General features: G+C 61.4%; 99 protein-coding genes, 1 pseudogene and 1 riboswitch (1 of these 101 running past the window's edge). Of the genes and pseudogenes, 56 read left to right on the plus strand and 44 right to left on the minus strand.

The annotated features are described in order from the left end of the window. Window positions 1–876 precede the first annotated feature (876 nt). Window positions 877–1,017, plus strand: coding sequence for a hypothetical protein (locus QEZ49_RS10145; protein WP_280386568.1), 141 nt, complete (start codon window positions 877–879; stop codon window positions 1,015–1,017). 92 nt (window positions 1,018–1,109) lie between these two features. Here the strand turns inward: QEZ49_RS10145 and QEZ49_RS10150 are convergent, their stop codons facing one another. Continuing rightward, on the minus strand, window positions 1,110–1,277 hold the full coding sequence (locus QEZ49_RS10150; RefSeq protein WP_280386570.1) for a hypothetical protein: 168 nt from the start codon (window positions 1,275–1,277) through the stop codon (window positions 1,110–1,112). Window positions 1,278–2,585: 1,308 nt separating this feature from the next. Here QEZ49_RS10150 and QEZ49_RS10155 point away from each other — a divergent pair. Together QEZ49_RS10155 and QEZ49_RS10160 are read left to right on the plus strand one after the other, a co-directional pair. Continuing rightward, window positions 2,586–2,894: a hypothetical protein gene (locus tag QEZ49_RS10155; protein WP_280386572.1), complete on the plus strand. Its 309-nt coding sequence runs from the start codon at window positions 2,586–2,588 to the stop codon at window positions 2,892–2,894. Window positions 2,895–2,966: 72 nt separating this feature from the next. Then, a complete protein-coding gene (locus tag QEZ49_RS10160) occupies window positions 2,967–3,242 on the plus strand; it encodes a hypothetical protein (protein WP_280386573.1) in 276 nt (91 codons plus the stop codon). 971 nt (window positions 3,243–4,213) lie between these two features. Here QEZ49_RS10160 and QEZ49_RS10165 read toward each other — a convergent pair. Further along, window positions 4,214–4,423, minus strand: coding sequence for a hypothetical protein (locus tag QEZ49_RS10165; RefSeq protein WP_280386575.1), 210 nt, complete (start codon window positions 4,421–4,423; stop codon window positions 4,214–4,216). Between the two features lie 1,217 nt (window positions 4,424–5,640). Here QEZ49_RS10165 and QEZ49_RS10170 point away from each other — a divergent pair. Next, window positions 5,641–5,862, plus strand: coding sequence for a hypothetical protein (locus QEZ49_RS10170; protein WP_280386576.1), 222 nt, complete (start codon window positions 5,641–5,643; stop codon window positions 5,860–5,862). A gap of 1,319 nt (window positions 5,863–7,181) precedes the next feature. Here the strand turns inward: QEZ49_RS10170 and QEZ49_RS10175 are convergent. Together QEZ49_RS10175 and QEZ49_RS10180 are read right to left on the minus strand one after the other, a co-directional pair. After that, window positions 7,182–7,478, minus strand: a complete 297-nt coding sequence (locus QEZ49_RS10175) for a hypothetical protein (RefSeq protein ID WP_280386578.1) — start codon at window positions 7,476–7,478, stop codon at window positions 7,182–7,184. Window positions 7,479–8,010: 532 nt separating this feature from the next. Further along, on the minus strand, window positions 8,011–8,142 hold the full coding sequence (locus QEZ49_RS10180; RefSeq protein ID WP_280386580.1) for a hypothetical protein: 132 nt from the start codon (window positions 8,140–8,142) through the stop codon (window positions 8,011–8,013). A gap of 48 nt (window positions 8,143–8,190) precedes the next feature. On the opposite strand from QEZ49_RS10180, the gene QEZ49_RS10185 reads away from it, so the two are divergent. The 3 genes from QEZ49_RS10185 to QEZ49_RS10195 all read left to right on the plus strand — a co-directional run bounded on the left by QEZ49_RS10185 (window position 8,191) and on the right by QEZ49_RS10195 (window position 10,716). Beyond that, complete coding sequence (locus QEZ49_RS10185; protein WP_280386582.1) at window positions 8,191–8,613, plus strand: YbjN domain-containing protein; 423 nt, start codon at window positions 8,191–8,193, stop codon at window positions 8,611–8,613. A gap of 70 nt (window positions 8,614–8,683) precedes the next feature. Next, window positions 8,684–9,508, plus strand: a complete 825-nt coding sequence (gene proC, locus QEZ49_RS10190; protein ID WP_280386583.1) for a pyrroline-5-carboxylate reductase — start codon at window positions 8,684–8,686, stop codon at window positions 9,506–9,508. Window positions 9,509–9,978: 470 nt separating this feature from the next. Beyond that, window positions 9,979–10,716: a TetR/AcrR family transcriptional regulator gene (locus tag QEZ49_RS10195; RefSeq protein ID WP_280386585.1), complete on the plus strand. Its 738-nt coding sequence runs from the start codon at window positions 9,979–9,981 to the stop codon at window positions 10,714–10,716. Between the two features lie 59 nt (window positions 10,717–10,775). Here QEZ49_RS10195 and QEZ49_RS10200 read toward each other — a convergent pair whose 3' ends face one another. The 3 genes from QEZ49_RS10200 to QEZ49_RS10210 all read right to left on the minus strand — a co-directional run bounded on the left by QEZ49_RS10200 (window position 10,776) and on the right by QEZ49_RS10210 (window position 13,660). Then, window positions 10,776–12,110: an ATP-binding protein gene (locus QEZ49_RS10200; protein ID WP_280387275.1), complete on the minus strand. Its 1,335-nt coding sequence runs from the start codon at window positions 12,108–12,110 to the stop codon at window positions 10,776–10,778. Between the two features lie 310 nt (window positions 12,111–12,420). Further along, window positions 12,421–13,137 carry a response regulator transcription factor gene (locus QEZ49_RS10205; RefSeq protein WP_280386586.1) on the minus strand — a complete coding sequence of 239 codons (717 nt, stop codon included), beginning with the start codon at window positions 13,135–13,137 and terminating at the stop codon, window positions 12,421–12,423. A 31-nt stretch (window positions 13,138–13,168) separates the two neighbouring features. Then, complete coding sequence (locus QEZ49_RS10210) at window positions 13,169–13,660, minus strand: MarR family transcriptional regulator (RefSeq protein ID WP_245281984.1); 492 nt, start codon at window positions 13,658–13,660, stop codon at window positions 13,169–13,171. A 468-nt stretch (window positions 13,661–14,128) separates the two neighbouring features. On the opposite strand from QEZ49_RS10210, the gene QEZ49_RS10215 reads away from it, so the two are divergent. Next, on the plus strand, window positions 14,129–15,022 hold the full coding sequence (locus QEZ49_RS10215; protein WP_280386590.1) for a branched-chain amino acid aminotransferase: 894 nt from the start codon (window positions 14,129–14,131) through the stop codon (window positions 15,020–15,022). A 123-nt stretch (window positions 15,023–15,145) separates the two neighbouring features. Here QEZ49_RS10215 and QEZ49_RS10220 read toward each other — a convergent pair whose 3' ends face one another. Beyond that, entirely contained in the window at window positions 15,146–15,394 is a 249-nt protein-coding gene (locus tag QEZ49_RS10220; protein ID WP_280386592.1) for a hypothetical protein, read from the minus strand. A gap of 199 nt (window positions 15,395–15,593) precedes the next feature. Between QEZ49_RS10220 and QEZ49_RS10225 the strand changes: the two genes are divergently transcribed. The 3 genes from QEZ49_RS10225 to QEZ49_RS10235 all read left to right on the plus strand — a co-directional run bounded on the left by QEZ49_RS10225 (window position 15,594) and on the right by QEZ49_RS10235 (window position 18,518). Then, complete coding sequence (locus QEZ49_RS10225; protein ID WP_280386594.1) at window positions 15,594–17,276, plus strand: NAD(P)/FAD-dependent oxidoreductase; 1,683 nt, start codon at window positions 15,594–15,596, stop codon at window positions 17,274–17,276. A gap of 3 nt (window positions 17,277–17,279) precedes the next feature. Then, the gene (gene arfB, locus QEZ49_RS10230) at window positions 17,280–17,705 is read left to right on the plus strand and encodes an alternative ribosome rescue aminoacyl-tRNA hydrolase ArfB (RefSeq protein ID WP_280386596.1); all 426 of its coding nucleotides are present in this window, start codon (window positions 17,280–17,282) and stop codon (window positions 17,703–17,705) included. A gap of 393 nt (window positions 17,706–18,098) precedes the next feature. Then, window positions 18,099–18,518: a DUF2147 domain-containing protein gene (locus QEZ49_RS10235; protein ID WP_280386598.1), complete on the plus strand. Its 420-nt coding sequence runs from the start codon at window positions 18,099–18,101 to the stop codon at window positions 18,516–18,518. A gap of 141 nt (window positions 18,519–18,659) precedes the next feature. Here the strand turns inward: QEZ49_RS10235 and QEZ49_RS10240 are convergent, their stop codons facing one another. After that, window positions 18,660–19,103, minus strand: a complete 444-nt coding sequence (locus QEZ49_RS10240) for a hypothetical protein (RefSeq protein ID WP_280386599.1) — start codon at window positions 19,101–19,103, stop codon at window positions 18,660–18,662. Window positions 19,104–19,533: 430 nt separating this feature from the next. On the opposite strand from QEZ49_RS10240, the gene QEZ49_RS10245 reads away from it, so the two are divergent. From QEZ49_RS10245 to QEZ49_RS10340, 20 genes are all read left to right on the plus strand, one after another. Continuing rightward, on the plus strand, window positions 19,534–19,815 hold the full coding sequence (locus QEZ49_RS10245; RefSeq protein ID WP_280386601.1) for a hypothetical protein: 282 nt from the start codon (window positions 19,534–19,536) through the stop codon (window positions 19,813–19,815). 291 nt (window positions 19,816–20,106) lie between these two features. Further along, window positions 20,107–20,823, plus strand: a complete 717-nt coding sequence (tolQ, locus tag QEZ49_RS10250) for a protein TolQ (protein WP_280386602.1) — start codon at window positions 20,107–20,109, stop codon at window positions 20,821–20,823. A gap of 45 nt (window positions 20,824–20,868) precedes the next feature. Then, window positions 20,869–21,318, plus strand: coding sequence for a protein TolR (gene tolR / locus QEZ49_RS10255; protein WP_280386604.1), 450 nt, complete (start codon window positions 20,869–20,871; stop codon window positions 21,316–21,318). A gap of 165 nt (window positions 21,319–21,483) precedes the next feature. Next, entirely contained in the window at window positions 21,484–22,557 is a 1,074-nt protein-coding gene (locus QEZ49_RS10260; RefSeq protein ID WP_280386606.1) for a protein TolA, read from the plus strand. A gap of 371 nt (window positions 22,558–22,928) precedes the next feature. Continuing rightward, entirely contained in the window at window positions 22,929–24,209 is a 1,281-nt protein-coding gene (gene tolB, locus QEZ49_RS10265) for a Tol-Pal system beta propeller repeat protein TolB (RefSeq protein ID WP_280387277.1), read from the plus strand. Window positions 24,210–24,480: 271 nt separating this feature from the next. Beyond that, window positions 24,481–24,612, plus strand: a complete 132-nt coding sequence (locus QEZ49_RS10270) for a hypothetical protein (protein WP_280386608.1) — start codon at window positions 24,481–24,483, stop codon at window positions 24,610–24,612. Window positions 24,613–24,652: 40 nt separating this feature from the next. Further along, window positions 24,653–24,778, plus strand: coding sequence for a hypothetical protein (locus QEZ49_RS10275; protein WP_272481832.1), 126 nt, complete (start codon window positions 24,653–24,655; stop codon window positions 24,776–24,778). A 58-nt stretch (window positions 24,779–24,836) separates the two neighbouring features. Next, entirely contained in the window at window positions 24,837–24,962 is a 126-nt protein-coding gene (locus QEZ49_RS10280; RefSeq protein WP_280386611.1) for a hypothetical protein, read from the plus strand. A 1,124-nt stretch (window positions 24,963–26,086) separates the two neighbouring features. Further along, the gene (gene pal / locus QEZ49_RS10285) at window positions 26,087–26,596 is read left to right on the plus strand and encodes a peptidoglycan-associated lipoprotein Pal (protein WP_068465088.1); all 510 of its coding nucleotides are present in this window, start codon (window positions 26,087–26,089) and stop codon (window positions 26,594–26,596) included. Between the two features lie 342 nt (window positions 26,597–26,938). Next, window positions 26,939–28,021 (plus strand): OmpA family protein, encoded by a 1,083-nt coding sequence (locus tag QEZ49_RS10290; RefSeq protein ID WP_280386614.1) that lies wholly within the window; start codon window positions 26,939–26,941, stop codon window positions 28,019–28,021. A 290-nt stretch (window positions 28,022–28,311) separates the two neighbouring features. Beyond that, window positions 28,312–29,448 (plus strand): tol-pal system protein YbgF, encoded by a 1,137-nt coding sequence (gene ybgF / locus QEZ49_RS10295; RefSeq protein ID WP_280386616.1) that lies wholly within the window; start codon window positions 28,312–28,314, stop codon window positions 29,446–29,448. Then, window positions 29,435–30,859 carry a tRNA lysidine(34) synthetase TilS gene (gene tilS, locus QEZ49_RS10300; protein WP_280386618.1) on the plus strand — a complete coding sequence of 475 codons (1,425 nt, stop codon included), beginning with the start codon at window positions 29,435–29,437 and terminating at the stop codon, window positions 30,857–30,859. Before ybgF ends, tilS begins: the two co-directional genes overlap by 14 nt. 333 nt (window positions 30,860–31,192) lie before the next feature. Further along, window positions 31,193–33,112, plus strand: coding sequence for an ATP-dependent zinc metalloprotease FtsH (ftsH, locus tag QEZ49_RS10305; protein ID WP_280386620.1), 1,920 nt, complete (start codon window positions 31,193–31,195; stop codon window positions 33,110–33,112). Window positions 33,113–33,216: 104 nt separating this feature from the next. Continuing rightward, window positions 33,217–34,302, plus strand: a complete 1,086-nt coding sequence (gene folP / locus QEZ49_RS10310; RefSeq protein ID WP_280386622.1) for a dihydropteroate synthase — start codon at window positions 33,217–33,219, stop codon at window positions 34,300–34,302. 223 nt (window positions 34,303–34,525) lie between these two features. Continuing rightward, the gene (gene glmM, locus QEZ49_RS10315; RefSeq protein ID WP_280386624.1) at window positions 34,526–35,881 is read left to right on the plus strand and encodes a phosphoglucosamine mutase; all 1,356 of its coding nucleotides are present in this window, start codon (window positions 34,526–34,528) and stop codon (window positions 35,879–35,881) included. A 269-nt stretch (window positions 35,882–36,150) separates the two neighbouring features. Beyond that, window positions 36,151–36,987: an outer membrane beta-barrel protein gene (locus tag QEZ49_RS10320; protein WP_280386626.1), complete on the plus strand. Its 837-nt coding sequence runs from the start codon at window positions 36,151–36,153 to the stop codon at window positions 36,985–36,987. 242 nt (window positions 36,988–37,229) lie between these two features. Beyond that, complete coding sequence (locus QEZ49_RS10325) at window positions 37,230–38,042, plus strand: outer membrane beta-barrel protein (protein WP_280386628.1); 813 nt, start codon at window positions 37,230–37,232, stop codon at window positions 38,040–38,042. A 161-nt stretch (window positions 38,043–38,203) separates the two neighbouring features. Then, a complete protein-coding gene (locus tag QEZ49_RS10330; protein ID WP_280386630.1) occupies window positions 38,204–39,358 on the plus strand; it encodes a phosphoserine transaminase in 1,155 nt (384 codons plus the stop codon). Between the two features lie 221 nt (window positions 39,359–39,579). Next, window positions 39,580–41,298: a mucoidy inhibitor MuiA family protein gene (locus QEZ49_RS10335; protein WP_280386632.1), complete on the plus strand. Its 1,719-nt coding sequence runs from the start codon at window positions 39,580–39,582 to the stop codon at window positions 41,296–41,298. 226 nt (window positions 41,299–41,524) lie between these two features. Beyond that, the gene (locus tag QEZ49_RS10340; protein WP_280386634.1) at window positions 41,525–42,817 is read left to right on the plus strand and encodes an adenylosuccinate synthase; all 1,293 of its coding nucleotides are present in this window, start codon (window positions 41,525–41,527) and stop codon (window positions 42,815–42,817) included. 22 nt (window positions 42,818–42,839) lie between these two features. Here QEZ49_RS10340 and QEZ49_RS10345 read toward each other — a convergent pair whose 3' ends face one another. The 6 genes from QEZ49_RS10345 to QEZ49_RS10370 all read right to left on the minus strand — a co-directional run bounded on the left by QEZ49_RS10345 (window position 42,840) and on the right by QEZ49_RS10370 (window position 50,422). Further along, window positions 42,840–43,259 (minus strand): GFA family protein, encoded by a 420-nt coding sequence (locus QEZ49_RS10345; protein WP_280386635.1) that lies wholly within the window; start codon window positions 43,257–43,259, stop codon window positions 42,840–42,842. A 472-nt stretch (window positions 43,260–43,731) separates the two neighbouring features. After that, a complete protein-coding gene (locus QEZ49_RS10350) occupies window positions 43,732–44,211 on the minus strand; it encodes a nucleoside deaminase (RefSeq protein ID WP_280386637.1) in 480 nt (159 codons plus the stop codon). A 235-nt stretch (window positions 44,212–44,446) separates the two neighbouring features. Continuing rightward, entirely contained in the window at window positions 44,447–44,977 is a 531-nt protein-coding gene (locus QEZ49_RS10355) for an N-acetyltransferase (RefSeq protein ID WP_348534810.1), read from the minus strand. Between the two features lie 422 nt (window positions 44,978–45,399). Next, the gene (locus QEZ49_RS10360) at window positions 45,400–45,717 is read right to left on the minus strand and encodes a hypothetical protein (protein WP_280386639.1); all 318 of its coding nucleotides are present in this window, start codon (window positions 45,715–45,717) and stop codon (window positions 45,400–45,402) included. 182 nt (window positions 45,718–45,899) lie between these two features. Next, window positions 45,900–49,055: an efflux RND transporter permease subunit gene (locus QEZ49_RS10365; RefSeq protein WP_280386641.1), complete on the minus strand. Its 3,156-nt coding sequence runs from the start codon at window positions 49,053–49,055 to the stop codon at window positions 45,900–45,902. After that, complete coding sequence (locus QEZ49_RS10370; RefSeq protein ID WP_280386643.1) at window positions 49,052–50,422, minus strand: efflux RND transporter periplasmic adaptor subunit; 1,371 nt, start codon at window positions 50,420–50,422, stop codon at window positions 49,052–49,054. Before QEZ49_RS10370 ends, QEZ49_RS10365 begins: the two co-directional genes overlap by 4 nt. Before the next feature lie 238 nt (window positions 50,423–50,660). On the opposite strand from QEZ49_RS10370, the gene QEZ49_RS10375 reads away from it, so the two are divergent. Then, on the plus strand, window positions 50,661–51,983 hold the full coding sequence (locus QEZ49_RS10375; protein ID WP_280386645.1) for an O-antigen ligase family protein: 1,323 nt from the start codon (window positions 50,661–50,663) through the stop codon (window positions 51,981–51,983). Between the two features lie 70 nt (window positions 51,984–52,053). Here QEZ49_RS10375 and QEZ49_RS10380 read toward each other — a convergent pair whose 3' ends face one another. From QEZ49_RS10380 to QEZ49_RS10395, 4 genes are all read right to left on the minus strand, one after another. Continuing rightward, window positions 52,054–53,169, minus strand: coding sequence for an alkene reductase (locus QEZ49_RS10380; protein WP_280386646.1), 1,116 nt, complete (start codon window positions 53,167–53,169; stop codon window positions 52,054–52,056). A 585-nt stretch (window positions 53,170–53,754) separates the two neighbouring features. Further along, window positions 53,755–54,345: a mismatch-specific DNA-glycosylase gene (locus tag QEZ49_RS10385; RefSeq protein ID WP_280386648.1), complete on the minus strand. Its 591-nt coding sequence runs from the start codon at window positions 54,343–54,345 to the stop codon at window positions 53,755–53,757. A gap of 155 nt (window positions 54,346–54,500) precedes the next feature. Then, complete coding sequence (locus QEZ49_RS10390; RefSeq protein WP_280386649.1) at window positions 54,501–55,055, minus strand: YSC84-related protein; 555 nt, start codon at window positions 55,053–55,055, stop codon at window positions 54,501–54,503. A 119-nt stretch (window positions 55,056–55,174) separates the two neighbouring features. After that, the gene (locus tag QEZ49_RS10395) at window positions 55,175–55,597 is read right to left on the minus strand and encodes a hypothetical protein (protein WP_280386651.1); all 423 of its coding nucleotides are present in this window, start codon (window positions 55,595–55,597) and stop codon (window positions 55,175–55,177) included. Window positions 55,598–55,780: 183 nt separating this feature from the next. Between QEZ49_RS10395 and QEZ49_RS10400 the strand changes: the two genes are divergently transcribed. After that, a complete protein-coding gene (locus tag QEZ49_RS10400) occupies window positions 55,781–57,403 on the plus strand; it encodes an ABC-F family ATP-binding cassette domain-containing protein (RefSeq protein WP_280386653.1) in 1,623 nt (540 codons plus the stop codon). Between the two features lie 109 nt (window positions 57,404–57,512). Here the strand turns inward: QEZ49_RS10400 and QEZ49_RS10405 are convergent, their stop codons facing one another. Next, window positions 57,513–58,259, minus strand: coding sequence for a hypothetical protein (locus QEZ49_RS10405; protein ID WP_280386655.1), 747 nt, complete (start codon window positions 58,257–58,259; stop codon window positions 57,513–57,515). A gap of 26 nt (window positions 58,260–58,285) precedes the next feature. Next, entirely contained in the window at window positions 58,286–58,807 is a 522-nt protein-coding gene (locus tag QEZ49_RS10410; RefSeq protein ID WP_280386657.1) for a mismatch-specific DNA-glycosylase, read from the minus strand. A gap of 229 nt (window positions 58,808–59,036) precedes the next feature. Between QEZ49_RS10410 and QEZ49_RS10415 the strand changes: the two genes are divergently transcribed. Further along, entirely contained in the window at window positions 59,037–59,987 is a 951-nt protein-coding gene (locus tag QEZ49_RS10415) for a hypothetical protein (RefSeq protein ID WP_280386659.1), read from the plus strand. Window positions 59,988–60,119: 132 nt separating this feature from the next. On the opposite strand, the gene thiC is transcribed toward QEZ49_RS10415, so the two are convergent. The 3 genes from thiC to QEZ49_RS10430 all read right to left on the minus strand — a co-directional run bounded on the left by thiC (window position 60,120) and on the right by QEZ49_RS10430 (window position 64,848). Further along, window positions 60,120–62,012 (minus strand): phosphomethylpyrimidine synthase ThiC, encoded by a 1,893-nt coding sequence (gene thiC / locus QEZ49_RS10420; RefSeq protein WP_280386661.1) that lies wholly within the window; start codon window positions 62,010–62,012, stop codon window positions 60,120–60,122. 4 nt (window positions 62,013–62,016) lie between these two features. Then, window positions 62,017–62,781, minus strand: a complete 765-nt coding sequence (locus QEZ49_RS10425) for a phosphodiester glycosidase family protein (RefSeq protein WP_280386663.1) — start codon at window positions 62,779–62,781, stop codon at window positions 62,017–62,019. Further along, window positions 62,771–62,881, minus strand: a riboswitch (TPP riboswitch). It overlaps the preceding gene by 11 nt. Before the next feature lie 59 nt (window positions 62,882–62,940). Continuing rightward, window positions 62,941–64,848: a DUF4332 domain-containing protein gene (locus QEZ49_RS10430; protein WP_280386665.1), complete on the minus strand. Its 1,908-nt coding sequence runs from the start codon at window positions 64,846–64,848 to the stop codon at window positions 62,941–62,943. 106 nt (window positions 64,849–64,954) lie between these two features. Here QEZ49_RS10430 and QEZ49_RS10435 point away from each other — a divergent pair, with 106 nt between their 5' ends. Beyond that, window positions 64,955–65,422 carry a hypothetical protein gene (locus QEZ49_RS10435; RefSeq protein ID WP_280386666.1) on the plus strand — a complete coding sequence of 156 codons (468 nt, stop codon included), beginning with the start codon at window positions 64,955–64,957 and terminating at the stop codon, window positions 65,420–65,422. Between the two features lie 121 nt (window positions 65,423–65,543). On the opposite strand, the gene QEZ49_RS10440 is transcribed toward QEZ49_RS10435, so the two are convergent. Genes QEZ49_RS10440 through QEZ49_RS10455 form a run of 4 tightly spaced genes read right to left on the minus strand, consistent with a single transcriptional unit; the run spans window position 65,544 to window position 72,587 of the window. Beyond that, window positions 65,544–67,667, minus strand: coding sequence for a hypothetical protein (locus QEZ49_RS10440; protein ID WP_280386668.1), 2,124 nt, complete (start codon window positions 67,665–67,667; stop codon window positions 65,544–65,546). A 7-nt stretch (window positions 67,668–67,674) separates the two neighbouring features. After that, window positions 67,675–70,599 (minus strand): DUF4159 domain-containing protein, encoded by a 2,925-nt coding sequence (locus QEZ49_RS10445; RefSeq protein WP_280386670.1) that lies wholly within the window; start codon window positions 70,597–70,599, stop codon window positions 67,675–67,677. After that, window positions 70,596–71,585, minus strand: coding sequence for a DUF58 domain-containing protein (locus QEZ49_RS10450; RefSeq protein ID WP_280386672.1), 990 nt, complete (start codon window positions 71,583–71,585; stop codon window positions 70,596–70,598). The genes QEZ49_RS10445 and QEZ49_RS10450 overlap by 4 nt, the downstream gene beginning before the upstream one ends. Before the next feature lie 3 nt (window positions 71,586–71,588). Further along, on the minus strand, window positions 71,589–72,587 hold the full coding sequence (locus QEZ49_RS10455; RefSeq protein ID WP_280386674.1) for a MoxR family ATPase: 999 nt from the start codon (window positions 72,585–72,587) through the stop codon (window positions 71,589–71,591). A 298-nt stretch (window positions 72,588–72,885) separates the two neighbouring features. Between QEZ49_RS10455 and QEZ49_RS10460 the strand changes: the two genes are divergently transcribed. After that, window positions 72,886–73,482: a DUF1285 domain-containing protein gene (locus QEZ49_RS10460; protein ID WP_280386675.1), complete on the plus strand. Its 597-nt coding sequence runs from the start codon at window positions 72,886–72,888 to the stop codon at window positions 73,480–73,482. A 69-nt stretch (window positions 73,483–73,551) separates the two neighbouring features. Here the strand turns inward: QEZ49_RS10460 and QEZ49_RS10465 are convergent, their stop codons facing one another. Beyond that, on the minus strand, window positions 73,552–73,821 hold the full coding sequence (locus QEZ49_RS10465; protein WP_068464975.1) for an usg protein: 270 nt from the start codon (window positions 73,819–73,821) through the stop codon (window positions 73,552–73,554). 186 nt (window positions 73,822–74,007) lie between these two features. Between QEZ49_RS10465 and QEZ49_RS10470 the strand changes: the two genes are divergently transcribed. The 5 genes from QEZ49_RS10470 to QEZ49_RS10490 all read left to right on the plus strand — a co-directional run bounded on the left by QEZ49_RS10470 (window position 74,008) and on the right by QEZ49_RS10490 (window position 77,015). Further along, window positions 74,008–74,646 (plus strand): MarC family protein, encoded by a 639-nt coding sequence (locus tag QEZ49_RS10470; protein WP_280386678.1) that lies wholly within the window; start codon window positions 74,008–74,010, stop codon window positions 74,644–74,646. A gap of 226 nt (window positions 74,647–74,872) precedes the next feature. After that, on the plus strand, window positions 74,873–75,178 hold the full coding sequence (locus QEZ49_RS10475) for a hypothetical protein (RefSeq protein WP_173954453.1): 306 nt from the start codon (window positions 74,873–74,875) through the stop codon (window positions 75,176–75,178). A 137-nt stretch (window positions 75,179–75,315) separates the two neighbouring features. Beyond that, window positions 75,316–75,666, plus strand: coding sequence for a hypothetical protein (locus QEZ49_RS10480; protein ID WP_280386680.1), 351 nt, complete (start codon window positions 75,316–75,318; stop codon window positions 75,664–75,666). A 192-nt stretch (window positions 75,667–75,858) separates the two neighbouring features. Further along, complete coding sequence (locus QEZ49_RS10485; RefSeq protein WP_280386681.1) at window positions 75,859–76,398, plus strand: hypothetical protein; 540 nt, start codon at window positions 75,859–75,861, stop codon at window positions 76,396–76,398. 92 nt (window positions 76,399–76,490) lie between these two features. Then, window positions 76,491–77,015: a GNAT family N-acetyltransferase gene (locus QEZ49_RS10490; protein ID WP_280386683.1), complete on the plus strand. Its 525-nt coding sequence runs from the start codon at window positions 76,491–76,493 to the stop codon at window positions 77,013–77,015. 111 nt (window positions 77,016–77,126) lie between these two features. On the opposite strand, the gene QEZ49_RS10495 is transcribed toward QEZ49_RS10490, so the two are convergent. The 4 genes from QEZ49_RS10495 to QEZ49_RS10510 all read right to left on the minus strand — a co-directional run bounded on the left by QEZ49_RS10495 (window position 77,127) and on the right by QEZ49_RS10510 (window position 82,141). Then, entirely contained in the window at window positions 77,127–78,221 is a 1,095-nt protein-coding gene (locus QEZ49_RS10495) for a DUF2147 domain-containing protein (protein ID WP_280386685.1), read from the minus strand. Window positions 78,222–78,562: 341 nt separating this feature from the next. Continuing rightward, window positions 78,563–79,093: a DUF2147 domain-containing protein gene (locus QEZ49_RS10500; RefSeq protein ID WP_280386687.1), complete on the minus strand. Its 531-nt coding sequence runs from the start codon at window positions 79,091–79,093 to the stop codon at window positions 78,563–78,565. Between the two features lie 159 nt (window positions 79,094–79,252). Then, a complete protein-coding gene (locus QEZ49_RS10505) occupies window positions 79,253–80,914 on the minus strand; it encodes a zinc metalloprotease HtpX (protein ID WP_280386689.1) in 1,662 nt (553 codons plus the stop codon). A gap of 90 nt (window positions 80,915–81,004) precedes the next feature. Continuing rightward, window positions 81,005–82,141: an NAD(P)/FAD-dependent oxidoreductase gene (locus QEZ49_RS10510; RefSeq protein WP_280386690.1), complete on the minus strand. Its 1,137-nt coding sequence runs from the start codon at window positions 82,139–82,141 to the stop codon at window positions 81,005–81,007. A 152-nt stretch (window positions 82,142–82,293) separates the two neighbouring features. On the opposite strand from QEZ49_RS10510, the gene QEZ49_RS10515 reads away from it, so the two are divergent. From QEZ49_RS10515 to QEZ49_RS10525, 3 genes are all read left to right on the plus strand, one after another. After that, window positions 82,294–82,539: a hypothetical protein gene (locus tag QEZ49_RS10515; RefSeq protein ID WP_280386692.1), complete on the plus strand. Its 246-nt coding sequence runs from the start codon at window positions 82,294–82,296 to the stop codon at window positions 82,537–82,539. Between the two features lie 406 nt (window positions 82,540–82,945). Next, complete coding sequence (locus tag QEZ49_RS10520; protein WP_280386694.1) at window positions 82,946–84,082, plus strand: DNA repair exonuclease; 1,137 nt, start codon at window positions 82,946–82,948, stop codon at window positions 84,080–84,082. Further along, on the plus strand, window positions 84,079–86,691 hold the full coding sequence (locus QEZ49_RS10525; RefSeq protein WP_280386696.1) for an AAA family ATPase: 2,613 nt from the start codon (window positions 84,079–84,081) through the stop codon (window positions 86,689–86,691). The genes QEZ49_RS10520 and QEZ49_RS10525 overlap by 4 nt, the downstream gene beginning before the upstream one ends. Before the next feature lie 413 nt (window positions 86,692–87,104). On the opposite strand, the gene QEZ49_RS10530 is transcribed toward QEZ49_RS10525, so the two are convergent. Both QEZ49_RS10530 and bcp read right to left on the minus strand, forming a co-directional pair. After that, a complete protein-coding gene (locus QEZ49_RS10530; RefSeq protein ID WP_280386698.1) occupies window positions 87,105–87,530 on the minus strand; it encodes a polymer-forming cytoskeletal protein in 426 nt (141 codons plus the stop codon). A gap of 338 nt (window positions 87,531–87,868) precedes the next feature. Then, window positions 87,869–88,339, minus strand: coding sequence for a thioredoxin-dependent thiol peroxidase (gene bcp, locus QEZ49_RS10535; protein ID WP_280386700.1), 471 nt, complete (start codon window positions 88,337–88,339; stop codon window positions 87,869–87,871). A 367-nt stretch (window positions 88,340–88,706) separates the two neighbouring features. Here bcp and QEZ49_RS10540 point away from each other — a divergent pair, with 367 nt between their 5' ends. Next, complete coding sequence (locus QEZ49_RS10540; RefSeq protein ID WP_280386703.1) at window positions 88,707–92,426, plus strand: AsmA-like C-terminal region-containing protein; 3,720 nt, start codon at window positions 88,707–88,709, stop codon at window positions 92,424–92,426. A gap of 111 nt (window positions 92,427–92,537) precedes the next feature. Here QEZ49_RS10540 and tyrS read toward each other — a convergent pair whose 3' ends face one another. After that, the gene (tyrS, locus tag QEZ49_RS10545; RefSeq protein ID WP_280386704.1) at window positions 92,538–93,791 is read right to left on the minus strand and encodes a tyrosine--tRNA ligase; all 1,254 of its coding nucleotides are present in this window, start codon (window positions 93,789–93,791) and stop codon (window positions 92,538–92,540) included. 67 nt (window positions 93,792–93,858) lie between these two features. Between tyrS and QEZ49_RS10550 the strand changes: the two genes are divergently transcribed. Further along, window positions 93,859–94,965, plus strand: coding sequence for an anhydro-N-acetylmuramic acid kinase (locus tag QEZ49_RS10550; protein WP_280387281.1), 1,107 nt, complete (start codon window positions 93,859–93,861; stop codon window positions 94,963–94,965). Window positions 94,966–95,004: 39 nt separating this feature from the next. Here the strand turns inward: QEZ49_RS10550 and QEZ49_RS10555 are convergent, their stop codons facing one another. Both QEZ49_RS10555 and QEZ49_RS10560 read right to left on the minus strand, forming a co-directional pair. Then, window positions 95,005–96,006: a M28 family peptidase gene (locus QEZ49_RS10555; protein WP_280386706.1), complete on the minus strand. Its 1,002-nt coding sequence runs from the start codon at window positions 96,004–96,006 to the stop codon at window positions 95,005–95,007. A 19-nt stretch (window positions 96,007–96,025) separates the two neighbouring features. Beyond that, the gene (locus tag QEZ49_RS10560) at window positions 96,026–96,808 is read right to left on the minus strand and encodes an alpha/beta hydrolase (protein WP_280386708.1); all 783 of its coding nucleotides are present in this window, start codon (window positions 96,806–96,808) and stop codon (window positions 96,026–96,028) included. Between the two features lie 310 nt (window positions 96,809–97,118). Here QEZ49_RS10560 and QEZ49_RS10565 point away from each other — a divergent pair, with 310 nt between their 5' ends. The 8 genes and pseudogenes from QEZ49_RS10565 (at window position 97,119) to sufA (ending at window position 105,030) form a co-directional block, all read left to right on the plus strand. Next, complete coding sequence (locus QEZ49_RS10565) at window positions 97,119–97,616, plus strand: Rrf2 family transcriptional regulator (protein WP_280386710.1); 498 nt, start codon at window positions 97,119–97,121, stop codon at window positions 97,614–97,616. Continuing rightward, window positions 97,613–98,755, plus strand: coding sequence for a cysteine desulfurase family protein (locus QEZ49_RS10570; protein ID WP_280386712.1), 1,143 nt, complete (start codon window positions 97,613–97,615; stop codon window positions 98,753–98,755). The genes QEZ49_RS10565 and QEZ49_RS10570 overlap by 4 nt, the downstream gene beginning before the upstream one ends. A gap of 33 nt (window positions 98,756–98,788) precedes the next feature. Further along, a pseudogene (gene sufB / locus QEZ49_RS10575) lies at window positions 98,789–100,260 on the plus strand (Fe-S cluster assembly protein SufB). Window positions 100,261–100,371: 111 nt separating this feature from the next. Further along, window positions 100,372–101,127 (plus strand): Fe-S cluster assembly ATPase SufC, encoded by a 756-nt coding sequence (gene sufC, locus QEZ49_RS10580; protein WP_280386714.1) that lies wholly within the window; start codon window positions 100,372–100,374, stop codon window positions 101,125–101,127. A 1-nt stretch (window position 101,128) separates the two neighbouring features. Then, window positions 101,129–102,472: a Fe-S cluster assembly protein SufD gene (sufD, locus tag QEZ49_RS10585; RefSeq protein WP_280386716.1), complete on the plus strand. Its 1,344-nt coding sequence runs from the start codon at window positions 101,129–101,131 to the stop codon at window positions 102,470–102,472. 204 nt (window positions 102,473–102,676) lie between these two features. Further along, a complete protein-coding gene (locus QEZ49_RS10590; RefSeq protein ID WP_280387283.1) occupies window positions 102,677–103,948 on the plus strand; it encodes a cysteine desulfurase in 1,272 nt (423 codons plus the stop codon). Window positions 103,949–104,200: 252 nt separating this feature from the next. Further along, window positions 104,201–104,575: an SUF system Fe-S cluster assembly protein gene (locus QEZ49_RS10595; protein WP_083509487.1), complete on the plus strand. Its 375-nt coding sequence runs from the start codon at window positions 104,201–104,203 to the stop codon at window positions 104,573–104,575. Between the two features lie 74 nt (window positions 104,576–104,649). After that, a complete protein-coding gene (gene sufA, locus QEZ49_RS10600; RefSeq protein ID WP_280386718.1) occupies window positions 104,650–105,030 on the plus strand; it encodes a Fe-S cluster assembly scaffold SufA in 381 nt (126 codons plus the stop codon). Window positions 105,031–105,223: 193 nt separating this feature from the next. Here the strand turns inward: sufA and QEZ49_RS10605 are convergent, their stop codons facing one another. Both QEZ49_RS10605 and QEZ49_RS10610 read right to left on the minus strand, forming a co-directional pair. Next, window positions 105,224–106,042 carry an outer membrane beta-barrel protein gene (locus tag QEZ49_RS10605; protein ID WP_280386720.1) on the minus strand — a complete coding sequence of 273 codons (819 nt, stop codon included), beginning with the start codon at window positions 106,040–106,042 and terminating at the stop codon, window positions 105,224–105,226. 285 nt (window positions 106,043–106,327) lie between these two features. After that, window positions 106,328–107,245: a MerR family transcriptional regulator gene (locus tag QEZ49_RS10610; protein WP_280386722.1), complete on the minus strand. Its 918-nt coding sequence runs from the start codon at window positions 107,243–107,245 to the stop codon at window positions 106,328–106,330. Between the two features lie 151 nt (window positions 107,246–107,396). Between QEZ49_RS10610 and QEZ49_RS10615 the strand changes: the two genes are divergently transcribed. Next, a complete protein-coding gene (locus tag QEZ49_RS10615; RefSeq protein ID WP_280386724.1) occupies window positions 107,397–107,963 on the plus strand; it encodes a DUF924 family protein in 567 nt (188 codons plus the stop codon). Window positions 107,964–108,086: 123 nt separating this feature from the next. On the opposite strand, the gene QEZ49_RS10620 is transcribed toward QEZ49_RS10615, so the two are convergent. Then, a complete protein-coding gene (locus tag QEZ49_RS10620) occupies window positions 108,087–109,853 on the minus strand; it encodes a DEAD/DEAH box helicase (protein WP_280386725.1) in 1,767 nt (588 codons plus the stop codon). A gap of 283 nt (window positions 109,854–110,136) precedes the next feature. Next, window positions 110,137–110,805 carry an aquaporin gene (locus QEZ49_RS10625; protein ID WP_173954472.1) on the minus strand — a complete coding sequence of 223 codons (669 nt, stop codon included), beginning with the start codon at window positions 110,803–110,805 and terminating at the stop codon, window positions 110,137–110,139. Between the two features lie 282 nt (window positions 110,806–111,087). Between QEZ49_RS10625 and QEZ49_RS10630 the strand changes: the two genes are divergently transcribed. Further along, the gene (locus tag QEZ49_RS10630) at window positions 111,088–112,473 is read left to right on the plus strand and encodes a fatty acid desaturase (protein ID WP_280386728.1); all 1,386 of its coding nucleotides are present in this window, start codon (window positions 111,088–111,090) and stop codon (window positions 112,471–112,473) included. Window positions 112,474–112,773: 300 nt separating this feature from the next. Here the strand turns inward: QEZ49_RS10630 and QEZ49_RS10635 are convergent, their stop codons facing one another. Together QEZ49_RS10635 and parE are read right to left on the minus strand one after the other, a co-directional pair. After that, on the minus strand, window positions 112,774–114,459 hold the full coding sequence (locus tag QEZ49_RS10635) for a L,D-transpeptidase family protein (protein WP_280386730.1): 1,686 nt from the start codon (window positions 114,457–114,459) through the stop codon (window positions 112,774–112,776). A 367-nt stretch (window positions 114,460–114,826) separates the two neighbouring features. Beyond that, a protein-coding gene (parE, locus tag QEZ49_RS10640) for a DNA topoisomerase IV subunit B (protein ID WP_280387286.1) crosses the window boundary here: on the minus strand, window positions 114,827–115,343 show its 3' end. The gene runs 1,454 nt beyond the window's last position; only the last 517 of its 1,971 coding nucleotides appear in the window; its start codon lies off the right edge, out of view — the gene reads right to left on this strand; it ends in the stop codon at window positions 114,827–114,829.

A 115,343-nucleotide genomic window follows, 5' to 3' on the forward strand; every position in this document is an offset into this window, starting at 1 on the left:
ATATTGCCATATTAAAGAAACGACTTCCATACTCGTGACAGATATCTCTCGGCATCATGCTCACGGATCAGCCTGAACAGCCGCCCGCGCGCACGCATCGTGCCCTGCGCGCGCTGCTCAAGCGCGGATGACAAGCACACTCTCCGCTGACGCGTTTGCCGGCACAGCGCAGCAGCTGCACGCGCACGCTCACTGGAAGCGCGGGCGAGCCAACATCGAACCGCACCACCATCTGCTGACGTTCGCCGGAGGAACGTTGGTCGCCAGCCGGTTCCACGAGGTCACGCTTCGCGAGACATAGACAGTTGCATACCTAACTCCTTCCATGCCGCGAACGGCGCGTTCGATGCCCGCAGCGGCCTGACCGCAGTATCCGCGCCAGGTTGCGGTGCCAGGGCGCATCGGTGACACATCATCAGGGATGCGCCAGACCCGCACAGATATAGCCCCAGTTTACGGCAACGATATCGGCAAAGCCTACAGCGGGCGAGTTCAGCGCGCCGCGGGAATGCCATCGGCAACAGCCGAAGCGGCCTTCATCCGCGACAGGAGTTCGCCGTCCGATTGCCGACGCGGCAAGTTCAGCGCGGCGGACCACGGTTGATGACAACGTCAGCGAACGCCGCCTTCACGCGCATCTGGGTTCAACTCGCCAGCTGGCGCAGACGCGGCGCAAGAGGTTCGCGCGAGCGTATCGTCGATCGTCGATGGACGCATTCATCACGCGAAGGCGCGCATCGAGGATAGCCCGTCTGAGTCCAGCGTTGATACCGGCGTCAGTGGTGATCCCGCTGCCGTGTTCCGGGCCTGCATTGAAACTGGCAATCTGGACAGCGCAGATTCATGCGAACGCGCTACCGCCTTCATGCCGGTGTAATGCGCGCGTCTTCTGATGCAGGCATCGGGCGCACACCTGAAATACAGCTCGGCGGCACGCTGGCGACGATACCGTACGCGAAAATTCAGTTCGCCATCCGCCAGCTCGACATCTCAACCGCGGCATTGCGCCGCGGGTGATGATACGCGCACCTTGGCATCGGCGCGGGATGAATGCGCCGATGGGCGGCAGCGCAGCGTTACGATAGCGCGCCCCACGCACCACGCCGTCTTCAACGCCGCCGAAGCGCACAGCAGCAGCACGGCAGTGCGCCGCGCTGCGCCAGTGTAATGTCGATACCGCCATCGAATGAACGCCGTCTGACGACATCACCTGACCAGCCATCGAGAAAATCGGATGCGCCAAGCGCGAATATCCAGAAGAATCGCGCTTTCATCATAGCCGAGCGCCATCATGCGCCGCCCCAGTCCAGCGCCCTTGATCAGTCTGGTGATGCCACTGCTACTGGGAGGCGCTGCGAGCATTAAGATCGCGCACAGCAGCGCGCATCGCGCACATATTGGCACCGCCCAGAGAGCCGCCCGCGATGAATTGCGATATCGCCCATATTCCGCCGCGCATCAGCAGATAACGCTTATTCGTCTGTATTGCATCCGCCGGACGACGTACGATGCGCAGCCCATGGCGCACAGTTCAGATCATCGATCACCTGGGATTTCAGAGCAGGACCGACAAGGCATGGCGACTGATTACGGAAGCTGATGAAATTCGGTGAACGCAGCACAGCAACAGAATTTTCCGCTATTCAGCACTTGAGATCAGCGCCAGCCAGATAGGCCGCACATCAGCCAATATCGCTACTCGATTAATAATCATGTCCAGATGCGAACGGGCGCTGCGCGGCGGTGCCTTGATTCCAGCATCATCGCTCCACACTTGTTTCAGCATCTGCACATTGACTGATTTTGTATTTGACAGCCATATATTCACCGAAAATTTGTTTGAATTTCTTCTATTCCGTCATACACTTGAGTATCTGATCATCTTCCCAAGTTCAGTTGACCTCCGTCTAACGGGTGGAGTTTGAATGTAATAAGCCAGTTACAGCAAGAGCTGCATGATTACTGCCGATCCCATCACTGACTATCGTTCCCAAAATTCGCTGATTATGTTCTTTCCGCTCTGTTCTGATTGCTGATTGCAGCGGCTGGATCAATGGCCGGGTACCGGTGACGCCAGAGCGATTGTTGCTCAATATCGGCACGACATAATGGCAAATTCGCGGTTATCGGCCAGCAGCCACTGTACGGGTGGCAAAACTCGTCATAGAAGTCAGTGCCGCGCGATTACTGCGAGGCAATCATTCTGATGCAAACGAAAAACGCTGCGCCAATCCGGCGGGCGTTTGCTTTAGAGCTGCGAAGGGCAAGCGAAAGCTGTAGCCGTTTATCTGCCAGCCCTTTACGGGAAGGTCAACGCATGCAGCGTAATCGCCCAGCAGGTTCTGGAGAAGCAGCCGGAGTATAGGTGCTCATCGATCTGCGAGACCGGCGTCAGTTTTCAGTTGCGGTGCCAGGGTGACGAATACCTGCGAAGCCTTCAACTTCAGACATTACGCGTTCGATCATCTTACCCACGCTTCTGGACAATGGCAGAGGCGATAGCGAAGGTCAATTTCGGCGGAATGACGCCACCTGATGTTGGCGCCGGGTACACTCGGCCAGGCTGCGCCAGCCCGGCGACATACGTGCGCTCCGCAGCCCGGCGTTGGTCGCATCATAAGGCTACAGTTCTTTGCTGGAGGGCGCCAGGTTGTGACGGCGGTATTGCCATCGCGGACCTTGATGCCTTTCAGGCGCTGTTCATCGGCGACGACGACGCGCGGCCAGAAAGGCGGAGAGGCCTGCGCCGCCATGCCGATCCTGAATTGCGCGCCAGCGATGGGGCGGATGTGGCACCGGACAGATTACCGCACGACATCGCGGCAGATCTGACCGATTCCGATTACCGCAGGGATGTCGAAATCGAGCGTCTGGCGCTGTCGATCAGACGTTGAAATGCTCCGAGTTTCCGGAAAATCCGCCGTTACAGGCGGCCTCAAACACGCATTGCCGTTATAGCGCAGCGCGTGGGTGAGAACGTGAATGTTATCTACAGCGCTGTAAGCACATCCAGCCATCGCTTTCAGATGATGACCGTCGCGATCGAGGTATTCCCATTCCAGTTTTCAGATTTCGCGCCAGGATTGCTAGTAATGAAAAGGCTGGCTTGGCGATTGTTCCGTGAATTTTGCGGTTGCGTAATCGGCGCACCAGAAGCGATCCAGATTGCTCTTCCAGATCAATTGGGGCAGTTTGGCGGTGTAGTACTGCTCCCAGTTTATCCAGCGCTTCAAGATACCTGAAACCTCCTTGATGCAAGCCTGAAGCGCGGACTTTATAGACTGGGCGAGCACGCCACCATTCCGCGCGAAATCATTTCGTCATGACTATCAATCGAGGCCAGTCAGCGTCAACATGACTGATTACACCGCCCGACGCCACGGGCCAGGGCGCGCCACCAAGGCTTCCGCAGTAAGCAATAGAGGAGCTGATAACGGAGCAGTCTCGGGAATTCCGGCAGGTGCCGCATCGCCGGATGATCTGGTCGCCTGAGGCCGAGCTGTTGTTCTGCCTATCGTGATTTACTGGCGGTCTCGATGCGATATCTCCGAAACCTACAGCGCGCATCAACTGCGCTGCATTATCGCGTATCCGGGTTTTCGAGGGGTCGCTTGCCTGATATCTGGCGCATCACAAGCAGAGCTTTTTCGTGCGCTGAAATATCATCGATGTGCTGCCTACATTCACGCAATTACTCGGTGATGACGATTCGGCGTGGCGCCTGCCTATCAGCATTGTACAGCGGGCGTCTGGCGGTGCCTTCATTCTGCAACGCGACATTACTGGCGTCAGCGCTTGCCACTGTCTCGAAGCTGCCGGAGTTTGCACGCTTGCCACATGATTGCGGCTCGATCGCCGCGGAGCCTGGTCAGCGCGGTAATGCCCGCGCATCGACAGTATTGGCATTCGAATGCGAGGGGCACCCATGAGAACGGCAAGCCGCGAAAGAATTCCGCTCTGATAACGTGCCGATTGCCGACGACGACCAGAAGATCCACTGGCTCGCGTTATCTGGCGCCGTGAGAAGTTTCCGCGTAACCACGCACAGGACGCAGCAATGGCGCAGGAATGCAAAAGCGGCCTGAGTCTGACGCTGCATTGGCTGACGTGATGATGCCAGGAAAGGGCTGGATTCCAGCGCGAAGCCGAAAGCAACGCGCTGCCCCATCCGTATGCTGACGGCGCGATTTATGGAAGCTTTCCGCGCTGATGATTACATCCTCTGGGGCTTGATGCCGCGCGAGCGTTTCGTCACCGCTGGAGCCTGCTGGCGGTGGGCGGTGGCCTGGGCCTGCTGGGTGATGAAATCTGCATGGCAATCACGTTTCATCGGCGACAGCGCGGCGAGCTGAAGCATGGAAGAAACGGTGAAGCTGACGGTGGAGCGCGATTCGCCGCGCATGTTCCCGCAGCGCATCGGCATGCCTATCTCCACGCCATGAACTGGCGTCAGACAAGGCGACCGCTGACGCGCAGATCACCGTCTGCGCCGGAAAATTGAAACCGACTTCTCTTACCCGTCACCAGAGAAGTTCGGGGCAAGCGCGTTCTCTGCGCGCGGATTGATCGGGTGACGTCCGCAGTTTTAAGGTCGGTTGTTGATGTTGCCAGAGGCGATGAACCTGAAAGCCGCTCGCTCCTGCCATGCAGCAGCCAGCGCCTAAGCAGTGGCTGCGCTGCGGACGCAGCGCGCGATTTCGCCACCGAGAGCACCATTTTGCCGCATCTGCACGCGGTGCATCGTCCGGGCATGGCGTTTATGCCGCCGTTCGGCTGCTGGCGTTTCGCTGCATTCAGGAATTACGTTAGCGCCACGCTGCATGGCTGCGGTCGTCTGGAGCCTCTGGTCTGTATGCGTCTATCGTTGCAATGTCGGCGGCTGGTTTGCATCTATACAGTTACCTCTGCTGATGCGCTCATCATTATCAGCGACGTGCGCTGGAGCGCGTGACGCGTTCGTCTTCATGGAATGCCACTCGGGCGGCGACGCGGCGCCTTCGGCGCACCGCGCGCGCATTGCAGCAGTCATCGATACCTATCAGCAGCATCCGAGCGCGACGATAGCCAGCTCATCGAGATGGCGTACCGTCACCTTTCATGCAGGTTCTGCTGAGCGGCGATCTGCCGCTGCCACAACCAGTTGCTTTTCTTCGCGCTTCTAGATCGCGCGTTGTCAGACGAGTAAGCAGGTGCAACGGTTACCGACATAGTTGGCTAATTCGCGCACGTTGAAATTGCGTCAGTTACGACGCCATTCTGCGCCTGCGTCGCCAGCGCTCCCAGACGTAGCCCCACGCCCGCGCACATCTTCCCGCTGCGGATTTGCTCATCGCATCTCCCGCTGACGGCAGCCATCCAGTTCCGCGCACCAGATCAGGCCCATCTTGCGCTGGCAGGAAGCTGCCGACGCATTCGGGTCGGGTACCTGAGGATTCGCGCGTAGCGCGCGAAGCTCCGCCAGTGGCAACGGCATTCTCGAGATGCGCGGACACCACTGCACGTCGAACAGTAACGATGCTGGCCGGCGTCAGCCACCATTTTGCGCTCGCCAGAGCTGGCGCTGGCGATACGCCTGAGCGCTGTCGCTTTAAAGCCGATGCGCGAGATGCCGTGAAGACATCTGGCATTTCGCGAAGGGTGATGGCGCAGACGCGAATCGACGCCTATGCCAATCTGCGCGAACTGCCGCAGGAAATTTACGACGATCAGCACGCCGATACCGAAGCAGCTGCGCAAGCGGCGGCAGGATCTGCGTCGTTACCCGAGCGGCAGGCGTCAAGCAAGGCGATTTCACCTACTTTTCATCAGATATTCGTTATGGCGACAGACATCATCGCGGTGCGGTCGAGGGCCAGCGGCTGATTGAGGTGACGACATTCCCGGCATTCCGGAGGGGAGGCGAATGCAGTTCCGGCCATTCTATCGCATCGACCATGTGCGTCAGACGAGGCACCGGCCTGGGCTCCGCCATCGTCTGCGACATCGCCAAGAGTTACGGCGGTGAGGTGCTTGCGTCAGTTCAATATGGATTGCGCGCGATTTCGCGCCAGTTTAGCTCTCTTTGATTGCGCTCGGCGATTTTCCCGGAAGAGCCGGCCGCCGAGCAACGGTCTACGAGATACAGCGCGCCAAATGCCCATGTCGGCGTCGGATCGGCGGCGTTATCTTCGATGTTCCCGCGATGCGTGCCTGTTTACGTTCCGGCAGTCCGCATTGCCGGCTAAGCGCTGCCAGTCAGCGACGGACATTGCTTACTGTTTTAGCTGAGGTCTGATTTCCGCCAGAGTCAGCCAGTGCGATAGACCGATGTGATATACGCTGGTAAGACATCCGCAAGGCCCTCGACGCCATCGGCATCTATGTTACAGCGGCATCCAGACTTGCGAGCGCGCACATTGTTGCGATATGGACGACCGACAGCTGTCAGAAATTGAACGCAGCGCCGTTTTGCCAAGGCATCGAAAGGCGCCATGATGATTCTGAACAGCATCAGCGGCGTTGTTCGCGATGGAGCGCTATCTTCCGTTGTTGCGCGACAGCCGCGCAGTGCTGCGTTTGAGTAGTATTCCTGTCGTCGATCATGCACGAAAGCTGCGATTACCCGCCTTTGAACTGAAGTGTTGCGCACCAATCGACATCTGCTGAAGTTGCGATATTCCGTCAGCTGCTGCTGCCACGCCACGGCGCGGCGAGGGCGCATGTGGTTGCTGTTGTTCAGCGTCTCTTTATCGATTGATCGATCATCGTTACCTTCGGAGCTGCTCGTTCCGGCGCCGCGGCGCGCTTCCGCTACCTTAGACGGCAGCCATCGAGGCCGTTAATTGCAATGGAATTATCCTTTGGCTAAGCTCAGCAGCGTCTCCCGCATGGATGCAGGCGTCAGCGCGAGTTGTCACGCGTTTCTGGAGCGCCGATCACGCATCGACATCGACAAAAGTGACGCCTATGGCGCGGTTGAACGGCCTGCACATTCATACTCATAATCTCATCTGCATGGCAGCGCCTGCAGCTGACGCAGAGCCAGCAGTCTGGCCCCGGCTTATCTGGCGACAATACTGTTCCTGCGCCGAGCGCGACAGGTTTGTCTGCTCAGGCAAGGATGTCGAGGATCACGGATGCGTTTCAGCGCTATCTGCTCGGGTCGCGGCCGCGTTGTACAGAATGCCGCCACGCTTCCGTCATCAGTTTTGTTCAGCCGTCAGCGCAATTACCCGCCGCCGCAGCCGCCAGGCGATAACAGCCGCTGCGGCGAAGATCCGCCAGCTGACAGTCTGATGCACGAAACCGTGGCGCGCAAGGTTGCCACGCTGGATCAAGGCCCAGCTCGTCTGCGCGAGACATTCAGCCAGATAGAAATGGCCTGTTCCAGAGTCTGACCAGTGGTGACAGTCGAGCAGGTCTTCATCGTCGAGCCAGATCACGTCGCGCTGACTGCCGCAAGAGCTGGCATCTGCAACGGCGCGCTGCGCATCGCTCATCTGGCATTCGGTATACCGCAGCCGTAGCGCAGAATACGCGTTTCGGCACGCGCAGCACGGCGGCATCCGGCGAAGTACTGCTCGACGCGATAACGATAAGCGTCTGCGCAGCGCGGGCGCCAGTCCATGATTCAGAGCGACCAGATCACCGCTGGCGACATCGACAGCGGCGGTATCAAGCACGGTCTGATTGCGCCTGACAGCATGACGGCTCGGCGGTGCCGGATCCCGCACAACGAATGCGGAGTGATTCAGTCCGCGGGCTAGCAACTTTCAGGATCGCCCACCCACTTTGCACAACCCCGGCGTCAGCAAAATCCGTTGAAGTGCAACGCTCGGCACTTGTGCTCAAAATGCGCGGGGCGTGCGCCGCGCCCGATATCAGGGCCCCGGATTTCGGATTCAGGCCCGCCTTCGTCTTCAAATACGCCGCCGAAGCCGCGCGCCTCACGGTGCCTGCTTACCCGGGGCCCAGAGACGAACCGGCGCCTGATAGTAGCGCTTCACAGTTTCGGCCGCCTGCAGCATGGCCTCAGACCGACGGGCATAGTAACAGCAGGTCATTGAGCAGCAGCGGCATGTCGGAACATGACCAGTTGTCTTTAGCATCTTCAGATTTTCCAGCCAGAGTTGCCTGCTTGATCTGGGCCACCAGCTTGTACATTTCCGGCAGCCGGTTTTCCGGCACGCGGAAGTCGAAAGCACATGCCAGATGCAGCGCTTCCAGATCGTCCTGCCAGTTGAGCTGACGCTGGTTATCGCCGGCACGTGGACCGACTATCACGTCTCGCTCAACTGGCGGGACGATCTGGAAGCGCTGCATCTGGCATGTGCTTTCGACTTCCGCGTGCCGGAAAACCGGCTGCCGGAAATGTACAAGCTGGTGGCCCAGATCAACGAACAGCTCTGGCTGGGGCATTTCGATCTGTGGGCACAGGACGGGCTGGTCATGTTCCGACATGCGCTGCTGCTCAACGGTGCTGTTGCAACCACCCGTCAGTGCGAGGCCATGCTGCAGGCCGCGCTTGAGGGCTGTGAGCGCTACTATCAGGCCTTCCAGTTCGTCGTCTGGGCAGGTAAGCAAAGCCGTGAGGCTTTGGTTTCGGCGATGTTTGAGACCGAAGGCCAGGCCTGAGATCGGGGCTTTGAACTCCGGGGCCTGATATCGGGCGCGGCGCGCGCCCCGCAGCACTGGGGCGTAAAATATGAGCGTTGCCTTCAACGGGCCTTTGCTGTTTGCCGGGGCCGGCAAGATGGGTGGAGCGATCCTGAAGGGATTGCTAGCCCGCGGACTGGATCCTTCCACGGTCGTTGTGCAGGATCCGGCACCGCCGCAGGCCGTCATGGATCTGCTGGCCGAACACGCAATCAAGACCGTGCCCGATGCCGCCGCTGTCGATGTCACGCCAGCGGTGATCCTGGTCGCGGTCAAGCCGCAGATCATGGACGACGTGCTGCCCGCGCTTGCCGTGCTTGCCGGGCCGCAGACGCTTATCGTTTCTATCGCGGCAGGACGGCGGATCGCCAACTTCGAGCAGTACTTCGCGGATGCCGCCGTTGTGCGCGCGATGCCGAATACGCCGGCTGCGATTCTGCGCGGCACCACGGTTGCTGTTCCGAATGCCAAGGTGAGCGATGCGCAGCGCGCCGTTGCGGATGCCATGCTTGCGGCAGTCGGCGACGTGATCTGGCTCGACGATGAAGACCTGCTCGACGCTGTCACCGCGGTTTCGGGCTCTGGACCGGCTTACGTTTTCTATCTGGCTGAATGTCTCGCGCAGGCGGGCGAGGCTGCGGGCCTTGATCCAGCATTGGCGCAGCAACTCGCACGCGCCACGGTTTCCGGCGCCGGTGCGTTGCTGGATGCATCGGAGCTGTCAGCGGCGGATCTTCGCCGCAACGTGACATCGCCTGGCGGCACCACGGCAGCGGCGCTGGAGGTGCTGAGTGCACCCGGCGACGGACTGCAAAAGCTGATGACGGAAGCAGTGGCGGCTGCAACGCAACGCGGCCGCGACTTGGCCAAGTAAGCGCTGAAAGCGCATCAGCCGATCGCGACCGCGTCACTTGCATTGCCTGAGCGGACAAGAACCCCGGCGGCTCGGGCAAGTTGGTGTGTCTGGCACCCAAGGCTCAGAAAACCAAGGAGGATAGGCTGCTGAGCTCTGCGCGTCCGGTGCCCCAGGGCGCCACACCATGCAGATAGTTATGGTATAGTGTTACAGGCCGTTCAACCGCCTCGCGGGCGTCTCACGCAATCGTGTCGGTGCGTGATCTGAACAAACCTCGGCGCTCCAAACCCCTCAGGGCTGCGTGACAGCTCGCTTCGCTGACGCCCTCCATCCGGCAGGCATTTAACGTTGCTGCTGAGCTAGCCCAAGGGAAACTCCAATTCCGATGACTGCGGTGGCTTTTTCCGGCCTCGATGGCTGCCTATCTCTAAGGTAGCGGAAGAGAGCACGCCGCGACGGGGCAACGGCTCCGGCAAGGAGGCAGCACGATGATCGATCAATCGACGATAAAGGGGCGGCTGGTGGCAGCGGCCATGCGCCTCGCCGCGCAGTCGCCGTGGCGTGACGTAACGCTGACAGATATCGCAGCTTCAGCGGGTGTCAGTCTCGTTGATTTGCGCAACACCTTCAGTTCTAAAGGCGAGGTGATCGCAGCTTTCGTGCGCATGATCGACGACGAGGTACTTGCTCAAACGCAGCTTACGCAGCGTGGGCGCGCGCAAACAACGGAAGATGGCGCTCCATCGCAGACAACGCCGCGCGATGCGCTGTTCGAAGTCATCATGGCGCGCTTCGATGCGCTGGGTCCGTATAAGGCGGCGCTGCGTTCAATTTCTGACAGCTGGTCGGTCGATCCCGCTATCGCAGCTGCTGTTGCGCGCTCGCAAGTCTGGATGCTGCGCGCGGCTGGTATAGGTGCCGATGGCGTCGAGGGCCGTTTGCGTGCAGGCGGTCTTACCGGCGTATATGCATCGGTCTATCGCACCTGGCTGACCGACGACGATCCGGGCCTCGGCAAAACAATGGCTGTGCTCGATCGCCGGTTGCGCCGTGGCGAAAGCGTGCTGAAGCAGGCCGACAGTGCATTCGGCAAGCTATGCGGTTTTGCCAGATCGTGCCGGGATGCAGTCAACAGGCGCACATCATCGCGGGGAGCATCGAAGGCCAACACCGCCGATCCGACGCCGGACGACATGGAAAACATTCCCCCCGGCGCGCTGTCGTGAACCGTCACGCGCTCGGCGGCCGGCTCTCCGGAGGAGAGTCGCCGAGCGCAATCAAAAAGCTAAAGCGGCACGGAAATGATCGCGCGCAGTCCGCCCATTGAACTGACACCAAGCGCGATGTCGCCGCCATGGCTCTTGGCGATGTCGCGGGCGATGGCTAGGCCAAGGCCGGTGTTGCCCTCGTCCTGATTGCGCGCATGGTCGATGCGATAGAATGGCCGGAACACGTTCGCGCGTTCCTCCTCCGGAATGCCGGGGCCGTTGTCGTCCACCTCAATCCGCAGCCACTGGCCCTCGACCGCACCGCGGATGATGATCTGGTCGCCATAACGGGCCGCGTTTGAAACAAGGTTGGTGATCGCGCGCTTGAACGCCTGCCGCTTCAGCGGCAACACCAGATCCTGCCGCCGCTTGCGCAGCTTCAGTTCAATCGGCGTGCCGAAGTACTGGGCCTCGTCGTAAATTTCCTGCAGCAGTTCGCGCAGATTGGTAGGCGTCGATTCCTCGCCGCCATCACCCTTCGCGAATGCCAGATAATCTTCCAGCATGTGCTGCATCTCGCGCACGTCCGACTGCAGCGACAGCGCTTCAGGCGTATCGCCCAGCAGCGCCAGCTCTAACTTGAAGCGCGTCAGAATGGTGCGCATGTCGTGGCTGACACCGGCCAGCATCGTTGTGCGCTGTTCGACGTGCGTGGTGATGCGATCGCGCATCTCGAGAAATGCCGTTGCCGCTTGGCGAACTTCGCGCGCGCCGCGCGGCCGGAAATCCTCAGGTACCCGGCGCCCTTTGCCGAATGCGTCGGCAGCTTCCGCCAAGCGCAAAATGGGCCGGATCTGATTGCGCAGGAACAGGATGGCTACCGTCAGCAGAATGACGGATGAGCCGATCATCCACAGCAGGAAGATGTGCGAATTGGAGGCGTACGTCTGGGAGCGTGTGGCGACGAAGCGCAGAATGGCGTCATCCAGCTTGACGCGAATTTCAACGTGCCGCGATTGGCCAACTGTGTCGATCCAGAACGGCCGTTGCACCTGCTTGCGGATTTCGTCTGACAACGCACGATCTAGAAGCGCGAAAAACGGCTTGGGACGTGGCGCCGGCAGATCGCCGCTCGGCAGAACCTGCATGGAAAGGTTCAGGCGGTTGCGCGCCATCTCGATGAGCTGGCTGTCGTCGCTCTTCGGATACTGCTGATAGATGTCGATGACTGCTGCAATGTCACGCGCGGTTGCCTCCGAAAGGCGCCGCGTCACCGCCTGCCAGTGGCGTTCCATGAAGACGAACGCGATCACGCCTTCCAGCACCACGATCGGCGCGATGATGATGATGAGCGCGCGCGCATAGAGGCCCTTCGGCAGCAGGTCGCCAAGCCAGCCGCCGATATAGGCCATGTTGCGGCGATGAACGCGCCCGAACCAGGAGCCGAACGACCGCAGCCATTGCGGCGTGGCTGGCAGCCGGTTCCACAGTGCAGCGGGAAACGCCAGCAGCCAGACAGGCGGCATAAGCCATGCCGGGATGATACCGCTGCGTGCGGGCGCTTCAGGTGCAGCCGTCGTTATGCTTTCGGTGGCGGGGTCCTTGCGTCCACGGCGCAGCCACTGCCAGAGCGCATGCCATGGCAGGAGCGAGCGGCGCTCGGGTTCATCGCCTCTGGCAAGCATCAACAACCGACCTTAAAACTGCGGACGATCACCGTGATCAATCCGCGTAGAGAATATACCCTTTGCCCCGAACTGTCTGGAGGTAGACCGGGTTGGAGGGGTCGGTTTCAATTTTCCGGCGCAGACGATTGATCTGCACGTCGATGGCGCGGTCGCTGCCAGTGGAATCCTCCGACGCCAGTTCATGGCGTGGAATGGGCATGCCGATGCGCTGCGAGAACATGCGCAGCAGGTCGCGCTCCCGCTCCGTCAGCTTCACCGTTTCTTCCATGTGCTTCAGCTCGCCGCGCGTCACGTGGAAAACGTGATTGCCCATGCGGATTTCATCACCGGCCGGGCCCAGGCCACCGCCCGCCGCCCGGCGCAGAATGTTGCGCAGGCGCAGCAGCAACTCGCGCGGCTCGAATGGCTTGGGGATGTAATCGTCAACGCCGGCTTCCAGCCCCTCGATGCGGTGCTCGGGCTCCGATCGCGCCGTCAGCATGCAGATGGGAACGGGCCGCGTTGCTTTCAGCTCGCGCGCAAGATCCAGCCCGCTTTCCCCCGGCATCATCACGTCCAGCAGCACGGCGTCGAACTCAAGGCCGCGCATTCCTGCGCGTGCGGTTGCTGCGTCCTGTGCGGTGGTTACGCGGAAGCCCTGCTCGGCCAGATAGCGCGCAAGCAGATCGCGGATCTTCTGGTCGTCGTCGACAATCAACACATGGGGCGCGTTGTCAGGAAGCGGAGTGCTCGCAGCCTTTGCCGTTCTCATGGGTGCCCCTCGCCGGTTCGAATATATGCAATCACGTGCGCGGGGCCGCCTGCTTGACCAGGGCCTCCACGTGCGCGCGATCGGAGGCCGCAATCATGGCAAAAAGGAAGCGGCGTGCAAACTCCGACGCTTCGGGGCCAACATTGGCAAGCGCTGACGCCATGTGTCGCGTTTGCAGGGTAATGAGCTTTTCCGCCAGACGCCCGCCTTTGGTGCTGACAAACAGGCGCCGCTCACGCCGGTCGTCATCACCGGTGCGTTGAATAATAAAACCTTTATCGATGAGCTGTTTCAGCACACGGGCAAGGCTCTGCTTGGTGATGCGCAGAATATCGAGCAGATCGGCGACCCGCAGGCCGGGATTGCGATAGACGAAATGCAGCACCCGGTGATGCGCGCGCCCGAAGCCATAGGTTTCGAGTATCGCATCGGGGCCGCCGGTGAAATCACGATAGGCGAAGAACAGCAGCTCGACGCAGGCGACCAGATCATCCGGCGATGCGACACCTGCCGGAGCGGCCATTCCCGAGGCTGCTCCGTTATCCGAGCTCTCCCCCTGTGCCCTGCGGGAGGGGGTGGATGCAGCCTTGGTGGCGCGCGCCCTGCGGCGACCCGATGTGGCGTCGGACGTTATGTCAGTCATGTTGACTTATTTGGCCTCGATTGATAGTCATGACAAGTGATTTCGCGCAGGTGGTGGCGTGCTCGCCCAGTCTCTCAAGTCCGCGCTTTCAGGCTACATCAAGGGGTTTCCGGGTTAATTTGCCCGGCCTTGCATCGGATGCTGAAGCGCACTGGATAAACTTGGGAACGGTGCACACCTTAAGCCTTGTGGTGATCTGGAAGGGCAGTCTGGATCGCTTCTAATTTGCGCCGATTACACCAACCACCTTCAAAATTCACGAGAACAATCGCCAAGCCAGCCTTACCTAGGTTACCCGCAGTCGGTTACTAGCAATCCTGGCGCGAAAGTCTACGGAGAGAACACAGGATGTCAGGGCCAACCCCTTTCCACGATCGCGACGGTCTCATCTGGCTTGATGGCAAGATGGTGCCCTGGCGCGAGGCCAACATTCACGTTCTCACCCACGCGCTGCACTATGGCAGCGGCGTGTTTGAGGGGCTGCGCGCCTATGGCGGCGAGATTTTCAAGCTTTCGGAGCATTCCCAGCGTCTGATCGACAGCGCCAAGACGCTCGATTTCGACATCCCCTATACGGTGGCGGAAATCGATCAGATCTGCCGCGATGTCGTTGCGGCCAACAATCTGTCCGATTGCTACATCCGCCCCATCGCCTGGCGCGGTTCGGAGCAGATCGGCGTGGCGGCGCAGGCCACCAAGATCCACCTTTCCGTGGCGGCGTGGGAGTGGGGTTCCTACTTCCCGATGGAGCAGCGCCTGAAGGGCATCAAGATCACGATGGCGAAATACCGCCGTCCTGACCCGGCCACGGCGCCCTCCACGAGCAAGGCAGCTGGCCTTTACATGATCTGCACCGTTGAGAAGCACCGGGCCGAGAACGCGGGCTTTGCCGATGCGCTGATGCTGGACTGGCGCGGCCGCGTGGCCGAGTGTACCGGCGCCAACATCTTCTTCGTCAAGGATGGCGTCATTCACACGCCGGAAGCCGATTGCTTCCTGAACGGCATCACTCGCCGCACGGTGATCGATCTGGCCAAGAAGCGTGGTTATCAGGTGATCGAACGCGCGATCATGCCTGAGGAGTTGAAGGACTTCACCGAGGTGTTCGTCACCGGCACCGCAGCTGAAGTGACGCCGGTCTCGCAGATCGGTGAGCACACCTATACTCCGGCTGAGATCTCCAAGAACCTGCTGAACGATTACACTGCATGCGTGCAGCCTTCCCGTAAGGCGGCAGAGTAAGCAGCTACAACGCTTTCGCGCGTTGAACTTTCACAGCTCTAAAGCAAACGCCCGCCGGATTGGCGGGCGTTTTCGTTTGCATCAGGGAAAGGGTGTTGGCCTCTGTGTCGCGTAGCATGACCCCTATGACGGGTTTTGCACCCGTGCGAACAACAACTGGCCGATGAGGCCGCAGGTTGCCATTATGGTCGTGCCGATGGTGAGCAGCGTCATCTGGCTGATACCGGTACCGGCCATTGATCCAACCGCTGCAATCAGCGCGGTCCAGAACAGGGCGGGAAAAAGGGCTATAATCAGCAGGCCCACGAAACGATAGTCGGTTGATGGGAGATCGGCGGCAATCGTTACAGCTCTTGCTGTGGCAACTGACATTCAAAAACTCCCACCGTTAGACGTTGAAGGGTCAACGAACTTGGGAGGGTATGATCGGGCCCCTCAAGGGTACGCTAACGGAATAGAAAAAGTTCAAAGCAAATTTTCGATTGAGCTACGGCCCCGCCTGTAACGGTGTCCAGAAGCCACAAAAATCAGTCAATGTGCAGGTGCTGAAGCAAGTGCAGAAGGTTGAACGATGATTAGCGGGTCAGAAACAGGCACCGCCCGCGCAGCGCCGGATTTGCAGCATCTGGACGCGATTATTGTCGGTGGCGGTCATAACGGCCTGACATGTGCGGCCTATCTGGCTGGCGCCGGTCTCAAGGTGCTGGTGCTTGAGAAGAATGCCGCTGTTGGCGGTGCTGCGTTCACCGAGGAGTTTCATCCCGGCTTCCGTAACTCGGTCGCGGCCTATACGGTCAGTCTGCTGAATCCCAAGGTGATCGATGATCTTGAGCTTGTGCGCCATGGGCTGCGCATCGTGCATCGTCCGGCGGCAAACTTCTGGCCGGTGGACGATAAGCGTTATCTGCTGATGCGCGGCGGGCTGTCCGAACGACAGGCGGCTGTCGCGCAATTCTCGCAGGCCGATGCCGGACGGTTGCCGGCCTATGACGCGATGCTTGAACGCGCTGCCGATGTATTGCGCGATCTTGTGCTCACAACGCCTCCCAATGCTGGTGGTGGCATCACCGAACTGATCAAGGGCGCTGGACTGGGGCGGCGCATGATGGCGCTCAGCCTCAATGAAAAGCGCGTGCTGCTGGATTTGTTCACGCGCAGCGCATCCGATTTTCTCGATGGCTGGTTCGAGAGTGATGTCGTCAAGGCGGCGTTCGCATTCGATGGCATTGTCGGCAACTACGCAGCGCCATCGACGCCCGGCACCGCCTACGTGCTGCTGCACCATTGCTTCGGCGAGGTGAACGGCAAGCGTGGTGCGTGGGGGCACGCTATCGGCGGCATGGGTGCAATCAGCGCTGCACTCGCCGCTGCCGCCACGCAGCGCGGCGCATTCATCCGCACCGATGCCAAGGTTGCGCGTATCATCACCCGCAATGACGCCGCGGTTGGTGTCGAGCTGGCGGATGGCGAACAGATTTTCGCGCGTACAGTCGTCGCCAACGTGCCGCCGAAGCTGCTGTTCCGCGATTTGATTGCGCCCGATGCCGTGCCATCAGAAACGCGCGCGCAGTTCACCGGCATGAAGGCCGGTTCCGGCACGTTCCGCATGAATGTTGCGCTGTCCGAATTGCCGGATTTCACATGCAGGCCCGGAACGCAGCAGCAGGATCACCACGGCGCCGGTATCGTCATCGGGCCGACGCTGGATTATCTCGAACGGGCCTATCTCGATGCGCGCCTTGAGGGCTGGTCGCGTGAGCCGGTGGTGGAGATGCTCATCCCATCGACGATCGACGATACGCTCGCGCCGCCCGGCCAACATGTTGCGAGCCTCTTTGTGCAGCACGTTGCGCCGCATCTGCCCGCTGGCAGGAGTTGGGCAAATGCGCATGAGAAGGCAGCGTTCGCTGACGTTGTCATCAACACCGTGAACCGCCACGCGCCGAACTTTGCCGCGTCGGTAATCGGACGGCAGGTTCTGTCGCCGCTGGATCTGGAAAACCGCTTCGGCATGATCGATGGCGATATCTTCCACGGCGCGCTGTCGCTCGATCAGCTTTTCTCGGCACGCCCGCGGTTGGGCTTTGCCGACTATCGTTTGCCGCTTGCAGGGCTATATCTGTGCGGGTCTGGCGCGCATCCCGGTGGTGGTGTCACCGGTGCGCCCGGCCATAACGCAGCGCGCGAGATACTGCGCGATCTGTCCGGGCCGCTGCGGGCATGGACGCGCCGTTCGCGACATAGGAAGGGTTAGGCCGTGGCAACTGTCTATGTCTGCGAAAGCGTGACCCTCGACGAGGACGAGCTGAAAGAGCGCTTCGTGCGTTCCTCCGGCCCTGGCGGACAGAACGTCAACAAGGTTTCGACGGCGGTTGAATTGCGGTTCGATGTTGGCTCGCCCGCGCTTCCCGGTGAGGTGCGCGTGCGGCTGCTGCGCATTGCCGGCAAGCGCGTCAACGAGGAGGGTGTGCTTGTCATCCGCGCTGAGCGCTTCCGCACGCAGGAACGCAATCGCGACGATGCGCGCGAACGACTGTTCGAGCTGATCCGTGAAGCATGCGTGGTGCCGAAGCGGCGCGTGAAGACGAAGCCGACGCGCGCGTCGAAGGAGAGGCGTCTCGATAGCAAAACACGCCGCAGTACGGTGAAGCGGTTGCGCACCGGCAAACCGGACTTAGGCTAATCTTCGTTTCGAGCTTTAGCGCTGCAGTTCTGCGAATCAGGCGGCTGATCCAGGTCGCCCCTGCAAATGCGGACACGCAATGCGTGCGCTGCATGCAAGGCAATATTTTCCCATGTGTTGGCGGCGGCGATTTATCCGGAATCTGCAGCGTGACATCTGCGCGGGTCGATCCTAAGACATTAACCGCGTGTGGGGCGTTAGACCATGATCGCTTCGGACCCTATCAGTCCGGAGCGTGAATCATCGGTCTCATCAAAGGGCCAGATCAAAGGGCTAGAGTTGGATCGCGATTCAAAGAAAAGCGATCATGCTCTAGGCCGTAGATTCGGCGCGATGGCGCGCGGCGGGGCCGTCGTCGGAATCATCAGCTCAGGGATGCAGGGGAAGACGACAATGAAGCTTGCGAAAGTTGCCATCGCGATGGCCGCGTTTGCGACAACGTTTGGCCTCACGGCCCACGCGCAGAACGACCGCGCACCGCTTGGGGTCTGGATCGATCACACCGGACGCGGCGCCGTAAAAATCTCTGAATGCGGCAAGGCGTTGTGCGGCAAGGTCGTATGGGTTGCCGATCAGGCCAACTCTAAGGGTTGTGGCCTCGATATCATTGGTGACGTGAAGCCAATGAGCGATGGCACCTTCGATGAGGGCTGGATCTACGATCCTGACAACGACGCGAAGTTCGATGTGCAGTTGCAGCCATTGCGCGACGGCACGATGAAGGTGATCGGCTACAAGGGCATCAAGTTCTTCAGCCGCAGCTTCATCTGGAAGCCGGCACCGGCAGACCTGCCGCTTTGCGTCACTGAATAAAGCCCGCGCACACCGGTAAACGGCTGTCCGTTCCGGCTTGGCGTGGCCAAGCTTGCTGCCCAAATATGAATTCGGCCGATCCCGCAATGAGCGGGGCCGGCCGATTTTTTTATCCGGATGGGAGTAGGCGTGGCCAAGCCGTCAGGCGGCCGCCAGATTGGGGTGGGCATCGCCAGGCAGCAGCGCCCGCGCGCCGAATGGCACGATGTTGCCGTTGAGCGCCTCGTTCAGCGCCAGCAGAAACCGCTGCGGGTTGAACCCGCGCTTGCTGTTGAGGCGCATGTTGGCGGCGATGGCAATGGACGGCGCCATAAGCGTGTAGCCGTTTTGCAGCATCATGCTGTGCAGGCGGCGGGCGCCAAACACTGCCACAAGGTGCCGGAAGCGCAGGAATGCGGCCAGCGCCTGCTGTGGATCGGCATGCAGACGGCGTTGCAGGGTCGCTCGGGCAGCGTCTAGATCAGTGTCGGTGGCGCCGTTGAGCAGCACCAGCCCGTGGCCCGATTCGATCAGTGAGCGCATCGCTGCGGCAAGATCCGCCGCATTCGAAGCTGGCACGTCGCTGAGATCGAAGGTCGTCGCCATTGGTTCGGCTCCGGTGGTTGTACGCGTCGCCGCGCTTGCGGAGACGTAGGTTACTGTTTTGATCCGCCACCCCCAGTGGGCCAGCGCCGGAGTTATGCCCCTGGCCCTTGGCGAATGTGCGGCACGCTCGTGTTCGTATGCGGCAGATTTTTGTCAGCTTACGGAGGCAGAATGTCCCACAGGCGCCATGTGGGGCTGTTACCTGTGGAACTGTGGCCGCACGGTCACGATGGAGAGCCACACAGTGCCAAATATGACGCCAGAATCGCCTCGCCACTGAAAACGCCTAGATTCTAGCCACGCTATCGCTGCTGCATCTGGGTGATGGAAAAGCACCGCCCGGCGCCGTATTCAGATGCGGTTCAGGCCCCCTTGGTTAATTTCGGGCTTCGGGCGCAATGATTGTGACGGTGAGACGGTGAGGACGACCATGAAACGGAAGCTACGGATGTTCGGGTTTGCGCCGGTCGCCACGCTGATATTCGGACTCACCGCCGCCGCGCTGCCAGCATCCGCCAACTGCGACTGGTACGTGAAGACCGCGCTGGAACAGCAGCAGCGTAATCTGAAGCATCGGTGCGAGCTGTCGGGCGCGGAATGGTCGGGCGATAAGGCTGCCCACGCGGCATGGTGCGCATCCGTTAGCCCCGACACCTCGCGCGCCACGGCCCAGAAGCGCGAGGCTGCACTGACTGCCTGCGCCGCCAAGTGAGCGTGCGTGCCGACCAATCTCCACGTCGGATTTCGCCGTCGGGGCAGAATAGGCGTGGATTGCGGTGTGTTCAGATGGCGCCGGGGCATCGGCACCGGGGTGGTGCTTGTAGTATGGGCATCGCATTGAGTCGCGGAACCGCGCCCTCGTTTGGACATATTGCGAGGCAACATGCCCGATTGGGGATTTGGGTGAAGCACGTCTAACCTTGGAACGGTTGCGCGCCAAAGGCGGCTCCGGACCACCTTCGGCCGCCATGTTCCCAGAGCCATCCTCGCCACGGATAAACAGATGAATCCCACCGATCTTGCCCAGGAAGCCATCGGTCCGCCGACGGCGCACGGCTTTTCGTTCCTGGAACTGTTCCTGCAGGCCCACATCGTCGTGCAGCTCGTCATGGTCGGGCTGGTCATCGCCTCGATCTGGTCCTGGGCAATCGTCATCGAGAAGTTCTTCGCGTTCCGCAAGGCACGCGCCGAGTCCGATCGGTTCGAGCATATGTTCTGGTCCGGCCAGTCGCTTGACGAGCTCTATTCGGCTCTGTCGCGTACCAAGCCGATCACCACGGCGGCGCTGTTCGTTGCTGCGATGCGCGAGTGGAAGCGCTCCGTCGAGGGCAACATCCGCGCCATGGGCGGCATCCAGTTGCGCGTTGAGAAGGTGATGGACGTCACCATCAGCCGCGAGATGGAGCGCCTGGACCGCCGGTTGCTGTTCCTCGCCACCGTGGGCGCGATCGCGCCGTTCGTCGGACTGTTCGGCACCGTCTGGGGCATCATGACCAGCTTCCAGGCCATCGCCGTTTCCAAGAATACCAATCTGGCTGTCGTTGCGCCGGGTATCGCCGAAGCGTTGTTCGCCACCGCGCTGGGCCTGCTGGCGGCTATTCCAGCCGTTATTTTCTACAACAAGTTCTCCGCCGACAGCGCGCAGATCAGCCAGCGGCTTGAATCGTTCGCCGACGAGTTCGCTGCCATCGTATCGCGCCAGATTGACGTTAGAAGTTGAGACTGCGCGCCATCGGGCGGCAGCAAGACGGAGATCCGATAATCCATGGGCGCTAGCGTCAGGATGAACAACGGAGGCGGTGGCAAACGCCGCCGCCGTGGGCGCCATGCTCCGATGGCCGAGATCAACGTCACGCCGTTCGTCGACGTGATGCTGGTGCTGCTGATCATCTTCATGGTCGCAGCACCGATGCTGCAGGTGGGCGTGCCGATCGAGCTGCCGCAGGCAAAGGGCAAGCAGCTTGAATCCAACAAGGAACCGCTGGCCATCAGCGTTAAGGCGGATGGCAGCGTCTACATCGGCGAGACCGCAGTCGACCTTGAGGAAATTGCGCTGAAGCTGAAGGCAATCGCCAAGAACGGCTACGACGAACAGATTTTCGTGCGCGGCGACAAGGGCGTTTCCTACGGCACCGTGATGCGGGTGATGGGGCGCATCAGCGCTGGCGGATTCCGCAAGGTGTCTCTCGTAACCGAAGTGGAGGATGGAGGCTGATGCGGTGACCGTGAAACTCGCGCTCCACTGCGTCGAAACCGATTGTGACTTTCGCGACGCTCACATGCGCGATTTTCGAATGCCCAGATCTCCGGTCGAGGGATCTGAGTTTGCTTCGTTTTCCGGCGATAACCGCTGGCGAGCTTTAGTATTGGGACGCTAGCCGTGTACCGCGGTCTCTTCACCTCGTTTGCAGGCCACGCGATGCTGCTGGCATACGCGCTGTTTTCGTTCAAACAGGCGCCGCTTGATCTGCCGACCGTGATTCCGATCGAGGCGACGATTGTCACGCCGTCGGAAATCACGCGTCTGAAGCAGGGCGATCCGCAGTCCAAGCAACTCGAAGCGAAGGCGAAGGAAGAGCCCGAGCCTCAAATCTCAAAGAAAGAGGCTGAGAAGCCCAAGCCGGTGACGGCACCGCCGCCTGCTGCCGAACCGCCGCCGCCTCCGCCGGAGCCCGAGCCTCCGCAGAAAACCGAAACACCGCCGCCGCCGAAGTCGGATCCGATCGCCGAAAAGCTGGCGGCTGCGCCGCCGCCCGAACCCACTCCACCTGAACCCGAACCGGGGCCAACGCCGGACGAAAAGAAGCTGCTTGAGGAAAAGATCGAGCAGGAGCGCAAGGCGGAAGAGGCGAAGAAGCAGGCCGAAGAAAAGCGCAAGGCCGAAGCCAAAAAGAAAGCTGAAGCTAAGAAAAAGGCCGAGGCGAAGAAGAAAGAGGACGAGCGTAAGCGCAAGCTGGCTGAGGAAAAGCGCAAGGCCGCGGAGAAGAACAAGTTCGACGCCGACAAGATTGCCGCGCTGCTGGACAAGACGCCGGACAAACGCGGTGCGCCGCAGTCTTCAACGCCGCCGACCAGGCCGACCGACTATACCGGCCCCACCGCAGGTGAGCGGCAGGGCAACGACACCGTTTTGTCCGCACGCGAGCAAGACTTGCTGCTGTCGATGATCAATCGCCAGCTTGAGCCGTGCGCGCGTCTGCCGGGCGGTGGCGGCGGTCCCGATACGCCGATTGTCAACGTGCGCTTCCAGCTCAATCAGGACGGTTCGTTGAATGGCGAACCGGTGGTGCTGGGGCGGCAGAACACGCCGCTGTTTGCCATTGCCGCCGATGCATCCGTCCGGGCCGTCAAACAATGCGCGCCATTCCAGCTTCCGCCGGACAAATATGGCGCCTGGAGCACGGTAACCTGGGCCTTTGATTGGCCCGTCATCCTCGGTCTTGTGCAGCGATAGGAATGCGCGAGGGCCTGGAGCATTTTCCGACGAAGCTGACGCCGTTCGTCGAAAGAAAATGCGACCAATCAAAAATCCAGGGCGTGCGATCCGATTCTATCGGATCGCAAAACGCCCCAGTTTGATGCTAAGCAACCCTCAGCGACAAAGGGTTCGACGACATGCAAAACGCGAAGCAGACGGTTGCAGCAGGTGGACGCGGAAATTCCGTGCGGCACGTATGGGCACGATTGGGGGCGTTGGCGCTTCTGATGGCCGGAGTGCTGTCGACGCCGGTATTCGCGCAGCGCCCTGACGATAGCTACAAGGGCCCAGGGGCTGGAGGTGGTTTCGATAGCCAGCTCCAGCAGATGCAAGCCCCGCCGCCGCAAATGAGTGGCGGTGGTGGCGGACTTTCGGGCGGCACTTCCGGCGGTGGTCTGCAGGGACGCCAGACGCAGGGCACCATCGCGCCAATCCCGATTGCGATTCCGTTCTTCCTGGGGCCCGATCCAAAGCTGGCGGCGGATGTCGCCGAGGTTGTGACCGCCGACTTGGGCGGCTCGGGTCTGTTTGATCCGCTCGACCGTGCGTCATTCCTGGAGCAGGTGCGGGACGTCAACGCCGCGCCCCGCTTCGGTGATTGGCGCGCCATTCGTGCCGATGCTCTGGTCGTGGGTGATGTCGCGCGCGGCCCCGATGGGCGAATCATTGCGCAGTTCCGGCTGTGGGACGTGACCACGGGCAAGCAGTTGGCTGGGCAGCGGTTCGCAACCGCGCCGCAGAACTGGCGTCGTGTCGGTCACATCATCGCCGATCAGGTTTACAAGCAACTCACCGGTGAATCCGGTTACTTCGATTCCCGCGTAGTTTTCGTCGATGAAACCGGCCCGAAAGATCGCCGCGTGAAGCGTCTGGCGATCATGGATCAGGATGGCCACAACGTGCGCCTGCTGACCAAGGGCAACGAGCTGGTGCTGACGCCGCGCTTCAGCCCGACGAATCAGGAAATCACCTTCATGTCCTATACGAGCGGACAGCCGCGGGTGTTCCTGATGAATCTGGAAACAGGGCAGCGCGAAGTCGTCGGCGATTTCCCGGGCATGACGTTTGCGCCGCGATTCTCTCCGGATGGGCAGCGCATCGTGATGAGTCTGCAGTCGGACGGCAATTCAGCGATCTTCGAAATGGATCTGCGCAGCCGACAGCGGCGCCAGCTCACGCCGGGCACCTCGATTGATACGGGGCCAAGCTATTCACCCGATGGCCGGCAGATCGTGTTCGAGACCGATCGCGAAGGCACCCAGCAAATTTATGTAATGAATTCCGATGGTTCAGGTGCACATCGGATCAGTCGCGGTGAGGGGCGTTACTCAACGCCCGTGTGGTCGCCACGCGGCGACTACATCGCCTTCACCAAGCAGTATGGCGGCCGCTTCCTTATCGGCGTCATGCGTCCGGACGGCACCGGCGAGCGTGTGTTGACCGAGGGCTACCACAACGAGGGCCCGACCTGGGCGCCGAACGGCAGAGTTCTGATGTTCTTCAGAGAATCGCAGGGCGCGAACGGCGGAGCACAGATCTTTTCGGTCGATTTGACCGGCTACAACGAGCGAATAATCCGTACGCCATCTTTCGCGTCGGATCCGGCTTGGTCACCGCTCCTGAATTGATACGGCATTTAACTTGGTGTTAACCATTTCAGATGCTGTATTATGCACAAGTGCTCCGAGATTCGTTTGGCGTTTTTCATATGCAAGAACAACGACTTGCGAATGTCGGGGTAGTGCTGCGCGTGCCGTTTGAAAAGGTGTGAAATGGAGTTGCATTTTCGCATCTACGTGGTTGGAAAACAGAGGGATAATCGCCTCTGTTCTTGATCAAGACGAGCCGCGCCAGTACGCCAATATATGGCTAGTGCCGATAAAGCATCAGGAGATTACCATGCAGGTGAAGGGGCTGATCGTTTTGTCAGCAGTGGTTGCGGCCATTGCGCTAAGTGCTTGCCGCCGTGAAGAACCGGTGCCGTTGAAGCTGGGCGCCGAACTACCTGTCGCCACGCAGCCCGCTCGCTAAGAGCCGGGGCAAGGCCAGGACAACATTAGGAGAAAAAGCTATGAAGAGTGCACTCGTACTCGCCGCCGTCGTTGCTGCTGTTGCTCTGGGCGCTTGCCGTCGTGAAGAGCCTGTTCCGCTGAAGCTCGGCGCCACTGACCTGATCACCACCGAAGTTGCTCGCTAAGCATTCCGCTTAGTGAGTGGGGACATTTAGCCTACTTACCTTTTTAGGAGATACGACGATGAAGGGGGCCATCCTTGTTGCGGCCGTTGCTGCTGCTGTTGCTCTGGGCGCTTGCCGCCGTGAAGAGCCGGTTCCGCTGAAGCTCGGCGCTACGGACGTGATCACCACCGAAGTTGCTCGCTAATTTGTGAGCTAACTTCCTCTCAGGTTTCCTGAGGGCGATTTTTAAGGCCGAGGCTAGCGTGAAGAACGCTGGCCTCGGCCTTGTCGTTTTTGGGGTTGTTTCTGCGTCGCTGCTCCCGGCTTCGTCTCTGCGTTGTCGCCGTATCGCGATTGGCTATCGGGCGAGTACGGCTCCAGCCTCGCAGGCGCACCCCTCAAAGCTCTGGCCTCGCTGGTCCGCCCCTCGCAGGCCACCCAATTTTCCCGCGCCCGCGGCCTCTGACGGTAAGCCGATATGGACGTTGGGCTGATCCGCGGATCGTTTGGTGTGGCGCCGCGCCTTTCCTGCTGCACGGCCAGCTGTGATTCGCCTTCGTGCGCTGCCCGGCCTAGATGGGCACTCTCGCCGTCTGAAATGTGGGCGGCGCTGTGCTGTGGCGGGCGAAGGCACAGGCGACTGCTGGCCTGCAACTGCTCCGATCGATGGATGGATGGTCGCCGAGTCGGACTGCTCGGATCAGGAATTGCGCGTACGTAGCTCCCAGCCCAGATGGTGATGGGCGGTTGATGCGGTCGAGGCCTCATCAGCGTCGCGCGGAACGGCGCATCAGTCAGCTTTCTGTCATGCTGAGCGGCGCCCTGACCGTTCGAGTGGCCGTGCGGAGATCAAGGGGACGACCGGCAATTGGGTAACGGGCGGTTCCTCGCAGTTTCCGATCCGTTGTCTGATTCTCTGGCTGGCAATCGACGGGCCGCAAATTCACCAAGCCTTGGCTGCGAGTCGGCTGCACCTTACGCCGCGTTTGGTACCGGACGCTGAGCACACCGATGCTCCGCAACGTCACGCTGGATGCAGCCCGCAACGCCCATCTCCGGTTGCCCGTCACCTCCCGGTTAACCCCATGTTAGTTCCCGAGCCGGGTAACACATGTGTGCAAACCGGACACACCGGGGCCTTTGGTCGCCGCGCGCGATGACTGCCCACCGATTATTTTGTTGCATACGGACCTTCGCCGGACGAATCGGAGCAAGGTTTCGGAAATTGCTGGGTGGCCACAATTTGGTACGGCCAATGGGGTAGCCCATGCAGAGGGAAACAGTCGCCCGCTTGCGGAGTTGTTATGCGGGCTGACGAAAGGGATTTTCATGGCGTCGACAACTTGGTTCGCTCGTGGGACGCGCCTGCTCGCCGTCGTTCTTTTAGGAGCGTTGGCTGCCGGCTGCGCCAACAATGAGAACCAGCCCAACTCGCAGTTAACCGGCCGTGATGGTTCGGTCGCGCCGGGTACGCATCGCGACTTCTCTGTGAATGTGGGTGATATCGTCTACTTCACAACCGACAGCACGGATCTTACGCCGGAAGCTGTTGCAACCCTGCAGAAGCAGGCGCAATGGCTGCAGCACTATCCGCAGTACACGGTGACGATCGAAGGCCACGCGGACGAGCGCGGTACGCGTGAATACAACATTGCGCTGGGCGCACGCCGTGCCACCACGGTGCGCAACTTCCTGGCGCAGAACGGCATCAACGGCGCGCGTATCCGCACCATCTCCTACGGTAAGGAACGCCCGGTTGCGGTATGTAACGACATCTCGTGCTGGTCGCAGAATCGCCGAGCACAAACGGTGCTGAACTCTCGCACCGCCGGAAACTGATTCCGCCGCTGCGTTGTCATTGGGCCAAGCTTGGCGATGACGGCGACAGGCTGAAACGGCCCGTCTGAAGCAAACATAAAAACACCTCGGGGCAACTCGGGGTGTTTTTTGTTTCTGCGGTCAGTGCCGGAAACGGCGCACCAGCGCGCCCGCGTAATTATGTCGACATGCAACGATTTGGTGTCACGGCCGCACGCCCGCGATTGCTCCCGATGCGCAAATCTGTTGCGTGCATGCCGCACATCCACAACAGCATGTGACATGGGCAAAAACGGCAAAGAATCGCCGCAAACGCTGCGCAATGATCAGCGTGTTTTCAGCGGTTTGTCCGTGGGTGGAATGATGGTTCGTTTGGCTTTTGCGAACAGTCGGTGTGGTTTCGTTGCAGCGTGCTTCGGTGTTGCCGTCGCGGTCTGGGCGCCTGTTGTTCCCGCGTCGGCGGAGCCTTCCCATGCAGGAACTGGCTATTCGTTGTTCAGCGACGAGCAGCGCGCACGCGAGCTCTATCTCGACGGCATTGAAAAGCTGCAGGCGGGGCATGAGGATGTCGCGCGCCGGATGTTTGAAACTGTTGTGCTGCAGTTTCCCGAAACGGGGTCGGCGCAGCGGGCACAGAACGAGCTTTCACGGCTTGCGGACAGCGCGTTTCATTCCGTAGCGGAAGTTCCGGCCATCGCCCGTGCAGGCACGCCGCCGCATTATGCTGAAGCTGCAGCTGTCCCAACGGAAGCTGGAACATTCGATCTGCAGGCGCATGGTCTGGACGCGCGTTACGATGCGGCTGCGGTTGCTGTAACCGGCGAGATGACCACCGGTTCGTTGCCGCTTCCTGTTGTGCAGCAACCGCCGAAAAATCTGTATCAGGGCTTCCGTCCTACACCCGCATGGGATCAGGAGGTGCGCCGGAACGCTTCGATCCAAACGCGGATGCGCCTCGAAGCCGGGGACCGTGTGTTTTTCTCCGCCGGCAGTGCCGAGCTTGGCAGCCGTGCGCGCATGGCCCTCGCAGCGCAGGCGCTCTGGCTGAAGCGCTGGCATGAGTTTGAAGCTACTATCGCCGGATACGCTGACGAGCCAGGCTCCGATGAGGACAACGTGGCTTTGTCGGTCAAGCGCGCCACCGCCGTGCGCCAGCGTCTTATCGATGAAGGTGTTGAGCCTTCCCGTTTGGCTGTCGCGCCTCACGGCCGCTCCGGTCGAGTTGCAGTCTGTTCCGATGCGGGCTGCCAGGCACAGAACCGCCGCGTCATAACGGTGGTGTTCGTCGCCGGTACGCATGCGCGTCTTGGCCTGACGCCGCCGCCGATTGCCACCGCCGCGCGGATTGTTGAGGATGACGCGACTGCGATCCACCACGAACACCGCGCCGGGGCCGACGGACACGATAATTCCGCATTGGTCAGGCAGGTGGGGGTGTCGCGTTGACAACCCTAGCGTGAAATGGTGGCCTAGCGCGAAATGGTGGCTAAAACAGACGCCAAAGCTTGCATAGTCTGGTTTGCGCTTAACGCTAGCAGCGTGCGATTGCATGCATGCCGCAAATTTGCGGCACATAGTTTCATCGAACGCCTAGGGTGCTTCCGGAAAAGTGGGGAACCGGTTTTCCGAAGAGAAGCACGGCAAAACAGACATCTAGGGCCTTTCCGTGGTTCAATGAAATGCTGACAGGCTTTAGATACCAAGTTTCGCTTCAGAATTCAGGTAGCCAAACGCCAATGCTCCGCCACACTCCATTCACCCCGATCCGCCGCGGTGCGCAGTCAGGGCTCCTGCTGGCTTCAGCGTTGCTCGCCGCGCCGTGCCTGTTGACGGCCAATGTGGCGCAGGCAACTGCCGAACAGCCGCTGCGGATTGCTCAGGCAGCTCCGGCGGGGCAGGGCGCACCCAAGGCAGGATCGTCGGCATCGTCCGCAAACTCCGAGGCGGCAGCTTTGCGCCGTCGCATCGAGCAGCTTGAGGAACAGCTTGTCGACATGCAGGTGATGATCGGCACCGTGGAGTCGCTGGCGCGTGGCGGCGGCGGTGGCGCATCCGGCGGTGGCGGCGGCGCTGATGGTCTGCGCCTCGATGGCCTCGAAACACAGATGCGCGCGCTGTCGGCTCAGGTGCAGCAGCTTACCGATCAGATCCGCACGATGGGCGGCAGTCCGCGCCGTTCCGATGCGGGTACGGACAGCAGCGGTGGCGGCTTCGCTACGCAGTTGATGCCGGCGGCGGGGCAACCGGCAGACTTCGGCGCGACGGTTCCTGATACGGCGCGGTTTGGCTCCACGACCGTTACGGCTGGCAGCGGAAACGATCTGATCGGCGGGCTGATCGAAAATGATAGCGCCGCCGGTTCGGCGGGTGCGATGCGCGGAGCACAAATGCCGGGCGGTATTGCTGCGGCGGCCGATCCTGCTCCGGAAATGGCAGCGCTTCCGCCAGCATTCGGCGCAGCTACAGCATTGAATGCCGCCGAGCAAGGCAACGCCAAGCAGCTTTACGAAACCGCCTATGGCTATCTGATGCAGCGCGATTACCCGGCTGCGCAGGGTGCGTTCGAGGATTTTCTGGGCCGCTATCCGCAGGACTCGCTGGCGGGAAACGCCCAATACTGGCTGGGTGAGGCGTACTTTGTGCGCGGCGAATACAAGGCTGCAGCGGCTGCATTCCTGAAGGGCTATCAGAACTACGCCGGTAACGCGCGCGCGGCCGACAGTCTGCTCAAGCTTGCCATGTCGCTGGACCGCCTCGGCCAGAAAGATGCCGCCTGCTCTTCGTTTGGCGAACTTTCGACGCGCTTTCCCAATGCGGCGGAGAACGTGAAGTCGCGGGCCAAGGAGGAGCGTCAGCGCATTGGCTGCGGATAATCCGAACAGCTTAGCGCGTGATGCCCGGCAAGCTGCGGCTGCTCCGGACGATGCCGATGGACGTACCGATGCCGCCGAAGGCTGCGCGGTCGCGGCCGAACCCTTGATTTCGGATGATGCACTGGCGGCGCTGTTTGCGCCGCTAACCGCTTTTGATGCCGTTGTGCTGGCGGTGTCCGGGGGCGGTGATAGCATGGCGCTGATGCATCTGGCTGCACGCTGGCGCCAGCAGTGCGGGAAGCGCTCCCCCAACATCATCGTCGCAACCGTCGATCACGGCCTGCGAGCTGAATCGCGCCGCGAAGCTGAATGGGTTGTGCAGCAGGCGCGCGATTTAGATCTCGAAGCTCATCTGCTGAGCTGGATCGGCGACAAACCCGCCACCGGTATTCAGGATGCAGCGCGCCGCGAGCGCTACCGGCTGTTGGGTGAGCTGGCGAATAGCCTGCCGGAGCGAGGACGGGTTGCCGTTGTTACGGCGCACACTGCGGACGATCAGGCCGAAACGCTGCTGATGCGGCTGGCGCGTGGCAGTGGCATCGATGGGCTGGCGGGCATGGCTCCGGAACGGCCGTTGGATGCCGCCGCAGCCGATGGCGTGATGCTGGTGCGGCCGCTGCTGAGCATCTCGGGAGCATCGCTGCGCGCCACGTTGCAGGCGCGGGGCATCGGCTGGATCGACGATCCCAGCAACGCTGTTGAACGGTTCGAGCGGGTGCGAATCCGCAAGGCCGCACGGCTGCTGGCTGAAATGGGCTTCAGCAACGATCGGCTGGCTGTCAGTGTGCGGCGGATTGCGCGTGCTCGCGCTGCGCTCCTGGAGGCGCAGAAGGAACTGGCGGCCCGTGCGCGTCTCGATCTGCACCGGGGCGCCTACGCAAGTTTCGACCTGACGATCTGGCGGCAGGCGCCGGAGGAACTGCGGCTGCGCATGCTGGGCGATCTGATCGGCCGCTTTGGCGGATCTGCCGTTCCGGTTTCGCTGGCGAGCCTGGAGGATCTGACGCGCCGGGCCAGCGCCGTAGGGTTTGAAGGTGCAACGCTGGGCGGCGCCATCGTCACCCCCCAGGGCGATGAGCTGCGGATCTGGCGCGAGGACGGCCGTGGGCTGCCAGTGCTGACGCTGCAACCCGGCGAAACCGCAATCTGGGACGGCCGCTTCCGCGTCCGGGCCGACATCACAAGCCCGTCATTGGTAGAGGTCAGGGCACTGGGCCGGCCGGCGTTGGCGAATCTGCGGCGGATGGAGGGCTGGCCGGATACCATGCAAGCAGCTCCGGCGGCGACCTTACCGGCGATCTGGCGGGGCGATGAGCTGGTGGCGGTGCCCTTTTTTGCCGATTGGCTTAAGAATGATAAGGGCCATTTCGGGCGCGAGATCGAACTCTATTCGGCCGAATTTCTGGCCTAGAAACGCGATCGCACCGTTATTTCGCGATCCATACAACCATTTGTGGGAACGCCCTAGCTACGTCCGTTCAAGCGACCTTGGCTTTAATTTGTGCGCTGGAGGCAGCTTTTGAGCGGGATCAACAAACTCTGCGGCGGCTGGCCCGTCGCGTTTTTCGTTGGTCGGCGTTAAGCTCCTGGGCAGCGAAGCAGGTGTAAAAAGACGGTGTAACTTGGCATTGCCGAGGCTCACTCCTATGTTAGCGGGAAGCGATGCGCAGACCCGCAGGGACGTCCGGTCAAGGACCGAAAATAGGGTTGGGCTGAGCCATATGTGCGCTCCACAGGGAACGAGATGAACTCAAACTTTCAAAAGCTTGCCATCTGGGTAGCCATTCTGGTGCTGCTCGCGGCGCTGTTCAATCTGTTCAACAATCCGGCCCAGAGCCGTCGCGGCAGTGAAATCACCTATTCGGAATTCATCTCCGCGGTCGACAACGGCAACGTTTCGGATGCCACCATCGCCGGCAATCGCATCTACGGTACGATGCGCGATGGCGGCACGGCCTTCTCCACCTATGCTCCGGCGGATCCTACCCTCGTTGAGCGACTGGAGAAGAAGGACGTAAAGTTCCGTGCCCGTCCTTCCGATGAGGACGTGCCCTCGATCATGGGCGTGCTGCTCAACTGGTTCCCCATGCTGCTGCTGATCGCAGTGTGGATCTTCTTCATGCGTCAGATGCAGTCGGGCTCGGGCCGCGCGATGGGCTTCGGTAAGTCGCGCGCCAAGCTGCTCACCGAGCGTCATGGCCGCGTCACGTTCGAGGACGTTGCGGGCGTTGACGAAGCCAAGGACGACCTGCAGGAGATCGTGGAATTCCTGCGTGATCCGCAGAAGTTCCAGCGCCTCGGCGGCCGCATTCCGCGCGGTGCGCTTCTCGTCGGTCCTCCGGGTACCGGTAAGACGCTGCTTGCCCGCGCCATCGCAGGCGAAGCCAACGTGCCGTTCTTCACCATCTCCGGTTCGGACTTCGTTGAAATGTTCGTTGGTGTCGGTGCTTCCCGCGTGCGCGACATGTTCGAGCAGGCGAAGAAGAACGCGCCGTGCATCATCTTCATCGACGAAATCGACGCTGTCGGCCGTCACCGCGGTGCAGGCCTTGGCGGTGGCAACGACGAGCGCGAGCAGACGCTGAACCAGCTGCTGGTTGAGATGGATGGCTTCGAGGCGAACGAGGGCATCATCCTCATCGCTGCAACCAACCGTCCTGACGTGCTCGATCCGGCGCTGCTGCGTCCGGGCCGCTTCGACCGTCAGATCACGGTGCCGAACCCTGATGTCGCCGGTCGCGAAAAGATCCTGCGCGTACACATGCGCAAGGTTCCGGTCGCACCGAACGTCGATCCGCGGGTGCTTGCCCGTGGCACGCCGGGCTTCTCGGGCGCCGATCTTGCCAACCTCGTCAACGAAGCTGCACTGCTGGCCGCACGTCGCAACAAGCGCTTGGTCACGCAGCAGGAGTTCGAGGATTCCAAGGATAAGGTGATGATGGGTGCGGAACGTCGCTCCATGGCCATGACCGAGGAAGAGAAGCTCGCCACCGCCTATCACGAGGCCGGCCACGCGCTTGTGTCGCTGGTCGTTCCGGGCGGCGATCCGCTGCACAAGGTCACCATCATCCCGCGCGGCCGTGCGCTGGGCGTGACGATGAACCTGCCGGAGCGCGACAAGCTCAGCTACTCCAAGCAGTGGTGTGAAGCCCGCGTTGCCATGGCGTTCGGCGGCCGTATTGCCGAACAGGCGATCTATGGCAAGGAACACCTGAATACCGGTGCTTCCAGCGACATCATGCAGGCGACCAACATTGCCCGCCGGATGGTCACCGAATGGGGCATGAGCGAGAAGCTCGGCCCGCTGCTCTACAATGAGAACCAGCAGGAAGTGTTCCTCGGCCATGCGATCACGCAGCGCCAGAACATGTCGGAAGACACCGCACGCCTGATCGACCATGAGATCCGCCGCATCGTCACCGAGGGCGAAAATACCGCTCGCGAGGTGATCGAGAAGCACCGTCAGGATCTTGAGGCGATCACGCAGGCGCTGATGGAGTACGAGACGATCTCCGGCGAAGAAGTGCAGGCTGTGATGCGCGGCGAGAAGATCGTCCGCAAGAACGACGACGACCTGCCGAAGGATCAGGCCGGCTCGGCTGTGCCGACCGCCGGTGGCCGGTTCCGTCCTTCCGGCGGCATGGAGCCTGCTCCCTCCGCCTGAGGCTAGCCTCCTCGGGTTTACGGTAGCGACAAGAACACGCTAGAAGCGGCCGCGAGACAAACATCGCGGCCGCTTTGTTTTTTGCGAAAGAGGCTCCTTCACCCATGCAGCGCGCCACCTATCTGAAGCCGATCGGATTGTTCCCGGCTCCCGCCGATCCCATCGAGGAAGGCTTTGCGGGGCTGCCACTCGCCGGGCAGGCGCTGTCCTTCACGACGGTTGAACTGGCGGAACGCGATGGCACCCACATAACCCGCCGCATCGTGACGCTGGGCGATGCCATCGAACGCGACTGGGGCCGCGCGACGCTGCTGGCCGCGCAGGATCTGGAAGCCATTACCGCTCCACGTCCGCGCATTGCTGGCCTTGCGCTTGACCGTCCGCGCATCATGGGCATCGTCAACGTCACGCCAGACAGTTTCTCCGATGGTGGTCTGCATGATCAGGCGGAGGCCGCGATCAACCACGCGCTCCAGCTTGCCGAAGAGGGCGCGGATATCCTGGATATCGGCGGAGAATCGACCCGCCCCGGCGCGGCTTACGTGCCGGCGGAGGACGAGCTTGCGCGCGTTATTCCGGTGATCGAAGGTCTCAGAAAGCGCACCGACAAGCTTATTTCTATCGACACACGCAAGGCCGAAGTTATGCGTCAGGCAGCGGCAGCCGGGGCCGATATCCTGAACGATGTTTCAGCGCTGTCGCATGATCCCGATGCGATGCGCATTGCCGCCGCGACCGGGCTGCCGGTGATCCTGATGCATGCGCAGGGCGATCCGCGCACCATGAACGACAACCCGCAGTATGACGACGTCGTGCTCGATGTTTTTGATTATCTGGAAGGGCGCATTGCTGCATGCGAGGAGGTGGGCATTCCGCGCGCGCGCCTGATCGTCGATCCCGGTATCGGCTTTGGCAAACATCTGCACCACAACGTAGCTGTGATGGCGTCGCTGTCGCTTTATCATGCGCTGGGCGTGCCGATTCTGCTGGGCGCATCGCGTAAAAAGTTGATCGACCATATCTGCGATGTGCCCAATCCACGGGACAGAGTACCCGGCTCAATCGCGGCAGCGTTGGCGGGCTCCGCGCAGGGTGTGCAGATTGTGCGCGTGCACGACGTTGCGGCGACGTATCAGGCGTTGAACGTCTGGCGTGCTTCGATTGCCGGCACGGCAGAGGCGCTGCGCTAACGATCAATTATGCCGGGATTTGTGACATCAGGATCGTGCGGTATACATAGAGTTTATACTGCAACCTGATAGAACCTAATTTGATTGTACGACCGCGGGATAGCGGCCATTAGGGCTTGTACTGGCCCATCCGTATGCTCGAAATGAGCGTCTTAAGTCTTTGATTTTGATTCAGCAGAATTGGTGGGTGCAGGCGTCTCACCGCAAATCCAAGGGGATCCATATGTCGCGTCGTTATTTCGGGACCGACGGCATCCGGGGGCTCGCCAATCGTCCGCCCATGACGTCCGAGGTTGCGCTTAAGGTCGGGATGGCCGCAGGCAAGATCTTCCAGAAGCAGCAATCGAATTATCGCCACCGCGTGGTGATCGGCAAGGATACGCGCCTGTCCGGTTACATGCTTGAAGCCGCGCTAATGTCCGGCTTCACGGCGGTCGGCATGGATGTGTTTCTGCTCGGTCCGATGCCGACGCCAGCGGTCGCGATGCTCACGCGTTCGCTGCGTGCCGATCTCGGCGTGATGATCTCCGCTTCGCACAACCCTTACGACGACAACGGCATCAAGCTGTTCGATCCCGATGGCTACAAGCTTTCCGATGAGACGGAGCTTGAGATCGAGGGACTGATCGACGGCAACGTCGCCGATCTGCTCGCGCCTGCGGATCGCATCGGTCGCGCCACCCGGGTTGAGAGCGCGCAGGAGCGCTACATCGAATTCGCCAAGCGCACCCTGCCGAAGAACTTGCGGCTCGACGGTATGCGCATCGTCATCGATTGCGCCAACGGCGCTGGCTACAAGGTGGCGCCGGAAGCGCTGTGGGAACTGGGCGCCGAGGTCATCAAGATCGGCGTTGAGCCCAACGGCCGTAACATCAACGACAAGTGCGGCTCCACTGCCCCGGATGCGCTGATCAGCAAGGTGCGCGAAGTGCGCGCCGACATTGGCATCGCGCTCGATGGCGACGCCGATCGCGTCGTGATCGTCAACGAGAAGGGTGAGATCGTCGATGGCGATCAGCTCATGGCGGTGATCGCAGAGAACTGGCATCGCACCGGCCGGCTTACCGCCGGTGGTGTGGTTGCAACGGTGATGAGCAACCTCGGTCTTGAGCGTTACCTGAAGGGCATCGGCCTTGAGATGGTGCGCACGCCGGTGGGCGATCGCTATGTCGTCGATCACATGCGCAAGCATGGCTACAACGTCGGCGGCGAGCAGTCGGGGCACATTGTGCTGTCCGAGTACGCCACCACGGGCGACGGCCTCGTCACGGCGCTGCAGCTGCTGGCGGTTGTTGTTTCCACCGGCGTTCCGGTCAGCGAGGTCACGAAGCGTTTCGATCCGCTGCCGCAGATCCTCAAAAACGTGCGCTATGAAAGCGGCAAGCCGCTGGAAGACACGCGCGTGGTCGAGGCGATCAGTGCGGGTAAGAAAAAGCTCGGCAAGTGCGGCCGGCTTGTCATTCGCCCGTCCGGAACCGAACCGGTCATCCGCGTCATGGCGGAGGGCGACGATGAAACGCTCGTCAACAATGTCGTCGGCGATATCGTTGAAGCCGTACGCGCAGCCGCTGTTGAGTGATCGATCCGCTTGCAGCATATCGCGCTGACGCTATAGAGATGCCCTGCTTCGGCGGGGCATTTCCGTTTCGATGTCCGCGTGCTGAATAATCCGGCTGGGCGCCGTTTACACTTCGTTAACACTATGGCCGACGGTTTTGTTTCAAACCGAAACGGCGATTAAGTGTCCTTTAAACCTTCTTCCCCATAGTCGCTAACCGAGCACGTTGCGCGTTCGCCAGACGAGCGCCGGCCTACGGGTTGGCATGACGATTTCGAAGGGGAAGTAACATGAATACCAATCGCAGTTCCTACGCGCTTGGCGCCGCGCTCGGCTCAGCCCTCGTGCTCGCCCTGTGCGCTCCAGCCTCTGCCGCGGACATTTATAATGGTGGTTACGACGGCGGTCTGAAGGGTGGCTATGACGTGCCGCCGCCGCCGCCGTCCGATCGCGGCATCTACTTCAAGGGTTATGTTGGTCAGGCCAATCCGGATGTCGGCAACATCTGGACCGACGCCTACAACACCAACACCTTCTCGGTGCATCACAAGGACATCAAGTCGAGCCCGCTGTACGGCATCGGCATTGGCTGGCAGGCGCGCCACTGGCTGCGCTTCGACCTGACCGGTGAATATCGCGGCGACGCGCTGTTCGTTGGTCACGACAGCTATCCCGGTGGTTTTGGCTTCGGTGCCGGCACCAACGAATACACCGCCGACGTCAAGAGCTGGCTCGGTCTCGCCAACGCTTACATCGACATGGGCAACTGGTGTGGCTTCACGCCTTACATCGGTGCCGGCATCGGTTTTGCATCGGTCAACGTCTCCGGCATGAAGGACATCAACGTGCCTCTGGGTGGCGTTGCCTTCGGTGGCGACAAGACCACGACCAACTTTGCCTGGGCGATCCACGCCGGTGTGAGCTACGACGTGACACCGCAGATGGTTGTCGATCTGTCGTACCGCTACACCGATCTGGGCAGCGCTTCCAGCGGAGCGGTTTACGACTTCAACGGCAACTACGCGCACAGCGGCGTCCACATCAAGGACATCACCTCGAACGACCTGCTGTTCGGTGTTCGCTACAAGCTGCAGCGCGAAACCGTTGCTTACGCTCCTGTGAAGTAATACTGCGCGGCGCATCCCTCAGCGCCGCACACAAACTAGCGTGACGCCGGGCTGTTCATCGCAACAAGCCCGGCGTGCGCGGCCCGCGTCGATTGTGGCCGCCTGAAAGTCTCCAGTTCGATTTCCTGTTTTGCTTACGCGTGATCGTTCGTCCCCGTCGGGCGGGCAGTAGCTTTAAAAGCAGAGTTAGGACGTTGAGCGAGGCTTCAAGCCAGCCAGCCGTCAAGCAAGGATCGACGCACATGAACTGCGCCCTGAAAAGAATTTCGCTCGCCTTGGCCGTTGGCGTTGGCATGATCGCCCCGATGGCTTCGATGGCGCTGGCTGACGGCGACCCATACTATTCCAACGGCATCAATCCGTCAGGCATCCGCACACCCGTGCCAGCACCCATTCCGGTGCCGGTTTACGAAGCCGAGTGGTACTTCCGCGGTGACTTCGCGGCTGGCTTTGGCGGCTCGCCCTCGGTCAACGTGCTTGGTGCCAACATCATCGAGCAGACGTTCGGCAATGTCGGGCGCGAGAACAGCTTCGAGCCATCTTTCACCGGCGGCGTCGGTGTGGGTTATGTGTGGGGACCGTACTTCCGCACCGATCTCACCGTCGACATGCATTCGATCATGAGCACTAAGCAGACCGCTTCCGCTGTGATCGGTGGCAACACCGTTTCGGCGGTGGATCGCACCAAGTGGATGTCCACCATCCTTATGCTGAACGGCTACTACGACATTCGTACCGGTACGCCCTGGACGCCCTACATCGGTGGTGGTCTTGGCTTCGCGGTCAATCAGGGCACGCGCAACGTCGATTACACCAACACGGGTGTCGGCTCATTCTCGACCGGAGACCGCAGCACGCAGGTGCAGTTCGCCGGTGCGGCGATGGTCGGTCTCACCTACGAATTTTCATCGTTCTGGGCGCTGGACGTGAACTACCGCTTCCTGCATGTCGGCGGCCCGAGCGTCAGCTCGTCACCGAACTATGCTTCAACGGTTGAGTTCGGCAGCCTCAACGAACATCAGATCCGCGCTGGTCTCAGGTTTTATGTCAATTAACCGGCGCTGAGTTTTGCGTAGAGAGGGCGGCCCTGTGCCGCCCTTTCGTTTTTCCGGGGCATGGTTGACGTTATCCGCGCCGGGCCATAGAGCGTTGTGATGTGAAAACGCTTCGTGGCGCGCGCCTAAGCGTGCCGGATCAGTCGAGGATCGCGTCTGCCATGGGCGGCTTACCCAAGCCAACGCTGCGGCCAGCCAACCCGCATTTTTCCAGCGGGCCGTGTTCCAAGCGTCCCGGGTGGTCGCTGGATGTGCTCAGCGGTGCGCTTGTCGGCCGCTCGCACCGCTCCCCGGTAGGTAAGCAGCGGTTGAAGCTAGCCATCGACCGGACCCACGCGCTGCTGCAGCTTCCGCATGATTATCGTGTTGCGATAGTGCCGGGCTCCGACACCGGCGCCTTTGAAATGGCGCTGTGGAATCTTCTCGGCGCGCGCGACGTTGATGTGCTGGCGTGGGAAGATTTCGGCCATCGCTGGGTGCGTGACATCATTGCCGAATTACAGATTGCCGATGCGCGCGTGCTGGCTGCCGACTACGGCCATCTGCCTGATCTCGCCGCGGTCGATTTCGATCACGATGTCATCCTGCCATGGAACGGCACGGCCGCCGGTGTGCGTGTGCCCGATGGCGCGTGGATCGCGGCTGATCGCAAGGGCCTCACCATCGTCGATGCAACATCGGCGCTGTTCGCGCAGCGTATCGATTGGGCGAAGGTGGATGTCGCCACGTTCTCCTGGCAGAAAATACTTGGCGGAGAAGCTGCGCATGGCATGATCGTGCTGTCGCCGCGCGCAATCGAGCGCCTGCAAAATCATCGACCGTCCTGGCCGGTTCCAAAGCTGTTCCGGTTGACCGAAGGCGGCAAGCTGCAGGACGACATCTTCGCGGGCGTCACCATCAACACACCGTCGATGCTGTGCGTTGAGGATTATCTCGATACGCTGGCATGGGCGGCAAGCATTGGCGGGTTGGAAGCGCTGTGTGCACGCGTCGACGCCAACGCCGCTGTGCTGTTTGACTGGATCGCGCGCACACCATGGATCGCCAACCTTGCGGCTCATCCTGCAACGCGTTCGAATACATCGGTTTGCATGCGCTTTACCGATGTTGGCGGAGCGTCCGGCGCTGAGCGCCGCATCGCTGATGGCATCGTCAGCCTGCTCGAAAGCGAAGGCGTCGCTTATGATATCGGGGCCTATCGCGGCGCACCGCCGGGGTTGCGTGTCTGGTGCGGCGCTACAGTAGAACGCAGCGACGTTGAAGCGCTCATTCCATGGCTGGAGTGGGCATACGCGCAGGTCCGTGGTACGGACTGAAGCTGCCGCACGCCGCCCGTCCAAACTGAGGCGTGTCATCCAAACTAAGGCGCGGTTGTCATAATTCAGACGTGAACGGCCGCCACTCGTCTTACCCGGCGCAGGTCTTGCCGATGCCGTTGCTGGCCTCGAAACAAGCAAGGCGAAAGCCAGCAACGCAAGTCCTGCATGCAAGCCTCAGGACTGCATGCTCAAGACTGCAAGCAAGGAATAGTGTTCCCATGCGCAAGCTCGCCGCCATCGTTGCTGTGTTTAGTGCTGTCGTTTTTCCGGCGCCGCTATTCGCTGACACGCAGGTCAATTCCCGCATTGAATCGGTCACGGTGTTTCCGTCCGGCGCTGAAGCGACCAGAACCGCGCGTCTTCCGTTGAGCAGGGGCGAGCACACGCTTGTCTTCAACGATCTTCCAGCCGAAGCGGTGGCGAGCTCAATTCGCGTTGATGGCAAGGCGACCGCCGGGCTTGATATTCAATCGGTCGATACCCGCCGCCGCTATATCCCGCGCGCCGATCAGGAAGCGCTGCAGGCCGAACGCAAGAGCATTGACGATCAGATCGAGCGCCTGCGCGATGAGCGTGGGCTGTTGCAGGGGCAGGAGGATGCGGCGCTGACGCAGAAGGCCCTGCTGCAAAATCTGGCTCAGCTTCCCGCGCGTCCGCAGGGTTCCGCCGAAGCGCCTGCTGCCGGTGGTGCCGCAGTGCCCGCAACCGATTGGACGCAGGTGCTGGCGCTGATTGGCTCGGGCATGACTGAGGCGCAGAAGCTTGCGGTTGATGTCGAGGTGAAGCGCCGCGATCTCGACCGTCGCATCGAAGATCTGGAACGGAAACTGTCAGCACTGGCTCCGGGCCGCACGGAGCAGACCGAGGTGACGGTGCATGTCGTGGCCGAAGCCCAGTTGGAAGCCGATCTGACGATCAGGTATCAGGTGCAGAACGCAGGCTGGACGCCGCGTTATGACGCCCGGCTTTCAACCGGTTCCAAGACCGATCCGGCCAAGCTGGAATTGACCCGCCGCGCCGATATCGTGCAGCGAACCGGTGAGGACTGGAGCAACATCGCGCTGCATCTGTCGACGACGCGTCCGACGGCCAATGCTGCTGCGCCGGACATCAATTCCACGTTCGTTGATTTCGAGCCTGAACCGCCGCCGCCGCCCGTCGCCATGCCCGCTCCAGCTGCAGCGTATGAGCGGCGTGCAGCCGTTCAGCAGCGGCAGCGTGTTGGTGGTGCCGGGCCGGCAGACGATATGGTGATGGCGGAAGCCGCGCCGATGATGCTGGAAGTCGCTGAGCAACGGTCTGTTGTTGAAGCGGCGCCGTTCCAGGCCGTGTTCTCCGTGCCGGGCCGCTTGGCTGTGCCTTCAACGGGCGAGTCAAAGCGCGTGTTCCTGCAACAGGACACAATTGAGCCGGTGCTTGCGGTGCGCACCGTGCCGAAGGCCGACGCCAAAGCGTACCTTTATGCCAAGCTGACCCTGCCCAAGGGCGCGCCGGCGCTTCAGGGCGATGTGCTGCTGTTCCGCGATGGCACCTTTGTCGGCACCGGCTCGCTGCCGGTGCTGTCGCCGGGTGAACCGCACGAACTTGGCTTCGGTGCCGACGATTTGGTTCGCGTGCGCCACACGGTTGCGGAAGAGAAGCGCGGCGAGACCGGGCTCATTTCATCGGCGCGCACCGACAGCCGCAACTTCCGCATCACGGTCCGGAATATGCACGAGCGCGCGGTTGAGCTGGTCGTGCTGGATCAGGTGCCGGTGTCGCGCAACGAAGATATCAAGGTTGAGATGCTGGGCCCGGCGCAGCCACTGAAACGGGATGTCGACGGCAAGCGCGGGGTCATCGCCTTTGAATCGAAGCTCGGGCCCGAGGAAGAGCGGCAGATCGAGTTTGGCTATCGGGTGATCTGGCCGGGCGCCCGGGCGATCACCTATCGTTAACGCGGATCGGAGCTCAGCGCGGGGCGCGCCCTATGCCCCACCTGCTGGCCGGGCAGGGATCGGCTGGGCGCCTTGCCCGGCTGCAAAAATGCGGAAATTGGGGCGACAGAAGCGCCTGATCCCCCCGAATGCACCCTCGAAGGGGTTGGCAACGGCAGATCTGCGCTATAAGCCCCCGGTAGGCCCCGGTGCTCACTCCGGGGCTTCGTTGCGAGTGGGGCTATAAATGGCGAACGTAGCGGTTGTCGGCGCCCAGTGGGGCGATGAAGGCAAGGGTAAGGTTGTTGATTGGCTCTCGGAGCGTGCCGATGTCGTGGTGCGATTCCAGGGCGGTCGTAACGCTGGCCATACGCTCGTCATAGGCGACAAGACCTTCAAGCTGTCACTGCTGCCTTCGGGCGTCGTGCGCGCGGGCAAGCTGGGCGTGATCGGCAACGGTGTTGTCGTCGATCCGTGGGCGCTGTGCTCGGAGATCGAAAAGCTCGGCGCCCAGGGCGTGGCCGTCAATCACGACAACCTGCGCATCGCCGAGAACGCTACGCTTATTCTGCCGCTGCACCGCGAACTGGATGCGCTGCGCGAGGAAGCTGCGGGCGCTGGCAAGATCGGCACCACGGGTCGCGGCATCGGCCCGGCCTATGAAGATAAGGTCGGCCGCCGCGCTATCCGCGTGCAGGATCTGCGCAACCTGACGACACTCAGCGACAAGATCGATCGCCTGCTGGTGCACCACAACGCGCTGCGGCGCGGCCTGTCGCAGCCCGAGATTTCCAAGTCGGAGCTGATGGCTCAGCTGGCGGAGATCGCGCCGAGAATTCTTCCGTTCGTTGATGTCACCTGGGAGCTGCTGGATCGCGAGCGTCGCGCCGGCAAGCGCATCCTGTTTGAGGGCGCGCAGGGCGCGTTGCTCGACATCGACCACGGCACCTATCCGTTCGTCACCTCGTCGAACACGGTTGCGGCGCAGGCGGCCACCGGTTCCGGCATGGGTCCGCGCAGCATCGGCTACGTGCTGGGCATCGCCAAGGCTTACACTACGCGTGTGGGCTCGGGGCCGTTCCCGACTGAGCTGACCGACGAGATCGGCACGCGCATCGGCGAGCGTGGCCGCGAGTTCGGCACCGTCACGGGGCGTAAGCGCCGCTGCGGCTGGTTCGATGCCGCGCTGGTGCGCCAGACGCTGAAAATCGCTGGCATCGATGGCATCGCGCTCACCAAGCTGGACGTGCTGGATGGCTTCGACGAGCTGAAGGTCGGCGTTGGCTACATGCTGGACGGCGAGCGTATCGACGTGTTGCCCGCCGAGAGCGACGCGCAGGCACGCGTGCAGCCGATCTATGAGACGCTGCCGGGCTGGACGCAGTCGACCCAGGGCGCACGCTCGTGGAGCGAACTGCCCGCGCAGGCGGTGAAGTACGTGCGCTATATCGAGGAGCTGATCGAGCGTCCGGTGACGATGCTCTCGACCAGCCCCGAGCGCGACGACACCATCCTGATGAAAGATCCGTTCGCCGACTGAGCCGTCTACTGACGCACAGAAGTCAGATTGGCGGCGGCAGCGTTTGATAGCCGGGGACATCGCAGGTTGTGATGTCCCATAGCGGCTGCGAACGCTTGAAGATGATCATCTCCGGCTGAAACCAGCTGTTGTCATCGAACGCGCCAGCCATCACGCCGATAATGCCGGGCCGTCCCGTTGTTTCGCTGAACAGTCTGCTGCCGCAGGTTGGGCAGAAGTGGCGCGTTATGACGTTGCCGCTGTCAGCCCTGATCGCATGGGTTTTGGGTTGGCCTTTAATTGCGATGTCATCGCGTTTGAACCGGGCAACCGACAGATGCCCGCCGCCTGATACGCGCTGACAATCGGTGCAGTGACATTGGGACATGACAATCGGCGGCGCGGCAGCCGTGAATGTCACCTCGCCACACAGGCATCCACCGCTCGCGAAAGCATCCGCCATGGTGTTGGTCTCCCGGACCTGCAAATTACAGGTCAGCGTAAAGGCGTGATGGCGGGGTTTCAATCCGATTGGGCGTGCAAAAAAAGGGACACCACACGGCGCATATCGCGCTGTGGGTGTCCCACTTAAATGGTGGATCTGCACCTCGGGGGGAGGGGAGGAGCGAGGCGCGTTTCCGCAGATGAAACGCGGCCTGCAGGCTTTGGTTCCCTCGCCGATACGCGAAGCGATCAGGGCGAAGGTGCCAGAGCACTATTGCGCTAGAGCACGCCAAAAAGATGCATCAGAACAATGACGCTGATCGGCACGCCGAGCAGCCACAGAAAAACGCTGCGAGCCATGGGGCTTCTCCAATTTGCGGTGTGCTGAATAAACCCGCAACGGCGGCTCTGGGTTCCCTCATTATTGTTTGCAACGATGTCCGCGATTTGCCTGCATGCTCACCGCTTTTCGAATGAAGCGATCGCGCTCTCTAGGGCGTTGGCGCCTGAAACAACCGCATCGCCTCACTCGCCAGAACGCCGCCGGTAATCTCTATCGATGTAAATGGCGTTGCGTCGGCGATCTGCCGCGCGGTGATGTCGATCTGCCCGATGCTTGTTGCAAGTTCAGCAATGGAAGCGGCGAACACCAGCCGCTTGATGCCGCTCCAGATGATCGCGCCCATGCACATCACGCAGGGCTCTCCGGATGCATAAAGCGTGGTGGCGCGCAGATCCTCCGGCCGGTGTTCCTGCAGAAACGTGCGGATAGCCATCATCTCCGCGTGCGCGGTTGGATCGCCGTTGCTGCGCGTGCGGTTGTGCGCCAGCGCCATCACATGCCCGTCGCGCACGATGGCGGCGCCGAACGGATAGTCGCCAAGCTTGGCCTGATCGACGGCAAGCTGCATGAACCGGATATCGGCTTCCGTGGCCGGCGTCGTGGTTGCACCCGACCTTGCCTCAGCCACTGCCGTTGCAGAAATGACGTGCGCAGAAAAAAGCGCGCCCGCGCCTGTTAAAAGCTCGCGCCTGTCCATCGTCCTCAATCCCCGCATCGGCTGACAATTGGCACAGCTTAACCGTGCCCGTTGCGTCAGGTCATCAGAGCATTTTCCGACGAGTGGGCACCGGTTCGTCGCAAGAAAATGCGACCAATAAAACAGACTACGGCGTGTGATCCGTTTCTATCGGATCGCAAACGCTCTAGCTGCGTTGGCCGGCGATGGCGCCACTGAAACGGGAAAGTGCGTCAGGCTGCAGTTCAGCTGCCAAAAGACGCTGCGGATTGACCGGGCCGGGAAGCCGGATCTGCCCCATCGGCACGGCGCGGTATCCGAAGCGGCCATAGTAGGGCTCATCACCCACCAGCAGCATCAGCTCCAGCCCATCCGCGCGGGCTGCATCCATCGCCTGCAGGATCAGCCGCGTACCATGGCCACGGTCGGTAAAATCCTGATGGACCACCAGCGGACCAAGCAGCAGGGCGCCGGGCTTGCCGCCGATGGTGATCGGCGTGAAGCCAACCGCCGCAATCGTGCGGTCGCCCAGCATCGCCACGCGGCAATAGCGTGACAGATCGTTGGTGCCTTCGCGTACGCGGTATGCCGTGCGGGCAAATCGGCCGGGCCCAAACGCTTCCGCGTGCAGGCGTGAGACGACCGGAAAATCGGCGGCAGTCATGGGACGATCGACGACGCTGGATGTCATGACGTTGGGCGACGCACTGGCTGGCATTGGGGAATTCCGGGCAATCCGCGCTGGATGGGTGAAGGGAGCGGCGCGGAGCGACTACTGGGATGGCGAACGGTCAGGCAAGGTCAACGCACGCAGAAGGTGCGGCCTCGTCGTAATTCTGTGCCTCGGAACAGCCTCGTCATTGCGCGCCTGTAGCATGGCGCCCTGTCATGGTCCAGAGCGGCAACGCCCCGCAGGCCCGGCGACGCGCGCAGCAGGGCTCAGACAGCGGAAATGGGCGGATTAACCCCCCGGAGCAGACCGATGGATGCGTTAGCCGAAACGGAGTTCGCCCCTGCCGGGCGCAGTGAAGACTGCGCGGGCAGATACCGGCGATGCTGAAAAGTCTGATGCTGTAAAAGACTTGTCACAAAAGCAAACGAGGCCCGAAGGCCTCGCGCTAAGCTTTGCAATGTTGGGGATCAGAAACCGAGATAGATTCCAAAACCCGGGCGGCGGTAATACCGCGGGCCGTATCCGCCATAGCGGTACGGGCGATAGTAGCGCGGGCCACCATAGTAACGGTACGGGCGATAACGCGGGCCACCATAGTAGCCGCGGTAGCCGCGATAACCGCGGTACTTACGCCGATGGTACCGCACTTCTTCGGCGGTGCTGGTGGCGGTTTTTCCGACGATGTCTGCGCGCGACGCGGAGGGGAGAGCCGACGCGCTAGGGATTGTGACATAGAAGAAACCGGCGAGAACCGTGGCAACGAACGCTGTCGTTCCAAGACGCATCGCTTTCACTCCTTAGGCTTGTGCTGCACGTTATTTTATTAGCCAACAGTGCAACCCGCATGGGGGCGCGGAGGTTCCGCCAACAGCCAGCAATTTTATTTAAGTCCAACACTGGAAAGCGGCGGCACTAGGAGATTGGACCCTCCGTCAGGAAAATCAAGAGCGATTGCTGTTGATAGCGATCACGAAACTGCGCTGTGTGCGGTTGCTTCATCACGCGTTTGCTTGCGACGGCTGAACCATTCTTCCAGGCGTTGCAGAACGACAAACACCGAAGGCACAAAAGTCACGGTGAGCAGCGTTGATGCAAGCATGCCGGACAGCACCGCGATGCCGATCGACTTCTGCGCGTTTGCACCGGCTCCATCGGCGAGCACCAGCGGCACGACGCCAAGGATAAATGCAAACGACGTCATCAGGATCGGACGAAAGCGCGAGCGTGCAGCTTCCGTTGCCGCCTCTAGCAAGCCTTTGCCTTCGTGACGCAATTCGCGCGCAAACTCGACGATGAGGATGGCATTTTTGCTCGACAGCGCGATCAGCAGGATGAGGCCGATCTGGGTGTAGAGATTGTTCGGCACACCCAGTGCGATCAGTGTGCCGGCTGTTCCAAGCAATGCCAGCGGCACCGATGCAATAACCGTTGCCGGCGCGAACCAGCTTTCATACTGGCCAGCAAGAACGAGATAAACCAGCAACAGGCTCAGCCCGTAGATGATGTAGATCTGATTGCCGACTTCCTGCTCCTGATAGGACATCGCCGTCCATTCGAAGCCCGCATCCGTCGGCAGCGTTTCGTTGGCGATCTGCTCCAGCATGTCCATGCCCTGGCCGGATGAATAGCCCTGAGCGGTGTTGGTCACGACGGTTGCAGCCGGATAAAGATTGTAAAGGCTGATGACCGATGGCCCGGCAATGGTGGTGATCTTTGCCATCGTGCCCAGCGGCACCATGTTGCCTTCGTTATTACGCACCTGAAGATATTGCAGGCTTTCCGGATCGATGCGCGCGGCGGCATCGGCCTGCACATAGATCTGGAACACGCGTCCGAACTTGTTGAACTGCCCGATGTAGCTCGAGCCGATGTAGGTCGAGAGCGTGTCGAGCGCATTGCCAAGCGGCACACCGAGCGTCTCGGCCTTCACGCGGTCGATCTCGACGTTGATCTGCGGTGCGTCGGCTTTGAAGGTGTTGGTGGCCGACTGGATCATCGACTGGTCGCCAGCGCGGCTTGAGATCGCCTCCGCCAGGCGCTGCAGCTTCGCATAGTCGAACGAACCATCGCGCAACTGCACCTTCATCGTTGCACCGGAGACGTTGCCGATGCCCTGAATGGCCGGTGGTGGAATGACGAGGGCGGTGCCGTCCGGGATGTCGTTCACGCGCGCGGAGAGCGCATGATAAAGGCTCAGCAGATCCTGCCCCTCGCCACGCTTGTCCCAGTCGGTCAGAACAACATAAGCCACGCCCGCGCTGGAGAGGCTGGCGCTGTCGTTCAGCGCAGCAATGCCGCCGATTGAAACGACATGCTCAACACCAGGCTGTTGTCTCAGCCTGACGCTGACATCGTCCATCGCGCGCGTAGTGCGTTCCAGCGAAGCGCCTTCGGGAAGCTGCACCACGGCGATGAAGTAGCCCTGATCCTCAACCGGCAAGAAGCCCGTCGGAACGCGGCTGAGGCTCCACACTGCCAGCGCAACAAGGCCAGCAACGATCAGCGTCATAAAGCCTGCATGGCGCACCATGCGTGCGATCAGGCCCGTGTATGCATTCTCCAGCTTGCCATAAACATAGTTGAAGCCGCGAGCCAGCACGTTGCGCTGCTCCGGCGGTGTTGCCGGGCGCAGCCACAGCGCGCACTGCGTCGGCTTCAGCGTCATGGCGTTGATGGCCGAGATGATCGCAGTTGCGGCAATGACGAGAGCGAACTGGCGATACATCTGGCCGGAGAGACCGGGCAGGAACGCGGCGGGAATGAACACCGCCATCAGCACCAGCGTGATGCCAATGATCGGGCCCAGCAACTCGTCCATGGCCTTCACGGCGGCGTCGTGCGGCGTTAGTCCACGCTCGATATGCTTGGCGGCACCTTCAACGACGATGATCGCGTCATCCACCACGATGCCGATCGCGAGAATGATGGCGAACAGCGTTGAAAGGTTCACCGAGAACCCGAGCAGTGCCATGGCAGCAAACGCGCCGATGATGGTAACCGGCACCGTAGTTGCGGGCACCAGCGTGGCGCGCCAGTCCTGCAGGAACACAAGGATGACGACCAGCACCAGCAACGCCGCTTCGATCAGCGTGTGATAAACGTCGTTGACGGCGGAAGAGACGAACTTCGTCGTGTCGAATGGCACCACCCAGTCCATTCCCTTCGGGAACGACTTGGCAAGCCTTGTCATTTGCTCTTCGACGCGTTTGGCAACATCGAGCGCGTTCGCTTCCGGCAGCAGGTAGATCGCAACACCCGCTGAAGGTTTGCCGTCGAGCTTGAACGACTGGCTGTAAAGCTGCGCGCCAAGCTCCACCGTCGCGACATCCTTCAGCCGCGTTATGCGTCCGCCCTTGTCGGTCTTGACGATGATGTTTTCAAACTCGGAAACGTCGTCGAGCTTGCCGTGGATGTTGATCGAATACTGGAACGATTGCCCCATCGGCACCGGTGGTAAGCCCACCTGTCCAGCGCTGGTCGATCGGCTCTGCAGATTGACCGCTTCGCTGACGTCCTGCGGAACAAGACCGCGCGCCTGCAGCTTCTGCGGATCGAGCCAGATGCGGATGGCATACTCGCCGCCGCCGAAAACCGAGACACTGCCGACGCCATCAAGCCGGGACAACTCGTCGACGATATTGATGGTCGCGAAGTTCGACAGGAACAGGCTGTCGAACTTCCCGTCCGGTGATGTCAGCGACACGATCTCAAGGATCGACGTCGATTTCTTGTTGGTCTGCACGCCCTGTTTCTGCACCGCCTCCGGCAAGGAAGGGAGCGCGGCAGAAACGCGATCCTGCACCAGGATCTGGGCTTTGTCGGCGTCGGTGCCGATCTTGAAAGTGACTGTAAGCGTGTACTGGCCATCGCTGGTCGAAAGCGACGACATGTAGATCATGTTTTCGACGCCGTTGACCTTCTGCTCGATCGGCAGGGCCACTTCGCGCGTGACGGTTGCGGCCGTTGCACCTGGATAGCGTGCGGTAACGACAACGGTCGGCGGAACGATATCGGGATATTGCGCTACCGGCAGCCGCACCAGCGACACAAGGCCTAAGATCACGATCAAAATCGCGATCACGTTGGCGAGGATGGGCCGGTCGATAAAAAACTTGGCGATCATTGGCCCCGCGTTCCCGCGCTCTTGGCTTTCGATTTTGTCTGAGCGTCGGAACTATCAGCGGCGGCGTCCGCGGCATCCTTCTTCATCGGAAGGTTGCTCTCCACGGCCTTGCTGTCGGCGCCGCGCGCTGGCTCAGCGCTTTTCGCCGATGACGATGAAGCGTCGTCGTTCGCAGCGTTTTTGCTGCCGCTGGGGGCGTCTTTCGGCACGGGGATTTCCGGACCGGAACCATCGCCGCCTGCGGTTCTCGATACGGGCACCACGGTGTTGCCGGGCAGGGCACGCATCAGCCCGCCGACGATAACCCGGTCGTCAGGCTTCAGGCCACCGGTGATGATGCGTAGGCCGCCGTCTATCGTGTCGCCGGTTTCAACCAGGCGCTGCTCGACGACGTTCTTGTCGTTGACCACCAGAACGTAGCGGCCTTCCTGACTATTGCCGAGCGCCACATCGGGTATCAGCAGCGAGGGCACGTCCTTCTGCTTCGGGATGCGTACGCGCACAAACATGCCGGGCGTCAGAATGATGCCGTCGTTCTTGAAGATGGCGCGTGCCGCCAACGTTCCGGTCGAGGCATCCACTTCCGGCGCCACGTAGTTCAGCGTTCCGGTATGCGGATAGCCCGTTTCCGTCTGCACGCCGATACCGACCGGAATTGGCCCCAGCTCTTCCAGCGTCACCCCAGCCTCGCGCAATTGCTCGCGCACGTTCAGCACCTGCTGCTCGTCGATGTTGAAGTTGATGTAGATCGGCTTCTGCTGAACGATCGTTGCCAATTTGGTTGGCTCGCCAGCGCCGACCATCGCACCGGGATCGACGAAACGCGCGGTGACGGCGCCATCGAACGGAGCGACGATGGTTGTGTAAGCGAGATTGGTCTTTGCCTGCTCCAGCTGGCCCTTGGCCTGCGCCAGTGCCGCTGCGGTGGAATCCCGCTTGGCCAGCGATTCATCGACCTGCGCGACGGAGACGGCCGAAGTCTTGACCAGATCGCGTTTGCGCTTCAGATCCGCCTCAGCCTGCAACAGCAATGCGTCCTGCTGGGCAACCGTCGCCTGAGCAATCTGCAGCGCGATTTCGTAATCGGTCTTGTCGATCTGGAACAGCAGATCGCCCTTCTTGACCTGATCGCCGTCCTTGTAGCCCACCTTTTCCAGGAAGCCCTGGACGCGCGCGACGAGATCGACGCGATTGTAGGCCACGGTATTGCCGGTGAATTCCATATACAGCGTTACGTTGCGCTTTTCTGGCTGTGCGACTGTAACCTCGGCGGGCGGCGGCGGCTGATAGGTGTTGCTGTCACTGCATCCGGCCGCTGCCAGACCAAGCAATGCGACTGCGAGCCATCCGCCTGTGCGTATTTTCAAATTATGCATTCCGTTGACCCGTCGCCCCACCAGCGCCGCTGCCATGTTCGGGCGCCGCTGCGATGTTTGGGTCCGACCGTAATGCAATTGAGCTTAACAATTGATCGATTGCCGGCCACCTCCAAGCCATGGGGGCACGCTGTGCGCAGACTTGCCTATCCCTCTCGACTCCGTGGTAAGAAGCGGCGGCTCTGCGGGTAAGCCTCGGGGCCGCCGGATTACCTAGGGGGGAAGTTCTGTGTTTTCGAATGAAACGGGTGGTGTTGGCCTCGGTCAGCGTTACCGCGGCATCGCGCTCGGCACGCTCCTTATGGTGGCGGTAATTGCAGCGCTCATCAGTCCGCGCACGTTGGCTGTCACATTCTGGATCGTGGCGCTTGCTTTTCTGGTCTCGGCCTTCCTGCGCCGTGACATCGATATGCAACAATTCCGCCCCGGTCCGGTCACCGCAACGCTGGCCCTTTTTGTCGGCTACGTATTTCTCAGCGCCACGTGGGCCGACGTGCCAGCCATGCCCTTGGAAAAGGCAGCCCTGGCTGCCGGCACGGTGGCGGCGATCTGGATGATGTGCGCCCTGATCCGTCAGGAGACGCGCGCCAACATAATCCATATGGGCGAGGGCGTTTTCCTGGGCGTTCTGATAGGCACGCTGTTCCTGCTGGAGGAGCATCTGAGCGAACAGGCCATCAAGATTGCGGTATTCAATTTTCTCGAGATGCAGCCGGGGCAGCTCAAACCCGCTGAATATTTTTACTGGAACAAGGGCGCGCTGATCTGGATCGAGCCTAACGATCTGGTTCGCAACCTGACCGGTGTCGGTGTCTATCTCTGGCCAGCCATCGCGGCCGTTCTGGGCGTCTGGCGACGTCCAATGAATTTCTACGCAGCCATTGCCCTGTTCGTCATCGCGGCTGCCGCCATCATGATCTCGAACCATGCGGCCTCGCAGCTCGCCTTGATCGCGGGTGTCATCGTGTTCGCAATCGCCTCCCGGTCGCTGCTATGGGCGCGGCGGTGCGTGGCGGCAGGGTGGCTCATTGCCTGCTTCGCGGTTATTCCGCTGGCGCTGGGTGCCTACAAGGCCAACCTGCAGCAGGTGGATGCGCTCGGCTCATCAGTGCAGGCGCGTCTGATTATCTGGAAATACACGGCGGAAAAAACGTTCGAAAATCCGTGGTTCGGCGTCGGCGCAAACATGACGCGCGTCATCGGCCCTGAGCTGGAAAAGACCGCGGTGACCGTTGGCAATGACCGCTGGCCACACCGGCTGTCGATCCACGCCCACAATATGTACCTGCAGACGTGGTTTGAGCTGGGTGCAGTCGGTGCGGTTCTGCTGGCGGCAATCGGGCTGGCAATCCTGTCGACGATCGCCCGGCTGGATCGGCGTGTGCAGCGCTATGCGCTGGCCGCATTCGCGCTGACGGCAGCCGTCCTGACGTCCAGCTATGGCATGTGGCAGGTGTGGCTGATCGGAACGCTCGGTATTGCCGCCGTGGCGATGTGCGTTGGTGTGCGGGCGCTTGAAACGTCGTCGCCCGCACCTGCTGATCGATCCTGAGCCACCCCACTACCGGGCAACCGGGCGGCGCGTGCGTTCGCCGCTCCGGTGTAGTGTTGGAGCTAGCCGACTAAGCGGATGTCGGCGTCAATGCGGGATAGTCGGTATAGCCGCGCTCTTCGCCGGCATAGAACGTGTTCGGATCTGCCTCCGCAAGCGGCGCACCGGACCGCAGACGCTCGACCAGATCCGGATTGGAAATGAACGGCCGCCCGAAGCAGATGATGTCGGCGAGGTTTTCCTCACGTGCCTTGATGGCGAGTTCCAACGTGTAGTTATTGTTGGCCATGAAGAGGCCGTTGAACGCTCGGTGCAGTTTCTGCAGATCAAAGCCACCCGGCGGATTGCGGTCGCCGCCGGTATCGCCTTCGATAACGTGCAGATAGGCGAGATTGTAAGCGTTGAGTTCTTCGACGAGCGACAGATACAGCGGTTCGGGGTTTGAATCGCCGATGTCGCCGAATTTGGTCAGCGGCGAAATGCGGATGCCGACGCGATCGCCGCCCCAGACCTTTGTCACCGCATCCACCACCTCACGAACGATGCGCGTCCGGTTTTCTATCGAGCCGCCATATTGATCGGTGCGCTTGTTGGTTTTGTCGGACAGAAACTGTTGCAGCAGATAGCCGTTCGCGGCGTGGATCTCGACGCCGTCAAACCCGGCCTCAAGCGCGCATTTGGCGGCATGGGCATAGTCGGCGACGATGCCGGCAATCTCATCGGTTTCCAGTGCGCGCGGCGTGCCGATCGGCTTGAAGCCTTCGGCGGTGTAAGCCTGCTGATTTTCCGGAGCGACGGCGCTGGGGGCCACAGGAAGCTGTCCGCCCGGCTGTAAATCGGGATGCGATATACGCCCCACATGCCAGAGCTGCAGGAAGATGCGGCCGCCCTTGTCATGCACGGCCTTGGTCGTCAGCTTCCATCCAGCCACCTGCTCCGGCGACCAGATGCCAGGCGTGCGGATGTAGCCCTTGCCTTGCGGCGAAATATTCGTGGCCTCGCTGATGATGAGACCCGCGGATGCGCGCTGGGCGTAGTGGATGGCCTGAAGCTCGCCGGGCACGCCCTCATCGGTCGCGCGTGAGCGGGTCAGTGGCGCCATCGCAATCCGGTTGGCGAGCCGATACGGCCCCAATTCGACAGGATCAAAGAGATCGGATCGCTGGTCCGCGCGCGTCTGAGACATCTGGGAAGCTCCTTAGGCCATGATCGCTTCGGAGCCTGATAGTCCCGAGGCGTGCATCATCGGTCTCATCAAATGTTAGAGCGTGTCGCGATTGGGAAAGGCGACCACGCTCCAAGGTGGGTGACCGACCATTTAGGAGCCCGGATGGAGAGCGGCAAGGGGCTGAGGCTGGCTTGCGGATGCACGGAGCAAGGCCACGCCGGAGCGGAGGGCTGGGAGGGCGGAGCGGATCCGCGGGCAGAAGGATTGGCGGTTCACGCCCCCTGCCTCCCAAGGCAGGTGCTCAACGGGGCAAGCGCAGCGTCGTAACACAACGCTAAAAAACAAAGAGGCCGCCCCGAGGGACGGCCTCCGTGAGACTTCGGCGGCGGGGCAGTATCGGCTGCTCCTGGCCGCTGCGCTTCAGGCGCTCACCAGAGGTAAATCCGGCTTGAACCCGAGCGACCACGACATCGCCGTCCTCAAGATCCCACTCGACATCGGATCACCTCCTTTCAATTGTTGAACCACGCTTGCAGGCTGCCACGCTTTTCGCCGTCTGCAAAGTTACGTTTTGGACATGCGGGCGCCTGTGCAATGTTTGCATCAGAAGCGCCAGGGCCGGGTGTTGACTATCCAGCTCGCGAGCTGATGCCACGGCTCGGAGTTCCAATAACGGCGTGCCGAGGCCATTGTCGGCGGTAGTACAAAAATTTCGCAGCCGATGCCGTCGCGCCGATGTGTCTGCCGGCCATATCGCAAGCGTGTGGGGCTGCGCTGCAGCCAGATGCTGGCGCTGCGCTTGCCGACAAATGCGCAGGCGCGCGGCCGGAATCGCAGCAGCTTGTCGTTGAATTGCGTTATGTCCTGCGCGCTGACTTTGCTCTTGCCGCCGGTGCCATCACGATGAACGCCGGGTAGAAACAGCACGCCCATGCCGATCTCCGGTAGACGATTGATCGTGTCCGCTGAATAACGCCGCGGGATAAGCCCCGCCTCGTGCGCTGTCGGCCAGAACCGATTGCCCGCATTGGCGAACATCGTCTCGGCGCCGTGCGGATGTGAATTGACGGGGCAGGCAAACACAAGGTCAAGCCCGGCACACAGAATATCAGGCGACGTCGGGCCCGGTGCGCTGTCGCTGAACTGCGGTGCCGTGGCGCGATCCGGCACGGCGGGATCAGTGCTGAGGTCCATGCGTTTTCACTCGCCGAATCAGGATGGCCCACATCGGCTAATGATCGCTGGAGCGCGGCAACCGGCAAGCGGTCCCCACGCTATTTGCACTGAATGATTATGTTTAGCTGCGCCGCGCATTAAAAAAAAGCGCTTCGCCCGGTCCGGCGCACCGCTTAGCGCGGCCTGATGCGGCTGATCTTCGAGCCTTCCAGCGTCAGGTTATACATCAGGCCCTTCGGATCGAGCACGAAGCCGATAACCGGACTGGTGATCTTGTTGGTGTCGATCGATCCGCCGATGCCGACCGTGATGACCGCAACAGAAGCATCCGCGCCAACCTTCCAGCCCTTGGTGCGGCGGAACTGCTGCAGGGCTTCCGGCGTCATGAACATGATGATGACGGATCGCTCCTGCACGCCGAGCTGAAACCCGACCGAAGCTGAAACGGTGTTGAAGTAGTCAACCGTGCGTCCGCCGATGCGCAGCGCGCCTTCGCCATATTCGCCACCGATGCCGAAGCCAGCCTTCACCACCGACGGGAACACCAGGATGCCAACGGATTTGTGCGCAAGTTCCCGCGCGCCCCGCACGCTGTGAAAGAAGCGATCCAGCGTGGCGTCGACATCGACATCGATTTCATGCGCCGACGCGGCCTTGGCCTGCGGAGCGAGGGCAGGGGAGGCAAGCAGAATGGCGGCCATGACCGCCCACATGATATTGCGCACCATTGGCGTTGATCCTTTTTTGTTTCGAGTTTTGTGACGCCACTTCATGGCCAAATTTGCGTCGGCTGCGCCACGCCGGCTGAAACGCCGCAAGCACAGTGGCGGTTGCCATCAATCGGAGGTTATTCCCCTGCGGTCTTGCGCGCGGCCATCATGTCGAATGTGCGCCCAAGCCCCGCCAGCAGCGATCCCAGCCCGAACAGCACAATCACCACAATCTCCAGATAGCCTTCGACCCGCTCATTTTCGAGCATGTAATCCGAAATGTCGGCGTCCGAGTTGCGATACTTGGCGAAGATTTCGTCGCGCCTTGCTTCCGTCGCGGTAATCACCTCCGGCGCGGCATTCATCTGCTGCAGCAACGTGATCTGATTGATAAAGCTCTCGCGCAACTGCACCTGCGCATTCTGCTGCGCGGTGAACGCCGCCAGCCGCCACTCGATCTGGCGCTTCATCGGTTCGAGATAGAACAGCTGCATGGCCGTTGAGCCGAGCAACAGCAGGATGCCGAACAGCTCGCCGAGCTGATGGATTTTAAGGCGCATGGTTCCCCCGGAGTGCGGGGGCTGCTGCCGCCGCGTCTTCGGCATTTTAGCGCCGGGCGAGGGCGGCGTTAAGTATCGTCGCAGGCGGGGGCTCATCACCCCGCAATTGCCGCATGCCCTTTCCCCGGGCCGCCGCATGGATTATGCGAAGCGCAAACGCTGATCCCAAGGGCCCCGCCGCACATGATTCGTCTCGACAACATTACCAAGCAGAACGGCCATCAGATCGTGTTCATCGAGGCTTCGGCGGCACTCAACCGGGGCGAGAAGATCGGACTTGTGGGGCCGAACGGCGCCGGCAAGACCACGCTGTTCCGCATAATCGCGGGGCAGGAGCAGCCGGACGAGGGCCAGGTCTCCACCGACCGCGGCATCACCATCGGCTACTTCAGCCAGGACGTGGGCGAAATGTCCGGCCGCAGCGCCGTCGCCGAGGTGATGAACGGAGCAGGGCCGGTCAGCGAGTTGGCGGAGGAGCTGAAAGAGCTTGAGGCCGCGATGGCCGATCCCGACCGCGCCGACGAGATGGAGCAGATCATCGAGCGCTATGGCGACGTGCAGGGCCACTTCGAGGAACTGGGCGGCTACGCGCTTGAAAGCCGCGCGCGCGAAGTTCTGGGCGGCCTGTCATTCACGCAGGAAATGATGGACGGCGATGTCGGCGCGCTTTCCGGCGGCTGGAAGATGCGCGTGGCGCTGGCGCGCATTCTGCTGATGCGGCCCGACGCAATGCTGCTCGACGAGCCGAGCAACCACCTGGATCTCGAAAGCCTCATCTGGCTGGAGCAGTTCCTGCAGAACTATGACGGCATGCTGCTGATGACCTCGCACGACCGCGAGTTCATGAACCGCATCGTCAGCAAGATCGTCGAGATCGACGGCGGTTCGCTGACGTCCTATTCCGGCGATCACGAATTTTATGAGCAGCAGCGCGCGATCAGTGAAAAGCAGCAGCAGGCGCAGTTTGAACGTCAGCAGGCGATGCTTGCGAAGGAGCTGAAGTTCATTGAGCGTTTCAAGGCGCGTGCGTCGCACGCCGCGCAGGTGCAAAGCCGCGTCAAGCAGATCGCGAAGATCGAGCGCGTTGAGCCGCCGAAGCGCCGCCAGGCGGTGAAGTTTGAATTCCAGCAGGCGCCGCGCTCGGGCGAAGACGTCGTTTCCATCAAGGGCGTCGACAAGCGCTACGGTCCGCTCACGATCTATGACGGTCTCGACTTCCATGTGCGCCGGCGCGAGCGCTGGTGCATCCTCGGCGTCAACGGCGCCGGTAAATCAACGTTGCTGAAGCTGGTGGCGGGAACATCGGAACCCGATAAAGGCAGCGTCAACATCGGCGCCAGCGTGAAGATGGGCTACTTCGCGCAGCACGCGATGGACCTGCTCGACGGCGAGCGCTCGGTGTTCGAAGAGCTGGAATACACCTTCCCGCAGGCAGGCACGGGCGCGCTGCGCACGCTGGCCGGCTGCTTCGGCTTCTCGGGTGACGATGTCGAGAAGCCGTGCCGCGTGCTGTCCGGCGGTGAGAAGGCGCGGCTTGTGATGGCGAAGATGCTGTACGATCCGCCCAATTTCCTCGTGCTCGACGAGCCCACCAACCATCTCGACATGGCAACCAAGGAAATGCTGATCGAGGCGCTGGCGAATTACGAGGGCGCGATGCTGCTAGTCTCGCACGACCGGCGCTTCCTCGCCGCACTCACCAACCGCGTGCTGGAGCTGACGCCGGAAGGCCCGCACGTCTACGGCGGCGGCTACACCGAATACGTCGAGCGCACCGGCCAGGAAGCACCGGGGCTGTTGCGCTAAACTTGATAGCGCAGGGCCTTCGTCGCGTTGCAGCGGAGTTCTGCGCCACATCCCTTGCAATTCCGCGCCACGCAGGGAGGCGATGACGCGTCTTTGCAGATTGGGAAAGTCAGCGTCTTACGCAACTCGGGTAGGGCGCGCTTTCGCCCGGAACAATACGGCATAGTCGTATCGGGCTGAGATCAGCTCTACGCTTTTCCCAGGCTGCTTTGTCGAATGCGGGTGGTTTATCGGATGCCGGACCGCGCGTGGCCCACTGGATGGTGTAGTAGTCGCTCTCGCCCTCGATCGCGATGATGAGCGTTTCTTCGCGGCGCGGTGATCCGTTGCCGGTTACAGTTCCGCAGCCGACGACGGCAGCGAACGATTTGAAACCGTCAACATCCGGGGGCGGTACCGGCATTACGGCGAACAGATCTGGGCAGAAATTCTTATAGCCGTTTGCGATAGCGCTAGTGATCGCGACAGGTTCGGCTTGGGGCTGCAGCGCCAACTGTTTAAAGCCGGTGACTGTAACCATCTGCGTCCAGTCCTCGACCGTCTCGCCGCTTGGAATGGCTTCGCGGATGTAGTTAGAGCCGTTGACGTTCTCGAGGCCGATCACGAAGTCAGACGGCTGAGAAAAAGCGACGAGTTGCCCGAAGATGGGCGAGACAACAGTGACGAACGGCGGCATCTTCTCTGCGGCAATGGCTGGGGGTGAAGCCGTGGGGGCTACCTGAATCGTGAAGAGCATTGCCGCTAGAGCGAAAAAAGCACGTTTTATAAATACCATAAGACTCTGCCTAACATTATACGGCCAAGCCGGTAATCCGACTGGCTCAGCAAAGTGGCAGATCAAAATGGATATTGTCACGAACGAACGATTCTAAACTGACCGGCTCAGCCTGGGATGCTGCGCGTCGCGGCGTGCCAATCCGCCAGCGCCGCCCAAGGGGCGATGTCCCAATGGGAGCGGGCGGCGGCAGAAGTGGACGTAAGGACGAACACCTCCGGAAAACCGTCACGAGCGGGTTGGCGCCCGTAAGCCACTTGATCCGTGCCGTCTTTTCCTAGCGCAATTGCAGCGGCTTTCTTACCTGTGAATGCAATCGCTCGGGGACGGTAGCGGACGATATTCTGTGCAAAGTGCTCAAGATCAAAATGGCGGATTTCGCCATCCGTGCCAGATTCAAATTTAGACAGATCGGTGAGACCCATCCGCAGGCTGCGGAGCTCATGAAATTCATCCGGCCGAAAGCGTCGCGGCGTCAGGCCGACCTCATGCAGCGTCTGCCAGAAACGATTTCCTGCTCCGGCATAATATTCGCCACGCTCCGCTGACTCCTTTCCCGCGGCGGTTCCGACGAAAACGATATCCAGATCAGTGGAGAGAACGTCGGGAAGTTTGTGCCCATCGGTCACGATTTTCGTCCTTCGTTGCGTAAAGAATCGGCCTCAGGGTCAAATATAAACCGTCGGGCCGACATGCAGGAACCGGTGGGCCGCGCTCTGCCCGACGTCGCTGCGCTCCTCGCCCGCTTACCATGCGCAGATCTGCCTATCAGACAGGCACCGTTTAGCGACGACATCAAACTATGCATCCGTTATACCAAATCCGGCGTAATGGCGCGCCGCGAGTTGGAGGATGCTAGTGACTTTCCGGTTTTCTGTATTTGTGTTCGCACCGTTCCTTGCTGTTTCCGCGCTTGCCGGTCTCTCCTCAATAGCGCCCTTCGGCGTGCCGCCAGCTATGGCGCAGGCATCGGCCACGCCAGAAAGCGCAGCCTTTGAACAGGCCAAAGAGTTGGGAACGGCGGACGCCTGGCACGCCTTCATCAACTCATTTTCTAATGGGTTTCACGCCGATCTGGCGCGCGCTTACCTAAAGAAGTTGGGCGACCAGCCGCAGGCAGCGAATGTTCCGGCAGCTCAAACTGTCCTTCCTTCCGCACAAGCTGTTGCGCTCAAATGTACCGAGCGCAAGGCAATGCGGTCGCTCGACGCCGGGGTGGCGACGAAGATCACCTTCATCAACGCGTCCGGGGCGGACCGCCTGCTGAAGTGGATCGACTATGAGGGCAAGCTGCAAGATAACGGCCTGCTGAAAGCGGGCCATCAGGTGACGATTGACACCTACCGCACGCACCCTTTTCTGATCGCGACACCGTCGAGGGATTGTCTGCAGATTTTCCTCCCGGGAGACGAACGCGCGACCGTTGAACTTGGCGCTGATTTGCGGCCCGCGGCCACAACCGCAAACACAAATACATCCGCCCAGCCAACCGCCGCTCGCGTAGCCCAGGCTGTTCCCACATCGGCACGGGCGGCTGAACGCAAATGTTCCGAGCGCAGAGGTTTGCGGTCAAAGAACTCTAATGAGGCAACCAAGATCACCTTCATCAACTCTGCCGGTTCGGATCGCGTTCTGAAGTGGATCGATTTCAACGGCAAACTGCAAGACTACGGGCGGTTGAACGCGGGCCATCAGGTGACGATTGACACCTACCGCACGCATCCGTGGGTAATCGAGACTGGCGCCGGAAATTGCATGCAGGTTTTCCTGCCGGCGGCCCAACACGCAACCGTCGAGCTGCGGAAGTAGCGCCGGCAGGCTTGCCACGGTCGTCGCCAACAAGCAGGGCACAGAGTGGTGCCCTGCTGCTCCGATCATCGTCGGTGCAAGCGAATTGCTCTGCATCTCCTCCACATGAGATGCGGAACTCGCGCGTGTTGGCTACGCTTGGTCTGGCGTCGCGGATGCGGCGTCGGCCTCGACATAAACCTCCGCGCCCATGTCACGGAACTTCTGGCTCATCTCATCCATCCCGTCCTGCTGCTCATTCAGCTTCGCCGCGTAATCGCGCACCTGCTGTGTGATCTCCATCGAGCAGAACTTCGGCCCGCACATGGAGCAGAAATGCGCCACCTTGTGCGCATCCTTCGGCAGCGTTTCGTCGTGGTAGGCGCGCGCGGTGTCGGGATCGAGTGACAGATTGAACTGATCCTCCCAGCGGAAATCGAAGCGCGCGCGTGACAGCGCATCGTCGCGCAACTGCGCCGCTGGATGCCCCTTGGCGAGATCGGCGGCGTGGGCGGCGATCTTGTAGGTGATAACGCCCACTTTCACGTCGTCGCGGTTGGGCAGACCCAGATGCTCCTTCGGCGTCACGTAGCAGAGCATCGCAGTGCCGAACCAGCCGATCATCGCCGCGCCGATGCCGGACGTGATGTGATCGTAGCCCGGCGCGATGTCGGTGACGAGCGGCCCCAGCGTGTAGAACGGCGCCTCGCCGCATTCCTTGAGCTGCTTGGTCACGTTCACCTGCACCTTGTGCATCGGCACGTGTCCCGGGCCCTCGATCATCACCTGACAGCCCTTGTCCCACGCAATTTTCGTCAGCTCGCCCAGCGTTTCCAGCTCGGCGAACTGCGCGCGATCATTGGCGTCGGCGATGGAGCCCGGACGCAGGCCGTCGCCGAGCGAAAACGACACGTCATAGCGGCGCATCAGATCGCAGATCTCGTCGAAACGCTCGTAGAGGAAGCTCTCGCGGTGATGCGCCAGGCACCACTTGGCCATGATGGAACCGCCGCGCGAAACGATGCCGGTGACGCGATTTGCGGTCAGCGGCACGTAGCGCAAACGCACGCCCGCATGGATAGTGAAATAATCGACGCCCTGTTCGCACTGCTCAATCAGCGTATCTTTGTACACTTCCCAATCGAGCTTCACCGGATCGCCGCCGACTTTCTCTAGCGCCTGATAGATCGGCACGGTGCCGATGGGTACGGGTGAGTTGCGCAAAATCCATTCGCGCGTGGTGTGAATGTTGCGGCCGGTGGAAAGATCCATCACCGTGTCGGCGCCCCAGCGGATCGCCCACACCATCTTCTCCACCTCTTCCTCGACCGACGAGGTGACGGCGGAATTGCCGATGTTGGCGTTGATCTTCACCAGGAAGTTGCGGCCGATGATCATCGGCTCCAGTTCGCCGTGATTGATGTTGGCCGGAATGATGGCGCGGCCGCGGGCGATCTCATCGCGCACGAATTCCGGCGTGATGAAAGGCGGAATGGCGGCGCCAAAATTTTCGCCGTCGTTCAGCGCGGCGTTGGCCCGCTCCAGCATCGCCGCTCGGCCGAGGTTCTCGCGATGCGCGACGTAAGCCATTTCCTTGGTGATGACGCCCGCGCGCGCATACTCCAACTGCGTAATTGGCGTCGGCGGCCGGCTCCCCGCAGGGGAGTCGCCGACGCCCACAAAGGGTGCTGGTTTGTTGGGGAAGTCGCGTGCAGCGCGGGCGCCAGAAACGTGGCCGTTGTCTTCCGGCTTCACTTCGCGGCCGACATAGCGCTCAACGCCGCCGCGTTCGATGATCCACGCTTCGCGATGGCGCGGCAGTCCACGCTCCAGATCGATGCTTGCAGCTTCGTCCGTATAAGGGCCCGAGGGATCGTAAACCCGCACCGGCGCTTCGCCGCTCTTTTCCGCCAGTGCAATTTCGCGGAATGGCACGCGCAGATCCGGGAACGCTTCCGGCGCTGAATAGACCTTGCGCGAGGCGGGCAGCGCTCCGGTCGTTACGTTGGGCAGGGTGAGCTCGGACTGGCGCGTCGGCTTGTTCATGGCTTCACCTATCGTTTTGCGATGGAATGGATACGCCTACGATCGGTCCCATCGGGAAGCCGAAGTCGTAGCGCCTGAGGTTGGGAGCGAAGAGACGGCTGATGGAGCCGTCCAGATAAAGTGCGTTCGGCGTTTTGAACACGTCGCGGAAGGCGCGGCCGAACTGGTGGAATGTCACCGCGTCGTCGCTGATCGCGAACACCACGCGGTCGCCATCAACACCAACGCCGTTGCGGCGATAGCGCGATGTGGCGTCCTTTAAGAACCGGTGGTGCAGCTTGCCGTCGATGACCAGCATCGGGCCGGACTGCGTGGCAAAGCGCGGTTTGATCTTGCTGCGGATGTACTGATCAGTTTCCAGCACGCCCGCGCCGTCGTCGTTGATGAAGAACACACCGTTCGGCTTCAGGCTGAAGTTGCCCCAGCCGTTGGCGGTGGAAATGCGCTGCACCTCGCGCCCGTTCTCGACATAGAGGCCCACGGGCGAGCGGTCCTCGTGATACATGCCGGCGTTCATCGCGAAAACGAGCTGGCGTCCGCGCGCGGCCAGTGTTTTGCGCACGCGGTCGAACTGGCCGATGTTGGAGCCCGAGTCATCGCGCAGAAACAGCTCAATGCCGTCGCTGGCTTTGAACTCGCAGACGACATAGCGCGCGCCTTCAATCTGCGTGCGTTTGCATGCAGCGTGCGCGGATGCAGTGCCGGAGACAAGCCCCAGCATGGCGGATAGATATAGGAAGAGCGCTTTCGCGCGCGGTGCGCTTGTCATATTCCGTCCCTTCGCCGGTGCTAACCGGATCAGGTTCTAAGGGTGCTCGCGCACGATGCGCAATCTCAGCCGGCTACCTCCGGCGCCCCTCGGAACGTCTCTAATGTGCGATGTCTCGCTTGAGGATGCAACCCTTACCCGTGCACCTCTCCACGGTATTTAAGCTGCGTTGCGCGTCGCGGCGGCGGCTTTCACCCAGCCCATGATCTTCTCGCGGGCCGGTGGCTCTCCCTGACGCAACAGCCGCTGCCCCTCCGTGCTCGCCGCATATTCCAGCACGGCGGCGCAAACCGCGTCATCGTTGGCAGCGGCGATTGTGTCCGCACAGGTATACCCCGCGCCGGTCAGCAATTGCGCATGGGTGCCGCGCAATCCGGGCACGTCCATCACCAGCTGCGCCTGCTGCTGCCAAAGCACAAATGCGTCGGGGCGGATGCCGATGGCCTTCAGCTTTTTCGCCAGTTTTTGTGCGTCGGCTGCGATCAGATCGGCGACGAAAAAGATGTCCACCTTGGCGAGACGATCCGCCGTCTTGGGGCCGATTGAAGGACCGGCCGCAACATCATCTGACGGCTTGAGATAAAAGCGCGGCGGTGCAGTTTCGCGCGGTGTGTCGGTGTTTTCTCCCGTGTGACGCGGCTGCGTATCGTTGGCGGCTGGATGTGCTGTCGCGCCGGAGCCAAACGAGTTGGCGGGCGCTTCAGCGGCTGCGCCAAGGCTGGCCATGCGCGCAATGAGCGACGAAGGTGCGGCGACGGCCGGAGCAGGATTTGATTGCGTAGACGAGGTGGGCGCCCATGCGGACGCAAGTTCAGGCGTTGATGTTGTCGAAGCCGCAGGCACTGCCGGAGCAGGCGCCGCCGAAGTTGTGTCCGTCGGAGCAGATTGAGGGCCAGCATCAGTCTTGGTTTGTGGCAGCGCCGATGGCGGAGCTGAAGTGACTGACGCTTGCGGAGCAGGTTGGTTGGCGACAACCGGCGCTGCCGGCGTCAACTGCAGCGATTCAGCTTTTTGCGCCGCTGGCGCAGATTGCGTCGGCGCTGCGTTGACGCTGGCGACTGCCGCAGGTGCTGCCGTTGCCACAGACGCCAACCCGACATCGCCGCCAGCTGCTATTCTGCTCGCGCGCTGTGCTTCCAGCTCCTTCTGGCGCGGCGCTTCCACCTCCACAGCATGCAGATCGCGCACGATGCGGTCATCTTCGGGCAGCGTCGCCTCAACGCGGCCGGTGGTCTGCAATTCATCGTACATGGCCAGAACGGCAGCGCGGTCAGCCGCATCGGCCAGCTTTTTCTGCACCCACTTGGCCGGTATCTGCAGCGTTGCGACGAACGTTTCCGCAGTCAGCGAAACATCCGGCGGCGTTGCGCCGCTCTCAGCGAATGCGCGGTCGAGAATGCGCGCAAATCCGGCTGCCGCATAAACGATCAGATCGCCGACGAGTTTCTGCGCAACGCTATCCAGCCCTGCGCGCGGATCAGCGCTGCCGCGATGAATGTCATAGTGACCGATGAGGCGCTCATACTGTTTGTTGGAAAGATCCGCGCCGTTGCACACCATTTCCTTCAGCCAGTTCGGGCCCTCCGGCACCGGCACTTCCACCGGCAGCGCCGCACTGCGTTGACGGCCGAGCTTGGCTAGATCGTCATACGAGCGATTGATGCTCCACTCGCAGGCGCGGTGGATGACGTTTTCAGCTTCCGTCTGGCCGGTGTGAAACGGATGGATCGGATCGGTGTAATAGTGGCTCAGCACGCCAGCGGAATAAACGGCCTGTTCCCACTGCTCGGCGCGCAGCCCTGCGATCAGCTTGCCATACCATTCCGCTGCCTTTTCCGGTGCGCCACCCCAATATTTGTCGCGCACGTGCAGCACGTGGTTCTTGAAATCCTTGAAGGTGTTGTCCGGCGCTTTCGAGCCTTCGAGAAACTTCGCCGCATGCTTCAGGAACAGGTTCTGCCAGCGGTCGGCATTCGGCGCGCGCAGCTGCGGCAGCGCGTCGAGCGCCAGCTTGTGGTGTGTACCGTTGGCGTGGGCCGCATAGACGATGCGATAAAGAAGGCTCATGCCCTATTGCTCCCGCAGACAAACTTTGGATTTGCGCCGACGCTAGGCGAGTCGCCCCATTGGGCAAACGTGCGCCGCACTGTTGCTGCAACTTGGGCGTGGATGAATGGCGCCGACATGGATGGAGACGGCAATTTTGCGAGCGAAATCGAACAAGCGCATCGGAATGCCGGTCGCCATTGCGCTGTTCGCAACAGTGCTGGCCGTCTGGTATGGCCACACCTACTGGCTGATCCTGGCCGATGAGGGCGCAGCGAAGGCGCTGTCGGTGGTGCCGGAAAGCGAACCGAAACTTGGCAAGATCATTGTCGGCGCTCGCGAGCGCTACTTCGCGCGCTACAGCTTCCGTGATGAAAGCGGGCGCCTGCACAGCGCGCGTCAGCCCATCAGCCGCAGCCGCTTTGAAGCGCTGTCACAGGGCGATGCGTGGCTCACCGTATATTACAGCCGCGCGCGTCCCGAAGTGAGCGCCATTGATCTGCAGGCGGTGCAGCAGTTGGCGGTCATTCTGGCAGTTATAGCGGCATTGGTGTGGATGTGGGTGATTGTCAGGTTGGCGCGGGCGACACGATAATTCATCCCTGCCGTCAAAAGGCGGCAAGGGGCCAACGGCTCCCGGCGCGAGCGCCGGCTCACAACCGGCACCACCGTCACCGCACGCAAAGCCACTCGACACCCTTGTCAGTTCTAAAAAGTTACTTGCCCTCGCGCCACCAGGCCAGCGAGATCAGCAGCAGCAGCGCGGCGAGTGCACCGAAGCCGGTGAACATCGGCGTCAGCTTCACGCCACGCGTCACGAACGCTTCGCGGTCCTTCAGGCCCAGCCAGCCCGATCCGGCCAGCACCTTGGCGCCGGACAGCATCGACACACGCGGCACCGAAACCGATGTAGGATCGGCGCGCGTCGCCTCGGCCGATGTGCTGGTCCAGAATGCACCGCCGCCTGTCGCTTCGTTGATGGGCGACAGCTTGGCGTCAGTCGCCGTCACTTCGCTCATCTCGATCGGGTCGTCGATGCCGGCGTGCGCAACAGCCTGCAACTCACCTTCCGGACCCATCGTCTGGGCCTTGTAGAGGCCGGGCACCTTCACATCGATGGTTGCGCGCCACACGCCGTTGCCTTCCGGCTGCAGCGTTACCTGCGATGTGTCACCGCCAGGCGCCGACAGCGTAATCGGCTCAACCTTTTCTTCCATCGAGCGGCGCTCAAGCGTCAGCTTCAGGCCGCGCGCGCTGGCAATCAGACGTTCCTCTTCCAGGTCGGGTTCTTTCATCAGCCAGTGCGAAAGACGGCGCAGCAGATCACTGTGCGGACCGCCGCCGTCATAGCCGCGCGCCCACAGCCACGCCTGATCGGACGTGAGCAGCGCCACGCGGCCCTTGCCCTTGTGATCGAGGATCAGCAGCGGCTCTTTCTGCACGCCATGCATCAGCGTGCGGCCCTGATCCGGCTGCACCTCGACCTGGCGGAACCAGCGGCCCCAGCTCGGCTGGCCATTGATCGGCCCCGCGCCGGTCAGCCCCTGCGTAACGGGATGCTTGCGGCCGTCTTCGGTCAGCTTGGCCTTGAACGGCTCCTGCAACACGCGCCCCGTCGGCACCGCCGGCAGAACCGGTGACAGCGGCGTGCGGAACAATGACAGGTTGCTGGCATAATCATCACCAGCGGCAACCAGCAACGCGCCGCCGTGTTCGGTCACATAACGCGCGATGTTGTCATAGTACGGCAGCTGCAACAGCCCGCGATGCTGATAACGATCGAAGATGATCAGATCGAAATCGTTGATCTTCTCCGAGAACAGCTCCCGGGTGGGGAAGGCGATCAGTGACAGCTGGTTGATCGGCGTGCCGTCATGCTTCTCCGGCGGCCGCAGAATGGTGAAGTGCACCAGATCGACGGCGGCATCCGACTTCAGCAGGTTGCGCCATGTGCGCTCGCCCGCGTGCGGTTCGCCCGATACTAGCAGCACGCGCAGGTTCTCGCGCACGCCCTCAGCAGCAACCACGGCGCGGTTGTTGGCGGGCGTCAGTTCGCCCGGCGCGGTCGGCAGATCGACTTCAAGGATGTTCTGCCCGGCGTGCGGGAACGGCATCTCGATCTTCACCGGCCGGTCCACCGTCGTCACAACGGTTTCGTCCTCGCGACCTTCGCGGCGGATGGTGAGAGAAAGCGGCTCGGCGGCATGGCTTTTGCGGCCGGCCTCGCGCACCACAACTTCAATCTCGCGCGATTGTCCGACGATGCCGTAGCGCGGCGCTGACAGCACCTGTATGCGGCGGTCGAACTCATCCGGCGCGCCGGTCACAAGCGCATGCACGGGCGCATCGAATCCAAGCGCTTGGGCGGATTTGGGCACGTCATGCACCTGACCGTCGGTCAGCATGATCACGCCCGCCAGACGATCCGGCGGTGTATCGGCGAGGGCCTTGTTCAGATCGCCAAACAGATGCGTGCCCGGCGTGGTTGTCTGATCGGGGCGCGATGCCGCCACCCACTTGATTTCAAGGTTCGGGATTTTGCCGAGCTTGGCTTCCAGGTTCTCGCGCACAGCCGCTGTCTGCTCGGCGCGCTTGCCCAGCGTCTGGCTGGCGCTTTCGTCGACGACGACGATTGCGATATTGGCAAGGCTCTCGCGCTGCTCTTCGCGCAGGATCGGATTGGCGAGCGCGGCAAGCACGGCGGCGATTGCAGCGGCGCGCAGCAAGGCGCCGCGCGATCCGCGATAGATGAGGTATCCGATCAGCAGTGCCGCCAGCACGCCGGCAGCCCAGAAGAACGGCGTCGGCAGCATCGGAGCAAAATCAATCGACCAGTTCATGGCTGCCTCACTGTCCCAGCCGTTCCAGCAGCGCCGGCACGTGCACCTGATCGGCTTTATAGTTGCCGGTCAGCGCATGCATCACGATGTTGACGCCGGTGCGGAAAGCCATTTCGCGCTGGTTCTCGCCGCCGCCAACGGTGGGATAAAGCGGGCGGCCACCTTCATCGAGTGCCCAGGCCGAAGCCAGATCGTTGGCCGTCACGATGATGGATGTGACACCATCGGAAATGCGCGCGCGGCGGCTGGGCCCGTCATCATTGTCGAGCGCTTCAACCCAAAGCTGCCCACCATCCCAGCGACCCGGAAAGTTGCGCAGCAGATAAAACGCCTTCGTCAGCACGTGATTTTCAGGCACCGGCTCCAGCCGCGGCACGTCCAGCTTGCCGGTGATGCGCTTCAGCGCCGCTTCGCTCGGACCGCCCGTTCCTGTCAGCCCCAGACCGTAATCGCGCGTGTCGAAAACGATCAGCCCGCCCTGCTTCATATAGGCGTCGATCTTGGCCAGCACGTCCTCCGGCAACGCCTGCGCATCGGGTAGCACCGGCCAGTAGATCACCGGGTAAAAAGCGATCTCGTCGGTGAGAATGTTGATGCCCAGCGGACGCCCGGGCTCGATAGCGGTGCGCACGGACAGCAAACGCCCAAGACCGTCGAGGCCGACGCGGCTGATCTCATCCACTTCCGCGTTGCCGGTCAGCACATAGCCAAGCGTCACCTTGGCGGTGGCTTCAATCGCGCGTTCGTCAGTTGCCTGATTGACGGATGGGTTCTGCGGTCGCGGCACTGCAACGCCAGACGGTGAAGCGCCGGATGATTGCGCGAACGCCTGCGGCGGTGCGACCGTCAGCATCGCTCCCGCACCGATAATCGCGAGCGCGAGTGCCGCTGCAGCGGGGCGTTGCGTGCGGCGTCGGACACCGCCGAAGCCACCGGCGCGCAACAGGATTACGGCGATCATGTCGGTGAACAACAAGCCCAGAGCCGCAAGCAGCAGCCATGGCTTGAGCGGTTGCGAACTTTCACTGGAATAGTTCAAGCGGTCGGTTCCGGAAGGTAGCGGCGGCAAGGGTGCAAGCGAGCTCTCTGCGTGCAGAACGTTGATGGCGCGCGGCGCATTGCCAGCACCGTAGTAACCGGGCGGATGATCCAGAGTAGGCACCAGATCGTGCGCCTTTTCGGCTGCCACAGGCTGCGCAGTCGGCGGTGGCGCGCCAAGCACGCCATAGCCGTTCAGCGTTTGCAGTGGCGGCAGCACGGCGGGCATATCGGCGGCGGTGGCGACAGCGCTGTCGGCGGCGACCGATCCGCTGGCATCGCCCGAAGCAACGCTGGTGCCAAGCGCCGAGATACGGCGCAGCATCTCAACGAACAGCCCCGACAGCGGCAGGTTCGACCAATCGGTGTTGGCGGTCACGTGGAACAGAATGATGCGGCCTTGCCCCAGCTTGCGCTCGGTGACAAGCGGTGTGCCGTCCTCCAGCCGCGCCCACACCTGTACATCGGGTCCCAGCATCGCGGGATCGGCCAGCACCTGACGGTTGACGGTAACTTCAGGCGGCACGGTCAGTCCGGCAAACGGGCTCTGATTTTCAATCGGGCCAAGCTTCTGCGGCGTCGACCATGACAGCGCGCCACCGAGCGTGCGCCCGCCAAGCCGTAGCGGCACCGGCAGCAATTCATCGCCGCCGTTCTCAAGCCGAGGGCCGGCAAAGCGCACCAGCACGCCACCTTTCTCAACCCAGTCGGCAACGTGATGTGCAGCGTCGCCGGAAAGCGTACCGATGTCGGCCAGCATTAGAACGCTGGCGTTCTGCGACAGCGCTTCCTGGATGCCGGCGACGAGATTGGAGCCCTTCGGCCGGATGAGTTCAGCGGAGGGGGCCAGCGCCTTTTCGATGTAGTACAGCGGCGCCAGCAGCGGCTGCGCCTGTTCGCGGCTCTCGCCGGAAATCAGCGCCACGCGGTGCCATTGCGAACGCGCGTCGATCAGGCTGACAGCACCGGCTGCTCGCTCGCCTGCAATCTCCACGCGGCCAATCTGGTTGCGCAGTTCAAGCGGCAGATCAAACGGCACGACAAGCTCGGTTTGTCCCGGCAAAAATCTGAAGCTTGCTTCGGCCAAACTCTGGCCGCGCGTTGAGATGGCGTGCACGAAACCGTCGCGCGTGCCATCGCCGTTGGGGCGCAGAATGCGCGCTTCGAGCCGGCCACTTTGAATGCCGATGCCGGCGCTGAGCCCAAGCGGCTCGCGGTTGCCGCCGTCCTCAACAACCGCCAGCGTGCCGTCGGTTGCCAATTCACGCAGCTTCGCGGCTGCTGCGGCGGCTTTGCCGTCGTGATCGATGTCGTCGCTCAGCCATACAACGCTGGTGCCGCCAGCGGCGCCTTCCACCGCTGCGGCCAGCGTGTTTGCAGCCGCCAGACGATCCGGCGCAAACGGTTGCGGCATCAGCGCGGCTGCGGTCGACCGGGCATCGGATGGCGCTTCAATCTGTGCGGTGGCGCCTTTCGATGTCGGCGCTGTCGGCACAATCACAACCGCGCGGCTTTGCCCTTCCGCATCGGTGATGAGGCGGTCGATCATGCGCTTGCGCTGATCCCAGTGCGCGGCCGACGACCAGCCATTATCAACCACAATGGCAATCGGACCGGTGCCTTTCAGCGCCGCTTCACGCGTCGGATTCATAACCGGATCGGCCAGCGCGAAAATGAACAGCGCTGCTGCAAGCAGACGGATAAGCGTCAGCCACCAGGGCGATGCCGCTGGCGTTTTGTCCTTGTTCTCAAGCCCGACGAGAATGCGCGTCGGTGGGAATGTCACCTGCCGTGGGCTGGGCGGAACGGTGCGCAGCAGCCAGTAGATGATCGGTAGGGCAGCCAGCGAAGCCAGCAGCCACGGACTGAGAAACGTCAGCGCGCCAAGGCTCATCGATTTGCCTCCGGCTGCTGCTGATACTCTGCGGACGAGCTTTCCTGCGATTGCCAGCGATGATCGGCGCCGCTGCCCTGCATGCGCATGATGAGCGACAGCAACGGTTCGGTGGGCGAACGATCGGTGTGGTGCACCAGGAACGACCAACCCATCCGTTGCGCCAGCTCGCGCACTTCAGCGCGGTGGGCGGCAATGCGCTCCTGATAGCGCGCGCGCAGCGTCTGCACACGGTCCGCCACCCAGCGTTGACCGCCATCGGGGCTGAGGAATTCTGTGCGCCCGTCATAGGGCAGCGTTTCTTCCGCCGGATCGACAATCTCGATCAGGTGGCCGACAGCGCCATCGGCGGCCAGCGCCTCAATGTGCGCGCGTGTGCGCTCGATCGGATCGAGAAAATCGCTGACGATCACCGCGCCGGAAAACCGCGCCAGAGTCACCTTCGGCGGCTGCGTGGCCTGTTGCGCTTCGCTGCCCTCGTGCGCCAGCACCGCTTCGGCCATGCGCGTCGTTGCCTTGCGGCTGGCGCTGGGCGGCGTCAGGCCCAGCAGCGAAACCCGCTCGCCGCCGCGCACCAGCAGTTCGGCTGCGGCCAGCGTTATCAGCAGTGCACGTTCGCGCTTCGTCACCGGCGCCAGATGACTGCGGAAATCCATCGACGGCGACAGATCGCACCACAGCGACACCGTATGCGCCGCCTCCCATTCGCGCTCGCGCACGAACAGATGATCGGAGCTTGCCGAACGACGCCAATCGATCTGGCGCAGCGTGTCGCTGGATTGAAATTGCCGGAACTGCCAGAACGTTTCGCCCGGCCCGGAGCGTCGCCGACCGTGCAGGCCATGCGCAACCGTATGCGCGATGCGTTGCGCGTTGATCAGTATCTCCGGCAGGCGGTCGGCCAGCGTATGGGCTTCGCGCTCAAGGGTAAGCACCCCAGCACCGGCATTGGCTGCGGCCTGACGGGCTTGCGTGGCATCCGCCATGCGTTACTCCACCGCCGCCGCGAGCTGCGCAATGATGCTGCCGAGATCCTTGCCTTCCGCGCGCGCCGAGAACGTCAGCGCCATGCGGTGCTTCAGGATCGGATCGGCCAGTGCGACAACGTCATCGACCGACGGCGCAAGACGTCCATCAATCAGTGCCTTCGCGCGCACAGCGAGCATGAACGCCTGGCTGGCGCGCGGGCCGGGGCCCCAGGCCACATAGCGATCGGTTTGTTCGTTGGCGCCAGTACCCGGACGCGCCGAGCGCACCAGCTTCAAGATCGCATCTACGACCTTATCGGGCACCGGGATCTGCCGCACGAGCCGCTGGATGCTCATCAGCTCCGGCCCGGAAAGCACGGACTCAAGCTGACGGTCGTCAGTGCCGGTGGTGGCGAACAGCATGCGCCGCTCGGCCAGCAGATCGGGATAGGTCACGTCGATCTGCAGCAGGAAGCGGTCGAGCTGCGCTTCCGGCAGCGGATAGGTGCCTTCGTGCTCCAGCGGGTTTTGCGTCGCCAGCACATGGAACGGCGAGGGGATGTCATGGCGCACACCGGCGACGGTGACGTGATGCTCCTGCATAGCCTGCAGCAGCGCCGACTGGGTACGTGGCGAAGCGCGGTTGATTTCGTCTGCCATCAGCAGCTGTGTGAAGATCGGGCCCTTCACCAGCCGGAACGAGCGCGCCTTGCCGGGAATGTCTTCCAGCACTTCCGAGCCGATGATGTCCGAGGGCATCAGGTCGGGCGTGAACTGCACGCGCTTGGCGTCCAGCCCGAGCACGCGGCCCAGCGTTTCTACCAGCAGCGTCTTGGCAAGACCGGGGACACCGATCAGCAGGCCATGACCACCGGACAGGATCGTGACCAGCGTCCGTTCAATGACGACATCCTGACCGAAAATCACGGATGCGGCCGCCTTGTGCGCGCGCTGAACGCGCTCCGAGGCCGCCTCTAGGCGTGGAACGATGTCGGCCTGCGTGTCGGTGACGGTGCTCATGGCGATTGGCTCGCTTGTCGGTCTAGAGTTGTGCTGTTCGGCGTATGGCGTTGTTCGTGCCGTATCGCTGCTGACGCTAAGCTTTGGCTTCGGTGGGATCTTAACAGGATTTACCAGCTACGACGATTGAGGCGGCCATGCCGTGGGTCAAGTGAATGTTACGTTAGATTGGGGGTAAGTAGAATGGCACAAAGCCCCTCGATCGGGCTGTCACAGGCTCCCGAGCGCCATCGCGCGGGCATATATCTATCGGGCCGAGGCATAAGCGGAGCCGGGCATCGAGACAACCGGAAGGCATATGCACTTGGGTGATATTGGCAAACTTCAAGAAGTTTTGAAGGCACTGCCGCCGGGGCAACGTTGCGCGCCGGTCGAAAACTGGAACCCGCCCTTTTGCGGCGACATCGGCCTCAAAATCCTCCGCGATGGCACATGGCTCTATCAAGGCAGCCCAATCCGGCGGCCGGAGCTGGTGAACCTGTTCGCCAGCGTGCTGCGCAAGGACAGTGACGGGCGCACCTATCTCGTCACTCCGGCCGAGAAGATCGCCATTGAGGTTGAGGACGCGCCGTTCCTCGCCGTCGATATGCAAGTCGAGGGCGGGGGCGAAGCTCAGCGGCTGTCGTTCCGGACCAACCTTGACGATCAGGTCGTGTGCGGCCCGTCACATCCTTTGCGCTTCATTGAGGAAAAAGGCAGCGGTGGTTTAAAACCGTATCTGCTGGTGCGCGGCCGTCTGGAGGCGCTGGTGACGCGCTCGCTGGTGCATGATCTGGCCGCCCTTGCCGTTGAGGCGCCAGCGGGTGCCGTAGATGCCGGCGAAGCAGACGCTGGCGAGCCAAACTTCGGTGTGTGGAGCGAAGGGGCGTTCTTTCCCTTCACTCCCTTAACTTGACGCGTGAGCTCTCCGTTATCCTTGACGCAAGGGTCGGCGGCCTTAGCGGAGCACGCTCACTTGCGGCCCTCAGTGCACCTTGTATTCGGCATCGACGAGACGCACCTCTGCCGGTGACAGCAGCTTGCTGTGCGACACCGTCACCTTGAAAAGCTTGCCTTCCAGCTTCGCGCTCCAGAAGTCCAGAAATCCTTTCAGCTTCGGAAAGCGCGGGTGCAAATCGTAATCCTGCCAGATGTAGCTTTGCAGCAAAGCCGGATGATCGGGCAGTCGGTAAAGGATTTCGGCAGTGGTCAGGCTATAGCCTTTCAGCAGTCGGGATATTTCAGGCTCGTACATGATGTCCCCCAAAGTTCGCTCAGAGGTTCCTGGACTCAGCCTTCAAAATGATAGTCGTGCAGAATTCGCTGACAACGAATTTGTTTCATATTTGGAGCATGTTAGCAGCCTGTGCTGGCGGCTGCTGACAAACGCCGAAAATCCATGCGGCGCGCGCAGGCAGATGCTGTTGCAAGAGGCAGGGTGATGTTCGAATTTCTGCTGACCAGTTTCACGACCTTCTTCGCAACCGTCGGCCCGGTTGAAACCGCTGTGCTGTTCGCCACGCTAACGCCCAAGATGGCGCGCGAGGAACGCGCGGCGATTGCGTTGCGCGCAACTGCTATCGCAAGCGTGCTGCTGCTGGTGTTCACGCTGCTTGGCCGCACGTTGCTGGATGAGCTGGGTGTCAGCATTGCAGCCTTGCAGACTGCGGGCGGTGTGATCCTGCTCATCATTGCGCTCGACATGATTTTCGCCAAGCCGACAAGCGCATTCAAGCTTAGTCAGCCTGAAGATGAAGAGGCGCACACCAAGGATGACATCGCAGTTTTTCCGCTGGCGATGCCGTTGCTAGCGGGGCCGGGCGCGATGAGTGCCGGCATTCTGCTTGCTGCAAATACCGAGAATGATCCGCTGGCGCTCGCCGCAACAGTTGGTGGTCTTGCATTGGTGATGGCCATCACGCTGGTGCTGCTGCTCGCATCGCATCAGGTCAATCACATGATCGGCATCACGGCGCAGCGTGTGCTGATGCGTGTGTTCGGAATTCTGCTCGCCGCCATTGCGGTGCAGGCGGTGTTCAATGGGTTGGCCGCCAGCAATGTGCTGCGCGTTCCAGCTTGAAGGCGCGCGTTGGAGGCCCGAAGCGTTAAAATCCGTTTACGTCATAAAAGTTCAAAAATGGCACGCCGGTTAGGTCGCCATTAACTATGCCAGCCCATACTCAGGGACAGTCGCGTTCGTTGAAAGGCGTGTCCCCATGTGGCGTAACCAGTCAGTATGGCGTTCTGTATCCGTATTCATGCGTACTGGTCGGAGTAAGGCCAAATCAGGAGCGTCGTGCGCCCGCGTGGCGCTCCTGCTTTCCTGCTCCGCATTGGTGCTCGGTGGATGCAGCAGCGCGCCTGCACCGCAGGCAAACAGCGGTCTCGTCAGCGCCTTTGTTGCGCAGCCGCCCCCGCGCCCACTGTGGCCGTCGGTCGAGCTTGAGGACGATGGGCTGGAAGCGCAGCGCCCGCCGCGTCAGCGCATGTTCACCCGCGAGGATGACCCCACCCAGCCGTTCAGCCCAAACTATGGCGAAGTGCCGTTGCAGCCCGCCGCTGAGGATTACGGCGACATCCATGACGACTACGGCGCCAGCGGACCGGCCTAATTTCCGGCATTACTTTGCATTTCGACCGCGCACGTTTACATCCCATATGACTGTTGGATCATAGGCTCGTAAGGGCGACGGGCGATCCCTGTGGTGGATCCGATGTCGGTGATCGTGCAACTGTCAGGAGAGATGCGGTGCATGTATCTGGAGGCCTTGCCGTCGCGTTGCTGACCGCAGCTGTGGTGCTGCATGGCGGCGCCGTTCTGGCGGCTCCCAAGCAGCCCTATGCCAGCGATGCCCATCGGCCGGGGGCAGGCGGCTATGGCGTTATGAAATCGCGCACGCCGACGATACGCAGCCCCGGCATCCAAACACCCGGCATCAAACGGCCCGATACCTCCGGCGGCGCGCGACGCGAACCTTACGACTACCGCTATTATAGCGATCGGGATCGCTCGCCATCGTCATGTCGGCGTTATGCTCAGCGCGCCATCGCAACCAAGAACAGCAACTGGTGGACGCGCTATCGCGCCTGTCTGCAGTAGGGCCGCCGCAAAAGCGCGCGACATGGGCGCCAGTATGCGCGCCGATCGTGGTGGTCGAGCCGCGCGCTTTTGCGGTCACACATCCCGGCACCATCTCGCGCGCGGCCTTGCAACCCGATGACGCGTCGCCACCTATAGTAAATCCATTATGAATTGAAGCGGGCCCGAGGTGTGGCCTGCGGGAGGCGTATGATGAAGCGTGCGATGTATGCAGGCGGGGCGATAGCCGGTTTGTGCGGGACGATATTCATGCTCACGCCCGCGCTCGCATTGCCGGTCTCGGCGCTGCAGCAACCCGCAGTCAGCGATAATATTTTGCCGGTGCAGGCCGGGCCGGGCGGTCCGCGTGGTGGCGGTGGCGCCATGGGGCGCGGGCCTGGCGGCGGAGGGCGCGGCATGGCCGGTCCTCGCGGCGGCGGCCGTGGTTTTGCCGGTCCACGACCCGGTGGTGGTGGTCCTCGCTTTTCCGGTCCCCGTGGTCCGCGCCACGGTGGCGGTCCGGGCGTCCGGCCCGGCAGACCCGGACATGCTGGCCCCGGTCGCCCCGGCAGGCCTCCCCATTTCCGGCCGCGCCCGCCCTATGGCGGCGGCTTCTACGCGCCCTATGGCTATTATTCCTACTACGGGGGCGGGTTCGGATTTGATGAGTGCCGCTGGTTCCGTCAGCGGGCCCTGACGACGCGCAGCGCCTACTGGTGGGATCGCTATTACGCCTGCGTTGAAGATTATTAAGCCCAGCTCCGCGACAATGGCAGTGCCGGTCGTTCCGCCGGCTCTTCCAATCTGTCCGCTGGCGGGTGCCGGCACAGCACCGCGAGAGTGACGTGGGCGACAAGAACGCGACAACGCGTATCGTGCGCTGGGGTGAGATCCCCCACCGCGAGCAACTACACGAAGAATTGGATGCCATCTTTTTCGAGGCGAGCGGCACCAAGTCATTCGCCGATGACGAGGCGCGCGTCCAGTTCCGCGACCGCTGGTTCGGGCGCTATCTGCGCGAATATCCGCAGTGGGCCTATCTGGCCATCACCGGCGACGGTGAAATCGCTGGCTATCTTGTCGGCGCGATAGATGAGCCGACATCGTTTGACGATTTCCGCGCGGCGGCCGAGCGCTTTCCCGCCCATCTGCATGTCAATTTGGCGCCGCAGTTTCGCAGCCGTGGTGTCGGCGCGCTGCTGATTGAAGCGTTTGCGGCGGCTGCCGCGCAGGCCGGTGCGCCCGGCATGCATGTCGTGACATCATCCGATGCCCGCAATGTACGCTTTTATCGGCGTACCGGCTTCAGCCCGCAGGCAACGACGCTTCGAAACGGCCATGAACTGGTGTTTCTCGGCCGACCGCTGTAGCGGCCGCCCGCACCGCGCACCTGCTCCGTTATAAAGAAAAAAGCCCGCAGTTTGCTCCGCGGGCTTCGCTTTGATCGGTGCAAGTTTTGCCGTGTGTATCTGTCGACCGCGTTACTGACGTTCGCACGGAAACGAGATCACACCCGCATACGGAACCTCGACGCTGCAGTTGCGGCCCGAGCGGCGCAGCTTCACCGGACCGTCACCGCTTTCCAGCTGCTCCATCAAACGCGCCAGCACACGGCCACGACGCGGCGGCTCATCGGCCTCATCATCGTATTCGTCGATCTCATCTGAACGCGCCATGCGGTCCTGATCGCGCTCACGGTCACGCTTCGCTGATTTGGTGTTGTCGCGCTGATCGTCGCCGGGGCGCGCGTCATCTGCACGGCTTGCGGTGCGCGGGGCATCGCCGTCTTGCGATCCGCCAGCCTGATCGCGCTGGGTGCCAGCTTGCTTTGAAGCGCGATCCGGCTGCTTTGCTGCTGTTGCGCCCGGAGCATTCAATATCGTAACCCCGTCCTTGCCGCTGTTGTGCTGACCGACATTCGGCGGCGACAGGTTGGCTGACTTTGCGTCGGCGGACTTGCCTGCCTTAGCGCCAGCGGCCGCACGCTGCTGCTTGCCCGCAACATCGGGTTTTGAACCGTCCGCCTGATCGATTGCGCGATCGCTAGCGCCGTTCGTCGGAGCGCCAACAGGAGCCGCCGCCGCTTTCGTCTCAACGCCGGGCGATGCCGCTGCAGGCGCAGCCGCCGTCGTCTCGCCGTTGTCCACCGTGCCGCACTTCTGCATGTCTGCCGGCGCACGCTTCCAGGTGTGGCTTTCGCTCAGCCATTTGAGGCCCGCATAGCCCTTCACCCGCATGCGATCTTCACGCAGCAGGGTCAGCTCGACATCGAACTTCTTGCCGCGCTCCGGATCAAAGATCCAGCCGCGATCCCACTTGTTCTTGCCCACCGGCTGCACGTTGCCGATGATCTGCTTGCCGCACTGATCGGAGAATTGCGGGTCCTTCAGCCATGCGACATGACCGCAAAGCTTGCCGCCGCACTCCGTTATTTCGATAGCGCCTCGGCCGGTGTGATCGACCCACAGGCCGAGCGCCGGATTGGTATCGGCACGCGCCGGTGCCGACATGGCCGTCGCGGCAACCAAAGCCGCGCCAACCCATGCAACCGAAGCTGCCATTGAATGCTTGCGCATAGTAATCTCCTGAAGCCTTCCTGCGTTTGCAGCGGGCAGAACGCCTCTATCCCTTATTGGTCCCAAGTATGGGAACTAAAAGGCGTATGCAAGTCGACGCACCAGCATGCATTGCGTCGCTCGTTATAACCATTGCGTGCATAGCGCTGTGCCGGATGGAACGGCGCGTCGCCAAATTGCGCGTGGAATCAGGGCTCGCGCGTTTTTGAACGCGACGAAAGGCAGCGCAGCGCGCCGTGCGTGCACCGCTGCTGTCTTACGAAGATGTAATCAGATCGTAGCGATCACATTCCGTTGCAATTGATCTGCCCACGGCGCGGTTGCGCCGTGCCAAACGATCATCAGCGGCTGGATGGCCATGCGGATGTGTCAGTCGACCACGTGCCATCCGCAATCATCTTCGCCTGTTCTTCGCATGATGGCGGCGTGCGCGGCATGCGCGTCCACACCTCGGAGGTGCCGAACATCGGCAGCAGCACATAGCCCGTCACCTTCACCTTGGTGGGGCCCAGCACTTCCGCATAGCCGGAAAAGTTCATGCCGTGATCCGGCACATAGACATTGCCATCCGCCCACGTGCCATCGGGCTGCCGCTTGAAGCCGGTGACGACGGTCAGACCGCACACAAAGCGATTGCGCAGTTTCTCATTCGGGTTGCGAAAGTCACGCAGGGGCCCGAGATCCGGCCCGCGCGGTTTCTGCAGCCACGCCACGCGCCCGCACAGCTCGCGTCCGCAGGCGCCGAATTGCAGGATGACTTCACCGTGCGAGTCGATCCAGTACCCCTTCAGGCGTTCCGCCCCCTGGGACCACGCCGGAGCGGCGGCAAATACAGTGGCGAGAACCGAAACCAAAAGTGCAATTGCCCGCATGGGCCGATTTCCCTTCGCAAATCAATCCGCGACCTTGCCACCTTTATGCATGATCCGCGCATAGGGACAATCTATCCGGGCGCTGGGGCTGCAATGCGGCCAGCGGCTGTGGCCGATTGAGCGCCCGCAACCGCCAGACCCGCATAGCCGCGACATAAATCAGCGCCCTTCGCCAAATGTGCGATCGATCCGCAGCGCTTCAGGATCGAGCGTGTACTGCGTGCTGGCGAAATAGAAGAACAGGGTGGCCACAATGACAGCCACGCTCAGAAATGCCTGCCAGAAATAGGGCCGCGCGCGCAGTGTCCCCGCCGTCGACGACATCTCCCGCATGATGACATAGCCGCCCATGCCACGGCGGAACCAGCCCTGCAGCTGCCCGTCCTGGCCGATGTGTTTGGGCACGCGCTTCCAGCCCGCGAACAGATTGCCGATGAAGCCCAGCATGGAGCGGAAATCGGCGGTCACCAGGCCGGTGCGATCCTGGTAGATAACGTCTTCGCCGGCGATGAAGCCCGGATTGGCGCGGCCAATCGCCTTGCCGGTCAGTTGCGCGGGGCGGCCGATGACGGGCGATACCGTCGGATCGGTCATCAGGTTCGCGACCGTTGTGGCAGGCGCGGTGCCGCTTGGATAGCGCAAGCGCAATGTCGCGAGCACGCCGATGGCGATGGCGGCCGGGATCAGTACCCACGCCTGCAATGCGGCGGCAAGAATGCCGAGCGCCAGCGGGAACAGCAGAATGGCCAGCTCATACCAGAACCGGCTCCACAGCGCGCCCTTGTTCAGGCCCACACGCTGCGCAGCCGCCTTCAGATCATAGTCGGGGAACGACTGCGCTTTGGCGCGCGCAATGTCGCCCAGATGCGCAATGCGCAGGCCGGTCAGCGGATGGGTTGAGTTCAGCTCGATCAGCCGCGCCCAGGGGTTATGCGCATCGAACAGCATCGCTTCGGAAGCGCGCTCGGGCTCATCGAGATCGTTCTCCGCTTCAAGGCCGGAATAGCGCGCGTTTTTCACGTCGACGACGCCCATGTGCCGCGTGCTTTGCAGCAGTGACTGCGTTGCATCTGTATCTTCGGCCTTGACGATGCCGTAGGCGATCTTCACCAGCGCTGAAGCCAGATGGCGGCCTTCAACGCGCTCCGCCGAAAATGCATCGGCCAGATATTCGCGTGTGCGGCTGAGATAATACAGCAGGTAGATGCCGACATAGTAGGCGATCAGTGCGCCGATGCCGACCAGCGCCTGACCGCCCTTGTTCTTGCTGTTGCCGGAGCTGCCCTGACGGCTGGAGCGCATCGCGGCCGCATAGATCTGATACATGATCTGCACCAGAGTTCCGGCGGCGGTCATCACGATGAAATCGCGGTGCACGATGTGTCCAAGCTCGTGCGCAACCACGGCACGCTGCTCATCGGCGTTCAGAAATTCGAAGATGCCGTCGGTCACCACGATGCGCGCGTTGGAGCGCAGGATGCCATAGGTGAACGCGGTTGGATTGCGGTCGGGGATCAGGCCAATACGCGGCGCCTTGAACCGATACTCGTTCGCCACGCCATGGATCAACTGATGAATGTGTGGATAGCGGCTGGCGACTTCGGCGTCATCGATGAACTGCAGTTTGTTGAACCAGCGCAGCGTCAGGTCGCTGATCCATGGGCTGACGAGCCAGATGATGGTGTTGAGCACGATGGTGATTGTAATCGCGAGGCCAAGATTGACCTGATCGGTCAAAACCAGCAGCGCCAGAATGAGGCCGCAGACCATGCTGAACAGCAGCCCCACTGTGACAAGCGAGGCAAAGAACAATCGACCCATCAAGATCCCCAAAAAGATGCAGCGGCCAGCACCGGGTCAACGCAGGTCCGGTGATGCCGTCTGCAAACATTCAGACAAAAGCGGGATAATCTATGGCTGTTCGCGGCCGCCGCAAAGCAGATCCGCCACGTGCTGGCCGATTGCCAGTGATGAGGTCAGGCCCGGGCTCTCGATGCCGTAGAGGGCGACAAGCCGGTCGATGCCGTGATCGCGTGGGCCATGAATGGTGAAGTCGGCCGCCGGTTCGCCCTCGCGGTAGATCTTGGGCCGGATGCCAACGGTATCGGGGGCCAGTGCGCCTTCGGGCAGTCCCGGCCAGTAGCGCCGGATTTCCTGTTCGAAGCGGGCCAGACGCTCCCCGTGCGGATCATCAAACGCATAGTCGACGCGGTCGATCCATTCGCAATCAGGGCCGAAGCGGGCACGGCCTGCAACATCCAGCGTCAGGTGTACGCCGAGCCAGGCACCGGTCGGCATCGGATATACTAGGTGCTGGAACGGCGCCTTGCGCGTCAGCGCGTAATAGTGTCCGCGTGCCGGGAATGTCTGCGGCACGCTATAGCCATCGCGCCATGCCATGGTGGCACTGAGGTCCGAACCGCCCAGCCCGGCCGCCAGCACTACGTTGCGCGCCGTCAGCGTGCCCGTTTCGCTGCCATTGCTGACGGTTTGCAGTGTGAAAATGCCATGGCGGGCATCGACACTATTCACCGCCGTGTTGAGTACGATGGCGCCGCCCTGCGTTTCTATATGCCCTTGCAGCGCGAGCATCAGCCCATGGCTGTCGATGACGCCGGTGGATGGCGAAAGATAAGCGGCGATGCACGCAACTTCAGGCTCAAGCGCGCGTGCTTCGTCGGCAGAAAGTTGTCGGAGGTCGGATACGCCGTTGGCCTGCGCATAGGCGGCGAGCGCTTCCAGCCTTTCCAGTTCGGCCGCTTGAGTTGCCACCAGCAGCTTGCCGTAGCGGCGGTGGGTGACGCCGTTCTCGTCGCAGAAGCGGTAAAGCATTTCCTTGCCCGCAACGCACAGCTGCGCGCGCATGCTTCCCGGCGGATAATAGATGCCGGCATGGATTACTTCAGAGTTGCGGGAGCTGGTTTCGCTGCCCACCATCGGATGGCGTTCAAGCAGCACAACGTCATGGCCCGCCTTGGCCAGCGCGTGCGTTGTGGCGAGGCCGATAACGCCACCACCGACTACAACGGTCTCAACCTCAGGCGTCACGTTCCATCCTTACGTCAGCAATGTGTTCCAAGGCAGTTTTCCACAGGAGAATTGCTGCGTGTACACCGCTCGAAATATTTCGAATCCTAATTACGTTTCCGCCGTCGGGCATGGTCGTTACCGTGTCCGGCATGGCGTTTTGGAGGTTCCCCATGGCATTTGTCACTGGCGATGTCGTCGCCGTCGACGGCGAAGAGCTGCCGTTCAAGGTTGTGTTCAAGCAGGGTGATACGATTCTCATCGAGTGGTTGGTGGAGTCGCAGGAAGAAGGCGAGATGCAGATCGTCGAAACCTTGAGAAGCATCATCGACGAGGACGATGATGAGGAAGAAGAGGAAGACGACGACGAGGAAGAAGACGCCGAAGAAGGTGACGACGACGATAGTGACGAAGATTGAGGGCGCAACAGATCCTCGATTGACGGTTAAAGGCTGGCGGGCGGCGCTGGAAGGTGCGCCCGCCGCCGATCCTTTTCGGCACCGCAGGTCCTCCCTGTTCCAGGGTGGGGGCGGCCCCGGCTCGACGGGCCAATGGATGGTCCGGCCGGCGTGGCTTACTTCTCTGCCTCTCCCCGCCGTGCCGTCCCTGCCTCTCGGCCGCTTCCGTTCCTGCCGTCCGTTCCGGTTCTCCGGCCGTTCCGTCCCTGCCGTTACGTTCCCTCCGGCCGCACCCGGCCTGTTGACCGTAGGTTTTTGTGATTTTGCCTCCCCGGGATCCCCCCAGCCCTTAATTTTGCAGAACGGATGTGTTGACGGTTGTTAACTTACGTCTTGCTTCTGGAACATAAATAGAACAAACTGAGATATGAGCATCGCATTTCTCCATACGGCCGACTGGCAGCTCGGTAAGCGCTTCGGCTCTTTTCCAGGCGACAAACCAGCCATCCTGCGCAATCAGCGGCTGGAGGCGGTGGACCGTCTGGCCCGTGCCGCCGTCGATGGCGGGTGCTCGGCGGTGCTGGTGGCAGGCGATATTTTTGATGCAGAAACAGTGCCTCAGGCGCTGACTTCGCAACTTTTGGCGCGGTTGAAATCCTATCCATCGCTCGTTTGGCACCTGTTGCCGGGCAATCATGATCCGGCGCGCACGGGCGGCGTCTGGACTGGCATACTCGCCAGCGGATTGCCCCAGAACGTGCGTGTTCACATGCAGCCGGTCGCTGCCGAACTCGTGCCGGGCGCCGTCGTGCTGCCCGCGCCGCTCGCCTCCAAACGTGTAGCCAGTGATCCCACCGCGTGGATGGATGATGCTCCGTCAGCGGACGGTGTGTTGCGCATCGGGTTGGCGCACGGATCGGTGCAGGGTTTCGGCAGTGCTGGCGAAGCCAGCGTGCCGATCAATCCTGCACGTGTTCGGTCAGCCGGCCTTGCGTATCTTGCGTTGGGCGACTGGCATGGAACGATGCGGATATCGGACCACGTCTGGTATTCCGGTACACCAGAGCCGGATGGTTTTCGCGACAACAATCCGGGCAACGCACTGATCGTGCGCGTTGATGGTGCGGGGCCGCCAAAAGTGGAACAGGTGGCGACAGGTAATTTCAAGTGGTCGCGGCGCGTGCTGGATGTCGGTTCGGCGGACGCGCTGGATGTCGTCGAGCAGGAGGTCGCGGCGCTGGGCAGCAACGCTATGCGCTCGCTGGTGTCATTACAGCTTTCCGGTGGCGTCACTCTCGCTGAGTTTGTTGCGATTGAAGCGCGTCTGAGCGCTCTGGAGCCAGCGCTGTTCCATCTCAACGTCAATCGGGAGACATTGAACATTGTCGCCGCTGAAACAGATCTTGGCAGCATCGCGACACCTGTGCTCGCCGATATTGCACAGCGCTTGAAGCTTGCAAGTGAGGCCGGCGGCGACACTGCGAGCGTCGCTCAACGGGCGTTGCATCGTCTTTTTTCGCTTGCGCGCGAAGTTGAAAATTCCGAGGGGCGGGCGCAGGCATGAAGATCAAGGCAATTCGTCTGAAAGAGGTTGGACGATTCAGTGCTCCGGTCGCGCTTGAGGGACTGAGCGGTGGGCTAGACGTTCTTTCGGGACCGAACGAATTCGGCAAATCCACCATTATGCGCGCGCTGCAATTGGTTCTGTTCGAACAGCACCGGGGGCGCAGCCGCAAGCTGGAAGCATTCCGGCCTTACTCTGGCGGTGCTCCGCTTATCGAACTGGATTTTGAAGCGCGCGGCAAAGCCTGGCGGTTGCGAAAGCAATTTCTTTCATCGCCGCTGGCGGAGCTTCGCGATCTTCAGTCAAACAATGTTGCACGCGGCGCTGACGCTGAATTGCGCCTCGCCGAGCTGATCGAAGCGCCCGGCAATTTTGCGTTGCTATATGCCGAGCAAGGTTTGCCACTGGCTCAGATTGATGCTCGGAAAGTCGGTGGCGCGGCGTTTTTATCTGCAATCGAAGCTGAGATTGAAAACGTTGCCGATGGCAGTGTCGTACGCACCGTTGCTGATAGAGTACGCACGGAGCTGGCAACCTTGATGACTGCGCACGCAGTGCCACGGCCAACCGGAGAGTTGAAGCGCGCGCTTGATGAGCGTGAGTCTCTTGACAAAGAGGCCCGAGAAGCGGGAGTGCGCCTTGCTGAGGCACAGGCTCGTCTTGACCGACTGGAGGGGTTGCGTGCCGAGCTGGACAGTTTGACGGCTCCGGGCGCAGGCGAACTTCGCGAGGCGCGTAGGAACGAGGCGCGCGATGCGTTGGCTGCTGCGGTTGAGGCCCGCAACCGGATGCGCGCTGCGGAGCAGGCAAGGAAAACTCAAGAGGAAAATGGCCGGGCGCGCGCAGCCGTTCTGAAGGGTTACGAAGGCCGACTTTCCGCGCTCGCCAAGTGTGAAGAGCAGCGCACTGAGTTCGAAGCTGCCATCGTGGCGGCGGAGCAGGAGGTGCTGACGCACGCGAACCGAAAGCGTGAATGTCAGGTGGCGCTGGACGAACTGAAGCAGGCTGTTGCAGCGGGTGAGGCGGCGCGCAAGTTGCGCGAAATGCGGGAGCGTCGCGCGCAGCTAGATAGGCAGCTCGGGATTGGGCGTGAAGCTGAAGCGGCGATCGCCGCTGGTGGCAGTATTCTGGCGAGCAACCGTGCCAAGCCCGAGGTGGTTAAAAGGGCTCAGAAGCTTGCGGCTGAAATTGCCGGGCTTGAGGCACGGCTGCAGGCGGCTGCCCCGTCGGTGACGATCGCACTGGACGCCGGTGCAGCCGGCAAACTGACCAGCGATGGTCGGGCATTACAGCACGGCGAACAACTAACGCCAACGCACCCTATCGTTATCGACATTGCCGGTATTGGCTCGATTTCCATCGCGCCAGGGCGTGCGCAGAATATGCAGCTCGGTGAAGCTGAGCTTGCGGATAGAAAGCAAGCCCTTGCGGTAGCGTTGGATGAAATCGGCGCGACGTCTCTGGACGATGCAGTGGCGCAGGCTGAAGTGCGCCAGGACGCGTCGCGGAGCGTGTCGGAGGCGACGGCTAGGTTGGATGCGATCGCACCGCGTGGCATCGCGATGCTTGAGCAGAAGTGTTCGGATCTTGATGCCGACATTGCACGTCTTGCATCGAGCCTGCCGGAGGAAGAGGAAGTCGATATTTCCGATGCCCGTATTATGGACTTGCAGGACCGTTTTGCCGCCGCCGAAACTGCATTGACTCAAGCTGTTGAAGCTGATCGTGCCGCGAGCCATCGGCTAAATACGCTACAGGCTCGTCTCGTAGCGGTAAACGACACGCTCACAGAGATATTGAGAGAACTTGGATCGGCCGATGACCGAGCTGCGCGGCTGCTTGAAATGCAGGCCGCTGTGGCGACGGCTGAAACAGCTTTGAATGCTGCTGTGCGCGAGGTTTCCGCCTGGCGTGAGCAGGCGCCGGACGAGACGTGCTTTGAATCGATGCAACAGGCAGCTGAGCAGACGCAGAATGCCTGTGAACAGGCTGCCAGGCGCATCGGAATGCTGCGCGAACAAACCGCTTTGGTTGAAGGTATGCTGCGTCGGGATCACGACGATGACATCGCCGCCCGCCTTGCTGAATTGAACGACCGATTGAAGGTTGCGGACAATCGGTGCTGCGAGTTGCAAAAAACTGCGGCCGCGTTGCAGCTTCTCAGTCGAGAGTTTGATGAGGCTGCAAAGCGCACGCGAGACCAATTCACGCAGCCGGTGTTGCAGCGAATGATGCCCTATCTTGAGGGTATACTTCCCGGCGCAGCTCTCAAGCTCAACGAAGATCTGGTCCCTTCGACGCTGCTACGCGGAGGCGGCAGCGAAGATCTGGATCGGCTGAGCGATGGTACGCAGGAGCAGTTGCAGTTGCTGGTGCGGCTTGCTTTCGGGCGGTTGCTAGCGGACCGCGGAACACCGGCGCCTCTACTGTTGGATGATCCGTTGATCTACGCCAGCGATGGGCGGCTGCAGGCTGTGTTCAATGCATTGCGTACCGCTTCGGAGCATCATCAGGTGTTGGTGACCACCTGTCGTGAACGGGCTTTCCAAGAACTTGGGGGGCAACGCGTTGCATTGCAGCCGTGGCACGTGATGTCGGAAGCGGCCTGAGGTTCGATCCCGTGAGGCCCGAAAAGTAGGTGCGCTTGGCACTGCGTAGAGATGAGGAAATAAACGCCAAAAAGCTTTGCGCGCGGCGATGGCGCCCCGAGATTAGCTCTCGCTTGGAATCGTAGTTGGAACGGCGTTTTAAGGAGAGCAGGTGCTGCGCAAAGGACGGAATGCGCGCCATAGAACACAGAGAGCTGCGGTCGGTGCCGTTGCCTGCGCCTCGGTGTTGGGCGAAGTGCGCCAGCGATCCCCGCGGTACCGCAGGCGCACCCGTCGTTAAGCCTGAAAGTTTGTGCCATCACGGGTGGCAGTCGTCTTACCCCGAGGGGCGCGTGGGGGCTGGCCTAGCCGCACGTGATATACGCCCGCAGAAAGCATCGCTTTGACCTGCGGGCGCATATGTTTGTTGTGACTTACAACAGCGGTGCGTGGGCTGCACCCAGTGGCGCACCAGCGAGCGACGACGGCGCATCGTGCTTGGCGGGCTGCGGGTCGCCGGTCGGGTCGGCGGATCGGCGGGATTTGCCTTCAAAAAATGCGCCCTGCTCAATTGCCAGTGCGTGATGGAAGATGTCGCCTTCAACGTGGCTGGAAGCCTGCAGCATTACGCGGCGTCCGCGCACCGAGCCCATCACATGGCCGCGCACAACAACTTCCTCGGCAACGACGCTGCCGGTGATACGTGCCTTCTCTCCGATGACGACATAGGTGCCTTGGATATCGCCCTGAACTTCGCCGTCAATCTGGACTTCGCCCTTGGTGACGAGGTTGCCGCTGATGGTGAGATCGGTTCCGATCACCGACGGAGCCGTGCGCTCAGCGGGCCGATTGAGCCCCATCGGGCGGCTGGCAGCGGCGCTTGGCACCGGTGCGGGCGATGGCACAGGGGGGAGAGGCGTTGCCGCCGTGAAACCTGGGTTGACCTTGGGTGGTTCGGAATCGGATCTCTTGAAATTTGGCAACATACGCGCACCACCTCTGCTTTGACGCAACGATCACGACTTGAAATCAGCCTCACGGTAAATTGGTGAGGCCTATCTATGGGATAATCGGGTTACGCCGCCGCTAGGCCCCGTATGATCCCCCCGGTAAACATATAAGCACAGATCCCGAATCGAATCATCGGCCACGGTGTGGCAGCGCGCACAAAATGTGTGCATCGTAACCAACTACGTGGCTAACCATTCAGCGCTTGCACGGCGGCCAGCACCTCTTCGGCATGGTTGGGCACTCGCACCTTGCGCCAGATCCGCGCCACCTTACCGGCCTTATCGATCAGGAATGTGGCACGCTCAACGCCCATGTATTTGCGACCGTACATAGCCTTTTCGACCCACACACCAAAGGCCTCCGCAACGCTTTGGTTTTCGTCAGATAGCAGATGCACGCCAAGGTCGTGCCTGAGGATGAATTTGCGGTGTTTGGCTGGGCTGTCGGGCGAGATCCCGAGCACTGCGGCACCGGCACGCTGGAATTCTGCGGCGAGACAGGTGAAATCCTTGGCTTCAGCGGTGCAACCGGACGTATCATCCTTGGGATAGAAATAAACCACGACCGGTCGGCCGCGAAACTGGGTCAATGCAACTGTTTTTTCTTCGCTGTCGGGCAGGGCAAAATCCGGTGCGCTGGAGCCTTCGATGAGGGTCATCGGGATGCCTTTCTTTTGTCGCTTTTGCCCGTGCACGGTGATTTCAGTACATTGAAATCATTGATTGGTGGGCCCGAGGCTTAGCCGCCTGTCTTGGACAGCACAAGGGTATGGCCGATCGATCGAAACCAGTGACAGAACGAACCGTATGATGGAACACGGTCGGCATTTGGGGATGCCGATCTGAGATTGATGTGTCGCAAGTGTCGCATCAGTTTTCTTTCCAAGTGCCGAATGCTGTTTGCGTCGGGATCCAAATCCCGAAACCGTCGAGGGGCGAGGTTTGCAAACGACCGGAAGACCACACCATCAATCTGGCGAGCCGGCACGAACCGAAGAACGCAAGTCGGGCCTGAAGCGCGGAGTCGTGACTGCGGCTGTGGCCTGCGACCATGTCTTGCATGGCGTCGGACGCGTGGTTTTCATTCTGGCGCCAGTGTTGATTCTGGTGCTGCTGGTTGTCGGCCTCGGCTATGTGCGCCTGAGCCATGGCCCCATTTCGCTGAAATTTCTTGTTGAGCCGATTGAGCAAGGCATCAATGCGGAGCTTGCAGGCAACAGGGTGCGCATTGACGATGCCGTTGTTAGCCTCTCCGGAACCGGAGGGCTTGAGTTTCGGCTGCGCAATATTCGCGTGCACGAAGCCGATGGTGATGTTGTCGCTTCAGCGCCCTCGGCTGCGGTTGAACTGAGCACGCAGGCTTTGTGGTCTATGCGTGTTGTGCCGGCGCGCATCGAACTGATCGAGCCACGGCTATTTCTTTTCTATTCGGAAGACGGCGGCCTAGCGCTGAGTTTTTCGAAAGTCGAAGTTGAAGATGGAGACGGCAGCGAAGCTGGCGATGGCGCAGCGGCGCGGACTGACGCCAGCGCGCGCCGTGATGGCCAGCTTGCCGCCGTGCCAACTCAGCCGACGCAGCGCTTGCAGGCGCCCGCAGCGGCGACGGCTGCGGAGACAAGCGGCCCTCTGAAACGTATCGATCTGGCGCGTGTCATCACCGATATGTCGTCGCGCGCGCGCCAGCGTCTCGATGCAACATCGTTCCTGCGCGAGTTTGGTCTGCGCAACGCCACCGTGCTGGTTGAATCGGGCGGCCAGACGACGGAATGGCGCGTGCCAAGTCTGACCGTCGGGTTGGTGCACGCGCGCACCCGCAGTGTGATTTCCGGCTCGGCGAGTATCGCAGCCGTTGGCGGCCTGCCGTGGCAGGTCAAGTTCGAGACCGATGAACGGGAACACAACAGAACACTGGCAATCAAGGCGTCGATCAGCGATCTCACACCGCGCACGATCGCCAATGCATTGCCTCAGCTAAGTTTGCTGCACGCGTTGGATCTGCCAGTTGACGGCGAGGCCCGGCTTGAACTTACGAGCGATGGCGATCTGCGCACTGCTGCGCTGCAGGTTACGCTGGGTGCAGGCAGCCTGAGATTGCCGGCGTTGCCGGAGGCGCCGTTGGATATCGACGGAGGTTTAATCCGGCTCAGCTATGATGGCGTTGCCGAAAAGATTTCACTGTTGCCATCAACGCTGCGTTGGCGCGGAAGCCGCGTTACCGTCGAAGGCGGTGCGAAGATGGTCGACGAGAACGCCCAGCATCCGGTATGGGATTTTGATGTCGGTGCCCGCGATGGTGTTCTGGCTGCCGATGAATTCAAGGTTGCGCCAGTCGCGTTGGAGCGCTGGACAGCGCGCGGCCGCGTCATTCCTCACAGCGGCGAGGTTGATATAAGCGACTTCAGCCTGCGGGCCGGCGGCGCTGAGATAACGCTCAAAGGCAATCTGGTTGCTGGCGATGAGCCGGCCAGTACGCGTCTGGAAGGTGGCTTCGGCGAGATGCCATTGGGTACGCTGAAGGCACTGTGGCCGAAGGCGGTGGCGCCCGGAGCGCGCGAGTGGGTCGGCGAACAGGTAGACCGCGGCACTATTCTGGGCGGCAGTTTTCGCTTCCTCAGTGGCACGCATATGCTGCCCGATCAGGACGTCGGACCGGAGCAGCACCAACTTTCGTTCTCGATGGATGTCGCTGATCTTGAGATGCGGGTGCTGGATGCCTTGCCTCCGGTCGCGGTTCCGCGCGCGACATTGCGCATAGAAAACGATGCACTTGAAGCCAACGTTCCAGAGGGCTCAATAGTGCTGGGCGAGGGCCGGGGTGTGCCGCTGCAAGCAGGGCGCTTCACCGCGGTCGGCATCATGAACGAAGTGCCGACGGGCGAGATCGCGTTTGCGTCGCAGTCGGCACTTGCCGACATCATCACGCTATTGGAGCGCTCGCCCGTCACGTTCCTGGATGACACCGGTTTGCCCCGTGATGGCATCGAGGGAAAGGTGGACGCAAAGTTCAAGATTGGTCTGCCGTTGCTGGCCGATCTTCCAGCTTCAGCGGTGAAGGTTGAGGGCAAGGCGCGGATCAGCGACGGCCGCATCAAGCAATTCCTCGGCGCCTATCAAGTGCAGAGCGCAAGCTTTGACATCGACATCACCGAGAAAGCGGCCGGCGCCAGCGGTCAGATGCTGGTGAATGGTGTGCTGGCCAAACTGGCGTGGCAGCGCATTTTCGATGCGGAGCTTGATAAGCAGCCGCCGTTACGCGTAAAGGCGGTTCTCGACAATGCGGATCGTGTTCACCTCGGCCTCGATATCAACGACATGGTGCAGGGCGATGTGCCGATCGAGTTGACGGTGAAGCTGCTGGAAAACGCCGACCCGGTTGTGCAGCTTCACGCTGATCTCTCGGGTGCGGAACTTACGATCGACGGCGTTGCGTGGCGCAAGCCTGCGGGCCGCCCGGCGCGTCTGCAATCGGACATCGCGAAGGGCACGAAATACAAAACCGAGCTGCAGAACTTCAAAGTGGCCGGTGACGATATCGCCATCGAGGGCTGGGCGGCGATCGACGCTGACAACCGGTTGCGCGAGTTCTACTTCCCTGACTTCTCGCTCAATGTCGTCACGCGCATGGAAGTGCGCGGCACGCGTGGCAGCGATGACGTCTGGAAGATAAAGGCGAAGGGCCCAACGCTGGATGGCCGCGACTTTTTCCGGGCGCTGTTCTCGCTTGATCAGCTGGCGGAGCAGCAGGCGGCAAAGAAGCAGAAGTCGCAGGAAGGCATCGATATCGAGGCCGAGATCAACAACATCATTGGCTTCCGCGAGGTTGGTTATCGCAGCGTGAAAGTGACGGCTTCGAAGCGCGGTGAGAAGCTGGCCGCGCTGGATGTGCGTGGCACGTTGGATGGCGGCAAGCCGCTGGCGGTTACGCTGCGCAACGAAAGCGGACAACGCAAGCTGCTGGCCGATTCCACCGACGCGGGACAGGCGTTCAAGCTGATCGACTTTTATCCCAACATCCAGGGTGGACGTGTGCGGCTCGAGGTCAACCTGGATGGTAGCGGCGCGGCTGAGAAAACCGGCACGCTGTGGGTGGAGAATTTCCGCATTCTGGGCGATCCGGTGGTCGCGGAGGTGTTCAGCAGTTCCGCCGATGATGGTCGCCCGGCAATTGAAGGCACGGGAAGACGCCAGGGCAAGCGCGTGACACGCGAGGTGTTCGACTTCTCGCTGATGCGCGTGCTGTTTTCAGTCGGCTACGGACAGTTTGTGATGAACGATGCGCAGTTGCGCGGGCCTCTGCTCGGCGCAACGATGCGCGGCAAGGTCGACTTCACCATGCGCCGGATGAACCTGGGCGGCACGTATGTTCCGCTGCAGGGCCTCAACAGCGCGCTGTGCGAAATTCCGCTGGTCGGCCAGATCATCACCGGGCCGAAGTGCGAAGGTATTTCCGGCATGACGTTCGCCATCCAAGGGTCGATGGATCGGCCGGAGGTGATCGTCAATCCGCTTTCGATGCTGGCGCCGGGCATCTTCCGCGACATATTCCAGATGACGCCGTTCAATCCGAAGGTGCAGCGTCGCGACGATATGGGCGGCAATGTCGGAGGTGGGGCGAAAGCCTCTAGTACCGTTGGCGGCGGTCTCGACACCGGTGATGTGACTGCAGCGCCGGGAACTGTTGTTGGCCGGGAAACGGTCGACGGCTGGTCGTCGCAAACCGTGGCGCCACCGGTACGCCGACGCTGAGTGCTGATGCGCACGCCGTTGAAAGTACAAAGCAGTCTGAATAAAAAAGGGCGCGCTGATCTCAGCGTGCCCTATGTTTTTGCTGGCTGTATTACAGCGCCGCCGCTCGCGTCAGACGGGCTTCAACAACACATGCTTCTTCTTGCCCAGTGACAGCTTGATCGTGCCGTCAGCTGTCACGTCGGCTTCGTTCAGCAGAGCTTTCTCATCGGCCACGGTCTGGTCGTTGATCTTGAGACCACCGCCCTGAATCTGGCGCCGCGCCTCACCGTTCGATTTAACGAGACCTGCCTGCACGAATGCGCCCAGCACACCGATGCCTGCGCTGAGATCGGCGCGCGGCACTTCGATGGTCGGCAGACCTTCCGCCGATGCGCCCTGTTCAAACGTCTGGCGCGCGGTTTCAGCGGCGGCTTCAGCGGCAGCGCGACCGTGCATCAGCGCCGTTGCTTCGGTGGCCAGCGTTTTCTTGGCCTCGTTGATCTCCGAGCCCTGCAACGCTGCAAGCTTGGCGATCTCATCCATCGGCAGCGTCGTGAACAGCTTCAGGAAGCGTTCGACGTCGCCATCCTCGGTATTGCGCCAGAACTGCCAGTAGTCATACGGCGACAGCTGATCGGCGTTGAGCCACACAGCGCCCGCTGCGGTCTTGCCCATCTTGGCGCCGGATGATGTCGTCAGCAGTGGACAGGTGAGCGCATAGAGCTGATGCGTGCCCATGCGACGGCCAAGGTCGATGCCGTTGACGATGTTGCCCCACTGGTCCGATCCGCCCATCTGCAGGTTGGCGCCAAGGCGGCGCGACAGCTCCACGTAATCGTAGGATTGCAGGATCATGTAGTTGAATTCGATGAACGACAGCTCCTGCTCGCGCTCAAGGCGCATGCGCACCGAGTCCATCGACATCATGCGATTGACCGAGAAGTGGCGACCGATATCGCGCAGCATCTCGATATAGTTCAGCTTGGTGAGCCAGTCGGCGTTATCGACCATCACCGCATCGCCCGCGCCATCGCCGAAGCGGATGAACTTGTCGAACGTAGTGCGGATGGAATTCTTGTTGGCGTCGATCTGCTCGTAGGTGAGCAGCTTACGCGTTTCGTCGCGACCCGAGGGATCGCCGACGCGCGTTGTGCCGCCACCCATCAGCGCAATCGGCTTGTTGCCGGTCTGTTGCAGCCAGTGCAGCATCATGATCGACAGCAGGTGGCCGACATGCAGCGAAGCGGCCGTGCAGTCATAGCCGACATAGGCAATGAGGGCGCGCTTGGCGGCCAGATCGTCAACGGCGGCCAGATCCGAACACTGGTGGATATAGCCACGCTCGGTAAGAATCTTCAGAAAGTCGGATTTGAGTTGGGTCATCGCTTCGCTATCACTTTCACGGGGTTCCGCAGCAGCGGCGGGGCGGAACATGCAACGGATGGACAGCATGGGCAAGGTGCGGTGCGCATTGGGACTGATGAGCGGTACGTCGATGGATGGCATCGACGTGGCTTTGCTCTGGACCGATGGCGACCGGGAGCTGCGGCACGGGCCTGCGGCGGGTTATCCCTATCCGGACAAGATCAGGGCTCAGGTGCGGGCTGCGATCGAGGAGGCCCGGGGCCTGACAGACCGCGCTCAGCGGCCGGGAACGCTGGCCGAGGTGGAAACAGCCCTGACCGAGCTCAATGCGGCCGCTGTGGCGCAGTTCCTGGCCCAGAATGGCCTGGAAAGCGGCCATATCGACGTTATCGGCTATCACGGCCAGACGGTACTGCATGATCCGGCGAGGGCGCTGTCGGTGCAGCTTGGCGACGGTGGTTTGCTGGCGGAGCGCACGGGCATCAGTGTCGTGCATGACCTGAGAGCAGCAGATATCGCGGCTGGCGGCCAGGGTGCGCCGCTGGTGCCGGTGTATCACCGCGCGCTGGCGGCAAAGGTGCCGGAACTGCCGGCGGCGTTTCTCAATGTCGGCGGCGTGGCAAATGTCACGTGGGTTGGTCGCGGCGGCAGGTTGCTCGCGTTCGACACCGGGCCCGGCAATGCGCTGATCGACGACTGGATGCTGCAACACACCGGCGAAGCACACGACACCGATGGCGGCTGGTCGGCGCAGGGTGTGTGCGATGAAGACGTGTTGCGCGATCTGCTCACGCACAATTACTTCGGAGCACCGCCGCCAAAATCGCTTGATCGCAACGCGTTCTCGCCTGATCCGGCCAGCAGGCTTTCAGTTGCGGATGGAGCTGCAACGCTGGCGGCCTTCACCGCCGCGGCTGTGGGCCGTGCGCGCGAGCATATGCCCGAGGAGCCGACCATCTGGGTCGTGTGTGGCGGTGGCCGGAAGAACCGGACGCTGATGAGTCTCATTGCCGGCAATGTGGAGAATGCCGTCGTTCCGGCGGAGGCGCTGGGCTTCAATGGCGATTTTATCGAGGCCGAGGCGTGGGCCTATCTGGCGGTGCGTGCGGAGCTGGGATTGCCAATCACCTATCCCGAAACAACAGGTGTCGTGCGTCCGATGTCAGGCGGTGTGTTCCGTAACATCCCATGAGTGCCGGATGAGCGGAGCACGGAGCAGACTGCCACGTGATCAGCGCAGTTGATCGCGCGCGGCCGCTGCAATTCCAAACGTGACGCGGGCCAGCTTGTCGTAATCGACCTTGTCCGGCGTGTCCTCGGTGGTGTGATAGTGGCGATAGCGGAACGGCGCAGTGTCCGTCACCATGATCGCCGGATAGCCGAAGGTGTAGAACGACCAGTGATCTGACCAGGCGATGCCGGGAATGGATTCCGGTGCAGTGCCGCCGATCGACGGCAGCGCGGTATCGGCGCGGAAGCTGCGCACAACGTCATGCAGGAAGGTGCGCCCGCCCGGCAGCGCTACGAAGGCGACGAAATTGCCGACGTCATCGAAGACATGGTTGAACGGGAACGGGTATTGCTGCGAACCTGGCTCGTCGGAAAACGACCCGATGGTTTCCAGCGACATCATGCCGATGACGTTCTCACCCGCTTCTTTCAGCGCCTTGGCGTAATGATAGCTGCCCATGTCCGGCGTGCCGCCGTAGGGTGGCTCTTCGTTCACGAACAGCACCAATCGCAGGCGTTTGTCGCCGAGTGGGGCATCTTTCAACAGCCGCGCAAGCTCGATAACCGCCGCCGATCCGGTGCCATTGTCGTTGGCGCCGGGTGCGTCGGCATAGGAATCGTAATGGGCACCGATCACCAGCGCCGGTGTATCAGCGTTGGCGTTCTGTGGTGCGAGTTCAACGGAGATATTGCGGACGGATTTGCCGTCGACATCCCACGCCTGCGCTTGCGGGATGTAACCGAGCGCAGCAAGCTCGGTTTCGATATACGCTGCAGCCCGTTCAAGCGCTGCGTAGTGAGCCACATTGTGCGGTTCGCTGGCGATCGCCTCGACATGGCGCTGCAGCCGGGTGGCGAGTGCGCGTTCCTGTTCCGTGGCGGCCGGGACAGGGCCTGAAAAGCTCCGTCCCGGTAGATGCACTGAATACCAATAGGCCGCGCCGAGCGCGACGAGAGCCAGCAGGAGCAGTGTAACGAGCGTTCGCGTGACGATCCGTAACATCTGCGCCCCCCGCTTGGTATCAATCGTCGTCGCCGTCGTCAGCGCCGTCGTCGATATCTTCGATTTCAGGCGCAGCTTCCTGGCGATCGGTTTCGCGCTGGCGTTGACGCTCGCGCTCCTTCTCCTTCTCGCGCTCCTTCTCGTTGGCGCGATCGATTTCGGCCTGCACCAGACGTTCATCGAGGTAGGTGCCGACCGCGTCCTTCAGTTCGTCAGTCTTGTTCTCGAAGAAGTGATTGGCGCCCGGAACGACCTGATGGGTGATCTTGATGCCGCGCTGGGTCTTGAGGCGCTGGGACAGATCCGCCACCGAGTTCGACGGCACCACGCGGTCCTTGTCGCCGTTGATCATCAGGCCCGAAGAGGGGCAGGGCGCCAGGAACGAAAAGTCATAGAGGTTGGATGGCGGAGCGACGCAGATGAAGCCCGCAACTTCTGGGCGGCGCATCAGCAACTGCATGGCGATCCAGGTGCCGAACGATACGCCGGCAATCCAGCAGCTCTTGGCGTCCGGCTTGACGATCTGAAGCCAGTCGAGCGCAGAAGCGGCGTCCGAAAGCTCGCCCGGACCGCCGTCCCAGATGCCCTGGCTGCGTCCAACGCCCCGGAAGTTGAAGCGAAGCACCGAAAAGCCGCGCTCCACGAAGGTGTGATAGAGCGTGTAGACGACCTGATTGTTCATCGTGCCGCCGAACTGCGGATGCGGATGCAGAATCAGGGCGATGGGGCTATCGCTGGCCGGTTCATGATGGTAGCGGGCTTCCAGACGGCCAGCCGGCCCATTGATGATCAATTCGGGCATCGCAATTCCAGTTCTATCGGGGCTACGGATGGCGGCCTGCGCGTAAACGCGCCGCAGGGCCCTTGAATACATGTCGTGGATTCGGGCAAACCCAAACCTTGACTTGTGGGCTCGGAATTTTCATATTCCCAGAAACTTTAGAACCGTTCGAAAAGATGGGCTCGAATTATTCGAAACCCAGCTTTGGCAACGGGGTGGCGCTTCTTAGCACATGGCCCAGTGCCAATTGCAAGTGAAAGCGCCGGAATGACGCGGCTTGAGTGATCGCCCAGATGCGGAATTTGGGGTGCGATCATGGAGGAAAGCGACCGTGGAACTGAACACCAAGGGCCGATACGCCGTGATGGCGATGGCAGACCTCGCCAAGTATGGCGCGGAATCCGCTATTCCGCTGTCCGCCATCGCTGAGCGCCAGGGGCTGTCGGTTGCGTATCTGGAGCAGATCTTCCTGCGCCTGCGTCGCGCCGGTCTGGTGGAAAGCGCGCGCGGCCGCAGCGGCGGTTATGCGCTTGCGCGTCCGGCGACCGAAATTCCCGTTGTCGACATCCTGCGCGCTGTGGAGGAAGAAACGCGGCTCACCCGTTGCCATGACAGCGAAGAGCCGGGTTGCCTTGGCGACAAGCGCTGCCTGACCCACGGACTGCGGCATGCGCTCAGCGGGCACATTCTGGCGTTTCTCTCCGGCGTCTCGCTGGCGGAAGTGGTGCACGGCATTCCGCAGGAAAAACTGGCGTACGGCGTCAAGGCCGATCAGCCGGTTCAGCAACCCGTATCTGCAGCACGCGCACCGGAGTTCGCTGGCCAATGACGCGGGTGCGGACATACCTTGATTACAACGCATCGGCGCCGCTGCGGCCTGCCGCGCGTGAAGCAGTGCTGGCGGCGCTTGATGCGCCGGGCAATGCTTCATCCGTGCATGCTGAAGGGCGGCGCGCGCGTACGATCATCGAGGGCGCACGCGAACACGTGGCCGCGCTTGTCGGCGCCACGCCCAGCGAGGTTGTGTTCACCAGTGGCGCGACAGAAGCCAACAATTGCGTGATGGCGGCCGGTTGGGCTGCGATATGCGTTGCTGATATCGAACACGATCCCGTGCTGGCGCCGGCGCGTGGAAGCGGCGCTGAAATTATCAAGCTGCCGGTTTCCACCGATGGCGTTGTCGATCTTGCTGCGGCAAGGGAGGCTCTGGCCGAAGCAGTGTCGCGGCATCAGGATGCGCGGCGGGTGCTGCTCAGCGTCATGATGGCCAACAACGAGACCGGCGTTATTCAGCCGGTGGCGAAAGCGGGCAATATGGCGCGCGATCTCGGCATCCAGTTCCATGTTGATGCTGTGCAGGGTGTTGGACGGTTGCCGTTTCAGTTTTCCGATATCGGCGCCGACACGCTCACGATTTCAGCCCACAAACTGGGTGGTCCGCGCGGCGTCGGTGCGCTCATCGTTGGCGACGGCAATAATCTGCCGGCGCTGGTGCGTGGCGGCGGGCAGGAACGGCGTCGCCGTGGCGGCACTGAAAACGTCGCTGGTATTGCGGGGTTCGGTGCGGCAGCGGCCGAAGTGCAGAGGGAATGCGAGCGCTCGTCGGAGCGGCTGCAGGTGCTGCGCGATAGGCTGGAGGCGGATGTCATGCGCGAGACGCCTGCAGCAGTCATCATCGGCCGGAATGTTGCGCGCATTGCCAACACATCATGCATCGCGATGCCGGGCAAACCGTCCGAGACGCTGGTGATCCGTATGGATCTCGACGGCATCGCAATCAGTTCCGGTGCGGCCTGCACCTCCGGCAAGATCGGTGAAAACACCGTGCTGGCCGCGATGGGCCTCGACGCATCGATCACAGGTTCGGCGGTGCGTGTCAGCCTTGGTGCTGGCACCACCGATGACGACGTTACCGCCTTTCTGGCGGCATGGAAGAAGGCAGCAGGTGGAACGGCGCTCGCCGCCTGACTGCTAAGGAATTGGACGTTGAAAGGGTAGCTGATGGCAGCGGTACAAGAGACGATCGACCAGGTCCGTAAGATCGACGTCGACCAGTACAAGTATGGCTTCGAAACCAAGATCGAGACGGTGAAGCGCGCCCAAGGGTCTTTCCGAAGACATCGTGCGTTTCATCTCGGCGAAGAAGGGCGAGCCGCAGTGGATGCTGGAATGGCGGCTTGAAGCCTATCGGCGTTGGGTCAACATGACCGAGCCGACATGGGCCAAGGTCAACTATCCCAAGATCGATTTTCAGGATCTGTATTACTACGCGGCGCCGAAGAACGCCGAGGGTCCCAAGAGCCTGGATGAAGTCGATCCCGAGTTGCTGGCAACCTATGCAAAGCTTGGCATTCCCCTGCAGCGAGCAGGAAGTGCTTGCCGGTGTGCAGGGCGCGAAGGTGGCCGTCGACGCGGTGTTCGACAGCGTCTCGGTCGTCACGACCTTCAAGGAAGAGCTGGCGAAGGCTGGCGTGATCTTCTGCTCGATCTCCGAAGCGGTGCGTGAGCATCCGGAGCTGGTGCAGAAGTATCTCGGCTCTGTCGTTCCGCAGGCTGACAACTTCTATGCGGCGCTGAACTCGGCGGTGTTTACCGACGGCTCGTTCGTGTACGTGCCGGAAGGCGTGCGCTGCCCGATGGAACTTTCCACCTACTTCCGCATCAACGAGAAGCAGACCGGCCAGTTCGAGCGTACGCTGATCATCGCCGACAAGGGTGCTTACGTTTCGTATCTGGAAGGTTGCACGGCGCCGATGCGCGATGAGCATCAGCTGCATGCTGCTGTCGTCGAACTGATCGCTCTGGACGATGCCGAAATCAAGTATTCGACGGTGCAGAACTGGTATCCCGGCGACAAGCAGGGCAAGGGCGGCATCTATAACTTCGTGACCAAGCGCGGCGATTGCCGTGGCCGCAACTCGAAGATTTCGTGGACGCAGGTTGAGACCGGCTCTGCGATCACCTGGAAGTATCCGAGCTGCATCCTGCGCGGCGACAACTCCTGCGGTGAATTCTATTCCATCGCGGTGTCGAACGGGTGGCAGCAGGTGGATAGCGGCACCAAGATGATCCACCTGGGCAAGAACACCACCAGCCGGATCATCTCCAAGGGCATCGCGGCGGGCTTCTCGCAGAACACCTATCGCGGTCTCGTGTCGGCGCATCGCAAGGCAACCGGCGCGCGCAACTTCACCAACTGCGATTCGCTGCTGATCGGCGATCGCTGTGGTGCGCATACGGTGCCGTACATCGAGGCCAAGAACTCGACCGCGCACTTCGAGCATGAGGCGACGACGTCGAAAATTTCCGACGACACGCTGTTCTATTGCCGCCAGCGCGGACTTTCCGAGGAAGAGGCTGTGGCACTGGTTGTGAACGGCTTCGTTCGCGACGTGCTGCAGAAGCTGCCGATGGAGTTCATGGCGGAAACGCAGAAGCTGATCGGCATTTCGCTGGAAGGCAGCGTCGGCTAACGGCGGCGCACGCAAATTGAAATGAGCAAAGGCGGTGCATCGGCACCGCCTCAGATGAGATTAAATCGGTCCGAGTCGGCGCTCGGCGAACACTGAAAGAAAGTAACGAGAATGCTTGAGATCAAAGACCTGCATGTGAAAATCGCCGACGAGGATCGCGAGATCCTGAAGGGGCTGACGCTGACCATCCCCAAGGGAGAAGTGCACGCGATCATGGGGCCGAACGGATCGGGCAAATCCACGCTCGCCTATGTGCTGGCCGGCCGCGACGACTATGAAGTAACCGGCGGCGACATTCTCTGGAACGGCGAAAGCATCCTTGAGATGGATCCGGAAGAGCGCGCTGCAAAGGGCGTGTTCCTGGCGTTCCAGTATCCGATGGAGATCCCGGGCGTTGCTGGCCTCACGTTCCTGCGTACAGCGGTGAACGCGGTGCGCAAGGCGCGTGGCGAAGCTGAGCTGACAACGCCTGAGTTCATGAAGTTCGTGAAGTCGAAGGCTGACCGGCTCAACATCGACACTGAGATGCTGAAGCGCCCGGTGAACGTTGGCTTCTCGGGTGGTGAAAAGAAGCGCTCGGAAATCCTGCAGATGGAAGTTCTGGAGCCGACGCTGTGCGTGCTCGACGAAACGGATTCCGGTCTCGACATCGACGCGCTGCGCATCGTTTCGGAGGGCGTCAACTCCATGCGTTCGCCCGATCGCTCGATGCTGGTGATCACGCACTATCAGCGTCTGTTGAACTACATCGTGCCTGACCGTGTTCACGTGATGGTTGATGGACGTATCCGCACATCGGGTGATGCTTCGCTCGCGAAGCAGCTCGAAAAGTCCGGCTATGCCGAGTACCAGACGAAGGCGGCGTGAGATGAACGTGGCGATCATGAAAACAAAGGCTGAGCAGGCGCTGAGTGAAGCGTTTGCAAGCCGTGCTGGCGAGCTGCCAGGTGGCGAAGCGGCCGCTAAAGTCCGCCTTGAGGCGCTGGGCCATTTCGGTGCGCTTGGTCTGCCGCATCGGCGCGTTGAAGAGTGGAAATATACCGACCTGCGCAACGCGATGAAGGAGGCTCTGCCTCCCGCATCGGGCAAGGCATCGCTGCCTTCGAACGCTGAGGTCATTTCCGTTCTCGGTCCGCTGGCAACATTCGCGGCACACCGCGTTGTGTTTGTCGATGGCAAATTCGCGCCGGATCTTTCGGATCTCGTCGCGGATGGTGCGGTGACAGTTTCATCGCTGGCGACGGTACTGGCGAGCGATGGCGACGCCGAACTGCTGGCGGCTGCCGGCAGCGAAAGCAATGCTGTCGTGGCTCTGAACTCCGCTTACGCAACCGATGGCGCCGTGATCGACATCGCTGCGGAAGTAACGCTCGATCGTCCGGTGCTGGTCGTACACCTGCGCGCAGATGGCAATGCCGTCACCACAACTGTGCGCAACATCGTGCGCATTGGCGAAGCGTCTGAAGCGACCGTTGTTGAAGCGTTCGTGAAGCTGCCGGGTGCAGCGACGGACTATCGTTGCAACACGCTGACCAAGGTTGCGGTTGGCAAAGGCGCAAAGCTGAGCCACGTGAAGGCAACGCTGGAAGCGGGCGCTGGTATTCATCTCGCCAACTGGCTGGTGGATCTTGACGCCAAGGCCAACTATCGCGCCTTCCATCTCACGGCCGGAACGGGATTGGCTCGCAACGAACTGGTCATCACCTTCGCCGGTGAGGAAAGCGAAATCGATCTTTCGGGCATCTTCATTGCCCGGCACGGCGAGCACGTTGATACAACGCTGGTTGTCGATCACGCTGTCCCGCGCTGCATCAGCCGCGAGCTGTTCAAGGGCGTGCTGGACGACCATGCCCGCGGTGTGTTCCAGGGCAAGGTTATCGTGCGTCAGGACGCACAGAAGACCGACGGTAAGCAGATGGCTCAGGTGCTGATGCTGTCGCCCGACTGCGAGTTCGACTCCAAGCCGGAGCTGGAAATCTATGCCGACGACGTTGTCTGCGGCCATGGCTCCACCAGCGCTGATCTGGATGAAGACCTCGTGTTCTACTGTCGCTCGCGGGGCATTCCGTTGGCACAGGCACGGGCGCTGCTGATCGAGTCGTTCGTCGGCGAAGCCATCGAGAAGGTCGAGCGCGAAGACGTGCGCGACGCGCTGGCTGATATCGCCCGTGAATGGCTGCATCGGGCAGCGGCCGAGAAGGTTGCGGCTTAAGGCTGTTGGTCCGCACGGGAAGACCAGACCATGATCGCTTCGGACCCTATCCGTACGAAGCGTGAATCATCGGTCTCGAGAAAGACCATGATCGCTTCGGACCCTATCCGTACGAAGCGTGAATCATCGGCCTAAAAAGCCTGGAGCCGCATCGCGATTTGATGACAGGCGATTGTCTCCAGCATGACGACAGGAACGCGCGCGATGGACGATCCCAAGACGGTGGCAACGGTGGCCGGGGCATCCGGTAGCCTCGGAGCGCCGTTTGATGTCGAGGCCATCCGCGCGGACTTTCCCATTCTCTATCGGGAAGTTTACGGCAAACCGCTTGTCTATCTCGATAACGCGGCGAGCGCGCAGAAACCGCGGTCGGTGATCGAAGCGATGGACCATGTCAATCGCTTCGAATACGCCAACGTGCATCGCGGGCTGCATTACCTGTCGAACACGACGACGCAGCGGTTCGAGGATGCGCGTGAGAGCGTGCGGCGCTTCCTCAACGCTGAAAGCGTCGATGAAATCATCTTCACCCGCAACGCAACGTCGGCAATCAACCTGGTGGCCGATTCCTTCGGTGCTGATTTCGGCGAGGGCGACGAGATCGTCCTGTCGATCATGGAGCACCACTCGAATATCGTGCCGTGGCATTTCCATCGCGAGCGCAAGGGCGCGGTGCTGAAGTGGGCGCCGATCGCCGACAACGGCGAATTTCAGCTGGCCGAGTTCGAAAAGCTGCTGACGCCGCGCACCAAGATTGTCGCCATCACGCAGATGTCGAACGTCACGGGAACGCTGGTGCCGATCCGCGAGGTGATCCGCCTCGCGCATGATCGCGGCATTCCGGTGTTGGTCGATGGCAGCCAGTCGGCGGTGCACATGCCGATCGATGTCCGTGCGCTTGATGCCGACTTCTATGTGTTCACCGGACACAAGACCTACGGTCCGTCGGGTATCGGCGTCTTGTACGGCAAGCGCGCGCTGCTGGAAAAGATGCGGCCCTATGAGGGTGGCGGCGGCATGATCGAACATGTGTCGGTCGACCGCATTACCTATGGCAAGCCACCGCATCGCTTTGAAGCTGGCACGCCGCCGATTGTGGAAGCGATCGGGCTGGGCGCGGCGCTCAATTACATGATGCAGGTGGGCCGCGATAACATCGCCAATCACGAGGCAGAGCTGCGCAGCTATGCGCACGCGCGGCTGGCCGATCTGCCGTGGCTGAAGATTTACGGCAACGCGCCGGGCAAGGGCGCAATCATTTCATTCACCATGGACGGTCTGCACGCGCACGACATCGCAACGATCATCGATCGCTCCGGTGTTGCGGTGCGCGCTGGCCACCATTGCGCGCAGCCGCTGCTGGAGCGGCTTGGCGTGAGCGCCGTCGCGCGGGCATCGTTCGCGATGTACAACACGAAGCAGGATGTCGACGCTTTCGTTGCCGCACTGGAACGCGCGCACGAGCTGTTTGTATAAGGACGAAACGTGATGGACGACGGCAAGCCCGGTGCGTCAAAGATCGAGGCAGAGCAGCAGGAGCTGAGCGCGGCTTCGACGGAGCAGGACGTTGTTGCTGCGCCGGCCGAGCAGTCCGCCGAGGCTGCCTTCGAGGCTGCAGTGCATGCACCCGAAACGCCGGATGCTGGTGGTGCGGACGTTACGGAAGAAGCGGATGCGGCCGCGGCGGCTTACATCTCGGAATCCAAGCCACGCCGGGCTCCGGCGCTCATGTCTGAGACCAGCGGATCTGACTTCAGGGGCGCGACAACGCCGGACGGTATCCTCTCGACCGACAGCGACGACCCATTCCTGCGCGATATCATCGCCGCGCTCAAAACTGTCTATGACCCGGAAATACCGGCCGACATTTACGAACTGGGCCTGATTTATGCGGTTGATGTCGACGATGACCGCAACGTTGTGGTCACCATGACGCTGACGGCTCCGGGCTGCCCGGTTGCCGGCGAAATGCCCAAGTGGGTCGAAAATGCCGTCAATGCCGTGCCGGGCGTCGCCAACACGTCGGTGACGATGACGTTCGATCCGCCGTGGGACATGGGCCGCATGTCGGACGAGGCGCGTCTCGCCCTCAACATGTTCTAATTCAAAAACACGGGTGTTTCGAAAGCGCCCGGCACTGCCTATATTCGGTGCTGACGCAAATCAGGAAGGTCGCGATGCCCACTCTGCGCGTGATGCCCAAGATCGTAACTTTGACCGCTGCCGCCGCGCGCCGCATCCGGTCGCTCATGGATGCTAATCCGAAGGCGCTTGGTTTGCGCGTGGGCATCAAGAAGGGCGGTTGCGCCGGCATGGAATACACCATGGCGATGGTGGAAGAAAAATCACCGCACGATGAGGTCATCGAGCAGGACGGCGCTATTCTGCTGATCGAGCCAACCGCGATCATGTACCTGCTCGGCACTGAGATGGACTTCCAGACCGACAAGCTTTCGAGCCAGTTCGTTTTCAATAATCCCAACCAGCGCGGTGCTTGTGGCTGCGGCGAGAGCGTCAATCTCGTGCCCGCCGCCGAGAAAGCCTCGCACGCCGACTGAGCGCGCTCGGCCGTCGACAGATGGCTGTGACCGACGCCTTTCAGCAACCAGCCCGCCGGGATGACGCGGTGCCCCGGCGGATCTTGGTGCTGACCTTAGAACTTCCGGAAAAGTGGGAACCGGTTTTCCGATAAGAAGCACGACGAAACAAACTCTAGAGCCTTGTCGCGTTTCAACGAAACGCTGAAAGGCTCTAGAAGCCGATCCCGACGCCTGCAGTGGCCAACTGGTAGGACGTAGAGTCGAACTGGACCGTCCAGGGCGAGGTGGGCGCGTGGTTGGCGTACACGGTAGATCCGAACGTCTGATCCACAGAGCCGACGTACAGGTAGCGATATTCGCCGAACAGATAAGCGTTGCTGCTGATGGCGAGCCGCGCACCGGCCTTGATCTGTGCCGCGAAGGTCCACGCGTCGGACGAGGTGCCTGAATTGAAGTGATTGATGCCTGCTTCCATCGGCGTCACTTGCAGCGAATCCGCTCCAGTAAGTGAGAGCCGCGCCGCGCCGATGCCGCCGCCGATATACGGGGTGATGCTGTACGACGTCGGGAAGCTGAGAACCATGTTCGCCAGGAAGACGGTGCTGTTGGACGAAAATGAGTTTTCGAACGTATGCACCGGCAGCCGTACGCTTGGAGCGTTCACCGTTGCGTGCCTCTTGCCGGTATCGAGGTAGAAACCTTCGATCTCGAACGCGGGCAGCATGAGCGAATTATATGACCACTCATGACCAACCTGTGCGCCGATAAATCCGACACCGCCGCTGTTGGTGCTGCCGGTTGCGTTGACCGCCAGCGGACCGCCCTGGGCTTCGACGAAATAGGCGGTTCCACGTTGGATGATGTCGTTGGAGCTGCCGAAGCCGCCGCCACCGAACAGGCCGACGTAAACGCCGCGTCCCGGTGCTGCAGCGACTGCCGCTGCGCCGCCGCTGGAGTTCCAGCCATCGGCAGCCACACTGTGAAGCGTTACCAAACTCGCCACGACTGCTAACGTCAGTTTTAGTTTCATGGCTGCCCCCGCTGATGACGGGATCAGATCGATCCCGCTGATCAGAAAATATTGCTGCTCGGGCGCCGGTGCATGGCCTTGTTGCAATACACATTGTTCATTGCACGCAATCCTGTGCGTCGTTCTGGAGCGACCGCTGCGGCGTTCAAATTTACAATCGGAACGTGCGTGCTGGAGACTGATTGTCAGCTCGCGTACAAGAAGCAAATCCCGAGGTGCAGGCCTGAAGTCCAGATTGCGGCCGCCGCATCAACCGTAACGCGACGGCCGCAATTGTTATGGTTATCAGCGCTGATATTTCATTGCGCTGACGATCCACTGCCACTCATTGGCCTGCGCGCCAGATAGTTCAGTGGGCTGCTGAGTGGCATGCCGGTGATGCATTGCCCGTGCGTCATAGGCGATGAACTGATTGAGGAGCCATTCGCGGAAGGCGCCGTCGGGTTTGCGACCCATCGCCTTCGCTGCATCCTTTATCCATGCGGTTGCAACCCGATGTCCGGCATCGGAATCGGGTGTATGGCCTGCGTTCAAGGCATCGAGAGCCTGTTCGGTGGCGCGTTGCGCAGCGGCGATGAAAGCATTGAGATCAAAGTCCTGCGTCCACATGCCGGCCATGCTTTCACGCATTTCATCAACAAACGTGGCGTCCGAAAGCACCGCCGTCACTTCGTCCATGATCGCCTTCTGCTCCTGCGTCGGCATGCTTGGAAGGTCTTCTGTGCCCAATGCAATGATCTGCTGACGCACAGCGCTCGTGAGGTTGGCGTCCTCTGTAACGCTGGTGAGAAAGCTGCGGATGGTGCTGCGGAAATGCTGTTGCGATTGATGGGTCACGGTCCAGAGTTCCCTTAGATCCTGAGGTGTGGGGTTGTTCAACTTCAAGACCGACCGCAATGCTTCGGCGGTACGCTGGGCAGCAGAAATTTCTGCTTCGATCGCCTGTAGACGCAGCGAAAGAACCTCGGTGAGCGAGAGATTTTTCGCTACTGTCCTGCCAATCTCCGCAAGGCTTATTCCTGCCTGATGCATCGCCACAATCAGATCCAGTTTTGCTAGGTCAGCTTCCGAATACATCCGGTATCCGCTGGCCGTCCGCGCGGTTGGCGGCAGCAATCCTGTGTCGGAATAAAAGCGCAATCGCCTGACGGGGATTCCGCTCATCTTTGCGACTTCGCCGATTGTGTGAATGTGGTCGGTCATGGAAAATCTCTGGGGCCTCCAGCAGGTGGAGAGTCAACAGGGTGAAAACTTTTCTATTCGTTAGTCTATTTCGGGCGATGGAACGGCTGCGCGTGCATCGGGATTCTATGTTGGTTGACGCGCGGAATTTGGAACCACAGGGCGAGGAAACATGACGGCTGCTTCAAACACCGATCCGGCATGGGTGTCAGATGTTCTGACGTTCTGGTTCGACAAGCTCGGCCGTAAAGGCTGGTTTGTGAAGGATGCGGCGATCGACGACGAGATCCGGCAGCGGTTTGCGCCTCTCGTCGATGAAATCAACCGTCGTCCCATCGATACGGCAATTTCCAGCCCGGACCACGTGCTGGCCAGCGTGATCGTTCTCGACCAGTTCACGCGCAACATCTATCGCGGTGAGCCGCAGTCATTTGCTTACGATGAGCTGGCGCGGGCAGTGGCGCGACTGGCGATCGCGCTGCATATGGACAACCGCATTCCTCTGGATCGCCGGGTGTTTCTGTATCTGCCGTTTGAACACAGCGAAGCGCTGGCGGATCAGGAGCGCGCGGTTGAGCTTATCAGCACGTTGGGCGACGCCGAGTTCACACGCTATGCCGAGGCGCATCGCGATGTCATCGCGCGTTTCGGCCGCTTTCCCCATCGCAACGCCATTCTGGGGCGGCCTTCAACCGCTGAGGAAACCGCATTCCTGCAGCAGCCGGGCAGTTCATTCTAGCTGCTTGCCGTCGGGGCACGGTTGTCCGCGCGCGGGCTGATCAGCACGACGAGATTAAAAAAAACGCACGGCCGATTTCTCGGTCGTGCGTTTTCTTATTCTGGAGCTGGCCAGCTGGAGCGATTACTCGCTCGCGGCCTTTACTGGCCGGCGCACCGGCTTGCGCAGGAACGCGGGGATGTTGTCGGCAAATGCCAGCGAACGCTTCTCCGGCTGCCGATCGCGATCGCGTGGCGTGCGATCACGGTTGTCGGAACGCTGTTCCTGCTGCGGCCGCGGCGCGCGCGCCTGCTGTGCGCGTTCCGGCTGCTGCTCGTTACGGGGAGCAGACTGCCGTGGCGCCCGGTCTTCGTTACGCGGCTGACGCGAAGGAGCTGAGTTTTCCGACGTGGGTGCAGCGCGGGCTACCGGCGCAGCGGCTGCTGCCTCGGTGGCCGGTGCGGACGCTGACGATGCGGCGCGTGCCTCACCGTTACCGCGTCCACCGCGACGGCGAGAGCGGCGCGGCTTATCGGAGGAACGCTCCGCAGCAAGCTGCGGTTGGTCGCCCTCAACGCCTGCTGCAACAGGAGCTTCAGCACGCTTGGCAGAACCGGAACCGGAGCGGCGCGATCTGTCGTCCGAGCTGCGGGCTTGCGAACCGGCTTCCGCAGACTGCGAACGACCGCTACCACTGCCGCTGCGGCCGCGCTTTGCGTTGTTGCGCCCGCCACGTCCACGGCGCTTCTTGCCGGCTTCCGCGAAGTCTTCCTCGGACGGAGCATCACCGATCCACTCGGCCGGTTCGCCCAGCATTTTCTCGATTTCCTTCATCGACTTCAGTTCGTCGAAGGTTACGAGCGAGGTGGAATGGCCCTCTTTGCCGGCGCGCCCGGTGCGGCCGATGCGATGCACGTAGTCATCGGTCTGCCAGGGCAGGTCGAAGTTGAACACGTGGCTGACATCGGGGATGTCGAGGCCGCGCGCCGCAACATCGCTTGCCGCGAGCAGTTTCAGTTCGCCGGAACGGAACTTGTCCAGCGTTTCCATGCGGCTCTTCTGGTCAAGGTCGCCGTGCAGTGCACCTGCCGAGAAGCCATGCTTCGTCAGCGATTTATGCAGGATGGCGACATCAACCTTGCGGTTGCAGAAGATGATGGCGTTGCGGACGTTGGTTTCGCGGATAAGCTCGCGCAGCATCTCGCGCTTCACCCAGTCCTCGCCGCCTTCGCAATACTGGAAGCGCTGGGTGATCGTCTTCGCGGTTGTGGCTGGCGGAGCAACCTCAACGCGTTCCGGATTGGTCAGGAACTGGCTAACCAGGCGCGTGATTTCCGGCGGCATCGTTGCCGAGAAGAACAGCGTCTGACGGCGCGGCGGCAGCAGCTTGCAGATCTTCTCGATGTCGGGAATGAAGCCCATGTCGAGCATGCGGTCGGCTTCGTCGATGACGAGAATTTCCACGCCCATCAGCATCACGCGGCCGCGCTGGAAATGATCGATCAGGCGTCCGGGAGTAGCGATGAGAACATCTACACCGCGATCAAGGCGTTTCACCTGATCTTCCATCGACACGCCGCCGATGAGTAGTGCGAGGTTGAGCTTGTTGTTGACGCCGTACTTCTCGAAGCTTTGGGCCACCTGGGCGGCCAGCTCTCGGGTCGGGGCCAAAATCAGCGAGCGGGGCATCCGGGCCCGGGCTCTGCCCGTCTCAAGACGGGTAATCATCGGCAGCACGAAGGAAGCCGTTTTGCCGGTTCCCGTCTGCGCAATGCCAAGAACATCACGGCCGGTGACGGCGATGGGAATGGCGGCGGCTTGAATCGGGGTGGGGGATTTGTATCCGGCGGCATCTATGGCCGCCTGCACCTTGGAACTCAAGCCGAGCTCCGCGAAGGTTTTGCTTTCCAAAAGTAAACGTCTCCGTCCTGCGTTCATGCGTTCCCGCGCCAGACGCCTGTTGGAAAGGCGGCAGCGGGTGACGGAGCGCAGGGGGAGTGGCGAAAAGGGCCTAACCGGAAATATCGGCAATCTCGAAAAGGGACGAAGTAAATAGGCATCCCCTGCGCTCGAGCCGTCTGTGTGCTTGCACATGCCAGCTTGAAACGCAAGAAAAACCGCGGTCTGTGGCGTTGAACCGCGGGTTTTCCAGTCAATTTCGGGCCACGAAGCGTGTTTCGTGGCCCGAGTTTAATCAATCGTTGTCGATGAGGCAGCGGCCAAGCAGGCCACCGATCACGCCGCCGAGGATTGGCGCAACCCAGAACAGCCACAGTTGCTGCAGCGGCTCACCAAGGGCAACAGCCGCCGAGGCAAGGCTGCGGGCCGGGTTGATAGAAGCGTTATCGACCGGGATCGCCATGATCTGAGTGGCCGCCAGCGCAAGACCGATAGCGATGGCAGCGAAGCCAGCCGGAGCGCGCGAAGAGGTGACACCCATGATGATGAAGATGAACGCTGCCGTCAGCACAACCTCGATCAGGAAGGCCGAGAACAGCGGGTAGAAGTCGCCGCCGTACATGTTGGCGGCGAAGTTGCCGACCTCAAAGCCGCTCTTGCCGGCGGCAATCAGATAGAACACGAACGCTGCGGCCACGGCGCCTGCGCACTGCGCAATGATGTAGCCGATTGCGTTGGCAGCCGAGAACCGTCCGCCGGCAACAAGGCCGAGCGTTACGGCTGGATTGAAATGACCGCCGGAGATATGGCCAACGGCGTAGATCATCGCCATCACCGTGAAGCCGAGTGACAGTGCGACGCCAATGATGCCTGCGTTCGGAAATGCAAACAGAGCAGCTCCGAGCACGGAAGCCACGAGCATGAATGTGCCGAGAAATTCAGCGGCCAGCGCCTTCATCCGCATTGTATTATCCCCATTGCTGTGATCGCTTCGTTTTTTGATTGAGAACGCACACTGCAACCGGGCACACCTGCCGAAGCGGACAGGCGGCACCGTGCGCGATGTCTACTGCTTCGACGGCGTGAAAGGCAACGTGAAACAGGGCATTGTTTCTATTGACGTAACCGCGCAGCAACGTCGTCGAAAGCAATTCGACTCAATACGCTTTTCAATTTCATTCTGTGCCAGAATGGGTTGCAACGGATTCGGCGCGCGATGACACAGTAGAAAACTGGATGGCTCGACATGCATGTAACCGGAGTGCTCGAGGCTCCCCGGCAAGGGGAAACACACAATCGGCGGCCCGGTCGGGCGAATCGCCAGAACGCCACCGAGGTGCAGGCGCTGAAGGCGCGGGACAATACCACCAACTGGAAATACCTCGCGCGCATCTATCTCGTCATTGCTGTCTCCGTTACCGCAACAGCATGGGCGCTGGAGTCGGCAAAGGTTGGCGAGCTGTCATGGTTGATCGCCATTTCCGTCACGCTCGCGGCCATCGTGGCCATCGGCGCTTCGCAGCATCAGTTTGGCGGGGTGATCCACGAAGGCACGCATTTCATTCTGTTCGCCAACCGCAGGCTCAATGAGCTGGCGTCGGACTGGCTGGCGGCTTTTCCGCTGGTCACCACCACGTATCATTATCGGCTGCACCATCTTGCGCATCATCAGTTCGTGAACGATCACGAGCGCGATCCGGACATCAGCCAGCTGCACGAGAGCGACCACTGGCTCGACTTCCCGATCACGCATGTCGAGATCCTTTGGAAGCTGATGAAGCAGCTTTGGCCGCCGAATCTCATCCGCTACACGATCACGCGCGCTAAATACGGCTCCATGGGCACGGGGACGCTGAACCCCTATGCCGATCCGCAGTATCCGGGCAGCAAATGGCCGTTGCGTATCGGTGCGCTGTTCATTCTCGGCGCGCCCGCAGTGCTGGTGCCGCTGAGCGCATTCGGCCATTGGCAGTCTGCCGCCATTGTGCTGCCCACGATGTGGGCGGCGGCGGTTGTCGCGCTGCTGCGGCTGCCGGCGCATCACTTTCCGCGCACGCGTCTTGCTCCGGTCGTACCCATTCGCCAACTCACCATCAGCCGCGTGACCTACATGGGGGTTCTCTATGGTGCGCTGTCGGCAGTGGCACTTGCCGGTTATGGCGATGCGTGGGGCTACTTCGGCCTGTTGTGGATCGTGCCGCTGTTCACGACGTTCCCGCTGTTCATGATCCTGCGTCAGTGGGTGCAGCACGGCAACGCGGATCGCGGCCGCTACACCAACACGCGCGTGTTCCTTGTCGGGCCGCTGGTGCGCTATGCGGTTTTTCCGTGGGGCATGGATTATCACCTGCCGCATCATCTGATGGCATCGGTGCCGCACTACAACCTGAAGCGCCTGCATGAACTCATGTTGCAGGATCCCGAGTATGCGGAGAAGGGCGTGATCGTCGAAGGTTATTTCGGCGATGAGGACAACGCCAATGGCCGGCCGACGGCGATGGGTGTGTTGGGGCCTGCGCACGCGCCGAAAGCGGGCGAGGCTGCTTACGTCGACAACGCAGCGATCGAATACGCCGATGTGGCTGACGCCGCAGGCATTGCTCGCGAGGTCGAGGCGTCGCTGCGGCGGTAGCTGCTCGCGTCAGACAGGTATCGCCTGGCGATGTTGAAAATCTAAGACGCCTCGGAATCCATGCTTCCGGGGCGTTGTGTTTTGAATCTGTTGACAGCGGCCTCGGATGGACGTCATCGCAAGCATGCTGGGGGCGGGCAGCGTAGATGCGCGCTGGCGGCCGGCTCTCCGCAGGAGAGTCGCCAGCGCAACGAACAACCACGGCCGGCTCCGCGTGAGCGGAGTCGCCTAGCGCCAGCAAAAAAGGCCACGAACGGTGAGTTCGCGGCCTTCATGTTGAGTGGATGTGGGAGGCTCAGCTCACCACCAGGGGAACGGACCCTGATTATACTTTTTCTTCTGCTGCTTGGCAGCCTGACGGCGCTGCGGCTGGTTGCTGTATCCGAAGTTGCCCCAGTTGAAGACGTAGTAGTCGTCCTGAACTTCGGGCTTCGGCTTCGGACGCAGGATGATGCCGCCCTGCAGCTCGCCGCTCAGCAGCACAACGAACTCCGTTGCCTTGCCGGTTTCCTTGTGCAGCGGTTCATCGGAAACGATCAGCGATGAACCGGGCAGCACCAGTTCGGAGATGCGGGCGCGGGCTTCCTCCGGGATTTCAATCCGGTCCAGCGCAGCAGCCGCTGCATCGGCGTCGGTCGGGATCGAAGGCACGGAAGCATTCAGCTTGTGGCGATACATGCCGCTTGCCTTCAGTGGCTCGTTGCCCTTGCGGCCTTCGATCGAAACAACGTTCCAGCGCAGGTCATGACGCCCCGGCTCGAAATCGAGCGCGGTAAAGGTGTGCGTGCCGATCTGGCGATCTTCATCGACGATTGTCACGTCGGTTTCAAACACCGGCTCCATGTCCTGACGCACGTACAGCTTTTTGGCTGCGCGGCTCACGAACACTGATACCGGCGAAAGCTTGCGCTCGGCATCGCGGGCAGCTGCAACAACTTCCTGCAGCTCTGTCTCAGCAGCCTTGGCCTCTTCCTCAGCGCGGTTGCTCTCCTCCAGCGCGGGCGCCATTTCGGCGTTGACCGCCTCAAGCTTTGCCTGCGCTGCCGCGAGGCGCTCTTCCGCCTTGGTCTTGGCCGCTTCGGCCTTGTTGATGGAGTTCGGCTTGGTTGCCTTGGAGAGCACGCGCTCAGCATAGGCGAGGCCGTCGGTTGCGCGCTTTACGTTGCGCTCAGCCGTGGTCACAGCCTTCTTTGAGTTGGCGGACTGACGCGCCAGTTGCTTGGCCTTGGCGCGTGCGTCGGTTGCCTTGCGTTCCAGCTCGACTGCTTCTGTGCGCTTCGCGGCGGCGATGGCCTGGAATGCGGCCATGCGGGCAGCCAGTTCGGGCGGATCGTTCGGACCGCCTTCATAGCGCGTGTCCCTGCCGTCCTCGGTCGGCATCGGCATGGTGTGCGCCGCCTTGGTCAGCACGGCCACATTGCCCTGATAGGGTGTGTGCTTGAACAGCTTGGGGTGCGAGATAGGCGTCGGCGCCATGTTGTTGCGGGAAACGATGACCCGCATGCCGAGCTTGGTCAGCTCGAACATGTCACCGGCGAAGTTGTTGCGCAGGCGCACGCAGCCATGAGAGGCGGGATAGCCGGGAAGGGCGCCACCGTGCAGCGCCACGCCGGTCCAGGTGATGCGCTGCATGAAAGGCATCGCCGCGTCGTCGTAGCGGTTGGAATAGTGCTCGCGGTTTTTCTGCAGGATCGAATAGATGCCTGGCGGCGTATCGTTTGGGCTGGCACCGCTGGAAACCGGCCCATGCATGATCGGCGCACCTGTGGTGTCATACAACGTGACGCGCTGATCGCCGAGCGAAACGACAGCCAAACGCGCCGTTCCGTATCCACGCTGCTCCGTGCTGCTCTGCTGGTTTTCGGCCTCGGCGCTTTTTCTCGACTGGGCGGCGGCTGGTGCGCACAGGGCAGCACCGGCAACCGCTGTCAGCGCGACGAGAGATGGAAAGGAGAGGCGGCGACGCTGCGCATGGATAGGTGCCATTTCAATAACCCTTAGAAAGCTCTAACGCGTGATCTAACGTGAGATTCCCTAAACTCCCATTATCGGGATTGGGCTCCGTTAAAAATCTACAGTGCGACCATCATGCGGCACACAAGCCTGTGAGATGTTGCTGCCTATACAATGTAGTCTATCGGTCAAGATTTATCGAGTTCCTCAAGGAACAATTAACCATGCCCTGGCCGAAAATCTTTGGTTAAAAATCTTTCGCTACGGGAAAGGGTTAGGTTCTCCGTGAGGTTTAGGAGGCCGTAGCCTCCCAACTCACAAAGTTTTCGGCAGTCTGACGCCATTGTGCTGGATAACTGGAGCGCGGGTTCCAGCTTGGGCGAAGGAGCAGGTCAGGCGCTCAGATGTCCAGATCGCGGGCGAAGGCCGCATGCTCCTGGATGAAGCGGAAGCGTGCTTCGGGCTTCGATCCCATCAGCGCATTGACCGCTTCGCCCACTTCGCTGCGATCACCATCGCCGATTTCGACGCGCAGCAACGTCCGCCGCTTGGGGTCCATGGTCGTTTCCTTGAGCTGCGCGGCGTTCATCTCGCCCAGACCTTTGAAACGGCCGATGTCGACCTTGGTGCCGGGCTTGAACTCCTTGGCCAGCAGCTCCGCGCGGTGGGCTTCGTCCCGTGCATAGACGGATTTGGCGCCATGGGTGAGCTTGAACAGCGGTGGTACGGCAAGGAACAGATGCCCGTTCTCGATCAGCTCCGGCATCTGCTGATAGAAGAACGTGATCAGCAGCGAAGCGATGTGCGCACCGTCGACGTCGGCGTCGGTCATGATGATCACGCGCTCATAACGCAGATCGTCGTCATTATATCTCGAGCCGGTGCCGACACCGAGCGCCAGAATGAGATCCGACAGA

The sequence above is a fragment of the Hyphomicrobium sp. D-2 genome, assembly GCF_029872155.1.
Taxonomy (GTDB): Bacteria; Pseudomonadota; Alphaproteobacteria; order Rhizobiales; family Hyphomicrobiaceae; genus Hyphomicrobium_A.

Excerpts from the sequence above, each read along its gene's own strand:
- QEZ49_RS10145 (WP_280386568.1), top strand. The coding sequence starts at position 877 with ATGCGCGCGTCTTCTGATGCAGGCATCGGGCGCACACCTGAAATACAG.
- QEZ49_RS10150 (WP_280386570.1), bottom strand. The coding sequence starts at position 1,277 with ATGATGAAAGCGCGATTCTTCTGGATATTCGCGCTTGGCGCATCCGAT.
- QEZ49_RS10165 (WP_280386575.1), bottom strand. The coding sequence starts at position 4,423 with ATGCCGATGCGCTGCGGGAACATGCGCGGCGAATCGCGCTCCACCGTC.
- QEZ49_RS10170 (WP_280386576.1), top strand. The coding sequence starts at position 5,641 with ATGGCGCAGACGCGAATCGACGCCTATGCCAATCTGCGCGAACTGCCG.
- QEZ49_RS10175 (WP_280386578.1), bottom strand. The coding sequence starts at position 7,478 with ATGAGCGATGCGCAGCGCGCCGTTGCAGATGCCAGCTCTTGCGGCAGT.
- QEZ49_RS10180 (WP_280386580.1), bottom strand. The coding sequence starts at position 8,142 with ATGTACAAGCTGGTGGCCCAGATCAAGCAGGCAACTCTGGCTGGAAAA.
- QEZ49_RS10185 (WP_280386582.1), top strand. The coding sequence starts at position 8,191 with ATGCAGCGCTTCCAGATCGTCCTGCCAGTTGAGCTGACGCTGGTTATC.
- proC (WP_280386583.1), top strand. The coding sequence starts at position 8,684 with ATGAGCGTTGCCTTCAACGGGCCTTTGCTGTTTGCCGGGGCCGGCAAG.
- QEZ49_RS10195 (WP_280386585.1), top strand. The coding sequence starts at position 9,979 with ATGATCGATCAATCGACGATAAAGGGGCGGCTGGTGGCAGCGGCCATG.
- QEZ49_RS10200 (WP_280387275.1), bottom strand. The coding sequence starts at position 12,110 with ATGGCCTATATCGGCGGCTGGCTTGGCGACCTGCTGCCGAAGGGCCTC.
- QEZ49_RS10205 (WP_280386586.1), bottom strand. The coding sequence starts at position 13,137 with ATGAGAACGGCAAAGGCTGCGAGCACTCCGCTTCCTGACAACGCGCCC.
- QEZ49_RS10210 (WP_245281984.1), bottom strand. The coding sequence starts at position 13,660 with ATGGCCGCTCCGGCAGGTGTCGCATCGCCGGATGATCTGGTCGCCTGC.
- QEZ49_RS10215 (WP_280386590.1), top strand. The coding sequence starts at position 14,129 with ATGTCAGGGCCAACCCCTTTCCACGATCGCGACGGTCTCATCTGGCTT.
- QEZ49_RS10220 (WP_280386592.1), bottom strand. The coding sequence starts at position 15,394 with ATGTCAGTTGCCACAGCAAGAGCTGTAACGATTGCCGCCGATCTCCCA.
- QEZ49_RS10225 (WP_280386594.1), top strand. The coding sequence starts at position 15,594 with ATGATTAGCGGGTCAGAAACAGGCACCGCCCGCGCAGCGCCGGATTTG.
- QEZ49_RS10235 (WP_280386598.1), top strand. The coding sequence starts at position 18,099 with ATGAAGCTTGCGAAAGTTGCCATCGCGATGGCCGCGTTTGCGACAACG.
- QEZ49_RS10240 (WP_280386599.1), bottom strand. The coding sequence starts at position 19,103 with ATGGCGACGACCTTCGATCTCAGCGACGTGCCAGCTTCGAATGCGGCG.
- QEZ49_RS10245 (WP_280386601.1), top strand. The coding sequence starts at position 19,534 with ATGAAACGGAAGCTACGGATGTTCGGGTTTGCGCCGGTCGCCACGCTG.
- tolQ (WP_280386602.1), top strand. The coding sequence starts at position 20,107 with ATGAATCCCACCGATCTTGCCCAGGAAGCCATCGGTCCGCCGACGGCG.
- tolR (WP_280386604.1), top strand. The coding sequence starts at position 20,869 with ATGGGCGCTAGCGTCAGGATGAACAACGGAGGCGGTGGCAAACGCCGC.
- tolB (WP_280387277.1), top strand. The coding sequence starts at position 22,929 with ATGAGTGGCGGTGGTGGCGGACTTTCGGGCGGCACTTCCGGCGGTGGT.
- QEZ49_RS10270 (WP_280386608.1), top strand. The coding sequence starts at position 24,481 with ATGCAGGTGAAGGGGCTGATCGTTTTGTCAGCAGTGGTTGCGGCCATT.
- QEZ49_RS10275 (WP_272481832.1), top strand. The coding sequence starts at position 24,653 with ATGAAGAGTGCACTCGTACTCGCCGCCGTCGTTGCTGCTGTTGCTCTG.
- QEZ49_RS10280 (WP_280386611.1), top strand. The coding sequence starts at position 24,837 with ATGAAGGGGGCCATCCTTGTTGCGGCCGTTGCTGCTGCTGTTGCTCTG.
- pal (WP_068465088.1), top strand. The coding sequence starts at position 26,087 with ATGGCGTCGACAACTTGGTTCGCTCGTGGGACGCGCCTGCTCGCCGTC.
- QEZ49_RS10290 (WP_280386614.1), top strand. The coding sequence starts at position 26,939 with ATGGTTCGTTTGGCTTTTGCGAACAGTCGGTGTGGTTTCGTTGCAGCG.
- ybgF (WP_280386616.1), top strand. The coding sequence starts at position 28,312 with ATGCTCCGCCACACTCCATTCACCCCGATCCGCCGCGGTGCGCAGTCA.
- ftsH (WP_280386620.1), top strand. The coding sequence starts at position 31,193 with ATGAACTCAAACTTTCAAAAGCTTGCCATCTGGGTAGCCATTCTGGTG.
- folP (WP_280386622.1), top strand. The coding sequence starts at position 33,217 with ATGCAGCGCGCCACCTATCTGAAGCCGATCGGATTGTTCCCGGCTCCC.
- glmM (WP_280386624.1), top strand. The coding sequence starts at position 34,526 with ATGTCGCGTCGTTATTTCGGGACCGACGGCATCCGGGGGCTCGCCAAT.
- QEZ49_RS10320 (WP_280386626.1), top strand. The coding sequence starts at position 36,151 with ATGAATACCAATCGCAGTTCCTACGCGCTTGGCGCCGCGCTCGGCTCA.
- QEZ49_RS10325 (WP_280386628.1), top strand. The coding sequence starts at position 37,230 with ATGAACTGCGCCCTGAAAAGAATTTCGCTCGCCTTGGCCGTTGGCGTT.
- QEZ49_RS10330 (WP_280386630.1), top strand. The coding sequence starts at position 38,204 with ATGGGCGGCTTACCCAAGCCAACGCTGCGGCCAGCCAACCCGCATTTT.
- QEZ49_RS10335 (WP_280386632.1), top strand. The coding sequence starts at position 39,580 with ATGCGCAAGCTCGCCGCCATCGTTGCTGTGTTTAGTGCTGTCGTTTTT.
- QEZ49_RS10340 (WP_280386634.1), top strand. The coding sequence starts at position 41,525 with ATGGCGAACGTAGCGGTTGTCGGCGCCCAGTGGGGCGATGAAGGCAAG.
- QEZ49_RS10345 (WP_280386635.1), bottom strand. The coding sequence starts at position 43,259 with ATGGCGGATGCTTTCGCGAGCGGTGGATGCCTGTGTGGCGAGGTGACA.
- QEZ49_RS10355 (WP_348534810.1), bottom strand. The coding sequence starts at position 44,977 with ATGCCAGCCAGTGCGTCGCCCAACGTCATGACATCCAGCGTCGTCGAT.
- QEZ49_RS10360 (WP_280386639.1), bottom strand. The coding sequence starts at position 45,717 with ATGCGTCTTGGAACGACAGCGTTCGTTGCCACGGTTCTCGCCGGTTTC.
- QEZ49_RS10365 (WP_280386641.1), bottom strand. The coding sequence starts at position 49,055 with ATGATCGCCAAGTTTTTTATCGACCGGCCCATCCTCGCCAACGTGATC.
- QEZ49_RS10380 (WP_280386646.1), bottom strand. The coding sequence starts at position 53,169 with ATGTCTCAGACGCGCGCGGACCAGCGATCCGATCTCTTTGATCCTGTC.
- QEZ49_RS10385 (WP_280386648.1), bottom strand. The coding sequence starts at position 54,345 with ATGGACCTCAGCACTGATCCCGCCGTGCCGGATCGCGCCACGGCACCG.
- QEZ49_RS10390 (WP_280386649.1), bottom strand. The coding sequence starts at position 55,055 with ATGGTGCGCAATATCATGTGGGCGGTCATGGCCGCCATTCTGCTTGCC.
- QEZ49_RS10395 (WP_280386651.1), bottom strand. The coding sequence starts at position 55,597 with ATGCGCCTTAAAATCCATCAGCTCGGCGAGCTGTTCGGCATCCTGCTG.
- QEZ49_RS10400 (WP_280386653.1), top strand. The coding sequence starts at position 55,781 with ATGATTCGTCTCGACAACATTACCAAGCAGAACGGCCATCAGATCGTG.
- thiC (WP_280386661.1), bottom strand. The coding sequence starts at position 62,012 with ATGAACAAGCCGACGCGCCAGTCCGAGCTCACCCTGCCCAACGTAACG.
- QEZ49_RS10425 (WP_280386663.1), bottom strand. The coding sequence starts at position 62,781 with ATGACAAGCGCACCGCGCGCGAAAGCGCTCTTCCTATATCTATCCGCC.
- QEZ49_RS10430 (WP_280386665.1), bottom strand. The coding sequence starts at position 64,848 with ATGAGCCTTCTTTATCGCATCGTCTATGCGGCCCACGCCAACGGTACA.
- QEZ49_RS10435 (WP_280386666.1), top strand. The coding sequence starts at position 64,955 with ATGGCGCCGACATGGATGGAGACGGCAATTTTGCGAGCGAAATCGAAC.
- QEZ49_RS10440 (WP_280386668.1), bottom strand. The coding sequence starts at position 67,667 with ATGAACTGGTCGATTGATTTTGCTCCGATGCTGCCGACGCCGTTCTTC.
- QEZ49_RS10445 (WP_280386670.1), bottom strand. The coding sequence starts at position 70,599 with ATGAGCCTTGGCGCGCTGACGTTTCTCAGTCCGTGGCTGCTGGCTTCG.
- QEZ49_RS10450 (WP_280386672.1), bottom strand. The coding sequence starts at position 71,585 with ATGGCGGATGCCACGCAAGCCCGTCAGGCCGCAGCCAATGCCGGTGCT.
- QEZ49_RS10455 (WP_280386674.1), bottom strand. The coding sequence starts at position 72,587 with ATGAGCACCGTCACCGACACGCAGGCCGACATCGTTCCACGCCTAGAG.
- QEZ49_RS10460 (WP_280386675.1), top strand. The coding sequence starts at position 72,886 with ATGCACTTGGGTGATATTGGCAAACTTCAAGAAGTTTTGAAGGCACTG.
- QEZ49_RS10465 (WP_068464975.1), bottom strand. The coding sequence starts at position 73,821 with ATGTACGAGCCTGAAATATCCCGACTGCTGAAAGGCTATAGCCTGACC.
- QEZ49_RS10470 (WP_280386678.1), top strand. The coding sequence starts at position 74,008 with ATGTTCGAATTTCTGCTGACCAGTTTCACGACCTTCTTCGCAACCGTC.
- QEZ49_RS10485 (WP_280386681.1), top strand. The coding sequence starts at position 75,859 with ATGAAGCGTGCGATGTATGCAGGCGGGGCGATAGCCGGTTTGTGCGGG.
- QEZ49_RS10495 (WP_280386685.1), bottom strand. The coding sequence starts at position 78,221 with ATGCGCAAGCATTCAATGGCAGCTTCGGTTGCATGGGTTGGCGCGGCT.
- QEZ49_RS10500 (WP_280386687.1), bottom strand. The coding sequence starts at position 79,093 with ATGCGGGCAATTGCACTTTTGGTTTCGGTTCTCGCCACTGTATTTGCC.
- QEZ49_RS10505 (WP_280386689.1), bottom strand. The coding sequence starts at position 80,914 with ATGGGTCGATTGTTCTTTGCCTCGCTTGTCACAGTGGGGCTGCTGTTC.
- QEZ49_RS10515 (WP_280386692.1), top strand. The coding sequence starts at position 82,294 with ATGGCATTTGTCACTGGCGATGTCGTCGCCGTCGACGGCGAAGAGCTG.
- QEZ49_RS10520 (WP_280386694.1), top strand. The coding sequence starts at position 82,946 with ATGAGCATCGCATTTCTCCATACGGCCGACTGGCAGCTCGGTAAGCGC.
- QEZ49_RS10525 (WP_280386696.1), top strand. The coding sequence starts at position 84,079 with ATGAAGATCAAGGCAATTCGTCTGAAAGAGGTTGGACGATTCAGTGCT.
- QEZ49_RS10530 (WP_280386698.1), bottom strand. The coding sequence starts at position 87,530 with ATGGGGCTCAATCGGCCCGCTGAGCGCACGGCTCCGTCGGTGATCGGA.
- bcp (WP_280386700.1), bottom strand. The coding sequence starts at position 88,339 with ATGACCCTCATCGAAGGCTCCAGCGCACCGGATTTTGCCCTGCCCGAC.
- tyrS (WP_280386704.1), bottom strand. The coding sequence starts at position 93,791 with ATGACCCAACTCAAATCCGACTTTCTGAAGATTCTTACCGAGCGTGGC.
- QEZ49_RS10550 (WP_280387281.1), top strand. The coding sequence starts at position 93,859 with ATGGGCAAGGTGCGGTGCGCATTGGGACTGATGAGCGGTACGTCGATG.
- QEZ49_RS10555 (WP_280386706.1), bottom strand. The coding sequence starts at position 96,006 with ATGTTACGGATCGTCACGCGAACGCTCGTTACACTGCTCCTGCTGGCT.
- QEZ49_RS10560 (WP_280386708.1), bottom strand. The coding sequence starts at position 96,808 with ATGCCCGAATTGATCATCAATGGGCCGGCTGGCCGTCTGGAAGCCCGC.
- QEZ49_RS10570 (WP_280386712.1), top strand. The coding sequence starts at position 97,613 with ATGACGCGGGTGCGGACATACCTTGATTACAACGCATCGGCGCCGCTG.
- sufC (WP_280386714.1), top strand. The coding sequence starts at position 100,372 with ATGCTTGAGATCAAAGACCTGCATGTGAAAATCGCCGACGAGGATCGC.
- sufD (WP_280386716.1), top strand. The coding sequence starts at position 101,129 with ATGAACGTGGCGATCATGAAAACAAAGGCTGAGCAGGCGCTGAGTGAA.
- QEZ49_RS10590 (WP_280387283.1), top strand. The coding sequence starts at position 102,677 with ATGGACGATCCCAAGACGGTGGCAACGGTGGCCGGGGCATCCGGTAGC.
- QEZ49_RS10595 (WP_083509487.1), top strand. The coding sequence starts at position 104,201 with ATGTCTGAGACCAGCGGATCTGACTTCAGGGGCGCGACAACGCCGGAC.
- sufA (WP_280386718.1), top strand. The coding sequence starts at position 104,650 with ATGCCCACTCTGCGCGTGATGCCCAAGATCGTAACTTTGACCGCTGCC.
- QEZ49_RS10605 (WP_280386720.1), bottom strand. The coding sequence starts at position 106,042 with ATGAAACTAAAACTGACGTTAGCAGTCGTGGCGAGTTTGGTAACGCTT.
- QEZ49_RS10610 (WP_280386722.1), bottom strand. The coding sequence starts at position 107,245 with ATGACCGACCACATTCACACAATCGGCGAAGTCGCAAAGATGAGCGGA.
- QEZ49_RS10615 (WP_280386724.1), top strand. The coding sequence starts at position 107,397 with ATGACGGCTGCTTCAAACACCGATCCGGCATGGGTGTCAGATGTTCTG.
- QEZ49_RS10625 (WP_173954472.1), bottom strand. The coding sequence starts at position 110,805 with ATGCGGATGAAGGCGCTGGCCGCTGAATTTCTCGGCACATTCATGCTC.
- QEZ49_RS10630 (WP_280386728.1), top strand. The coding sequence starts at position 111,088 with ATGCATGTAACCGGAGTGCTCGAGGCTCCCCGGCAAGGGGAAACACAC.
- QEZ49_RS10635 (WP_280386730.1), bottom strand. The coding sequence starts at position 114,459 with ATGGCACCTATCCATGCGCAGCGTCGCCGCCTCTCCTTTCCATCTCTC.